Below are 115,343 nucleotides of genomic sequence, written 5' to 3' on the forward strand. Positions count from 1 at the left end.
CTGCGCACGGATTTGGTTCACGCGAGCATCGATATCCGCTTTGTCGCCGCTGCCGTCTACGATCGTCGTGTTCTCTTTCGTGACGATCACTTGACGAGCGTTACCCAATTGTTCGATCGAAGTCGTCTTCAGATCAAGACCGAGCTTCTCGGTGATCACTTGGCCGCCAGTCAAGGCTGCGATATCCTGCAGCATCGCTTCACGACGGTCGCCAAAGCCAGGAGCCTTCACGGCTACCGCATTGAAGGTACCACGCAGCTTGTTCACGATCAGCATCGCTTGTGCTTCGCCTTCGATATCTTCGGCGATCACCAGCAATGGTCTGGATTGTTGTACGATCTTCTCAAGCAGTGGCAAAATTTCTTGCGTGCTGCTGATCTTCTTATCTGTAATCAAGATGTAAGGATTGTCGAGAACCGCTTCCATCTTGTCCGTATCTGTGATCATGTATGGGGATACATAGCCACGATCGAATTGCATCCCTTCTACAACTTCAAGCTCAGTGTGGAAGCCGCGCGATTCTTCAACCGTGATGACACCGTCTTTGCCCACTTTTTCCATCGCTTCCGCGATTTGTTCGCCGATTTCTTCATCTGCTGCAGAGATCGCAGCTACTTGAGAGATCGATTGCTTGCCTTCGATCGACTTGGAGATCTTCTGCAATTCTTCAACGGCTACCTTCACCGCTTTGTCGATCCCTCTGCGCAGTCCAACTGGGCTAGCGCCTGCAGTTACGTTCTTCAGACCTTCGCGAATCAAGGCTTGCGCCAGAACCGTTGCTGTCGTCGTTCCGTCACCAGCTACATCATTGGTCTTCGTCGCCACTTCCTTCACGAGCTGTGCGCCCATGTTCTCGAAGGCATCTTCCAATTCGATTTCCTTAGCGATGGTAACGCCGTCATTCGTAATCAGCGGGCTGCCGAATTTCTTCTCCAATACTACGTTGCGACCTTTTGGTCCCAATGTAACTTTTACCGCATCTGCCAAAGTATCTACACCACGAAGCATAGCGCGACGTGCATCTTCACTAAACTTAATAACCTTTGCCATGAATGATTACCTCCCTATATTTTAAATCATGCCGTTATATTTAAGTATTTGGGTTGTTATTCAATAATCGCGTGAATATCGCTTTCTTTCATAATCAAATATTCTTTACCTTCATACTTCACTTCAGTACCGGCATATTTGGAGAACAGTACGCGGTCCCCAACTTTCACTTCCAACGGAACACGAACCCCATCCTTCAACGCACCGCTTCCGACTGCAACGATTTTCCCTTCCTGTGGCTTCTCTTTGGACGCCTCTGGAAGTACAATACCCAATGCTGTAGTCTCCTCTTGCTCGATTGGTTCTACCAATACGCGCTCGCCTAATGGTTTGATCATGAAAAAGAGCCTCCTTCAAATTAATAGTTTTAGTTTTAGCTACCGCTTCAACAATTAGCACTCGATGAATCACAGTGCTAACAACATCTATAATGATAATAAAATCGCATCCAAATTTCAAGTTTTTGCATCATTTTTTTGACCAAAAAATTTATTAAATTAATGTTTAAGGACATTCTACGCTATTGCAGTCAGAACCAGGAACACCCATTCGATAAACCATGGATAATAACACCGGGCCAGATCGAATGAGTTCGCTCGTAAGCCCATGCGAAGATAACACCCCCAGGAAAAGTAGCCCCCACCTCAAACCCATGCGTGTTCTCAAACCAACGATAGATAAAGCCGCGATAGAATGGTGATTCAGCAAGGAATCCCGCCAGAATCGGACGAAGGCTATAAAATTGCTCTTGAATGGATTGGGATTTCAAAAGATACGTTCAGAGGGGACGAGGAACTTATGAATAAGTTCTGGGAAGTGAGGAAGAAGCCTGCGGAAATAACAGGTCTTTATCCCGTTTCCGAAGAAGTGTTAGAATTTACAGAACGTTGTATGGCCTACGCTTGCCCCTAACCTAATAGCTGTTCCAAAACTGTAACGAAACAAGGTATCGCTATTTGCATCAAAAGGAGCCATTTCAAAATCTAACGAAACGGGGTATCGTTATTGAGGCGAATAAGTGGCTAAAAAGCTGATTTTCACCCGAATAACGATATGGTGTTTCCTTAGATTGGAATCAGTGCTGATTTCACGAAAATAACGATATAGAGTTTCGTTAGAGCTCCGGGCTCCGAAAAACTGCCCAGCACTTTTTCAACAGCCTGCAAATCGCAGGGATCATCCGCTATACTCTTCCGCACGCTTGGCATCCGCAGCCAGTTGCTTCTTGTACACCCGACTGGAGAGCAGCACGCTGATCTCATAAAGAATAATAAGCGGGATAAGCACGAGGAAGGCTGAGAATAAATCCGCCGGAGTAATCATAGCTGAAATAATGACCAGTATAAAGTAAGCGACACGCCGCATCTTGCGCAATAGCTGTGGGGTCAGAATGCGCAGCTGTGTCAGGAATAGAATGACCAGTGGCAATTCAAATAGCAGCGAGATCGGAAAAATGACGTTCATCAAAAACTTGAAATAATCCGCCATTCCATAGGTCTCGATCAAGCCCAGCTCCTGGTTCAGCCCTGCAGTAAATTTCATCGCCAGCGGGAACACCACAAAGTAGCCAAAGGCGATCCCGATGAGGAAACACAGGAACACATAAGGAATATATCGGAGCGTCGCCTTGCGTTCCTTCGGCTTCAGTCCCGGACTAACAAACGCCCATATTTGATATAATGTAAAAGGCAGCGTAATACCTAGAGCGACGACCATAGCGATTTGCATATATACGCCGACGCCATCCCAAAAGGAGAAAGCGTTCAGCTTAATCTCTACACCTGTGATCGTATTGATCGTCAAATATTGATAGATCGGACGGACGACAAAAAAAGCAGCGACGAGAACGACCGTAAACACAACAGCCACATAGATTAATCTACGTCTCAACTCCGATAAATGCTCGACGAGCGTTACAGTCCCTTGTTCATCAGCCATACCTGTCCTCCTCTTAAGCCAGTAAGTCTGGTCAGCACAGCACAATATCATAACTATGGCGATTCAAACAAAGCCCCTCCCTATAGACAGGAAGGGACTTAACCTCCAGTATGTATCTCAATTATGATATCACTCTACTATTCCGGTAACCGGCGATCCTCCTGCTTCGGTGCCTCACTCACAGGCCCAGGCGCCGCTTCTGCTTTCTGAGCTTCGGGACGATCTTCTACAATATCGCGGGTAGCATTCTTGAACTCATTAATCGTACGCCCAACAGCGCGGCCGAGCTCCGGCAGCCTCTTCGGACCAAACAGCACAAGAGCCGCTATAACAATCAACAGAAAAGTACCTGCGCTCATGTTCATTCTCCCCCGTTAGCATAAAATAATGGACTCGTGATGACAGCGCCATCACGATACGCCCACATCATACCATAACAAAGATCACAGTTACAGCCTGTTTCGCAAATTTTTTTACGAATTTTATATTATGCCAACGTATATACGACAACCCCCGGTGCAGCCGCAAAAACAAGGCCTGCCTACTTCCATAACAACAAAGGAGATCAAAGGCGGAATTGGCCCGTGACCATAAGCAACGCTTCCGGAAGCTGATCCATAATCGCTGCCAGGTTCTCATGCACTCCCTTGGGAGTACCGGGCAGATTAACGATCAGAGTTCGTCCGCGAATTCCGACGATCCCACGGAACAGCATGCCGGCCGGATTCTTCTGAGTGACCTTAGAGCGCATCGCTTCAGCCATCCCAGGCACCTCACGTTCAATGACACGTCGGGTCGCCTCCGGGGTCACATCTCGAATCGCCAGCTCGGTGCCGCCTGTCGTCAGGACAAGATCGGCCTGGAAATAGTCGGTCATCTCAATCAGGGCAGCGATAATCTCGTCCGGTTCATCCGGCACGATACGATACTCGATAATTTCGCCCCCCAATTCTTCTTCGACCAGTTCCCTAATCACCTGTGCGCTCGTATCTTCACGCTCGCCCCTGGCTCCTTTGTCGCTTGCCGTAAGAATCGCAGTTTTCCAAACCATGAAGCCATCCTCCTCACCCATTTAGGAACTTCTATTTAAAGATGAACTTTATAAATAATTTCTTGATCTATACTCCCCGCTAGCTCCGCCGCTCTTGGCGAGCAGCATGGTCGGCCCGATAACGATATCCTTCTGCAGGGATTTGCACATGTCGTACACTGTTAACGCAGCCGCTGATACGGCGGTCAGTGCCTCCATCTCCACGCCGGTCTTGCCCTCGGTCCGGACGGTTGCTTCTATATATAGTTCGTCTCGATCATTATCTGCGAAGACGATATTCACTCCAGTAAGCAGCAGCGTGTGGCACATGGGAATCCACTCTGACGTACGCTTCGCGCCTTGAATTCCGGCAACCTGGGCGACGGCAAGCACATCTCCCTTGCCGATTCTCCCCTGCTTAATAGCTGTAAGCGTAGCTGGCAGCATCGTTACCGTTGTTCTGGCGACGGCCACCCGGGCCGTGGAGTCCTTCGCCGAAATATCGACCATCCGCGCCCGGCCCTGTTCATTAAAATGTGTCAGGGCTTGTCCTGATTCCGTTTCCATAAATGCCTTCACTACTTCCCTTCATATATATCATACCAGATGCCGTAAATAGCATATCCAGTCTAAAATCATGCTCTTCCATCGGAACCCGCTCAGGAACAATCTGCTCCATAAGCGCAAGTGAAGCCTTGATCGGGGATATAGTGCCGTTCTTACCAGCCACAGATACCTGCTCGATAAAACGGTCATAATATCCGCCTCCGTAACCGATCCTTCCACCATACCGGTCATAAGCGAGCCCTGGAACAATAATGATGTCTATTTCCTCATAGCGTGCAGCCGGCCACAGCGGCATATCATCTCCCGGTTCGAGAATACCCCAGACTCCCGGTGTAAGCTCATCTATAGCTTTCATTTCATGAAGCGTCAGCTTCCGTCCTTCATTTACTTTGGGAACAAGCACCCGATCGCCATGCTTGAGGCAGGTATGAATCAATGGCATTGTCTCGGGTTCATCTCGAAATGACATGTAGCAGAATACATTCAGTCTTCCGCCACGGCTCAGTCTTAGGGGGGACAGCACCTCATTCTCTGCCAGCCTGCTAGCAGCCAGTGATTGTTCCTTGCGAGAAGCTGTAGAGACACGGGAGCGAATCGCTTTCATCCTGTCGCGAAGCTCTCTCTTTTGTGCCGCAATATCCCTCACGATGCATCTTCCCCTTTCCATCAAGAAGGACATATTTCAATGGCCAGAAATAAATATTCTTCCCTCTAGTGTATCATTGTTAACGTAAAATGAAAACCAAGCTTCTTTTCACAAATGATATGACAACGGGCATAATGTGCGGTGCATTTGCAGGTTTTTTCATGTACACTACAATATATAGTTGGACGGTTACATTCTCAATAATTCGTGGAGGATCAAATTCATATGTTGCTTCAAGCTGCTAATATTACTAAATTATATGGCGTCACTCCGGTATTGGAGGGCATCAATCTGCAGATCCTGGAAAGAGATCGGATCGGCCTGGTCGGTGTTAATGGCGCAGGAAAATCAACCTTACTACAAATCATCGCCGAAGAGATATCGCATGACGGTGGCCAAATCTTCAAAGCCAAGGAGACGCGTATCGGCTATCTGGCTCAGAATAGTGGTCTACAATCTGACCGCACGATCTGGGAGGAAATGCTGAATGTATTTGCCCCATTGTTAGAGACTGAGCGCGAACTGCGGGAGATGGAGATGCAAATTGCTGACCCTGCTACAGCCGCTGATGAGAAAGCCTACCAGGATCTGCTGAATCGCTATGCCCTGAAATCAGACTGGTTCAAGGATAATGGCGGCTATGAAATCGAGACTCGTATACGTAGCGTGCTGTATGGTATGGGCTTCGGAGACTTTCCATCGGATACCATCATCTCAACGCTGAGCGGCGGGCAGAAGACAAGGCTCGCATTGGCCAGAATTCTGCTCCAGGCTCCCGACCTGCTGATGCTGGACGAGCCGACCAACCATCTGGATATTCAGACCTTGACCTGGCTGGAGGATTACCTCCGCAATTATTCCGGGGCCTTGCTGGTCGTCTCCCATGACCGTTATTTCCTTGACCGTCTCGTTACGACCATCGTCGAGATCGAACGGCATCAATCGACCCGCTACACCGGCAATTATAGCCGTTATATCGAGCTTAAGGCGGCTGAATATGAGAGCCGCATGAAGCAATATGAGAAGCAGCAGGACGAAATTGCCCGGATGGAGGATTTCATTCAGCGTAATCTTGTCCGCGCTTCAACGACCAAGCGAGCGCAAAGCCGACGCAAGGCATTGGAGAAGATGGAGCGGATCGACCGTCCGCTCGGCGATCTGAAGCGAGCCAGCTTCTCCTTCGAGGCGGAAATCCAGACGGGCAAGGATGTACTCCGTGTGGAGCAGCTATCCTATGCTTATGATCATAGCAATCCGCCGCTGTTCCAGAACGTCTCCTTCGACCTGAAGCGCGGCGAGACGGTAGCTCTAATCGGGCCGAACGGTATCGGTAAATCTACTCTGCTAAAAATATTAACCGATGACCTGAAGCCACGCTCAGGCTCATTAACCTGGGGAGCCAAAGTGAAGATCGGCTACTACGATCAGGAGCAAACTCATCTGAATCGCAACAATACGGTACTGGAGGAAGTCTGGGGGACTTTTCCGCATATTGAAGAGGCGCGTATCCGCAGTGTGCTTGGAAACTTCCTGTTCAGCGGCGAGGATGTGCTGAAGAAAATCGCTGCATTAAGCGGCGGTGAGAAGGCCCGGGTAGCACTGGCCAAGCTGATGCTGGAGAAGGCTAATGTCCTGATCCTTGACGAACCGACTAACCATTTGGATTTATTCAGCAAAGAGGTGCTGGAATCGGCCCTGCTCGATTATGACGGCACATTACTGTTCATTTCTCATGACCGCTATTTCCTGAACAAGATGGCTGAGCGGATCGTGGAGCTGCATCCGAGTGGCGCCCAGCATTTCCTGGGTAATTATGATGACTATCTGGAGAAGAAGCTGGAACTGGAAGAGATCGCTGCGGAGAAGGCAGCGCTGGAAGGCTCCAAGCAGAAATCATCCGAGCGGAACACCACTAATCAAGAGACTGACAATGCCTCTAAAGCTAAAGCAGGGGCAGCATCCTACGAAGCGGACAAGCAGGCCAAGCGTGAGGAACGCAATCGTCAGCGTCGTCTGGAGCAGCTGGAAGAGCAAATTGCCAAGCTGGAAAGCGATATCGCTACACTGGAGCATGAGCTCACCTTGCCGGAAATATATCAGGATTACACCGCTGTTCAAGAACGGCAAGCAGCGATTGATGAGCATAAGGAGCAGCTAGCGAGCTGCTATGAGGAATGGGAACAGCTGATGGAAGGCTAAGATTTTCATAAAATCGTAATAAAATCTATAATCACAGCTTTATCCACAGCCATTTGATAATATATGTAAAAAAACGACCAGCCAGGTCGTTTTTTTATAGCTTAAAACGGGCTTTTCTTGAGATTTCCCAAATTATCCACTAAGTTATGCACATTATCCACAATTTTTCTGAAAAAATTATTAGACTTGCAACCGATAAATTCAATCCGTTGGCGCACAAGACTTTTTATGATTTTCATTGCATAATCGTCCCGAATCGCCCTTCTCTTGTCCACAACTTGACAAAGTGCCTAGAAAGGTGCCTTGCCCTTAACTAAAATTCATTTCCTGCACTAGACTTCAAATACGCTTCCTGGACATGAGGCAGCACCGTTACAATCTCAATTGCCAAGCCTAGAGCAATGTAGAATAGATGGATGAATGCAACCCCGTTAAGTATATAGGTCTCGACCGAGATCCAAATGATTAAAGTAATTGAAATGTACAGCGAGAATGCCCAGGACCAATGTAATTTCTTGAAAATATTCAATCGCTCCGCCCAACCACAATCCCGCATCGTGATAAGTCCCCAAGCGGTGATTAATGGCCAAATCCCTAGGCACACCAGCAGAATGATGCCGGGAATTAGATAGTTCGGGAATAGGGGAATCTGCATAATGTCAGAAGGCAGGCCTAGTAGATCCCCACTCGGATCAATCACTAATATCCCTCCACCAAATACTGCACCGATCCCCAGAAACAACTGTAGTCCGATCAACAACCAGCATGCAAAGGAACGCCGTGGTTTACTCTGCACATCCATCATCCTTTCGATTTACATTTGTGATAATTTTCACTAAAGATGAATCAGAAAAGCGATATTAGTTGAATGTAGCTCTATGTTGATTCCAATTTATCATATGCCGCCGATATTAGGAATTGAAATTCTGGACTCCAATCGATAAGATAGAAAAATATCACATCGAAATGAGGTCATACAAATGCGAGAGATCATCGCAGGGATTTCCCATATAGATAGCGCTGAATTGCAGCTAATACTTCAAAATCCAGATAATAAAACTTTAATCATCGATGTTCGTGAGCCCGGAGAATACATAGCGGGTCATATTCCGGGCATACCGCTCATTCCGATGAATGATATTCCGGACTATGTCCAGGAGCTCGACGCGGATCGGGAATATATATTCGTGTGCCGCAGTGGAGGCAGAAGCTATGAAGTCGCGAGGTTCTTGAAGCATAATGGGTTCGAGAAGGTTCATAATTTTTACGGCGGGATGCTCAGCTGGAGCTATGAAGTTACGGAAGGCCCGGAGAAGATTATTCAACAATTTGATCCAGCCCTGCTGGAGAGAAATTAAAGGCAACACAACCTTCTGGCAGTTGAAAAGCTAAGACCAGGCTTTCGAAGCGCGCTCTAACGAAACACCATATCGTTAATTCCGCCAAATCAGCACCGCTCATAATCTAACGAAACTCCGTATCGTTACTCGGGTAGAAACCAGCCGTACAGCTCCTTTTTCACCCCAATAGCGATACCCTGTTTCGTTACATTTTTAAATCGCTCTTTTTGGCGCAAATAGCGATACCTGGTTTCGTTACAAATTAGGGCAACCAAAGACCTCGTATTCATGTGAGGTCTTGGCTCGTTATTTTACACTCTACCGTCCATTCGAATCCTTGTTCTTCCTATGGAGAGGCAGCCAGGCTGTTCCGTAATCGACCAGGGCCTTCTGCGGAATGAGCATAGCATCGGCCCCGCCGATCTTCCCGCGCCTAACCAGACCCGTCTCCCGCTCGAAATCCGCACCGATATCCGCAAAATCAGAGGCATCATATTCAATATCCTTGAACTCCACCCAGCACTTTGCCCTATCGACCTGCATCGGCGCCTTGTTCCCTATTTCCCGCCTGGTCTCATACTCCGCCCGAATTTCCGATAAATGCAGTGAAGTGTTACAGTCATTGCCGACGCCGAGCAGCAGCACATAGCCTTCCAAATCATAGATTCGCGCCAGAGGAGACTGCTCACCTAAGCTGTATTCCAAGGAATGCTGTCCGCTAATAAACTCCGCCTTAGCCCCCCAGGCTGCAAAAGAAACCTGCGGGTGATCGCTACGGATCACAGAGCTCTGCTTGCGGAAGATCTCAGGAATAATCCCCATATACCACAGCGGTGTGATGTCCGGGTCATAAGCCGGCATCTGTTCCCGAATTGTCTCCCACCATTCCTGCGGCACAGGTGGATTCTCCCAGCCCGCAGGATCGCTTAAATCCCCGGAATGAGTCGGCATGACCACATTTCCTTCATTACCGACCACGCCTTCTAGCGCCAGAAAAACAGCGGGCGGCCCTCCGACTACGAAGGAACCGAGCGCTTTATAAGAAGAATGCATAATGACCGTCATTCCCTGACGAACTCCTAGACGGATAAAATCCTCCTTCAAGGTATCCACCGTAATCAAATTTCCCTGGATCATTTCCATAACACCAGCCTCTTCTCTCAATAAACGAAATGAACAAAATGCACTATATCCCTTAGAATATATCATAGAGTAAACGACAAAATAAGACATTCTCCTTTTTCCACAATGAATATAATGGAGAATTTGTACAAATGATAAGGGCAAACATCTGACAATTTTCTGTACAAGGCAGGGATTTGGAAAGTTTTGACGAATCATAGCTATTAGCTTATCGTCAGGAAGTCTTAGTCCCATAGAATGATTACAACTTCGTTCAGGAGGATTACATGAAATTCAGATTCAAACCGATCAACAAGCGGTTTACGGTTCTGATCGTGCCGGAGGGCACCAGCCCGGTATTCCGCTTCAAATTAAAATTCACTCTTCTGCTGTCCATGGCTATAGCCGTTGGAAGCATAGCTGTACTGCTCCTCGTTCTGTTCATCGTGAACCGCAATCACTCCGACCGGATCACCTCTTTACAAGCAGAGCTCTCCCAATCCAATAATCAGCTCCAGAGCACGATCGACAATAAAGAGCAGACCGTTGACAAGCTGCTGTCCGAATTGCTCGAATTGTCGGAGAAATCCAAGGACATCGAGATCAAGATCAATGAGCTTGAGCAAATTGAATCGGAATTGAGATCCTTGACCGGCAGATCTGGATCTGGCCTGGCTTCGGATTTGACCGCTCTGCTGCCGCTAACTGAAGGAGGCATCGGCGGCGAGGACATTCCGCTTACCGAGGATGAGATCGTATCGTTAGCCGCAGAGACGAAGGAGAATCTGGCGGCTACTCTCGATAAAATGCCAAACATACAGACAAGACTCGATCAGACGAAGCTAAATCTGCAGAAGTACAAGCAATTGCTGCGCATTCTGCCTACCTATTGGCCTACCACTTCCGTGCGTACCACCTCGGATTTCGGCAAGCGAGTGGACCCGTTCAACAGGAAGATTACCTTGCATAGTGGGCTGGATATTGGCGGAAAGGTAGGGGATCCGATCTACGCCGCGGCGGACGGCGAGGTAACTGATGCTGGCTACAGTCCAGCACGCGGGTATTACGTAACCGTATCCCATCCATCGGGAACAGAATCGATCTACATGCATCTTAAGAAAGCACTGGCCGATACGGGCGATGTGGTGAAGCAAGGCGATGTGATCGGACAGCTCGGGAACACGGGCCGAAGCACGGGCCCGCATCTTCATTTTCAAGTGATGAAGAACGGTGTTGCCGTCGATCCACTACTCTATTTAAAAATCCCTGAGGAGGATGACTAGACCTGATGCTACGAAGTAAAGGCTCCAAAATCAAAATCGACCCGAATGCGACCGATACCTTGATCGGAGAGGGCAGTATATTTGAAGGTAAGCTGAAATCGAGCGCAAGCGTGCGCATCGAAGGCCAGATGAACGGCGATATCGAATGCAGCGGTGATGTAACGATCGGAGAGAAAGGCAATGTGACCTCCGATATTATCAGCGCCAGGAACATAACGATCGCCGGGCAAGTGAACGGCAATGTACAGGCCAGCAATAAATTGACGATAACGGCGAAGGGCAAGCTATATGGAAATATAGCTGCCGCCTCCCTCTCCATCGAAGAGGGGAGTATCTTTGAAGGGACAAGCCGGATGGAGAATCTGTCGTCGGGCATTACGGAGGCTATGAAGGAGGCCGCCGCCTCTTCCGAATAGCTCACCGCCACAGCCAGAACACACGCTAGCAGCAATCATCCCTAATTATCGAATGGGGCTGTCTCAAAAGTCGAGCTTCCGGCTTGGAGACGCCCCTTTTGCGTGCCCAAACATGCCCACAGATGTGAACATCCCCCCTGCTCTGACCGGATCAACGCTAACGGACAATAATGGCCGTTAGCGTTGATCCGGTGGTACCCCGCCCTTGTAACGGACATAAATGTCCGTTACAAGGGAAATAGCCGCGGAAAATGGCATTTTTCGCTTCTAAGGGTCAGAAATGTCCGTTAGAGGCACAAAATTGTTGTTTTCAGGCTCTAACGGACATTTTTGACCGCTAGATCAGGGGGGAGTCCTGACCGTCCGTCCATGTTTGTCTCTTGCGCGAATAAATACGGAGTTTGGGATCGCGGCTTTGGCCCACAAAAAAAGTTGGACGGAAAACATGACGTTTCTCCGCCCAACTTTTTATTTTTGGAGGCGTATTGGACAGCCCCACTTTTTATAGCCATTCCTCTAAGGATAGGGAAGGATCGGCCTTCAGCTCCAGATCGGAGAAGCTACCTTGCTTCCATTTAAGATAAGCCGCAGCGCCGATCATCGCGGCGTTATCTGTGCAGTATTTAAAGGGCGGGATCACCAGCGCGATCTTCTCGCTGGCACAGCGCTCCGCCAGGCTAGCCCGCAGACCGCGGTTAGCCGCGACTCCGCCGCTGAGCAGAAGCTGCTTCGCCCCTGTAGCCCGCACCGCGCGGATCGCCTTCTCAACTAGCACCTCGATCACCGACTCCTGGAAGCCGCGGGCAATCGCTGCTTGATAGCCTTCCTCGCCCCGCATCTTATGCTGATTGACCGTATTCAGCACGGCTGACTTCAAGCCGCTGAAGCTGAAGTCATAAGAATCCGGCTCCAGCCAGGCGCGGGGCAGATGCTCGCTCTCAGCGGCTTCAAGCGCCAGCTTATCGACATGCGGACCGCCCGGATAAGGGAAGCCGAGCGCGCGGGCAACTTTGTCATAGGCCTCGCCGACGGCATCATCCCGGGTCTGGCCGATCAACTGGAAGCTGCCTTCCCGCTCCATCAGGACAAGCTCTGTATGTCCGCCAGATACGACCAGAGCCATACATGGGTACTCAATCGGCTGAACGAGCCGATTGGCATAGATATGCCCGGCGATATGATGGGTGCCGATCAACAGCTTGTCCAGCGCAAAGGCCAGGCTCTTCGCCGCCATAATTCCGACGAGCAGGGCACCGACCAGCCCCGGCCCTTCGGTCACCGCAATCGCACTGAGCTGATCTGGCTCAATCTCGGCTTGCCGGATCGCCTCGTCCAGCATCAATGTAATATTCTCTACATGCTTACGCGAAGCCACTTCAGGCACCACGCCGCCAAATGCTTTATGCGTCTCGATCTGGCTGGCGATCAGATTCGACATCACTTCTGTACCATTCTTGACAACCGCGGCAGACGTCTCATCACAGCTCGTCTCTACCGCCAATATATAGCAATCTTGATTTAACAATATTCCTCTCTTCCTCTCTCTTTCACGGCTCAGCCCTGCTGTACCCGTACCGGCAAGTCACACCACATGATCAGCGCATCCTCATGATTATCTGAATAATAATCCTTGCGCCTCCCCGTAGGAACAAATCCCATTTTGCCATAGAGTGACTGTGCGATGTAATTTGAGACTCTAACCTCCAGGGTCATGCGAACCATGCCCAGATCCACAGCCCAATCCATCATAACTCTCAATAGATGCTCGCCAAGATGTTGTCCGCGCATAGCTGTTCTTATCGCGATATTCGTAATATGGGCTTCATCGACAATCGTCCACATACCGCAATATCCGACCGGCTTGCCCTCCACCTCCAAGATCAGATATCTGGCAAAATGATTCATCGTCATTTCATTGCGGAAGGCTCCCTCGCTCCAGGGCAGCGTGAAGGACTCATGCTCAATCACCATCACATCCGGGATATCCTCCAATGTCATGGGACGAAATTCTATCTTACCAAGCTCAGCATCTTGTATAGACCGTATAGACCGCATACATGGTCTCCTCCTCTATGCCTTGCGGAGCAGCTTAGCTTCCGCTTCGGCAAGCTGGGTATAGTTCGGCTCCAGCGCGTGAACCTCATCGCCTGCACCGCTGCAGCTCCTCGCCGTCCCGACCAGCCCCATCCAGATCCCTTCCAGTTCATAGGAAGTGATATGAAGCCGATCGCCGACGAGAGGACGCAAGGCCTCCGCGGATGCTTCATGCAAGGCGACATCGCCGACGAACCAGATCGCTGCCGGACGCTCCTCTGGAGCATAGGATTGCAGCAGTTCGCTGAGCTGCGCGACCCAGCGATCCATCAACCGGATGCCATCAAGCTCAAGCCGCCGCGGCAAACTGCCGCTCTGGGCGGCAAATAACGCGGTATAGACTTGTCCGCGCCGGGCATCCACTAACGGGATGATCCAATGCTCGCCTGAGTTGGCTTCCGACCGCGAAGCCGCCCCTATAGCTGAGGCTCCCAATACCGCCGCATCCTGGTTCGTGCCTTTGGCCCAGGCCCCAAGCGCCGTCGCTTCCAGGCTGGACACGCCGAACACCGGGACATGCAATGCCCAAGCCAGTGTCTTGGCCGTCGTCACGGCGATACGAATCCCGGTGTAAGAGCCGGGACCGATGCCTACGGCAATGCCATCCAGCTCCTGCTTCGTTATTCCGGCAGCCTCAAGCGCCTTTTCAATCGCTGTTACCAAATAAGCTGAATGATTCCGTTCGGCATGTATATTTTGCTCCGCCAGCAATGTACCATTCTCCATGACCGCTACAGCCAGGGAAGAAGTTGAAGTATCAAACGCTAATAGCCGCTGCTGCGGCCGACTACCGTTCTTATTCATTATTCAAGGACCCCATTCTCTATTAAAGTGTTCATCCATGCCTCATAGGGCTGACCACTGGCATTCAGATATATTCTCCGCTCCGTGCCCGAGATCGTCTCCAAATAAATATGGAGCAGATTCGGCGGCAGAAGTTCGGTAATCAGGCTGGCCCATTCCACCAAGGTAACGCCCTGCCCATAGAAATACTCATCCAGACCGAGCTCCTCGGCTTCATCCAGCGATAATCGATATACATCCATATGGTAAAAAGGCAGCCGCCCTTTATACTCCTTAATCAAAGTGAAGGTCGGACTGTTCACCGTTCCCTGGACTCCCAGATGCCTGGCGAACAATTGCGAGAAAGCCGTCTTGCCCGCTCCGAGATCTCCATCGAGCGCGATTACTGTCCCTGGCAAGGCTTGTCCCGCCAGATATGCGGCCAGCCTCTCGGTTCCGGCCAGGTCTTTCACCTCATATACGAGCTTCGCCGACAATTTATCGAATTCCATACGTTGATCACCCTTATCTGCAGCATTCGCCAGCGAAATTTATCAATTCCTGTTCCCGCGGGCAGCTGCGCTTTTACAACAAAAACCTATAAAATTAGTGTTTCCCGGTCATGCTAAAAGAAAATCGTCGTTTTGCGTCAAACGAAATGCTGTTCTAAATCATTATATCGGTCTGTCAAGACAGCCGCAACACACGGATGAAGGGCCGCAATAATGATGATGTTGAATATCCGAGCAAACTTAAATCGCTTGAACCAAGAAAAAGAGGATGGAAAGGAGTGCCCAGCATGCATACCGTGTGGAAAGGCGCGATCAGCTTCGGGCTGGTCCATGTGCCGGTGAAGATGTTCTCAGCTACGGAGGACAAAGACATATCGATGAAATACATCCATAAAGTGTGCGGAAGCCCGATCTCTTATGTGCGCCGCTGCCCTACCTGTGATGTAGATGTCAATTGGGAGGAGATCTCCCGAGGCTATGAGTATGAGAAAGGGAAATATGTACTATTTACCAAGGAGGAGCTGGAGCAGTTATCCGCCCAGACCCAGAAAACCATCACCATTCTCGATTTCGTAGATCTGACAGAGATCGATCCGATTTATTTTCAGAAAACCTATTATTTATCCCCGGATCAGGCCGGCGGCAATGCCTATCGGTTATTGCTCGAGGCGATGCGGGATTCCGGCAAAATCGGTATAGCCAAGCTCGCCATCCGTTCCAAGGGAAGCTTGGCAGCGATCCGGGTGATGGAGGACTGCCTTGTGATCGAGACGATCTTCTATCCCGATGAGATACGTCCCGTCTCTCAGGTTCCTAATTTGCCGCAGGCGGCTAACGTGAATGACAAGGAGCTGATGATGGCCAAGCTCTTGATCGAGCAGTTGTCCACCCCGTTCGAGCCGGAGAAATACACCGATGACTACCGAGAGAATCTGTTAACCCTGATCCAGCAAAAAATCGCCGGAGAGGAGATCAGCCTGGCCCCGGCTAAACCGGAGGCAAATGTCATCGATCTGATGTCTGCGCTGCAGGCGAGCATCGAGGCCGTCAAGGGGCCGATCGTCACAGACCCGGGCGAGACTAAGCCCAAGCCGAAGCGCGCTCCGTCCAGGAAGCGGAAGGAAGCAGCTGCAGAGACGGAAGAGGCCAAGCCCGCCGCGGTGACTGAGACCGTAACGAAGCCGAAACGCAAGACCACCAGCAAAACGTCGAAGAAGACCATCTCCTGAGCTGAAAAAACAGGCTACATCCCATTTAAGTCTGCTGTGTGAGGACACAAGCCTCGGGCGGAACGTTGGCCCAGCCCTGAAGTACCGGCTGGCGCATCGTTCCGCCCGAGGTCCACTCGGCAAATTGCAGCTTGACCGTGAGCTCAGGCTTCAGCCATACCGCTCCCTTCACCCGTCCCGGGAACTCTGCAAAAGGACGCTGTGGCACCGCCAATCTCCGCGCCTCCTCCGTAATCCGAGTCAGATCATCCCCCTTCCATTTTCCCATCCCGGCATTTCCAATATATATAAGCCTGCCCTGGCTGTCATATAAGCCGAGCAGCACAGCATTGACCATCTCATCCCGATACGTAACCCCGCCAATTACGGCGTAGAGATCATAAGCCAGCTTTATTTTTCGCCAACGATCATCCTTGCCGCCAATGGCATAGCTGCTGTCAAACTGCTTGCAAACGATCCCTTCCCAGCCGCGCTCCTTCATGACAGAGAACAGACGGCTCGCATCATCCACATTAGGGACAAGCTGTACAAGACTGCTCGGCAGCACATAATCCTGCAACAGCTGCTGACGCTGAACGAGAGGCTGATCCGTAACCCATTGTCCATTACAGTACAGAATATCGAAAATCATATATACGACTGGGATTCGCTGCACCGCGAAGGTAATCTCCTGCTGACGGCGCAGGCTATCCCGCTTCATCACTTCCTGGAAGGAAGGCTTGCCTCCGGCAATCGCAATCATTTCACCGTCCAGGATGGCGGAATCCGCCCGGCAATATGCTGATGGGTCCATGAATTCAGGGTACTGGAGAGACCGCTCATTTCCACGTCGATTAATCAGGCGTACCTGTCCATGCTCAATATAAGCAAGCATCCGCACACCATCCCATTTGACCTGCGCGATCCACGGTTCTCCCTGCGGAAATTCAAAGACACGGATCGGTTCAAAAGGCACCACTGGGGTTATTTTCATCGCCATTCTCCTATTCTCCCCTCTTCTAGTGAAGGGACTCTTCATCCGTCTGTCCTAAGGAACTTATAGTTTGCGGACTTATAGTTTGCGGACTCATAGTTTTCGTGGATCAGGTTAGCCTAATCATTAGTAAACTCATCGGAAGTAACGATAGTCAAAGACTTTCATATTCTGCAGCCCCAGAGAGGAGTATTCCTATGGCACGAACGATTAAAGGCTCCATTCAAATAGAAGGTGAAGAGGTCACGATCACTAACCCGGACAAGCTGCTCTGGCCCGAGGCCGGGATCACCAAGCAGCAGTATCTACAGAAGCTGGCAGAGCTATCGCCTTATCTGCTGCGCTACTGCCACAATCGTCTGCTGACGACGATCCGTTATCCCGGGGGAATCCACGGCAAGTTCTTCTATCAGAAAAATGCCCCCACGCCGCTGCCTGAATTCGTCAGAACCGCCCGGCATGATGATATCCACTATATTGTGCTCGATAATCTGCCCACCTTGCTCTGGCTTGGCAACCTGGCTGCCATCGAATTTCACCCCTCCCTTCACTATGTCGGAGAGAGTCTGCCCTGTGAATGGATGATCGATCTGGACCCGAGTCAGGAGGATGAGCCACGAATTATGGAGGCTGCTGCCTATGTCGGCGATGTTCTCGCCTCCCTGGGTATCTCGTCCGTTCCCAAGACTTCAGGCGCTACAGGCATCCAGCTTATCATCCCGATCAAGTACGGCGTCACCTTCGACGAGCTCCGTTCCATCGGGCATTTCGTAGCCCGCTACGTCACGGAGAAATACCCGGACCTCTTCACCATTGAACGCTTGAAGAAGGATCGCGAGGGCAAGATCTATTTCGATTATCTACAGCATTATAGTGGCAAAACATTAGCCGCTCCCTATACGCCACGTGCCCGGACAGCAGCCAGTGTATCGACCCCGTTAACCTGGGAAGAGGTACGAGGCAATCCGCATCCGTCCGAATTCAATCTGCTGAACATAAGTGAACGGCTGGCGCAGAAGGGCGATCTGCTGCAGGAGGTCGAGCCGCAATCGCTTGAGCTTATTTTGCAGCACTTACAGTCAAAGGCCTAGGATTTAAGATTAGTTTTATTCCAGCCTTATCCACTTTGTCCGGGGTTTATTCATACCATCGAAACGCATCGAAGCCGATTGAAGCCTATCGGCTCATCACTCTCTAACGGAACGGGATATATCAGACAAGACAGTTTTTTGACATGATTTAAGAGATAAAGGAATAGATAAGATATATGAGCTCTATTAAACGTGCAACCGTGGTCAGAAGTAACTACTTCTATTGTAAGAGGAAAGGAGATGCCATGAGAAGTGCCACCTTACCGAATCCTAATCGGATGACGCTGCTCGTCCTTCGGGAAGCGGGGCAGCCCGCCAAGCAGGTTCAGATGTCGAAGCCGTTGATCGTCGCTGTCCCGCTCATCGCCATTCTATCGATCTCTGGCCTCATTGTAAGCCTGCAGCTTCAATCCACCCAGACCATCTCCAGACTGGAGGATCAGCTGCAGTCCCAGAATCTCAGGTTCGAGGCCATCGTCTCTGACAAGAACGCCGCAATCGAGAGATTGCAGAATGAAGTCATCTCCCTCTCCAGCCAGTCCCAGAGCATGATGAACCGGATGGAACGGGTAGCCGAGCTGGAGGATCAGCTACAGAAATTCATCGAGAAGTACGGGGAATCCGATGCGATGCGCAATTTATCCGCCCTGTCCCTGGGGGAGGCCGAGCTGTATCATCCCGATGATCCGGTGGGGGTGGGAGGAGAATTCATCGCTGTTCATGAGAATGAGATCGAGCAGCTGGCTGCACAGACGAGAGATCAATTCCAGGAAATGAACGCCATGCTTGACGAGATGGAGAAGAATGTCCCTCTGACTCTCAAAAAAGCCAAGCAAACGCAATTCTCGCTATCCGGGACCCCTTCCGAATGGCCGACTCTATCCAAACGCCTCACCTCTAACTTCGGCTACCGCACCGATCCATTCTCCGGCCGCGCCTCCTTCCATGCGGGAATTGATATCGGCGCCAAGCAAGGCGATCCGGTATACGCCGCTGCCGCTGGCGAAGTGCTGACGGCTGCACAGGATAACTCGCATGGCAAGTACATCGTCATCCAGCATCCCGGAGGTCTGCAGAGCTGGTATCTTCATCTGAGCAAGGTCAGCGTATCCGAAGGCGACTTCATCAAGAAGGGACAGACGATTGGCAAGGTTGGGAGTACCGGCCGCAGCACGGGCCCTCATTTGCATTTTGAGATTGTCAAGAATGGCAAGACGATTGACCCTTTGCCTTATTTACAATAATGGAATGGATGATGAACGGAGGATGTTAAGATGCGCAGAAAGAATGCGAAAACCCACGGGCTCACCGATACCTTGATCGGCCAAGGCAGCCTCGTCGAAGGCAAGGTGCAATGTGAGACGAATCTGAGGGTTGACGGAGCTATTCATGGAGAGATTGATTGCACAGGACAGGTCATCATCGGGGAATCCGGGGAGGCTCGGTCCAATATCAGAGGAGCGAACATCATTGTGGCTGGTCGCGTGATCGGAGACGTTTCTACCCAAGGCAGACTTACGATTACGAGCAGCGGTCAGGTGGACGGGAATGTGAGTGTCGCCAAGCTGGTTATTCTCGAAGGCGGCCTACTTAATGGCGTGAGCACGATGGAGAAGCTCAAAGTGGTAGCCCCGGCCTCCAATAAGGAAAAAACGCATAAAGCGGCGCAGCCTGAAGTGGGGTAATGCAAATTGAACAGATATTAAGGAGTTCCCGCCTGCATAGCAAACGGGAACTTTTATTTTTAGCCTATGCAGCAACATCGCGCTTCTTGAATACAAGCCAAGATACAAGCAGGAAGAGCAGTACATAGCTGAGCAGTACGGTGATCGAGAAGCCGAGCGTCATGCCGGCTACGCCCTCCTGTCCGCCCCGATACTGACTTAGATCCATATTGACGAACAGCGTATATTTGGCCCAAGGATAACGAACCGGATTGAACAGCATCGTGAAGATACCGCCTGTGAACAGAATGAACATCGATAAGCCGATAGCGATTCCGCTGGAGCGAAATACCGCTGAGATCATGAACGAGAATAGAGCAATCACCAGCAGATCGATATATCGGTACAGAATATCCTCCAGCATATAAGCGAGCGGACTAACATCATCCGAGTACATCAAGGAGGTGGTATTCTCCGGATACATGGCAAAAGAAATCAGCGAACTAGCCAGGAAGAACACGACCGTAATCAGCAGGGTGAACAGGATAAGCGCCAATAGCTTCGAGGCCAGCACCTTGGTTCGCGTCCATGGACGGATCAGCAACAGCTTGATCGTGCCCCAGGTAAATTCCCCGGCCACAATATCAGCCGCTACAACCGCAGCGAATATCGTTGCCAGATAATACAGAAAAGAGAGCTGGCTGATCGCATCCCAGGAGCTAATCGTCGAGCTGCCTCCGCCCAGGCGGAACAGGATGCTGAAGAACAGCACCATAAGCAGGATGACCCCGAACATAACCCAGGTGCGTATACGCCGATATATTTTCATATTCTCGTTCTGAACGAGCCTCATGAAATTACCCAATTTGTCCGCCTCCTGTCAGCTCGATAAATTGATCCTCCAGCGTTCTCGTAACGACCGCAATCCGGTACACCGAGATTCCCGACAACACTAGCCTCTCATTGATAGCCGCAGCGGTATCGCGATCGATATCCAACAGCAGATGGCTATCCATGATCTGACCCTGCCCGATTAATTCCCGGGCGCGCTCGGGATCACTGACCTCGAACATCGTCTTCTTCTGTTCATTCGCCACGGCGTCCTGATCATGAAGGGATCTGACATCGATTAACCGTCCTTGCTGGATGACGGCTACCGTATCGCACATCAGCTCCATTTCCGATAATAAGTGACTCGATACGAATATGGTCGTGCCTTCCTCCTCGGCCAGCTGACGCAGGTAGCTACGCAGCTCGCGAATCCCCTGCGGGTCAAGCCCATTCGTCGGCTCGTCCAGAACGAGCAGCTTCGGGCGGTGCAATATCGCCTGAGCCACACCGAGGCGCTGCCGCATGCCCAGCGAATACGTCTTCACCTTGTCATGAATCCGCTGCTGCAAGCCTACTAGCTCGATGACCTCCGCAATTCTCTGCTTCGATACCCCAGGCGACATTCGCGCATAATGCAGTAAATTTTGATATCCACTCAGGAACTTGTACATTTCCGGGTTCTCAACAATCGCTCCCACATGGGAGATTGCGGTCTCGAATTGCTTCGTAATGCTTGCACCCTGTATTTCAATATCCCCGGCAGTGATCGCCATCAGTCCAACCATCATCCGGATCGTCGTCGTCTTGCCGGCGCCGTTCGGCCCCAGGAATCCATAGACCTGCCCCGGCGGGATATCAAGTGTCAAATTGTCGATAATCGTCTTGCTGCCAATCCGTTTGCTTACCCCCTTCATTCGCACCACAGGCTCTAAATCCATCAAAGACATACCTCCTAACCATCCGTGCACCAGATTCACTTCTTATTAACATGTACACACGGAATTTACCTCATTCTACCACAAATCTCAATTTTCAATAAAATATTCCACTTGGGAGCCCTAACGAAACTACAGATTGACCATACATTTTATAAACGCAAAAGGGCCTGAGTTGGTTACACCCCCACTCAGGCCCCTACGATTGCCCTGCTGCTATAGATCCGATCGACTTGCCCCTTATTTGGCAGTTCCAGCTCGGGTCAATTCCTGCGCATTCGCTTCGAAAGCGGCCAGGATTGCGGCATCGCCTTGCAGGCCCGCCTCCTCCGCCTTGCGAATCTGCTCCAGCATCCGCTTGTAATCCTTCGGGATGACACGGATGAATTTCGGCAGCATTTCGTCCCAGTTATCGAGCACACGGCGCCCTATAGCGCTATCCGTTGATTGTACATGACGATCGATCCAGGTGCGGAGCTGCTCGATCTCCTCCAGGGACTCCATCTGCTCCAGCAGTACCATATCCAAGTTGCAGCGCGCCTTGAACTTGCCGTGCAGATCGAGGACATAAGCGATGCCGCCAGACATCCCGGCTGCGAAATTACGCCCCGTCTCTCCGAGGATCACGACCCGGCCTCCAGTCATATACTCACAACCGTGATCGCCAACACCCTCTGCTACGATATACGCACCAGAGTTGCGAACCGCGAACCGTTCACCGGCGATGCCGCGAATATAGGCTTCCCCTCCGGTTGCCCCGTAGAAGGAAGTGTTGCCGATGATGACATTCTCCTCTGCGGCAAAGGTCGCACCTAGAGGCGGCTTGACGATAATTTTCCCGCCCGACAGTCCTTTGCCGGTATAATCATTCGCATCGCCCTCTACCGTAATCGTAATGCCCCGTGGCACGAATGCGCCCAGACTCTGTCCCGCCGAGCCTGTGAAATGCAGTTTAATCGTATCCTCTGGCAGCCCGGCTGCGCCATATCGGCGGGTAACCTCACTGCCGAGCACGGTGCCCGCCGCACGATTCACATTGCAGATCGGCAGGGAGATGCTCACCGCTTCGCCCCGCTCCAGAGCAGGAGCCGCCGGCTCCAGCAGGCGGGTTACATCCAGCGTTTCCTCAATGCCGTGATTCTGCGCCTGTGTATTGTAGCGGCTGGCGACGTCAGCGACCTCCGGCATATGCAAGAGCGAGCTGAGCTCGACACCCTTATGCTTCCAGTGATGATCGACCTGGCTCGCATCCAGGCAATCCGTGCGGCCGATCATCTCATTCAGGCTGTGGAAGCCGAGCTCCGCCATCCATTCGCGCAAGTCTTCGGCGATAAATGTCATGAAGTTCACGACATGCTGCGGATCGCCGCTGAAATTCTTGCGCAGCTCCGGATTCTGCGTCGCTACACCGACCGGGCAGGTATCGAGCTGACATACACGCATCATGATACAGCCAACAGCGACGAGCGGCGCGGTGGAGAAGCCGTATTCCTCCGCCCCGAGCAAGGCGGCTACGGCCAAATCGCGGCCGGTCAGCATTTTGCCGTCCGTCTCCAGCACCACGCGATCACGCAGCTGGTTCAGCATCAGGGTCTGATGCGTCTCGGCCAGACCCAGCTCCCAGGGCAGACCCGCGTGGCGGATCGAGCTCTGCGGCGAGGCCCCGGTGCCGCCGTCATAGCCGCTGATCAGAATGACATCGGCCCGCCCCTTGGCCACGCCAGCCGCGATGGTGCCCACGCCAGCCTCGGACACGAGCTTCACATTGATCCGCGCGCGCCGGTTGGCATTCTTCAGATCGTAGATCAGCTCGGCCAGATCCTCAATCGAGTAAATATCATGGTGCGGCGGAGGCGAGATTAACCCCACGCCTGGAGTAGAACCGCGAACCTCGGCCACCCACGGGTAGACCTTGTTCCCCGGTAGCTGCCCGCCTTCCCCAGGCTTCGCCCCCTGGGCTATCTTGATCTGGATCTCATCGGCATGGATCAGATAATTCGAGGTCACTCCGAAGCGTCCGGAAGCGACCTGCTTGATTGCACTACGCCGCCAATCTCCATTCGCATCCCGCTCGAAGCGAGCCAGGTCCTCTCCGCCTTCACCGGAATTGCTCTTGCCCCCGATGCGGTTCATCGCAATCGCAATCGTCTCATGCGCCTCTTTGCTGATCGAGCCGAAGGACATCGCCCCGGTCTTGAATCTGCGCATGATCGAAGCTGCGGATTCGACTTTTTCAAGCGGCAGCTTCGGCCCTACCGGCCTTAAGGAGAGCAGGGAACGAAGCGTATAATGCTGCTCGTTCTCCCCTTGCACCCGTCGAGCGAATTTCTTATATAATCCGTAATCGCCGGTCCGGACTGCCTGCTGCAGCAGGTGGATCGTCTGCGGATTGAACAGATGCTCCTCCCCTTCGCTGCGCCATTGATACTCACCGCCTGAATCCAGGACTTTGGCGCTGCCACCGATTTCCGCATAAGCCTGACGGTGCGGCGCCAGGGTCTCAGCCGCAGCCTCCAGCAGGCCAATTCCTCCGATGCGCGTAGGCGTCCGGGTGAAGTATCGATCCACGAATTCCTGGTTCAAGCCGACCGCTTCGAAGATTTGGGCTCCCCGATACGATTGGATCGTGGAGATGCCCATTTTGGACAAGGTTTTGACGACACCCTTCGTTGCCGCCTTGAGATAATTCGCCGCAGCTTGATCATAAGAGATGCCCTTCAGCATACCTTGATCGATCATATCCCGCAGGCTGGCCAGCGCCAAATATGGATTCACTGCATTTACGCCATAGCCAAGCAGCAAGGCAAAATGATGCACCTCTCTAGGCTCACCGGACTCCAGCACAATGCTGACCTTCGTGCGCGTCCCTCGGGATATGAGATGATGATGCAGACAGGAAACGGCAAGCAAGGCGGGGATCGCCGCATACTCGGCATTCATGCCGCGATCCGATAATATGAGAATCGGCTGGCCTTTGTCCGTCTCACGCTCGGCTGCCAGGCAGAGGGCATCCAACGCTTGTTCTAGTCCTTCCGCCCCTCGGTCCGCAGGGAACAGGATCGGAAGCGTAGCCGCCTCGAAGCCCGTACGCTTCGAATGACGCAGCTTCGCCAGATCAGCATCCGACAGCAGCGGGGAGTCCAGCTTAATCTGCTGGCAGCTCTCTGGCATCGGATGGAGCAGATCGCGCTCCGGCCCGATCAAGGTCAGCGTCGAAGTGACCAATTCCTCGCGGATCGCATCGATCGGCGGATTCGTAACCTGGGCGAACATTTGCTTGAAGTAATTGTACAAGCGCTGCGGCCGGTCCGATAAGACAGCCAGCGGCGCGTCATAGCCCATCGAGACCAGTCCTTCGTTCCCGGTCAATGCCATCGGCTCCAGCACCTTGCGAAGGTCCTCAAAGGAATACCCGAACGCTTTTTGCCTAATGGTCATCTCCTCATGCGGAATCACCGGGGGTACCGGAGCCTCAGGCAGCTCCTGCAGCGATATCCGATACTCTGCCAGCCACTGCGCATAAGGCTGCTCCTTAGCGATAGAAGCCTTCACTTCCTCGTCTGCTATAATTCTCCCTTGCTTCGTATCTACCAGCAGCATGCGCCCCGGACGCAGTCGATCCTTATACAGAACTCGCTCTGCCGGCATATCCAGTACGCCAACCTCTGAGGACAATATGATCAGATCGTCCTTCGTCACATAATATCGTGAAGGCCTCAGACCGTTGCGATCCAGGATCGCCCCGATCTGAATCCCATCCGTGAAGCCCATCGCGGCCGGCCCATCCCAAGGCTCCATCAAGGAGCTATGGTATTCATAGAAGGCTCTCCGCTCCCAGTCCATCTCCGCATGCTGATCCCAAGGCTCGGGAACCATCATCATAGCCACATGCGGAAGGGAGCGGCCGCTTAAATATAGAAATTCAAAGGTATTATCGAACATGCCTGTATCAGAGCCGTCCTCTTGAATAATCGGCTTGATCTTCTCCAGATCATGTCCAAACACCTCGCTCTCGATTAATGACTGACGAGCATGCATCCAATTCACATTTCCACGCAGCGTATTAATCTCACCATTATGGATCATAAAGCGATAGGGATGCGCCCTCTCCCAGCTAGGGAATGTATTCGTACTGAAACGAGAATGGACGAGAGCGATTGCCGATTCCATCGCTTCATCCTGAAGATCCAGGTAGAACTGGCCTACCTGCTCCGTCGTCAGCATCCCTTTATAGACGATCTTGCGACATGACAAACTACATACATAGAATGAGCTCGCTTCGCCGCGATCCGCCGTATAACGAATCATTGCTTCCGCACGACGGCGGATCACATATAATTTACGTTCAAAGTCAAGCTCCTCCGTCAGCTCCGAGCTGCGGCCAATGAACACCTGCCTTACATAAGGCATCGCGGCACGAGCGGTCTTGCCAAGCATCTCAGCATTCGTCGCAACATCGCGGAAGCCTATAAGCCGCTGCCCTTCTTCTTCAACGATCCGAATGAGCACAGCCTCTTGTGAAGCACGTTCATCTGACTGTTGTGACAGGAACAGCATGCCCACTCCATATTGTCCTGGCTCTGGCAGCTGAACTCCAAGCTGCGCTGCTTCACGTGCCAAGAAGCGATGCGGAATTTGCATTAATATACCTGCGCCGTCTCCAGAATTCGGCTCGCTGCCCTGTCCGCCGCGATGCTCCATATTCGTCAGCATCGTCAGCGCCTGGGTCACGATAGAATGGGACGCCAGTCCTTTGATATGCGCCACAAAGCCCATGCCACAGGCATCTCTCTCAAACATAGGGTCATATAATCCCTGCCGGGGTGGTATAACAGTATGGTTCATAATAGCGCAACCTTTCTATTTCATGTAGTAACTTGCCCGAGCTTGCTCCGTAGGTTTATTCTAACGGAAAACGGCTTCCGTGTTTTTGCACTATAATCTCTTTCTTTTGCACTATTACTTATAAAATTTTAAAAAAAGACCTGTCACCCGGAACAGTACCGGAGGACAGGCCTCATGATTATTTATGAAGTTCGTAAAGCTTAAGCTTGCAGGCTTGCTTCTGCACTTACTTCAGGCGCTGTATCTTCTTTATGCGCGACGAAGTACATAAGCGTAATTGCCAGGAATACGATGGCTACGATAGCCAGGATAAGCGTTTCATGCCAAGCTACGCTCATATCACCGGACGATACAATCGCTTTATAGCCTTTAACACTGTAGGTCATCGGCATAAATGGATTGAACGGCTTCATCCAGTCAGGAAGCAGTTCCAGCGGGAATGTTCCTGCAGAGGTTGTCAATTGGAAGATAAGCAGCAGGATCGCAAGGAAGCGTCCTGGGTTATCCAACCAGGTAACAAGCGCCTGGATAATGAACATGAAGCACAGGCTAGTAACAAAGGTGAACAGATAGAACATCGGAACATTCGCTACTTCCAGTTTCAAACCGTACAGAACCAACAGAACGGCGAACAAGGATTGGAAGAGGCTCATTCCTGTGAAGGAAAGTGCTCTACTTACGAAGCGATTCCAGCCGCTAGCTTCCTCTACGGAAGATCCGCGAAGCGGAACGACAAGCGTAGAGATCAGAGCGCCGACGAACAGGCCAAGGGACAGGAAGTAAGGTGAGAAACCAGTACCATAGTTCGGTACTTCATTCAGCTTCTGTTCCTCGATATCAACAGGTTGAGCATACATGCTAACGAGTTCATCGGTCTTCTTCACAGATGAAGTCTCATCTGCAGCTTCAGTCAGCTTGCTAGCCAACTCTCCAGTTCCTTCCGTCAGCTTGCTGGTGCCGTCTTTAAGTTCCCCAGCACCTTCGTCCAATTGCTTGGAGCCGTCAGCCAATGTGGCTACACCGCTGGACAATTGCCCCATACCGCCTTGAAGCTGCTTAGCGCCTTCGCTCAATGCACCAGCACCAGTTGCGAGTTGTTTGCCACCCGCCGCAGCTTCATTCAGCTTCACGCCGAATTGCTTCAAGCCGCCGACCAGTTGGCCTTGACCAGTGGTCAATTGTTCTGCGCCCTTGACCAACTGCTGTTGACCTTGGACGAGTTGCTCGCTGCCTTGTACCAGTTGCTGTTGAGCGCCATGCAAGTCTTTGCTACCCTTCAGCAATTGCTGTTGACCTTGAGACACTTGCTCACTGCCTGTCGCAACCGCTTGGCTTGCTGCCAGGAGCTGCTTCACTGCAGGATTCTGTGCCAATTCCGGGCTTGCTTGGGTCAATTGCTCAAGACCTTGAGCGACTGCCTTCGCGCCTTCAGTTACCTTTGCGCTGCCTTGAGCCGAAGCTTCCAGACCAGCTACAAGAGAGGCGCTGCCTTGTTCGGATTGCTTCAATCCTTGATTCAACTGACTTGCGCCTTCAAGTGATGCGCCAAGTCCAGCATGAAGCTGTGTACCACCTTCATTTGCAGCTGCTGCACCGTCAACCAGTTGCTTATTGGCAGCTGCCAATTGATCCAAGCCAGAGGCAAGCGTAGAAGCGCCTGTCTTCAGATCATTGGCCCCTTTATTCAAGGCACCGACACCCTCTGTTAACGGGTTGATTCCGTCTTTCAGCTTGCTTGAGCCGTCTACCATTTTGGCCAGGTTCTCTTTCAGCTTCTGAGCGCCTTCATCCAGCTTGGTGGCTCCGTCGTTGATCTCAGTTGCACCTTCACCGGCTGTGTTAAACCCGTCGGAGATTTTCTCCACTTGGTCGAATAACACTTCCGTGTAGGCTTCTGTTACTTTGGCCGATACTTTGCTCTTGATTTCCTTCACTGCGGTACCGCCGATTTGTGCAGCGAGGAAGTTGAAAGCTTCGTTCGGCTCATAAATGATCTGAGCAGGCTGTGGATGATCATCCATCAAGGTTGTCGCCTTCTCTGAGAAATCCTCAGGAATCACAATGGTCATGTAAAAATCATTGTTCTTCATACCTTCATCCGCTTCAGCGCGTGAGATGAATCTCCAGCCGAATCCGTCGTTCTTCTTCAACTCATCGACCAGATCATTACCGGCCTGGAGTGATTTCCCCTCGTACTCAGCACCGCGATCCTCATTGACAACCGCGACAGGAACTTCATCCATTTTCCCGTACGGGTCCCAAAATGCCTTCAGAAACATTCCGCTATATAATACGGGAATGAACATGACGACAAGAATTGGGATAATTACTTTTGGTTTTTTGAAGGATGCTACCATATCCTTAAAAAACACCGACATTGATCTCATATTATTTCTCTCCTTATATCCCTGAATCTTATCTCCCTCTGTCTCTCATTACCGTACGGGTCCTTTCAAACTTAAACTACGTCTTAGACAACCCGCCTGATAAAAAAACTCGTGAAAACTCTCTAATTTGATCTTTGCTTAGTGGCTCGTGAATTTTGTTCCAATCCGAAGTGAGCGCAATGTACAGCTTCACAAGCACAAATGAAATGACTTTAGGATTGAACTCTCTGATCTCTCCGCGCTTGGCTGCCCGATCAATTTGACGTTCCAAGTAATCAAGGATCGCCGCCTCGATCTTATCCAGACCCTCTCGCGCTTGTGGAGTTCCAAAATCCCGTACCTCCTGGAACAGCTTCACCAACAGCTCGTGTTCACTTCTGAATTCCAGGAGTTTATCCATGCTCTGGTACAGATTCTCGAAGAAAGGTCTATCTGATTGAACTTCATGCTCCGTAATATTCTTCATCTCTACAATCACAGAACGAAGGATCTCATCAAACAGCTCTTCCTTGTTCGCAAAAAACGTGTAAATCGTTCCTTTGGCTACATTTGCGATTTTAGCCACATGATCCATCGTTGTCGCTTTGTAACCAAATAAGGCAAATGATTTTTCCGCCGCTTCAACGATTAGTTTTCTGCGATCCACTACAGCCAAAAGAAGCACCTCCTTCACACTGGATTTACTCTTTTCTTACGAAAATGACTAAAAGTCTGTTTCGGTCATTCGGTCAATTATCACTTTAACACGTTCTTAAAAGCATTGCAAGTCATTTTTTTCAGGTTTTTTCACCAATTTTCACGTCTTTTTTATCGTCTGTGTTAAATATCACACTTGTATGCTAGCGATCTGCTCGTACATGGGCTGTCTATTCATTTGCGTACGGTAAATCACCAATGCATCTACTGTCCATGATCCAAATCGCGGGCGTAACTCTGTAATATCTGCTGCAAATCTGCTGCCTTCGCGATATTTACGAGCCAATGTAATATGCGGTCGATAAGGACGATCCTCTGGAATAAAACCGAGCTTTCTATTTTCCTGTGTTATGTTATTTTGCAGCTGCTGCAAACTCCGAATTTCCCCGTCTACTCCTGCCCAGAGCACTCTAGGCTGGTCCGGCCGTCCGAATGTCCCGCAGCTCCGGGCCTCGATAGAAAAAGGTCGTATTCCTGAGATGACCCGTTTTATTGCCGCGCCTATCTCATCCACTCTGTCTGGACTCGTATCGCCGAGAAATTGCATCGTAATATGATAATCTTCACGATGCACCCATCTCTGAAACCTGAATTCCTCTCGTCGCTCGTCACACCAATCCGCAAGTGCAAGTTTAATATCTGTTGGAATCGGTACAGCAATAAAAATCCGCCATTTTTCTACATTTCCCACATTACTTAACATGAAACATCACATCCCTTGTGATTTTATGCGCAAAGTTTCGCTTTTCCGACACAAAGCAACAACATTACTTATTATTCCGCGTACAATTCCTCATTATAATGTTGAATAGATGTGCCTCAAGTTCAAACAAAATTATCATATAGAGATAGGAGATACTTATGGGATTTGCAAAAAAAATAACACTAGCCATCATCGCCCTGCTCGGCCTTGTCTGTGCTATAACCGGGGCATTCGGCTACCGTACGACCTACCGTCAGGTTGAGAAATCGGTTGGGGTCGAGACGGTAGGCTGCGCGAATATTACGACAGGCTTAGTTGACCCTGCGGTTATCAAATTGCTGGCTCTAGGAGATGCGTCGAAGCTAAGCGAAGTAGAGCAGCAGTTAAACTGGACGGTCGATCATAAACCGCTATTCAAGGAAGCATTCATTCTGTCGCTGGATGGAAATATACTGGCTACGGATCAGCATTTGAAGCAGCGCGGCTACGCTGCGGGCGATGCCTTCTATTTCAGCCCGGCTGACCGGGATATGATTCAAGAGATGAAGCATTCTGTATACACGAAGGTCTATACATACGATGGAGAGAAGCTGTTGACGGGCTATGGCCCGATCTTCGAGGATAATGATCCGGGCAAAGCTATCGTCGGTTTGATGACCATCAATTTCGATGCATCTATTATTCATGAGAGAACCTGGGAGATTATCGCTCTGCCCTTTGCAGCAGGTGCTGTAGTATTCTTAATCGCTGCACTTGTCGTCTACTTCTTCATTCACCGCTTGATCCGTCCATTGGAGGAATTGTCGCTGCAAGTGAATCAGATCGCGAATGGAGATCTTACCATCACCCCTATGGTGCTGAATTCCAAGGATGAGGTAGGCAAGCTGTCACGAGACTTCGGCAATATGGTGACCAGTCTTCGCAACCTGATTACAGAGGTCAGCTCCACCTCAATGCAGGTGGCCTCCTCTTCTCAGCAATTGTCCGCTAGCGCAGAGCAGACGGGCAAAGCCAGTGAGCAGACGGTGAATATCACTCAGGAGCTGGCAGAAGGCGCAGAGAGACAGCTTCATAATTTGGAGCAGGGCTCAGACCGGCTGCATTCCATGTCAGCATCCACGAAGCAGATCGCCACTGTCATGGGGCATGTATCAGAGACAGCCGAGAGCTCTTCGGCAGCCGCCGGGCAAGGCGTGGAAGCGATTAAGCAGAGCGTTCAGCAGATGAATAAGATGGAGAATAAAATACATGAGCTGTCCGCCAATATCACCGAGCTTGCTGGCCATTCGAAGGAAATTCAGAGTATTCTGGAGATCATTACGGCGATTGCCGAGGAAAGTAATCTGCTGGCGATCAATGCAGCGATCGAAGCAGCCAGGGCAGGCGAATATGGCAGCGGCTTCGCTGTCGTCGCCAATTCAGTAGGTAAGCTGGCGGACCGTTCGGCCGAGTCTGTCAAGCAAATCGCTACGCTGGTGAACTTCATCATCACACAGATGGAAGTGACCGGGAAGACTATGGTTGAGACGGCTCGAGAGGTTGAGGTGAGCACGGCATTAGTGCGTAGCGCCGGGGCAACCTTCGGCCAGATCGATACAGAAGCCAACTCGACGGCAACGGCGATTAACAGTATTAGTGAAGCAGTGAAGGATCTCTCCTGTCAGACCGAATTATTGGTGAGATCGCTGGAGGATATCGTGGAGGTCGCCAATAGCAATGTGGATGGAGCTCAAATGATGTCCGCCGCATCCCAGGAGCAGCTTGCTGCGATGGAAGAGGTTGACGCTTCGGCCAGCTTCCTGGCCAATTTATCGGATAAACTGCATAATCTGATCGAGAAATTCAAGATCTAAGCAATAAGGGACTTGCCCGTGCTGCTCTAAGAGCGACGCACGAACAAGTCCCTTACTTTATTAAGTAACAATCATTATTTGCCCAAGTATGCATTCAGCATCCAACGATGTTTCTCAAGCGTAGATACTACGCCCAGCAGCAAGTCGCTAGTTGCTTCGTCTCCCGCTTCTTCAGCGATGGACATGCCTTCACGCAGTTCCTTATCCAGCACTTCGAAGTCAGCTACAATGGCAGCGACCATATCATCAGGAGATTCATTGCCGGTAGCTTCCTTAATGCTTGCCAGTTCCAGAGATTCACGCAAGGTTGCCACTGGCTTGCCACCGATCGAGAGTAGACGTTCTGCGATATCATCGATATATCCTGCAGCTTCATCATACAATTCTTCGAACTTAACATGCAAAGTGAAGAAGTTATGTCCTTTGACATACCAGTGGAAGTTGTGCAACTTCGTATACATGGTTGTCCAGTTTGCAATCAGAAGATTCATTTGTTTTTCCAAAGCTTGATTTGCCATTTCGAGTTCCTCCATTCATGATAAGAAATCTGTTTCATAGAAGCGAAATACTCGCAATGTGAAACATTTCTTTAAATTTAGACTAAATCTAAATCCTGTTTATATATTACCACTTCCTTCACCCAGTTGCAATGATTAAAAACATGAATATACAATGAAATTACAGAAAATCACGGCATGCGGCCTTCTGTGTCAATCGCTTGATATTTCAAGTTTGCGTTGGAATGGATACTCTTATACACAAAAAGAGCCAGCACCTTCATGCCAGCTCCCTATTCTTACTTCAGACCACCATTAATAAATTGCTTAAAATGCTCCAGACTGCGTTCCAATTGGCGGATTCCGTCATCGACGAGACGGCGATCTACCGCGTTCTCCATATCTGGCTGCGGCTTCCGGGCAGTCATTGCCATTATCTTCTTCTCTTCTTCCCAATGGGCCTGCCTGCGCTGGATTTCTTTATATTTGTCCAGCAAATCCGTGATAATATCGTAGAACCGCTCATAATCAATGATGATATCGTCCAGGAAACGGTCCACTTCTTCCTTCTCATAACCCCGCATTTTTACATCAAAGTCTTTCTCGTGAATGGTTAGCGCATCCAGTTTAATGCCAAGCTGCTTGTACAGACTCTTCTGATCCTCCAGCTTGCGCGCATAATCATCCTGCATCAGTATCCCTCCATACCCAAAGGCTTGCTAATCTCTTCAGACATTACTTCATCAACCTTATCGGTTATCGGTGCTGAAAACCGATCTATTCGAACATGCATTTTAAAGATACCATATTTACATTCAATTATCGACTTTTCGCTATGGCTCTCAAGTATTATTTTATGAGAATATTCCTAAAAAAAGAACACCCCTGGCAGGTGCTCCAATATAGTCTATGATTTATTCGATTCTTGAACCGGCTTGGCCTCTTGCGGACTCTCATCTATGAAGTCGCCTCGTGCTCCCTTTCTGAACTCTTTCAGCATTGTACCGAAGCTGCGCCCCAATTCCGGAAGCTTACTCGGCCCAAACAACAACAATGCCGCGATGACCACCAAGAGCAGATGTGACGGGCGCAAAAAATTCTCAAGCACATTTATCACTCCTCCGGTATATCTTATTGAAGATTATACTACTATATTCTCCAAAATGGGAACTATTATTGTAAAAAATCCAAAGATTAGTCCCCAGTCTCATCCAAGGACAGTACAAGAACCAATCTGGGCTCCTGGGCATATGCTGTGGCATCAAGCCATATAAAGGAGCGAATCTCATGGATTCATACAGCCTAACTGCTATTGTCATCATCGGCCTGGCCTCAAATCTGGATAATGCCGGTGTAGGCATTGCTTACGGTGTCAGGAAAATTCGCATCCCCTGGTACTCTAACCTGACCATCGCCTTCGTCTCTTTTCTGGCCACTCTGCTCTCGGGTCTGTTCGGAAATTGGCTCTCGGTGTGGGTTCAACCCTGGATTGGGCAAATGATCGGAACGGTCGTCATCGTCGGGGTGGGGATCTGGGTCATGCTGCAGCCTTATCTGGAAAAGAAGCCCGTCCAGCACGACAATGATACCAATGCGCTTACCCGATTACTGCGCAACCCTGAAGAAGCTGACAAGGACAGCTCTCAATCGATCAGTCTGGGCGAATCGCTGCTGCTCGGGATCGCGCTGGCCATGAATGCACTGGCCGGGGGATTCAATGCCGGCATTACCCGCATCAGCATATGGGGTACCTCTCTGTCCGTAGGCTTATTCAGCTTCATTCTGCTCGCCATCTGCGCTGGCTTCGGTGAGAAGTTCGCCGCTGAGAAGTTCGGTAACCGAGCTACGGTCATATCGGGATTACTGCTAATCCTGATCGGCCTGCACCAGCTCTTCTGAATCCATGCTTGCTGCCGCTCCTTCCCCAGGCTATCTGGACAAGATGAAATACGGACGGAGGGCAGCAAACAGTTCAACTATGGTTATAGTACAATCACATACATACAAATATAGGTTACTATAAGTTACACTTTTTACCCTGCACTGCGCCCTTTCGATCCCTTAGTAGCACCATTCGCCCACATTCGGCCATAATTCGCACCGCTTCTTCACACAGTTTCTTCGCACAGCTTCCCCCTGTCTCGCGAAAATTCCTGCAAATATGCAGGCTTTCGTCTCAAAAACCTCTTTTCTTAGTAAATTCCTGCAAATATGCAGGTTTTCCCCTCGTTTTCCTGGAAATCAGACTTGTCTAGAGAAAATAACTGCATTTTCGCAGGAATTTGCCATTTGGGGTCGAAATACTTGCGAAATAACTGCATTTTTGCAGGTTATTAGGTTGTTGATAAACGTATGTCTTGTAGAACGCCAACCGTGTTGCCCAAAACGCGATTGCCCAAAATTATAACGAAACTAGGTAACGCTATTTTCCTCTAAAAGGGCGATTTACAAATCTAACGAAACTGGGTAACGCTATTGTGGCAAATAAGGGGCTTGATAGCGGCTTTTTACCCAAATAGCGATATGGAGTTTCGTTAGATTCCAGTTGGGGATGATTTCGCGAAAATAAAGATATGGAGTTTCGTTAGAATTCAGGGAGGCTCGCTTTTGCTCTTTTCAACAACCTGATCTTTTCGACTTTTCAAAACAATGAACTCAACTATGATGCAAGGAGAGGTTAAATTGAAGTGGCTTACTAATTTTGAAGAAAATTTGGAGCTTGTCTTTTCGCGGGCGGAATCCATATTGGCGACTTTTCCCGACCTTTTCAGGAATCCTGCACTTCTATACCTGGACAAGTTCCATCCGTTGAAGGAGAATCGCTCCAAGAACTATATATGTTACCTGCTCCCCTTCTGGCTCAACGAAGAAATCCCCATCAGCCTGACGGAGGTTCAGCGAATTACTACCGCTAATATCATGGGTATGCTGTACTATCACCTAATTGACGAAGCGATGGACAACCCGGCCCAAGTATCTAAACAACAGCTCCCTCTGGCTCAGCTTATCCACTCGGAACTTATCAGATCCTATAGCGGCCTGTTCCCTGCTTCATCCCCATTCTGGACATATTATGATAAGTATATTAATGAATGGGCCCATGCGGTAACGTATGAGAATGAACAGGATTTCTTCCATGAGAATCCCGTCCGCATAGGACATAAGGCGGCGCCCGTGAAATTATCGATCGTTGCAGTAATGCTTCTGTCGGGACGTGAATCGCTTATCTCTCAATTGGAAGACGCTGTCGATCTAGTGCTCGTGACATTGCAATTGCTGGACGATTGGCAGGACTGGGAGAAAGATCTTAGTGAAGGAAGCTACAATTGTCTCGTGTCCTTGGTACAAGCGGAGCTGAATTTACAGGAGCGTCGGCCTACGGTTGAGGAGATGAAGCAAGGCATCTATGTGAAAGGATATTTGCTCAGATATAGCAAAAAGGCGGATGCCAATCACCACGCCCTATTTAATATCAGTTCCAGCTTCCCGCTCCTCTATGAATTTCACGCTTATCTCTGCAATCAACTAGAAGAGGGGGCTCAGCAAATTGAAAAAGATCGCAACACATTACAGCGTGGCGGCCTCGAATACTTGCTCTCTCAACAAATGACTAAAGGTAGATAGTATCACTAGTTAATAGATTTGCTATATGTTCCATGCTATACTAAGTAGGAAAATTTAACTATCTGTGAAAGGGTGATTATCTATGACATCAGGATCCGTTCTTCAAAGTCAGGTAATTCAACGCGCATGGCAAGACCCCGATTTCAAGGCACGATTACTTAGCAACCCGAAAGCAGCTATTCAAGAAGTGCTTGGTGTGATTCTTCCGGATCATATTAAAGTAACGACCGTTGAAGAGAAGTCTAATGAATTGTATTTCGTTCTGCCACCTGAGCCGGCAGATGTCATGCAATCAGATGAAATCAAACCTAACGCAGTCTGGGGATCGTAAAATAAAAGTTGAGCAATAAAGGAGAATCCGAGGCCGTCGTAATTGCTACCTTCAAACTTTAATTGCTGGGAAGCAAATACGCACCTCGGTTCCAACTCCTTTTGTGCTTGTAAATGAAATTTCCCCCTTCATAATCTCGATAATTCGGAAAGTAACCATCAGCCCAAGCCCCGTGCCCTTTGTCTTATTCGAGAAATAGGGCTCGCCCAGACGTTCTAGCACTTCGGGTTCCATCCCCTCACCGTCATCCTTTACATAAATAAATACCTTTCCATTCTCCCCATGGGCCCAAATCTCAATCTCCCCTTCTCCTTCCAGCGCCTCGATACTGTTCTTGATAATATTGATGAAGGCTTGCTTGAATTTCGAAGAACTCCCCTTAATATATAGGTCACTTGGAATATGAACTGTGATCTTCCCACCTTGCAAATTCACCAATGGCATGAGGATCCCTTCGATATGAATAAACTCCTCCAATACGTTAAGAGTCGTAACCTTTCCGACTTCTGGTTTAGCAAAGGTCAGAAAATCAGTGATAATAGTAGCTGCTCGATCCAATTCATCCAAGGCCAGATTCAAATACAATTGATTTGAGGTCGTTTTCTTCTCGACTAGTAACTGTAGGAACCCACGTGTTACTTGTAGAGGATTACGCACCTCATGCGCAACAGAGGCTGCCAACTCACTTATGATCTCCATTTTCTCGGAGCGTTGTAATTCATTATTGAACATCTCTAATTGTCTCGAATACTCTACAACTTGCTCATGGTTACGAGCAAAACGTTTAGCCATAATAACTATAAGTGATATAAGGAAGCTAACCACTCCCCATTTCCACAAGAACAAATCATAATATTCTCCTCGGAAATAGAACCAAAACAACTCACCGAGCCCCAAAACAGAGAAAATCGCAAATCCAAATGAGAAAATAAGAGCTTCTTTACTCCCTTTAATCGAGTATGAAATTGCAGTAACGATTAAAAGAATAAATTGCACCATCATTATGAGACCAAGTAACGTTGCCGAAGCAAACCTATAAAGATAATAAATATGATTATTGACATTTGAATTAATCACCATTAAAACTATACAGACCAATGAGTAGACTACCTGGAAATTTCGAAATTTATGAATAATCGACCGATAGCCACTCCCTATAACCTTTTCAAAGAAATAAGTAAACGAAGGCAATAATAGGAACAAGGATAAATCAAATAAAGCCACATATATACTGCCGTACTCGCCGTATATCGAATATATGAATGAAGAATATGTAATTATAATAATACCTGAAGATAGAATAACTAAGCATAGTGCTATCCAACTAGATGCGTAATCCGAATTAAGAAAAATAGCGCAAATAAACATAGTAAATGCGATGAACAATAGGCTACTGCCAATTATAAAGTCGGTTAAACTATTCTTGACATACATATTATGTAAATCATGATAATTACCTACATAGATTTCACTTTGGATACCTATTCTGAACGGTGATTTAATACCAAGGTATATTGGTTCTCTATTATTGATCGAATCAAATGGCAATAGTATGACATTAATACCATAGTTATACTCTCTATGAGATTCATAGATATTCTGGTTACCCTGTTTGATGATAATATCATCACCATAAATCTTCTTGAAAAGTAATGCGTTCGCTCCAGAACTTGCTGATGCCTCTATCTTGACCCATTGAGAAACAGCATCAGCAGGTCTCTCTATGGCCCTATCATCCGCCCTTACATGGAACCACCCCTTCTCATTCTCAAGTTGCTCCATAGTCATTTTCGGATCGAAATGATCCATCCATAGAATCTGCCACTCATCAATCGTCTGCTCTGCACTATTTTTATTATTTTTGCTTTCTATGAAGAAGACACCGAAGGTTGCCACCAACACAACAAAAACAGTAGCTAAAACTCTTACAAAACCTTTCATCCCAGCACCTCTACTACTAAATTCACTAGCTACCATGTCACAATATAGAATTCGATACTTTTCACGCCAAACCTTCTATTATCTGGGGAAATATAAGTATTAAATCTGCAGGACATCAAAGTGTAACAAACAAAACCATTTTAACGTGTATGCCATATTTAATCCATGAATACTTCTGCCAATTCCCAATAAACTCATCTGGATAGTAATAGTTATGAAAAGCCAACTTTTAAAGGAGGGTATAAACTAAGCAGCTTTCGAAGAATAGAATATTCGGATATCCAATATATAACAGACAAAACCATTTTAACGTTATTAGCACATTTAATCCATGAATAATTTGGTGAAAAGTAAATGTTGCTGTGTTTAAGGCATAAATCATGACTCAACCTACCTGCTGCCTCTTGGTTTCTCCGGAAACTATAATATAAACGTTCTAATTGACTTTCAGGGTTCATCCCGTCGCATCTCCAAAAACTAAAAGTAGGACAGCCGACTCATCGACTGCCCTACTGTATATTGTAGGGTTAGCTCCCCCTTGTGATTTGCTAGATTATCGATCCGAGATGTGTACAATCAGTCCATCTTCGCCTACCCCTAACAAGTTTCTTCCTGTCCAGATCATATCTTTTAATACATATACTTCATCAGGAAGTTTATAAAACACCCAATCGGTTAAATCCTTCGAGACGGCAAGAACGCTTCTGGTATAATATCGATAGTCTTTACCTGTCCACAAGATTCGTCCATTCACCACGGAAGCTTGATCATACCGATCGCTAACATATTCACTATAATCGCCTTTGATCACCGACCATGTAATCCCATCTGTCGAGGTATAAATATGGTCTGACAATAGGGTGAATCTGTTGTTGACCCACTGCACATGCATGAAGGCTTGTGCATAATTCTCACTTCCGTCATTCGGATCGGGATTCCATTTCGGACTATCTTTCCCTAATGTGAAGGTCTGTGTCTTCCAATCCTTCAAATTCGTACTTCGCACAATAACTGCTTGCTTATTGTTCGTACCTACAGCTAGCACTATGCCACCATGTGCAGCAAGGTCATACAGTTGCCCCCTCCATTCCAGTGCCCTTTTCCACGATTGACCGTCTGTCGAGGTATATAAGATCGTCTTGGATTGCTTTCCCTGATTCGTGAAGGTGTTCGCTGAAGCCAGAAATTGTTTTCCAGTCCAGATCACTTTAGTAAACTGATTGTCTGTTAAAGGCTTGCCGGTCTTCTTCCAGGTTACCCCGTCCTTTGATATCCAAGTGAGTTCTCCACCTACCGCAACATACGTTGTACCACTCCATGCGACAGACTTAAGTTCACGACTCGCACTATAATCTGAGTAATCGATCTGCAATAGACTTTTCCATTGTTGCCCATCGTTGCTTGTCAATATTGCTGGACTTATCTCTGTCCCTACGGCCATATATCTATTATTAAATTTCTGCACCTCATACAAGGAGGCTTCAAAGGAAGCCGATCGTTTGATTTTCCAATTCAGTCCATCCTGTGAGGTGGCTATAATTCCAGACTCTGTAATACCTACGAAAGTCTGCCCTGACTTTACCACATTCATTCGAACCGGAATATTACTGATCTTCTGTTGTTTCCAGTGTACTTGATCGGTGGAGACTTGGACATTCGCTTCCCCACGTACTGAACTTGTATAGACTAGATACTGTCTTCCATTCCAAAAGATTTGGCTATGTATATCTTCTTTATAGAATACACTAGGGCTTTTCTTCAGGTTAAAGGTGATCCCATCTTGTGAAGTCAGCATATTATCATACATATCCAGGAGCACAATAACCCCGTTCTTATCAACTTCCCACACTTGATAATAGTAATTCTTCACAGGGATTACATTAAAACCCGCATGAGGCGCTGCTCTTTTGGCACCGGATTGATGCGTCCATGAAGTGAGGTTATCTGAGGTATATACAATGATTTCTCCATATTTTCCTTTATCATGCGGGCTTGATTGAAATTGATTCTTCCCCGTTTTCTTATGAATTTCATATCCACCACCAAACGCAGTATACCGTTTACCATTCCATACGATTTCTTGCATTGTATCTTTAACGGTTCCTGCAAGTTGCCACGAAGCTCCATTCATCGAGGTATACACCTTCGTCTCGAAGTCTGTACTCAACAAAGCAATAAACTGCTTATTCGTCCAACTAATATTTGTGATTGATAAATGCTTCTCATCCGCTACTGTAATGACTTGTTTGGTCCATACCCGCCCATCCTTGGACGTATATACCTCAGTAGAGTCGACATTTGACCACAAATAGAATCGATCATGCACATAGGAAAGCTGACGAGAATACGAAACGAAAGGGAGTTGTTCGTTCTCCCATGTTTGTCCATAATTATGGGATACAATTAATTTCTTCTCTCCTACTATAACGATATTACCTTGGTTATCACTCGCTTGAGTGGACAAGGCACTCCCCTTTTTTCCACTATACTGGAGTGTAAATCGATCTTCAAAATCGTGAAGAGGTGGGGGGAATCGAATAACCGTCGGAGTACTTATTGATACCTGATCACAAAAAGAAATAAAACAATCTTCGAAACTGCCCCACGCCTTTACCGTACCGTCGCTAAAAATAGCAAATGTCTCGTCTAAACTTGATGAACTAACTAATTGTCCAACATGATCCAGCTGCTGAATAAGAACAGGAATTGAAGAATGTTTTTTGGTTCCATCGCCAAGTTGATAGAGTTGGTTTAAACCCCAAGCCCATACGGAGCCATCTTCTTTAATCACCGCAAAGTGCTGATTGCCAGCCATGATATCCTTAACCTGATGAAGATTCTCCATATGTAATGGGGTGTCTAGATATTCAGGGGAACTGGATAAACCATCCAGTGGCAATTCCCCACTTGTATGAAAACCCCATCCCCATACTTCCCCATCCTGTGTTAATGCGTAGGTAGTTGAACCAGTGTTTCCTACCACTACTTTCTTAATATTCGTGAGACCCTCGATTTGTTCGGGTACATCTCCTTTTCCATAAGGATAGAGATCCCACACGGTTCCATCTGTTTTTACCACATAAGTATCATCGAATTGGACAACATCTTGGGCTCGAATTCCCTCAATTCTTACCATTTCAGATGATTCATACGGTGAGAATCTCCATACGGTTCCCTCTGCGGTCATCGCATAGGATAAGCTGCCATTCGCATGTATGGAAGTGACATCTTGTAGCCCCGGTATTTGTTCAAAAAGTTTCTCTTGTTTCTCCGTATTGCTATGTTTCCATACTGTACCATCCTTTAGAAGGACAAGTAGATGCCCACTATCCGTCTTCAAATCCTGAATGGGCTGGTCTCGGAAAAATTTCAGTACATTTGGCCTGTATCCAGCGCTATAACGAACTATTGACCAGATGCGGTTCTCTGAATCTAGTGCATACACTGCATTAGTTGCTGCGGTCATCTTTTTGATTTTCACCTGTTTATTGGATGACGAAGCTGCCCCCTCAGCAGCAATGGATGGCGAATTAGCAAGGAATGTAGTGAGAAATACTACACAGCTAAGCACCCCAATTAAAACTCTTCTTGTACAATTCAGCATATTTCCTCCTATTAAGTGTATTTCGTAGCCATTCTTAATCCCCCTGGATTGTCAACGGTTTTATTTGAAGACCAGAGGTATCGTTACTCACTACACAATTCGACAATCAGTTATATTTTACCTTTTTATCCATGCCTATTACCTTCCTAGAGGAATATGTGTTCCATCAACGTTCTTTAATGCTTATCAAGTGAGCTTGACTCAGCACTACTTTTTCCAATTATGCTACCATAAATATAAAGAAGCCGAGTGCTGAAACACCCGGGCTGAACAATTGGCTTGGATGGGTCTATCCCTCCAAATGTCTTATTTGAAGAGAAACCACCTGTGGCGCTAACCTTAGGGTGGGTTCTTACTTTTTCCTGTTTTCGTGTGTTCCCATTCTGGCTCTTAGCATTGAACTTTTAACTTAGATTGATACAAATCTGAATATGCCTTAAACCAATCAGGACGTTGTGCTTTAATCAAAGACAGCGCTTCGTTTAATGTAACACCTTTTAAATTTGATGTTTTTTTATAATCGATTCGTTGACTGGTCAGCCATATGCGAGCTATAGACTCACCACAACTCGCCGCAATCATTCACAAATCTAGCATCGAAACGGGGTTGATTACTTCCTGTGCTCAAACCTTCTCTTGTACTCGCTTGAGGTTTAATTTTTAGCCTCAAACTAAACGTTTCATCAACGTTCTTTACACCCCATTGCTCGACACCTCCTGAACTATTTTGCTTTACCCATCCATTTCCTTTTGCCCATGCCCTCAAGTTTGCTTTGGTAATGGTGAGGTAAAGTGTTTCATTCAGCACTGGAGCTAATCAAGGTATGAAGTATCAAAAATCAAGTTCATTCCATAATGCTAAGATTGTTTTACCTTCTATTCGTCCATTTTCAAATAGTTCACCTGATGTTTTGAAAGCCTGTGAGTTGCTGTCCTTAACCCTAGTTAAATAAAACCCCTCTTGATTTCTGCTTATCCAGTAACTTTCACCTTGATAATAAAATTGAAACTCTTCCCCCATAGATACTCGTTGCTTTAACTCCTCGTATTCCATACTTCCACTCCTCCTTTATTACCTATCAAAAGTTCCGTCTTTGTACCATTTGTAGATATGTTCATGTGGCCATTCAGGATGGTTTTTTGCGTTACCATGATTAGTATAGTCTACATCCCTAATTGCCCTACCATCAGGCCCATAATATCTCCTTGTTTTTATCTCTCCAGTGGTTTTATCTATGATATCAACTGTAGAATTAGGGGTTCCCTTATATGGACTTGGTACTGATGTAGTTGTTGTGTGAATTGAAGTAGGTGTTACATCAAGTGTCTTACCTTTATTTGATGTCACTGTTTGTTTAGCAATATTTCCCGTCCTCTTAGCGCCCTGCTTTAATCCCGTTGAAGGATTACCCTTCGGCGACACAAGTCTACCTTCCCCCATGTCCGTCTTTCCTACATTCGGTACCCTTGTCCACTTTCCTTCTGGAGTTTTCCCAAAATAAATTGGGCTTGTGCCTGGTGGTAATCGAACAATTTTTTTGGGTATTCCAGCTTATTTGCTGCCCTCGCTATTGTGCCTAATTTTGCAGCCTTCTCCAGCTTATTAACCTGCATTCCTGGTACGAAGAAGGAGGAAACCACACCTAGCATTCCTGCCTTCTGCTCCGGAGTCCCCTGTTCAAAATCTTTATACAGTTTCTTTGCGACTTCCCAGATCACTTGCGGATTTCGAATCAGATAGATCGCAGAATTCAGGACTTCTTGCGTTGTATTCACGGGATCTGCCACGAATTGTAACACAAGCTGTACCGTGCCAATCGCACCCATGACGGTCTCTCTAGCTACGGTTTGTCCAAACGTACGTATGACTGAATCGACGCTTTCCACTTTCTCGCGCCATTCTGTCTTGCCGTAAGTCTCCTCTAGCCAGATCAGATATTCCAGACTTGGATTCACCATCTGCTCATGCTGGATATGCTCTTGAAAGTATGTAAGTGTCGTTTCGTTCTCTTTGTTATAGGGATCGATAGGTGTTCCATCTGGTAATTTCCAGGGCGGGCTGTTCGCTTCAATTTGCGCCTGCATCTCCATAATAATCGCAACAATCTGATCATCGTTAACTAGCGCCCAATCTCGATCCCCCTTTTCTTGCATCAGTTCGTGAAGACGATTCATGATCCCTTGGCGTGGGAAATCCTGAAGTAATTCAAACATATTGGGGAACTTAATGGATTCGGAAGAAGAAGATTTCGTGAGGTTGAACAGACTGTGTTCTTTCAAATCCTGCGACTGTGCGGCAAAAAACGGGAAGGTATGATCGAAGTGGGCCGTGGTAGATTGGGATTGAAGCAATTTCTCGACTAGCCTATCGGTATCTGCATAATGGCCCGTGGCAGCTCTGAGTCCGTTTACCTTCTCTCGCATCTGGTCATCCAATTGCCGAGCTAACATTTCGATCTCACGCAGCTCCTGTTCCATGGTCTGGCGCAAATGCTCCACGATACTAGCCAAGTGGTCGAGCCGGTCAAGATCTATCTTTTGAATGGAAGGTCACCTCCTGTACACTCTATTTATTTCGAACGTATTGGAATCACATGGTGTAAGGAAAGCAGTTCTAAGAGGATAGTCATCCAGGACGAAGAGGGATTATATTACATATATTCTTTCTATCAGCAAGGGATAATACAATATTTTCCTGAATTTTTGGAGTATATAAGAAGTATATTTAAGTTAAATTATGATATAATTGGTATTTTACCGTCCTACTCCCACTTTCTGCATCCAAATCTGACTGATACTTCTCATTTCCTACTAGCCTCTATGGAAGGACTCCATCCACATGCCCTCCATCTTCCTCATTACGTTCAACAATATTCGATCGAAATATTTTTTCCATGTAAGGAAGTTCCATAATTGGATTCAATGTAATTTTCAGTATATGATATAGTTGGATAAGTTTGGAGGAAAGAGGAGGTAAAGTAATGCGTATTCTGATGGTCATAGTGATCTGTCTATGTCTTGCACTCACTGGTTGTATCCGGGAAAATAAAGGAGCTAAAGAACAGCCTGAATCTGTTCCCCCAACGAAGCAGCAAGATCAAACTATCCCACCAGAGGAGCCACAGAATGATTCTGACGAAGTGGTTATTGATGATGAACCTGTGATCGAAAAAGTGAAAGCAGAGATTTAAGCACAAAAAATCGATGAAAACATGAAGTCATGGTACTATATTGCAAACGAAGATGGAGTGTGGATGATAATGGATATAGACTAAGATTCTTCCCTTCAACTTCTTTTGTTAACCCCCATAATAATCCCCCTGGATACGAATGATCATGGAAAATTCTATTTTTTTTAAAAGAGAGGTATCCTAGATCAGTGTCACTTAAAAAAATCCTCACTTGTTGCCTTTTCGTCACCATTTCTTGCATATTATTTATTTCTCACAAGTTCTATTTTGTTTTGTATTCATTGGCATCAGGGATTTCTCCTGAAGTTATGAAAAACGACGAACGAATAATGTTAATTTCGAGTATTATTTCACTAACAATTGCGGTCATTATCATTTTCATACCAGAGAAGAAAGTGTTAGATGGCTCAGCCCCATCTACAAAGGAGATCCCTAAATGAGAAAATTAGGCTTGATATTACTGATTGTAATATCACTAACTGTTCTAGGGTGCGAAAGCCTGAGAGATCTAAATATATGAACAATCCTCATTACATTGATGAAAGTCTCTAAGAAAAGACTGAAATCCTTTACTTTTATATTTTGATGTAAATCCATGATTGAATTTACGTACTACGGGGCACACTTCCATATAGCGAAGTAACAACTATGAGAATGGAAGGAGGTTCCTCTTCATGGATGAATATCCTAAGACGACAGGAGACCATGTATATGAGCAGTACAAGCTGCTCGCAGAATACCGCTTCGAGAATGATATCCCACGGGATGATGCGCTGCCCTTCGATACTCGTATAACGCAAGGGATTAGTGAACCCGGGCCTAGGAGTCAGGCGGAGGAGGATACCGAGGAAGAGTTGCCTGATATTCCCGATGCGGATGAGTTGCAGATGAATTCTCCCGTCGATCCGGCCGCCCCTGATACTGATGCGATGCATGGCACGGATTTGCTGAACGGGTATGATGGTGATGAGGCAGAGGAAGAATGACGCTAGCACCTTCCTAGATTGTAATGAAACTGGGGATCGCTATTTGCCGCAAAAGGAGCAATTTCAAAATCTAACGAAACGGGGTATCGCTATTGGGGCGAATTTCTGCTTTAAACCCCGGATTTCATAAAATAACGATATGGTGTTTCGTTAGATTCCCATTCCGCTCATTTTTGCGGAAATAGCGATATGGTGTTTCGTTAGAGGTCCGTGGGACTTTCGGACGAGTTGTTTCTACAACGCAAATAGCTCATACGTCTGTGTTGCTCCATCCGCCCCCCTTAGTAGCCTGCTGTAATCCCCGCCCCGCCACCTCACCGACCGCCTTTGCCATTTGCGCTATAGACTCTAACAGTCCACACACAGCCACATGTTTTAATTACTATACCGCTCCCCTACTCGTCGCCGCCCACCTGATTTCGTCCGCTCTTCTTGGCTAGATACAGCTTCCCGTCCGCTACCTCCAGCAAGAGCTCCTTGTTCGTATCCGGGTAGGTCGAGCAACCGATCGATACGGTGATACTTAGCTCCGATCCATCCTTCAAAGTGAAAATAGTGCTCTCCACCGTGCTTCTCATTCGCTCCGCCACCATTCTCGCCTGCTCTGCATCGCAATCCTCAACAAGCACCACGAATTCTTCTCCGCCCAACCGGATGAGATGATCCCTCTGACGGAATGTACAGCGCATCACCTCGGCGAACTGCAGCAATACAGCATCCCCTGCCGCGTGCCCGTAAGTGTCATTCACTTTTTTGAAAAAATCAATATCTATCACTAATAACGAGAAGGGTATACCACAACGGTCGGTAGTAGCGAACTGTTGATCAAGAATAACCTCAAAGGTCCTGGAATTATAAAATCCGGTCAGAAAGTCACGACTAGCCGCTTCTCGCATCACACGCAAGGATTCTGCGGAATGACTCAAATACTTCAACATAATATAAAGAAACAACCCCACTATACTATAACAAACCGTGAACAAGCCTAGTGAGGCAGTCACCTTCTGGCAGTCATACACTATATTATAAATAAGATCCGACATGAGCAGCATGATGCTCAGCGTTAAGAGCCATCGGGTGAAGGAAAGATTTCTGCATTTGAGGATTAAACATGAAATAATGAAGGTCGCGATACTGCTGAATACGCCGATCCACGGGAGGAAATTATCCATATTCTGAATAAAGAATAGTTGAAAAATGATAATCATTAATGTCGTGATAAGCCCAGATACCCAGCCTCCCACATAGACAGAGATCATGATGGCGAATTCCCTGAAGTCCACAAGGATCGCTTCTTTTAGAGGAAAAGTGTAGTACATCAGCAGAATGCCGAGAAACCCGAGGAGGAACCCAATTAGCAGCAAAAATCGCAGCTTATGCGTCAAATTCCTGAGTTCAAGCTTACCCCAAATCATGTTTCCAAAGAATAAAGAGGCCGTCAGGAGCGTAAAGTTGTTAACAATATTTACAATCATATTGGATAGATCACTCCAAGTTGTTAAGAATCCAAAGCTGTTGTGTTCCTATAGTAACATAAAAAAAGGAAAGAATAATTGTAAAAGAAGAGGAAATTCGCTATTTTTCGACAATCCTCTCCTATTGTTCTAGCTTCGACAAACTCTTAATGATGAGAAACGAGGAGGTTCATTCATGCCTGATTATCGCATTATCGTGGATTTATCGGATCGCCATCTCTACTTGCTGGATGGGGATACTGTGGTTAAAGGATACCCGATAGGGATCGGAACCATGCTCACGGGTACTCCAACCGGAGATTACGTCATTGTCAACAAGCAGGATAATCCCGGCGGCCCGTTCGGTGCCTTCTGGATGGGACTATCCAAGCCACATTACGGCATTCACGGAACCAATGATCCCTCCTCGATCGGCCATCAGGTCTCACATGGCTGCATCCGCATGTATAATGAAGATGTACTGGAGCTCTCATCCCAAGTTCCCATCGGAACCAGAGTAACCATACGGGATTGAGTAAGGCGATACTGCCGTCCATCCCATACGGACAAAATTATTACGCATTCAGGATCTCTCATGATATAATGACTGCAGTTATTTAGAAAGGACGGGGAGTAGTTTGGATAGCAAGGCTGCAGCTATACGTGAGCCTATCGAGATATGCCTACTGGCAGGAAAAATCATGCTGCAAAGCGGGGCGGAAACCTATCGTGTGGAAGACACCATGACTAGGATGGCTGATGCTTTAAATCTGACTCCTTCACAGAGCTATGTGACCCCGACGGGCATTGTCTTCCAATGTGGAGAAGACCAGCAAGCGAAGCTGATCCGCATTCTGGACAGAACGACGGATCTGGAGAAGGTCGCCAAGGTGAACGACATCTCCAGAAGACTATGCAGCAACGGGCTGGCTGCAGACGATGCCTATGCCCAGCTACTCGAAATCGATACTGTTAATGAGGCCTATCCAATCTGGATGCAAATTGCGGCTGCAGCTCTCTCAAGCGGCTGTTTTACCTATATGTTCAAGGCGGGGCTATCTGATTTCATACCTGGTGTGCTATGCGGCGGGCTCGGCTTCTCAGCCTTTATCGTGTTGCACCGCTGGGCCAAGGTCAAATTCTTCGCTGAATTCGTGGCCTCGCTACTGATCGGACTGTTCGCATTTCTACTGGTGTCCATCGGAATTGGATCCCAATTGGACAAGATTATTATCGGCTCGGTCATGCCGCTCGTTCCCGGCCTGCTGATCACCAATGCGGTCCGGGACCTGATGGCCGGCCACTTGGTCTCAGGCTTATCCCGTGGAGCGGAAGCTTTTCTGACCGCCTTCGCCATCGGCTCGGGTGTTGCTGTTCTGTTCACGATTTTCTAATTTCCTCGGAAAGGGAAGGCTTAATTCGCAAATGACGCTTCTACTGCAGCTTATTACAAGCTTCTTGGCCAGTGCGGCGTTCGTCGTGATCTTCAATGCGCCGCGTCGTACCTTATTGCAATGCGGCATCTCCGGAATGCTGGGCTGGGCCGCCTACTACCTGCTTAATCCCCGATTAGATACGATATTCGCTGCGGTAACAGCCACCTTTATCGTCGGGGTCATCAGCCAGCACTTCGCTAGGGTATATAAGAAGCCTGTTATTATTTTCAGTGTGGGAGGGATCATTCCTCTCGTTCCGGGCGGACTAGCCTATGACGCTATGCGCAAATTCGTCGAGAATGACTATAATACTGCGATCCAACTTGCTGCCCAGGCATTTCTCATCTCTGGATCGATTGCCATCGGTCTGGTGCTATCCGAGGTCATTAACCAGTTAATCCGCAAAATAACACTCCGCAAGCCCTTCAAAATCCGCGGCAAATAGACCCCTGCTTCCGAAAATGAAAACGGGGGTCTATTCTGAAAGTGATCAGTTATAGTGACATACCTGTACTCTTATTTCTCTTCAGCCTTGACGAATTGCCCCTTGGCTTCGCACTTCGGGCACTTCTGTGGCTTGCAGCGGCCTTCCTTCGTTTCTCCACAGGCCTCGCATTTCCATACAGCCATCTTAGTCCACCCCCTGTTCACTGTACTCAATACCTCTATTCTATCAGTCAATATTTTCCTATAATGATAACTAAATCACATTGTCAGCAATTTTATGACATTAAACAATATGGGAAGATAACATGATATAATCCCTTTGTACTGCTACGTACACAGATATAAGCTGCGAAAAGAGGATTGAACAAAACTAAGATGATTATCGAAATATTGCTGGACGTCGTGTTGCCCATTTTCGTGCTAATTGGAATCGGGGCAGTTATGCACCGTGTCTTCCAGCTTGATTTATACACATTAGCCAAAATTAATTTCTACTATATAACTCCAGCAGTCGTATTCCTGAGCATGTACCAGTCGGAAATGTCACCGGAGCTGCTCGGCAGCGTGACCTTATTTTACGTACTATACATCGCCTTGCTCTATGGAATCAGCAGCCTTGTCAGCCGCAGAATGAAATTCAATCAAGGCATGAAGGCTGCTTTTACGAACAGTCTGCTGCTCGATAATTCGGGGAACTACGGTCTGCCCATTAATCAGCTCGCCTTCAAGGGCGATCCACTGGCGATGTCTCTGCAAGCTCTAATCATGACCTTCCAGAGTCTCGTTACTTTCACCTATGGCGTAATGTCTATACAGAAGGCCAAGAACGGGGGGAATCTTAAGGCAGCCCTGACCGGGTTCCTGAAAATGCCTGTACCTTACGCGCTGGTTCTCGGACTAATCTTCCATGTACTGCACCTGCCGCTGCCTTACTTCGTCTCGAAGCCGCTAGGCTATATGGCCGACTCTATGGTCAGCATCGCACTCTTGACCCTCGGAGCACAGATCATTAAATACCCGCTGCGTCTGGATCGGTTGGACGTATATCTCAGCGTACTGCTGCGCTTACTCATTGGACCGGTGATCGGCTTCGCACTGGTTATGCTGCTGGGCTTGCGTGGTGTTCCCGCTCAGGCGTTACTGATTGCCTCTGGCATGCCCACTGGGGTCAATAGCACCATCTTAGCCGAAGAGTACAATAACGAGCCTGATTTTGCTTCACAGACCGTACTGATCTCAACCCTGCTGAATATCGTGACGATTACCGCGCTGATCTCCATTGCGAAGCATCTTCTGTAACAAAGACAAAAAATCAGGGAGCAACCGACCAACACTTACGTGCACAGCGGCCTTCCCTGATTTATTTCATGTAATGTTATATATATTTAGGCTTGAGTTCTACCGTTCAGCTCAAACGCAGTCTGATGCAATTCTCTGATCGTCATCTGCAGAAAATGGCTTTCTTGCCTTCCTAATCCATATTGGTTCTCCTTGGCAATCAACTCACCAATTCGACGTTTTAGCATTTCACTTCGGCGCTCCAACATATCATTATTACGCAAGCAAAGTCATCTCCTCTAAGTTATGATCACGATTATGTAACACAGCTTCTAGTATAGAGGTTTCAAACTCTCAGGGAAAATCCTATACATCGCCTTCTGCTTAAAAATACAACTATCCAGCGCGGCCTGATTATTCTCATGAATAACATCCGTAGACATTCTCCTTCATACTCACGCATAGTCCCGATCTCTTCTGCAAACCCTCATACATTTCAGAAAACAGATACTTTTTTCATAATTTTTTGAAACTATGCGCTGGCTCAAGCGTAAAAAATGATTAATCGAGAACAAATTCCGCAAAGGTTTAGTTTCCGGGAATACAGCACAAGTTATAATCATACTAGCGACAAACTGAGGAGGAGAACTATGAATTCAAGAAGAAAAGGCTGGTTAGTGCCGGTTGTAATTATCGTAGCCGTAATCGTTATATTCATCGCTATGTTCGCCGGCAAATATAATAAGTATGTCACTGCCGAGGAAAATGTAGATCAACAATGGAGCAAGATCGATGTGCAATTACAACGCAGATATGATTTGATACCGAATCTGGTTAACACGGTTAAAGGCTATGCCGAGCATGAAAAAGAGGTTATTAAATCTGTCTCCGATGCCCGTGCTGCCCTGGGTGGAGCACGTACTCCAGCGGAAAAGGCTGACGCCGATTCCCAGCTCTCCAGCGCACTGAGCCGTCTTCTGGTCGTCGTGGAGAATTACCCTACGCTCAAAGCAGATACGCAGTTTACCCAATTGATGGATGAACTGTCCGGAACGGAGAATCGCATCGCTGTGGCCCGCAATGACTATAATACGGCGGTTGCCGATTATAATAAGCTGATCAAGCGTTTCCCGGGCAATATTCTGGCAGGCATGATGGGCTTCGAGAAGAAGGCTTATTTCGAGACGACGACGGAATCCAGGACGAATCCTGAAGTCGACTTCGGTACTGGAAATACAAATACATCCCTTCACTTCGATAACGAGGCTGTTTCGGCTCCTGTAGTAGTCGGAGCATTGACAGCTATAACCGGGCCCATGGCCGGTGCAAGCGCATGATCAGGCTCTCGAAGCGGCTTCTGCGGAATCTGTTTCGGCCTGTTCTACTGCTCCTGGCACTCGTCTCTCTGCTCGTTCCCTATAGCCTGACCGCTGAGGCAGCGCCGAACATCCCTGCCCCGCGCGGCGATATCTACGTTCAGGATTTCGAGAATCTACTGTCGCGAGATCAGATCAATGAGCTGAACAGGCTGGGCAGAGCCCTGGAGGATAAGACAAAAGCACAAATCGCAGTATTGACGGTAACATCCCTGGACGGCTATACGGTCGAAGATTATGCATTACAGGCCTTCCGGCAATATGGTCTGGGAGATCAAAAATTGAACAACGGGGTATTGCTTCTGCTCTCGATGGAGGATGGAGAGCCCGGGAACCGACCGCTGCGGATCGAAGTCGGCTATGGCCTCGAAGGCGCTCTGCCTGACGGCAAGGTCGGACGAATTCTCGATCAAGTCACAATTCCGTACCTGGTACAGAACCAACCGGGTGAAGCTATCGTAGAGACCTATAAGGTACTCTATAATGAAGTAGCCAAGGAATACGGAGTTGAAGATCAATTAACTCCGCAGAATGTAGTCGTACCCGAATCCTCAAGCGGTGAAAGTAGAGATCTTCCGCTCGGCTGGGTAATTCTGCTTATCGCCTTTCTCGCTATCGATTTCATCTTCTTCGGCGGGAGGATGACCCTGTTCCTGCTGGCCATGCTCAGCCGCGGCGGTGGACGCGGTGGAGGTGGCGGGGGCGGATTCGGTGGAGGCGGATTCAGCGGCGGGGGTGGAGGCTCCTCAGGCGGAGGCGGAGCAAGCCGGAGATTCTAGAATTAGCGGCAAGCTCAAGCTACAGTAAAAATTCAGCGGCGAACCCTTTATCCGGGTTCGCCAACTTTGCATTACAAATCATCAAATTTCTTCTTTACCTTCTTACGCAGTCTGAAGCTGAATCGACCGACATAAGGCTCCATAAAATCCGTAGTCGAGAATTTCTTCTCTATTCCAAAAGACAGCATTCCAGCAATAAATAAGCCGAAGCCGACCAGATTGATCGGGAAATATTTTTTCTTCAAATTCTCATATCTTATGTTCAGCTCTTTCAAGTATCTCTCATCCAGCAGCAGAGCTTCTGTCGTCAATACTTTATATTGGTAATCTTCTATAAAGCCCGATGATATAGACACTCCTAATCCGCATGTAGCCAGAATGATCGTCGGGATCATGAACATGGCGGGATCAGCCTTGACCATTTTCCCATTTGCTGACGGCTTGCCTGGATGTGTTTAACTTCTCGGCTAGAGCCTCTTGGGAGAGCCCATTCTCTTTTCTCAATTTATATAGCTTCTCACCGATCCCCCTTCTCCTATTCTGAATTTCTCTCCTGGAGCTACCCTAATCTTAGGAAAACACCACGCGCCCTTCTATTCCACGGGGGTTGCACTTTGTCAACTTGCGGTTGCACTTATGTTATTTAGCGCTGAACAGGCCTGTTTATACGCAAAAAAAACGAAACGCCCGATTGGCGCTCCGCTAATTCGTTCACTCTATTCAATGTACAAATATTACTCCTGCAATTACAAAACCCGGGTCAAAAAAGTCTTCGTCCGCTCATGCTGTGGATCGTCGAATACTTGCTCCGGTGTCCCGGCTTCAATGAATTCGCCATCCGCCATGAACATGACCCGATCAGCTACCTCACGGGCAAAGCCCATCTCATGCGTGACCACGATCATCGTCATATGCTCCTCAGCCAGCTGCTTCATCACTTCCAGCACCTCGCCAGTCAATTCCGGGTCCAGAGCGGATGTCGGCTCATCAAAGAGCAGGATCTCCGGGCTCATCATCAGAGCTCTTGCAATCGCCACCCGTTGCTTCTGTCCACCGGACAGATTCGCCGGATAGACATCCGCCTTATCGATCAGCCCTACCTTCTCCAGCAATCCTGAAGCTCTCTCGCGCAGCTCTGCTGCAGGAAGCTTCTTCACTAACCGGGGCGCAAGCTCCAGATTACCGCGTACCGTCAGATGAGGGAACAGATTGAAGTGCTGGAACACCATTCCCATGCGGGACGTAATCTCCTTAATCTTCGCGGCCGAAGAATAATGCCCGTCCTTCACCAGATATTCATCGCCAATTCGAATGCTGCCGCCATCGATCTTCTCTAAATGGGCCAGGCTGCGCAGCATCGTGCTCTTGCCTGAGCCCGAAGGGCCGATGACAGCAACGACCTCCTGCGCCTGAACCGATAGAGACACATCCTTCAATACATCTACAGCGCCGAACGATTTTTTCAGATTCGTAACCTCTATGATTGCCATAACTATCTTCGTCCTTCTACTCGAATTTAAGCTTCCGCTCAAGCGCCTTGAACAGCAAGGTCAACGCTAATGTCATTAATAGATAAATTACCCCGGCTACAAAGAAAGGCACGATCGTAAAGTCGCGGTTAACCGCCGTCTGCGCAAAATGCAGCAGCTCAGGCACAGCCACTGCATAGAGCAGAGCGGTGTCCTTCACAAGCGTGATCGATTCATTCGCCACCGCCGGTAGTGCAATCCGGAACATCTGCGGCAGGACAATCCTCGTCGTAGTGTGCCATTTGCCGAGTCCCAGCACTTGCGCAGCCTCATATTGCCCCCGATCAATGGCCAATAGACCACCGCGGAATATTTCAGCGAAATACGCGCCATAGTTCAGAGTGAAGGCCAGACAAGCAGCAACGAAGCGATCCATCACCAGATACTGGCCAATGCCAGGGATGACCGGCAAGCCGAAGCAGATGACGAGCATCTGCAGCAGCAACGGCGTCCCCCGCATCACATAAATATATATATTCGCCAGCCAGGCCAGCGGTTTGATATGGCTCCTCACCATAACGGTAACGAGGAATCCGAGCGGGATCGACGTAATAATAGCCAGGAAGAACAACAGCACGGTCATTCTCACGCCTTCCAGCATCGGTCCGATAATCTCTAAGATGTAGTCCATGCTCATACTCAATTCTCCTCAAAATCTATTTCAGAACTTTATCCTCGCCGAACCATTTTTTGGAGATCTCTGCCGCCGTTCCATCACTGTTCAGCTCATCCAGAGCTTGCTGCAGCTTGTTCAGCAGTTCTTCATTTCCTTGCTTCACGCCGATTCCATATAGCTCAGGGGCCAGCGATTCATCTAAAATCTTGAAGGTGCCCTCCTCCTGAGACAGATAGTATCTCGCCACGACCTCGTCGATAATAACCGCATCCAGACGCTTCGTCTTCAAGTCACTAAGTGCCAGCACATTGTCCGAAAATTCCGTCACAGTTTTGATTTTCTCCTTGATCGGGTTTGCATTAAGTGCATCAGCCGCCGATGATTGGGCTTGCAATCCTACCACCTTACCTTCCAGGTCACTGACTCCGGTCATTTCTGAATTAGTCAGGGTTACGATCACTTGGCTATTCTCCAGGTAAGGCTTCGTGAATAACACCATCTCTTTACGCTCGTCTGTAATCGTATATCCGTTCCAGATCAGATCGATCCGGCCGCTCTTCAGCTCCGACTCCTTCGCCTTCCAGTCGATCGGCTGGAAGACCGCTTCCTTGCCCATCTTCTCCACCGCTGCTCTAGCGTAGTCAATATCGAAGCCTACAATATTATTGTCCTTATCCCGGAAACCTAGCGGAGCAAATTGATCATCAATCCCGATAATTACCTTATTCTCATTCTTGCCCGAGCCCGCTGCTCCACATCCCGCTAATACAACGACCATTGCCAGCATAATCAAGCTGATTAGACCTTTCTTCTTCATACTCTCTCCCCCAATAATTTATATACTTTGGTGCTTTGGTTACTTGGATCGTTTTAGTTAACTTTAGCTTACTTTAGTTCGTTAATGCGTTATCAGATTCTCATAATACCATACTACCATGAAAGAGTCGAGGGGGAGTAAAGATTTCCAGGCTATATTTAGCTAAATTATGTCTTTGATAAGTAACAAAATTACATTTCAGCACTCTATATACTTCTGAAGCTGCCTATAGATCGCCACAATCTCCTCCATCGGCATCCGTACTAATCCGCTTGACGACGGAGCTACGAATTCACGCACATCCGGGATTACCGGATTCTCCTGGAAGCCCCAATCCACCTTCGAACGCTGACTGAATTCCGTGTAGACTCCCTTGCCGACGAAGCAGGCCACCTGTGGACGATACAACGCCAGCTTGTCGCGCAGAATTTGCCGGCCTTGTTTATACTCCTCACGGGTGATCTCATCCGCTGCTCGCGTCGGCCGCGCTACAATATTCGTGAAGCCATAGCCTAGCTCCAGCAATTCATGATCCTCTGCGGCAGTATATAAGCGGGGTGTCAGCCCCGAGCGCTGTAGAATCCGCCAGAAATTATTGCGTGGATTCGCATAATGATGACCGACCTCTCCCGATTTCAGACTCGGATTGAAGCCTATGAACACGATAGATAGACCTGTTTGCAAATGATCCGGTATTTCCTTCATCATCAGGAACGAACTCCTTTCCGACTGCGGCTATGCCGCCTTATTTTATCGGGTATTAAGAAGAAAATTACATACATCATGATAAACATGAACAGAGCGATCCCTTCCTCTACGAGCAAATAATAAGGATAGGGTCCCAGCAGATCGAGTAAAGATGTCGTATCCGGCTTATGGGTCAAGAACATATAATTAGCACCTATTAAGTAATCAACAACCCCAACTGCCCCGGCGAAAATATTAAGCAGCAGCATCGCCCAGACAATGGACTTCCAGTTAGGTCGATACCCCTCGATCCACGTCATATAGAGGGAGGCGAGCACTATCGCACCATGCGCTATAAAAAAGTGGAAAAAGCGAAAATGCGGAAATCCATAAACCAGGTTAGGAGTCAGCAGAGCCTGGAGCGCCCCAGCGATCCCGGCGAAGAACAGGAAGGGATACAGCATCTGGCTGGCGTCAGCAGCATCACTACGGAGAGCAGCAAGGTCAGACTGCAAAGCTCAAGCGGTAGGGTGTAGTGGATGTCCCAGAGACTCTGCTTCACATACCAAATATTCAGACCGACCTCAGATAATAGCAATAGAAGGGCCAATCCGATTCGAACAGCCCTCCTCAGTGCTGGGTTAGCGCGTATGGTAAATCTCATGAGATACAGGCTCAAAGCCAGAAGTGTAATTACTGCAAGCGCAATGTCATGGGAAGGCGAGAAGAGGTCGAACTCGGTCGTATCCCGGGAGTCAAAGAAAGAATCCACAATCATACCACTCCTTAAATCCTGAATAAGTCTTATAATAGTATGCTTCGATAAAAAGAAAAAACCCGAGAGATAGGCATTCCTGAAAAGATGCTTATCATCCGGGTTCACATTATATTATACCAGATACTATGCTAGCAAACGCAACAGCAATATGCCGATCAGGGCAGTCGACAATCCAGCTATCTCTCGGGGGGACATCGCTTCCTTCAGATAGAACCGGGCATACAGCAGCACGAACACTACGTTCATGGCACTGATGGCTGAGACGATCCCCGTAACTCCCCCACGAAAAGCAGGAATAAGGAAGATCATGCCAGCAATATTGGAAATCCCGACGAACATGCCCCAGCCGAGGGTTTTGCTACGGCTCCATTGGGTGGGAGCAGCCTCCATCTGCGCAGCAGCTGATACCAGGCCTTCGGCGGACTCTACTGCTTGTATTGGTGTGCGGGCCATTTTTCTGGAAGTTTTATACTGACTGATCACCCACTGCAAACCAAATAATATTGCCCCTGTTCCATACATGACAGATAGCAACGGAAAGGTATTAGCGCCCGCAAGAGTAGCCTGCTTGGATGATAAATCCGTCATGCTGAAGAACAGCATGGTCAGGACTCCCCATTGAATCCCTTTTAACTGCCCCTGCTTCAAATCCTGAGAATACTTAATGAGCAATAGACCGATAATCACTATGATAAAAGAAAAAATTTGCCATGCATTCAATGTTTCTCCCCAAATCAGATAAGCCGCAATAACCACGACGACAGGCGGTAGCCCAGTGAATAAAGCGATTAACGATGCCTTGCCGACCGCATAGCCTTTATACATGGCAGCATTGGCGACGAATGAGAACGCCCCTATCAATATACCGATCATCGCGCCCTTACTCCACGCTTGACCTGCAAACAGGTTGCCCGCCAGAGCAATCACCGTTCCCGATAAATAAACGCCAAACAGCATCAAATTCCGATCAAGCGGACGTTGAGACGTCCACTGATACAATATCCCCCGCATCCCAAAACAAGTTGCCGCAGCCACGGCAAATACAAACCACATTCTCTCTGCCTCCCACTCTGTGCTCTCTACATATGTATCTTTCATCGAAACCGCATACATTCCGTAGAAAAAAAGCTGACACTTTCGTGCCAACTCCTTATCTTGACATGATTATGTATGAAAACTCATCTTCTGCTGTCCAATATGCGGCTTAAATCTAGATTATACACTAGAATTGGGGGGAGGGGTAGATAATCCTAAGCCTATTCTCTATACCAGACTTCAATATTAAACGCTCTGACCTTATAACCATCTTGCTGCTTCTCAAAAATAAGCCAGTCCCCTACCACAGTGTTGTCCTCCTCATTAGCACTACTTATAACAAAAGCGTATATATTATTCCCTGATCCCTTCATAATCTACACTAATCTCATTACTAGGTTCATAATTAGAATCAGATGGATCTAAGGCTTTGAAGCTTCCTTCGATATCAGAAATGCTTCTGATCATTCTGATATACTCTTCATTATCTACTTCCTCTAGCCCTTTATAGATGTTCTCGGTTGGTCCATCTATTACGAAAACATTTTCTCTAACCATACCAACCTTTTCAAAAGGAACACCTTCGGTTTTTCCTCCTCCCTCCCACCACTCATCCCATTCTGACTTGGTTCCAAATACATAAATTTCAAATAGTGTGGCTTGTTCAAGCAGGTTGTTCTGAGGGATATATTTCACTTTAATTCCATTCTCAATTTCAGCAATTTCATATCTAGAGGAATCCCATGACTTCGGGAATGTTATCTCAAATCCGAGCTGTTCATGCTTGTATGTTGTATCTTGCTTTTCTGGGCTAGTTACGATATCAACGATGCTATTGGAAGTAGAATCTATAGGAGAGCTTGTTGTTTGATGGTTGTTTGAGGTGCAGGAAGTTAGACTCATAGTTAAGAGGAATAGCATAGTTGTTTTTGCAACCAAATTGTTGATATTAATATTCAATCCAATAAATCTCCTTTTTCTCTATTGATATAACTTTATTCGCTCTCAACAAATACTTTAGGCTGATTTATTGCTCTTTCAAAGTATGATTGAGAACACAAAGTGAATGGTTCTCCCACCTTCATTGAAAGATCATTTACAAAAAAACAATTGGAAGAGAGTTAATTCTCCATCCCTCATTCCTAGTGAATTTGTATTCGATACTAATCGTTTCAAATTCCCCGTCGACATCAGGCACTCGAAATTCAACAATCGTACTATTTGAATGGTTTGGATCATCAATCATTTTAATAATTTGCGCATTATCCCATTCTAACATTGAGCCTATATCACTTGGTCTAAATGCCAGTTTCGTATTCATTATTTTTATTCCATCCGTATCGATTAATTCTCTCGCTATGTTTTCTGAATAGCTTTTTTGAAGAAACATCTTGATTTTTTCTCTAGTATCTAAATCATTACAAAAATAGTAGTAATAATCCCATCTTCAACAAGACGTTCATTTATAGAGGAAGAACACTCTGTCCCACCTTCTCCAAAAACAATATGATACCTTTCTACAGCTTCGTTCCTTAATTTTAGAGCCTGCTCTTCATCCAAATGAGAAATCATTACTTCTTCCTTTATGCTTCTCATAGAATTACACCCCGTAAATATAACAACAAATAATGCAGTCAACAAAAAAACTCTTCTCATTTGACTCACCCTTTATTTATTACTTAAACCGTTGCTATATTCTACATAGGCCTCAGCTATGTCTCCACTTGGCTAAGTAAATCTGAGCTAACCTACTCTACTGTCTATTCAATACGACTTGTTCACCATTTAAAGACACTGCGATAACAGGATCATAAATTAAAGTTCCGTCATACGCGAAAGCGTACCATTTGCCACTTTTCAATTTATTATTCAATATCTTTGCTCGTTTATATTTATCTGAAATATCAGTTATTTCTTCTGTAGAAAAGGCAGTTTGGGTGTTAGAATCGTCAGAATTTGATACTATTATTTTGTCTATTTTCATCTCATCCGAATGAACTAATGTGCCCTCAATCTTTAGATCCAATCCTACCAACAAGGAGCGTTCATCAGACTGCTGTGTAATATAAGATAAAAACTCATATTCATCTTCTTGATCTGCAATCAGATTTATAGCCTCTTGATAGCTTTTACTCTCATAAGATAGTGGAGAGATTATCGCTATAACATGCTCACTGTTTGATGAATATCCAGAATAGACAACGGAATGTTCCAATGCACTCCTCAGTTCCTCTCTACTTTCATTTACTTGATTGAATTCATCTTTACTCAGTTCAAGAAGCCCCAGCTTATTTAAAGAAAGCAATGCTCGTGCCCGATCCGAAGCCAAGATTTGATAATATTTTGAATCATCACCTGTAGGAATTAGTTCTAAATAACGCTGATATTCTTCCCATAAATGTTTTTTCATTGGATTTCCCTGCTTACTAATTACGGTTTGGGTGTAATCTTCAGAAACCGGGCTATTCGTACCAAGTTTGTATTTAGACATTACCCAGCTAGTTATTTTAGAATCGTTAGCAAATACCTGTAAATAATGTTCCTCCATCCGATATTCATATACCTCTGCTGTTAGACTCTGAGACTCCTCAACCATTCCCATACCTACAAGTTCTTTAGATGAGTACAATTTATATTGATTTCCATACTTCTCTTTCATAAGTTCTATTCTGTCTCCAGCTTTAACCCCCAATTCAGTTGTTTCATCGTTCTCATACACAATTTCATACAAAACACCATTTTGATCAAAAGAGAAACTGACACCTTCTGTCCATATAGATTTATTTCCCCAGTCCCATGCTTCTGAATCCCTTGTATTCTCAATCTCATTGATTATTTCAATATGATGTGCCTCAAGTACTCCTCTGACTTCATCAATAGTCATTCCCAGATGAAACAATTGCCCCACCCCTAGTTCATTCTCATTATCGCTCTTCTCCGTATTCGTTGATACGCTATTATTCACTGAAACATTTCTGTTTGAACTTACACCGTCGTCACATCCGATAAATAAAAAAGATGTACATACTAGTAGAAATGTAATTAACAAGTATCTCACAAATTCCACTCCTTATTTTATTATTACCTCTACCTAGTCCTTTGATTATCTCCAGAAGAAACGTTCTCTGGAATTGTTCCAAATCCTATTCCACCATTTACTCCATATCCGACAATATAATTCTTCTGTTCTAAATTGTAAGATCTTCTTGCAACTTTATCTGAAGTATTTCCCTCTATAGTGTAAATTGTTTTCGTCTTAGGGTCGTATCCTGTTACAATCCCCGTATGATTTTGATTGTTTTTACGAAAAAAAATAGTATCTCCCGCTTTAGGAATATAATCTGAAGAACTATCTTTATATCTTTCTTCTTTTTTATACCATTTCTTCCCTTCCTCAACACTTGCGAACTTTGGAACAATCGTACCTAAAATTCCTGCTTGGTTTGCACAATAAGAAACAAACATTGCGCACCACGGCTGATAGTTCTTACCATACCATTTACCATAAGGTGTATTATTATCACCTTCTTTTTTACCTTTTGGCACGTTTTCTTTAAAGCCTTTCTCAAGTTCCTTTTCAGCACTGGACAGAAATCTCCTTATCCCCTCATTTTCTACAACTATATTAGAAGTGATCTCTTCACCCGGATTCAGTTCATTTATCCCCGGTTTAGAAAGCTGAGAACATTTTGTATATGTCAGTTTCCTTCTTTTAACATATTTCCCCATTACGTCATCTGATAACGAAACTTCATGAATGTTCACCAATGTAATCTCTTTCCCAGAGACTTTAATTTTATTTATTATTCTTAAAGCTCCCTTAGGAGATTGATTATATAAATCGGTAAAATAAATGAGTGCCTTCTCGTCTGAAATCCCCTGTTTTTTACCTATATTTAGATATTCCCGCATATCAAGCCTAGCTTGTTCATCTTGGTATTTAATTCCGATATCGGTTGATATAAGCTTTGATATTGCCTTTGCTTCTTCATCCGTCAGTACTCTGGCTTTCCAGCGATCATTTTTCTTAGCTAATGCCTGATCAGTTAATTCCTTAAAAACATTAGAGTTCTCACCTAATATTTTTTTTGCCGTTTCTATATCTTGTTTAATTATTCTAAGAAGTAGATCGTATGCCCTGCTTTCGTGCCACTGCAATTTCCCTATGCTAATACCTCCGGGATACCCCTTTTGTAAGTTCTTCCCATCATCTTTAGAAACTGTACTATACCCCCCCTCATTCCCGAATACGATTTGCTGCGCAACCGATATTAAATCAAAGGCTTGTTGTCTTTTTCCAGGACTTAAAGGAGTTGATGATGGATTTTTCCCCTCAACATTCAAATACTTCCCCGCTGCCCCCGCGCCAGTCCACATAAATTTATAGTCGGTGTCGTCTACCATTTCGGAGGATAGGGAATACTTCTCCTTCAGGATGGTACGGAGTTTCTCGGCATAGATGTGGGCTCCGTCCATTTCCTTTTTCATATCTTTAGCCTTGTATTCATACCAGGCGACCTGCGCTCGGCCGATCTCGCTTAGTAGTTTATGTATTTCGTCCAGCTGCTTTCTAGCCCATGCTCCCGAGGATTCCCCCTTTTTAATCAAACTTAGTAAATAAATATACTGGTTATCCAGTGGCATTAGAATCAAGATGGGTTTGTTATCCTTGATGATTTGAAGGGAAGGGTCGTAGGAGCAGGCTGACAAGGGTGAGCCCGGATAGAGGTGGTCCAATTTAACCCGCTCACCATATAGATCTTCGTGAATTCCGTATTCTTTCAGAATTTTTCTTTGCTTTGTGGCTTCTTTATGAGCATGAGTCATTAGGGCTTGATTTCCAAAAGCCTTATACACCGCATATGCTACCTGGGCTCGGGCAATCGTATTTCTTGCCTGGAAGATCGCATCCAGCTTCTCCTTCGCTTCCTTCTGTTCCTCCTCGGTACCGTTCATCGCCTTCAGGTGTAATTCCTGCACTATGGGATTTTCAAACCATTGATCTTTTAAGTAGTTATCGGCCCCTTCACCAGCAAGCCCACCACCCGGCGTATAGTAGGAAGATGGAAGCTGATATTGTTCAATCATCGCCTGGGCTGTTCTTTCTTTATCTTGATACTGCCCGGCTGCTTGCGATAGAGCACTTGATTTTCTGGCTAGCCCTTCGGTTACTATAGCCGCTTGCTTCCTAATCTCTCTCAGATCATCCTCCACCTCGTTTAGAGCCTGCTGGACTTCCCATTCGGAATACTCACTTCGTATCTCTCGAATCAGCTGTGAAATGACGGAATAGATCTGATGCTCCCCACCTTCAACGGTTCTCTCTAGCTGCTTCAAATGGACAGAGAGGTCCTCCAGTTTCGTAGGGTCCACTTTAATACTCATGAACAGAGCTTCCTTTCTCATTCCAATTTCTAAAAAACATGGCGACAAAAGTTTATATTTTGCCGCCATGTCGAGTCTAATTATTCAAATCGTCAAACATCGAACCCACCACTTTCACCTTGATCGATTCCATGTTTTCAATACCTTCTAACTTCTTCAGTTCCTTATACATAGGATCCATTTTCTCTAAATCTGTTTTATCAAACCATACTTTAATGTTGTAGTCACCGTTTGGCATATTAGCATGGGTGTATAATGATATGTTTGTAGGGTTCACTTGGATCGTTATTCTGGATGTTTCCGTAATTTTGTAAATAGGCTGCCCTTTTTCAACATATTCACGATACACATACTTCGAATGGCTGCCTTGCGTACGAGATTCGCTATAGCCTTCCATCATCATTTTCCAGAACTTATGGGAGTCGCCATCCCTTTGATCAGTTGACTCAATAGGTTCTACTGTTTGTTTGTATCTAGATTCTTCCCCTTTTACATTCTGGTCAATGACTTTAAGCAGTTCAGCCCCATTGACACTCTTATTATTCTTTAGCGATAACACACCACTCTTTCGGATAAAACCGCCGCCTTTAGGTATAAGCTCGTCATCACTAATATTCACAGGCTGTTTCTTGTCATTGATATACATCAGGTCAGATTCATAACGGAAAGAATTGATCAGTTCATTTACTAAATCCCGATGATCAGCTGTACCCTTCTTATCGGGTTTCTTATCTTTGAAGACTACCGTCTCTACTGTAAATGTATAGCTCCCAGCCGGGTTAAAATAGTAACCTGATTTTATGGGGTAATCATACTTCTGGAGATCCTTATCCGTGGCGAATACCGCTTTGTCATAGCTAGACTTGACGTTCTTCCTATCGCTAGCTGCTTTTCTTGCCGGACCGTACTCATCCCCCATCTTACTTGTTATGCTGTAATTAATCACAGCGCTTTCTTGCTGGGTGAAGTACCTTTTGTACTGACCTGGAACCTGCTTCCAAGGGTCTTTTTTCCCTGTCTCATTCTGATGATGCATCCAGCGGATGACATTAAAAGGATAGGGTTTATTCACCCAATACATCGTCTTCGATTTGGAGCTTTTTGTGTTATTATCGATTTGCTGTTTGAAATCTTGTTTAGGGAGATCCTTCTTTCCGTTGTACACATACATATTGTAGGCTTCGAACACGGAGTTGGAATCGAATTCAGCTGTGGCTGTTCCTGTTTCGGTTCTGGATTTAGTCGTGCAAACTTGCTCTTTGCCTACACCAGTACAGTCAGTCCAAGTTACTGTATACGAATAAGGCCTGCTTACCGACCCCGAATAAAATATTTCCCCGGTTCTCGTTAAGGGCACATCCGGGTTACTTAGATTCTTCCATTTCTTGTTGACCGGGTCATCTCCGAAATCTTCCCTTTTAATTGTATAGGTCACATAAGGATGAACGGTTACGACTTCGCTATTCACACTAACTTTGTTATTATGCTCTTTAAAATCCTTAAACAAATCCGTAGTTCTATTGGTAATAGTCAAGGTGCCTGTCGCGGGACCCGTCCATCTGACATCCGTCAAATCAGGTAAGCTTAAGGTCGCGGTATTACTCGGTAAATCAAATTTAACCTTTTTCGATAACATGTCGTACGGCAATGGTTTAGGGGTGACCAACTTGACGGCTTCTGGATCCGAATCGAGTACATTATTATAGAGCAATTTCTCTTCTGGATCTTTTCCATCCGCATTGATCTTGAACTTGATTCGAACATCACTTTCCGGCATCGTGAAGGAAATCGCTAATCGTCGTATATTCTTTTTCTCTATTTTTAGTGTCCCTGTCGCCGCAGTAATCGCGCCGCCAAACCGCAGATTATCCTTTTCCTGGGTTAAGGCTCTCCCCTGTTTCTTATTGATCACTTCCAGAGAATATTGAGGATTTACTTCCGATGGAAATGTAGAACGGACAACGATGGATACGGAAACTTCATCTCCAGCTACCGCTCCTGATGGAAGGTTCTCAAACTGTGCAGATATATCACTTCCCGGTGATCGTATGAAAGGCGCAATCGGAATATCCTTATAGGTATGTTTCATATACACTCTGCCAAACCCTTGAGACAAATACGTGGGGGGTTGAATTACATGGACACGGCTTATCCAACCACCTTCTGGGGCTCCATTCTCTGAATAAACCTTTTTATTCGCTAATGAACTGTTCTGGTTATTATACATGTATTCAGAGTAGGTCTTCCCTAAGTACTCATCATTAAGAGCTGTAAGGATTTGTTGTTCAAAATTACCGTCCTGGAGGTATTCCTTTAATTTATCCGTAATTTCTCCTTTGAAAGAATCAGGAAATAAATCGAAATTCCCCCTTTTTACTCTTCCTTCCTCCCAAGGTAACTTAACCATTGAAAAATTATGAAGCAATTGTCCACTCCAACCAGCATCCCAAGGAAACCCTCTAGTAGAGACATCGTCACCTTCCGAGTTATAACCAGAATATCTATACATTTCCTTCCCTTTATGAAATATTTTAGTACCATGGCTACTCCCATATACTATATCGAAACCTTTAAATTCTTGAGGTTTTTGAATTGCTTCATTGATTTGCTCCTGCACTAGAGCAGCATTAAATTTACCCTTTTCTGTTGAAGGGGGGAAGTAGTTATCTAAATCGTACAGTTCCTTCATATCTTGATTAGCTCTTTCTCGTACTTTCTCTGGTGTAAGTTCCTTGAAGTCTATTTTATTCGCTTCTTCATTACTTTCAGAATATGTTCTGATTTCAGGGATAACTGTACAAAATAAAATTACTGTTAGTAAAATTGTAACAGCACGTTTCATAGAATCTCCTACTTATACCATATTTCTATGTTAACATCTCGCCAGTATCTTGATTCCACCACTATCTTATAAGTATCATCTTTAAATGTTTTTTCTAGTAATATATCCTCTCGATTTTTCTTCTCCCTAACATATTTCATAACTTCATCTACCGTTTCTTCGTTTACCTGTTGAAGTAAGATTTCCTCAAGATCTTTAGCCTGTGCCTCAAGATCATCCCCTTCAATATTCCCGACAGTCATGTTTATACTTAAGATTGTTCTTGTATTTCCATACTCTGGTTTATAATGACTCACACCTGGCAACAATCCAGATTTATAAACACTATAATAACTAAAACCCTCCGTCGTTAATTTGTCAGTCTTCCCTTCAATAGATCTGGTTGCCTCCCATGCATCCCAATCAAAATTCTTCGATCCTGGCTTAGTCGGATCGTCCTCCACCTTCTCGCCAGAGGCCGTTGTTACTGTCCCCGTTGTGATGCTGACCATATAATTGCTAGAGTCCCACTTTACCTTGGCTCCCAAGCCTTCGCTGACAAAGCGCAGCGGAACGAAGGTTCTGTTCGCTTTTCTTATAGCGGCGGTATCCATGAGTTTCGTAGAATCGTTGATTTTATAGGCTTTATTGCCGATCGTCAGGATGAGCTTCGTCTCATCATGCTCAATCGTCACTTCCTTCGTTTTGTTCTTCCAGCCAACCTTGGCTCCCAGCGCTTCACTGACAAAGCGGACCGGGACCTGTACCCGATTTTGCTTATCCACATACGGCTGCGCATCCGGGAATATTATTCTTTCCCCATTCAGCTCCACCCGTAGCGACAGCTTGGCCTTTCCCGCAGCAGATGATAATCCCGGAGCCATCACAAAGATGAGGACCATGGACATCAATATCAGACTGATTTTCTTCAATTTCATGTTTTTCCCTCTCCTCAATAAATAATATATATTGTAAATTCACTATTTTGTCTAAATAGCGATACTCTGGTTTCGTCCCTATTGTTGCCCTAAAACATGTCAGACATGGAGGCAGTTTAAGCTGCCTCCATGTCTGAGCTTGCCCGATTACAGTCTAAGCTGATTTGCAAGATCTGCATCGCTTTGTTGCTTGATTTCGGCGATTTTGCCGATAAGCACCTTGTATTCTTCGATCCATTTGTTAAGACTTTGTGATACTTGAGTTTTCGTAGTTTGGAAATTAGCAATGAATGCTTCTTCAGAACCGCCGGACCACCAGGACTTTACGCCTTCTACCATCGTAGCCATCCGCTTGAGGTCTGCATCGATTTTTCCAATCTCTGATTGCAGTTTTGTTTTCAGAGCTTCCGCTTGCTGAAAATCAAATTTTTGTTGGTTCGCTGCCATTTTTTGTTTCACCTCCTTTCAATAGCTATCTGTACTTGATCTTAATACCGCACAGCATTCCTGTTCTGAGCTCCTGCCCTGGCAGCCGCTTCGGCAGCTCTTCTTCTCTAGTCATCAGCCCGCTGAACTTGGGTGCTCAATCTACCTAAACGAGAAGAAAGACTGGTCATCTTGCTGGTCAACGATTTAATTTCGGTATGCAATTCCCTATACCCAGCCCTAAAAGCCTTGCCTGCATCGCCCTGCCACCAGGAGCTCGAATCATTGACCTGCCAATAGCAACGTGAGCTTTCACTATTAATGTCACCTTTGATTTCTGTGACCCTGCTGGCCTTGCTTTTGATTTCTGATACAGTTGACATATCCATTTCTCCTCAGAAATTTAGGATCTCGGCAATGAAGTAATGTCAGTTCGCAGGCACCAAGGATGGCGCGGCACTATTAGCCAGAATAGTCGCACATCTCATCCCCGTAAATTTATTCTTGTTGATAAAATAGCCATCGAAACTCTCCATCTCTTTCTCAGATGCCCCATAAGGCAATCTTGCCGAGAAAAGTCCTTGTTCCTTAATGCTCCCTAGCAGAATTCCTGTCTGCTCTTCCTTGACTGCCTTGCCAAGGCTATCCCAGTTTCCGGAGAGATCGGAGATGGTATCCGCAGCGATCACGGCTACCTTCATTCCGCGCTCCTGCTTCACAATCCGTTCGAGCAGTTCCTTCAGCGTATAGTTATCCCCATCCGTGAATTCGCTCAGCTTGTCGAATACGAATACAATTTGCTTCCATGAGCTCAACAGTTGCTTAATATCTCCGCCTTCTCGCCGACACTCCGCCATCTGCCTGCGGCGTTCATCCAGCAGTTCCTTCATTTCTTCGATAAAGGCTTCCTCAGTCTCGGCCAAATCAGTGACATAAGGAAGATTCATCATCTCGAACAATCCCATACCACTGGAATCCAGGGCATACACCTCCACTTCATCCAACATACTGACCCATGAACGAAGCAAGGTACTCTTTCCAGACATCGCCTCCCCGGCCACCATGATGACGGGCGTAACATAGAGATCGACATAGACTGGCTGAAGGTCATTATTAGCCAAGCCGATCCCAAGCTTGCCGACCTCTCTATTGATCTGCTGTATATCGATACTAGACGGCATAATAGGGATAGGTTTGGCCCTTGTCGTCTCAAGATTGGCAAACCTATTCAGAAGCTGGTCGCAAGTTATTCCTTCATATTCCGGAAGTGAAGCCTGGAATTCCAACGGCGGCTTGCCCCGTACTAGCCCACGGCCAGGAACCTTCATAGGCTCAAGCCCTTCGGTCCGTCCAACCACTCCATCGTAATCCCCTTTATCCGTCATCTGGAAAGTCACTGCGAGCTTGAAGTTAACACTGAATTTATATCTTACAAATGCCGCGTTAGATGCTGTCGCCACCAGGTAAATACCGTATTTCGTCCCTTCCCGGGCCAAGAGCATCATATGGGCATCCAAATCCTCATAGGACTCCGATAGCGCAAAATAATTGTCAATCATCAGTACAATCGACGCCAGCTTCCTCCCACCATGCCGATAAGCGTTGAATCCACTGCTGCCACTCTGCTCGAATAGTACTTTCCTCTCTTCCATCTCTCTGAACAAGAACATGACGAACTGATCGATCTTGGTCTTCTCTTCGATGGTCATCACTCCGCCTACATGTGGAAGCTTCTCGAAAATTCGCAGCGAGTTACCCCCGAAATCCATGATGTAGATGTTCACGTCTTCAGTAGAGTAGTAATGCGCCATAGACATGCACAGTGTTTTTAGAAACTCTGTCTTCCCCGTACCAGAAGCACCGTATATAAATAAATTTCCTTCATTGGCAAAATCAATCTCCAGCACATCCTGGCTCTGACTTCTTGGATCATCCAGCCTGCCGACAGGCACTTTTAACAGGTTCTCCTGCTCAGTCCAATGTCCAATCTCCACCCCTGATCCCAAAACACCATCAAGGTATACTAATTCTGGAAGCGGAGGCAACCAAGGGCCCTTCAGCGCTTCAATATCGGACCGTTCAGCCGTTTTAACGATATGCTCAACCATAGCGCCAAGCTGTGAAGGCAACTCATGCTTGACAATTTTCTCCTCATAGCGAGGGTAGATCTGTTCCATCCTGCCATTCAAAGAAATTTCGTAGATTCTTTTAACCTTATTTTCACTTTTCTGCAGCTCACCTTCAGGGTCATAATCTGCTCCCGAATAAGTCGATTGGAATAGCTCGAATATTTCATCATTACCGACCTGGATGAACGCACGACCCGGCTCCTTAATCATCGCTGCGTCAGGACGCTTGATCACATCCTTACTGTCCCGCTCATCCTGTACCTTGAGACAGATCTTGAATTTGGAGTTACTCCAGATCTGGTCATCCACGACCCCGGCAGGCTTCTGCGTCGCCAATATCAGGTGAACTCCCAGGCTTCGACCTACACGGGCCGCACTGACCAATTCCTTCATGAAGTCGGGCTGATCCTGCTTCAACTCAGCGAACTCATCCGCGATCATAATCAAGTGAGGGATGGCCGGCATATGTCCGCCTTCATTACGGCTATAATAGAGCTTCTGATATTTATCGATATTATTCACACCGAATTCCGAGAACAGACGCTGCCGCCTCATCAGCTCACTCTTAATGGACAGAAGTGCGCGGGTAGTCTGATTGCCCCCCAAATTCGTAATCGTTCCTACAAGATGGGGCATCCCTTGGAATATATCTGCCATACCTCCACCCTTGTAATCGATGAGCACAAACACTACGTCATGCGGGTGATAGTTAATCGCTAACGAAATGATAATACTCTGGAGTAGCTCACTTTTCCCCGAACCGGTCGTTCCTGCGACAAGTCCGTGCGGACCATGCCCGGTCTCGTGCATATCCAGATGGAACAGGCTGCCCCCAGCTTTCGCACCGATCGGTACACTCATCCCTTGGAACGGCTTATTTATACTCCAGCGAGATCTAAGATCGACTTCCCCCGTTTTCTTCGCTTGCAGCATATCAAGCAGGGTTAGCGAAGTAGGTAAGGTGAAGCTGCCGCCGGAATTTTTGATGCGCAGTGGAGCCATTCTCCGTGCAGCCTCACTCAGCTGCTGCAAATTCACGCTGTCCGGATTAAATGTGGTCTTTTCTCCCGTTTCCCGGTCGGCCAGCTCTCCGGTTTTGCCCTGCACCAGAATAACCTGCTTGCAGTTCATCGGAAGATAGGCTTGATGCTTGGCCATATATATGGAGGAAATCCCAAGTGAAGCACACTTGTTATAAAGGAATTTATTAATCGGCTCCTCTTCTAACAAGGACGGTTCCTCAACAATAAAGACATAGTGGGGAAGTGGAATTCCACCAAGCTTCTTCATCTCCCGCTCTTTGAAGACGGTGTTCAATTCACCGAATACTGCATGAGCGATAGCCTTGCCGCATAGCAGAAAACGAATGCCATATCCTTCACTCCACAGATGAGGCAGATGCTTGAGCCAATCCCATTTCTCCAAGCCTTCTTCCGAGGCCAAGATAACAACCCGCACATCATCATAGCCATGATGAGTGATAAGCTGCAGCAGCATTTGAGTCACCATCTCAAAGGTCTTGTCTTCCTCACCGGCAATGCCGACGATTTCGGAAGCGATAAGATCTACAGAGACGGGAACGCCCTGCACACGGTCGAACTCAAGCGCCAGTCGCTGCGGCTCCATTAAGAGCGGATCGGTCTCCATAATGATGGCTTGCTTCGTATAATTAATCCGCAATGCAGCCGGAACACTCCCTACCCCGAGACGGAGCGATAGGAAATCCGGGGATGATGGCGTTCTCTCCCAGAGACGATTGTCCAGCTCCTGTATTCGCTGCAGACAGGCATTAGGATCGGGATTCATCTCATTCATCGCTTTGATCTGCTGCTCTCTGGCAAGCTGCAACTCACTGCGGCTATCGGCAATGAACTGCAAATACTTCTGCTCCCGTTCCTTCTTCTTCTTCTTGTACTTCTTGATCTGGGATGCGGCACTAGTCAAGGAGACGAGCAGGGTCATGATCGTCATTGAAATGGATAGCATCATGAACATCGAATTGGAGCGCATCGTCATCGCTAACAGCACCGAGATGACGAGCATCACCGCGGGTGGAGCCAGTATGGCGAACCATGATATTTCCGGTTTCTCATAGGCATTAGGCGGGTTAGGAATTTCAAGCTCGCCCCTCGGCATTTCCGGCAAAAACCGCGGCTGACGGCTAAATTCATATTTTTCGTTAATCATAATTACCTCTCAGAACCTTCGATTTTGAACGCTTGACCCCCGGATAACGACATTCTGTACCATTCTCTGCGGCTGCAGAAGTAGATCATGTCCTCCATAATATGGAGGTAATCCGCGCTTTCACCGCAAATCCGTATTTTATGCCCCGTCTCCGGGTCCATACGATAAATGGTCATCTCATTGCTGCGGTTGGCACAATACAAATAACGCCCGTCACTATTCAGACTATTAGGTACAATAGCTCCATCCTGCTCCGTAGTTCCTGTATGTAGATTCAAAAAGGTTAATAAGTAATGCTGCTTCTTATTAGCGTAGACTAGCTTATCGCCGATTCTAAGCATATGCACCGCCTGATCCTCTGCGACAAGCTCTCTGTCTCTGCCGATTAGACTACAACTTCGAATCCCTTGCTGAGTCGTATAATAAATGCGTTCCTGATCGATGAGAAAAGCTTCAACTCTATCATCCACAATCCTCGACTTATCTTTGCCACTCAAGGAACAGCGATAGATAGCGTGGTCAGTTTCATTGAGATAGTAAATCCAGTCTCCGTGAACTATGACCCCGTACGCTGGCTGATCGACGAGCACTTGTGAGACATAGGTTCCCAGATCGATACAGCATAATTGATTCCCGCGCGCTTGGTCGCTGTACACAATCCTGTTCTCCTCCGCTCGGTTCATGAACCAGAACACGCCATCTAGCAGCTTCTTCTCTCCAGCGGCTTCATAATGCAGCCATGTGCCAGAGTAATGCTTAATATCTGTCAGAAGCAGATTTCTGCCGGTTCGTAGAGCTAATCCACCGTTACTACTATTTCCCATCATTCAATTCGGCCCCTTCTATATGAGAGTAAGCAGCGCTCCATCGGCTACGCCCTCCTCTTCAAGTGTCCGGGTGTGCTCCAGAATCCGTCCCAAAGGCTCCGCCTGAATCCGATTCTCAGCTCTGATCGGCAGGCCCAACGCCTCAGACAGCATAGCCAGAAGCTCTTCCGGGGTCACGAATACCGGAATCTTCAACTCCTTCGTCATATGTGCCCCCGCCTGAAAAGTAACTATGATATAGTCCATGCCGTCACATCCTTATGCTTAGTTCTTTATGGAGAGGACGAGGGTGCGTTCCTCAACCAAGGTATTTTTTTTGTTGATTCCCATCTTCTCTACCAACTGCATCGCTTTAGTTTTAAACTTATATTCAGTCTCGGCTTTCATTTTTACCACTGTTACATATTGATCTGATATTCCGTCCCCTGGTTCCGCAAAGTCCAAGGTTACAATAATATCATTATATTTGTCATTCTGCGGTTTGAATCTGTATTCATTGACGCCATCTAGGCTCATCAAAGATAGATTCATTGATTTAAGAAATGCATCCGCAAAATATTCAGCAAACAGTTTTTCATTAACTACGGCATTTAAATCTCTCTGGAATTTATACTCCAAACTTCGGTCCTTGGCTGAACGAGCTGATGTAATAATCGCAGAGCTAAGAATTATTTTCTCACGTCCCAGATTAACTATTTCTATTAATGGCTGGACTATAACGGAACCTAAAATTAATATTAATAAACCAATAGCGACATTTCTCATGGCTGTCCATTCCAGTATTTTAAATACTCTTCATATTCCAGATCTTTATAGTGCTTGAGCCCCGTTGTTTTTAACGCAAAAGATACTGGTATTTCCCTTTCATACTTCTCCCCCCATAATTTAACACTTAGTGGATATACAGCACTTATCGTTACTATTACTGATTCTCCCCGCTGCCTATAAGGTTTATCTGCATCCGGCATACCCTCATAATCTGAAGCGTCGTCGTAACCTCTCGCGGAATGATGGTCTTCATGTTCAGCGAAGATCTCAATATCATTGGCTTTTTGAGAAAAAATAGGACGTTTCTCTAATCGGTCCTTGGTATCATCATAGTAGGTGTCTTTTAAGTAATTGTCACTTGCTACGTACTGAGTAACATTAAAAGTTTCAACCACTAAAGTCATGTACCAAGGAAAGAAAAAGACTAAGTTAGTAAATAGCATAATAACGATGACAGCAATAATTGAAATTAGTATTGATTTAGCAAAGGCTCGCATTTATGTTCTATCCTATTGTATGAGACCGTCGATATATCCCATAAGCGTATCGAATATTCTAGTTAACCAAGACCCCATCTGACCTTGCATAGCGCCAATAATAATACCTATGACGACAATCACCCCAACAGTAATCGCTATCTGTTTAATTCCAATATCCCCCTGTTCATCTCTCCAGAAAGAGGTTCTTTCGTTATTTCTTTGACTTTTTTGTCCCATAAATAAATACCTCCATTTATTAAATACATTTTATAGAAACATTTTGATAGAACTCATAACCGAAAAAGCAAAATAAACCACTATATACAACCCCAACACCCCGATCAGCACCAGCTGAATCCTTGAATTCGTCCGCTGTCGGCGCTCCAGATCCTCTTCCAGCGCGAGGATTCGGTAGCTATCGACCTCGTTCTTGAGGTAGACCATCTGCGAGATGTTGTCATAGCCCTTGAGCCGCGTCTCCATAAGGTCACAGAACTTGATAATATAATGAATCGGCACGCGCTTCTTCAACTGCTTGAGGGCATATTCCTCGCCATACTCGATGTTGTCAAGCATCACGCCAAGCTCTTCGGCCATATCCGTCTGGGCATTCGGCAGATAATCTCGGATGACATCCGCCAGATAAATGTTGATCGATTTCGAATACTGGTAGTAAATCATACTGTAGAAGGCCGGGAACTCAAAGGCGATATTCTTGTTCTTCTTCTCGATCTTCTTCTCGATCTCCGATACCGGGTACATCCAGCCCAGCACGATGAAGATCGCCGTTACATAGCCGAGCAGTTGATTCGCCGTCATCATCACCATCGTGGCAACTATTCCGCAGGCCATATAGAATAATTGCTCTAATCGCAGCTCCTCCGGCTTCATCGTTAGATCGAGCCGATCGATCATTTTCTGGAATCTTATTCGTTCCGCATTACTCAGCAGCTTGCTTACATATTTCTCTGCGAAGCCGCGTTTGAAGATCTTGAATTTCTGATTGAATTGCTCGCTCTTGCGCTCCTGCAGATACTTGCGGTTTCGCTTCTTCTGCCTGCGATTGACTGGCTTGAAATAAGGATAGATAAAGACCTTGATCAGATAAATCACACAGCCCAGAGCGATCAACTTCACCAACAGACTCATTTGCTATCACTTCCAGGTCCCAGATTCCCCTGCAGTGCCTGCGTACGAGCGAAGCTAAGACAGATAATGCTAATCATGGAGGTGTTGATGACTTTGCCGAAGGTGGTATAGAGCATGAACTCGCGAAAATCCTTGACCGACAGGGCATATAGGAAGAACAGGACGATGATTACGGTCTTCAGCAGGAAATCACGATTCATCTTGCGGAAGATCCGGTCCTTCCTGGCATTGATCTCCCGTAATACGGCATTCTCATCCACGATATCGAGGAAAATATCAGCCATCCCTTTGCGCTCATTGTATTCGAACACGATTGCCTTCTTGGTGAAATTATCGAATTTCGGACCAAGCTGACGGTTAAGCAGCGTGATTGCCTGCTTGAAGGAATAACCGTTATTCTCACAGTTATCGATGAATTGCTGGAAATACGGTCTGATGCCGGGCTTGATATATTCATCACTCTCCATCACCTTCTTAATCGCTACGAGCACTCCCTCTCTAGCGAGGGGGCAGATGATATCCTCAGCATCCATAATGCTCTCCAGCTTCTCGGCCTTGATCGCCTTGGACTGCATAACGAAGTAGGTCAAAAGTCCAATGAAGATAGCAACTGTTACGACCACCGACAGAGTCACGTTCTGCATGAAAATCACGATAACCAGCACAACAATCGCAAAGCAGATACACAGCAGGGACGTGAAGCTCTCTAGTGTCAGCGGCAGATTGAAGTCAATGATCAGTCCCTCCACAAGCCGATTGTACTTCGCATACACATTCTCCTTCTGCTTAACAATCCGTTCCTTCTTCATCCGCTCAACATAGCGTTTCGTATTGTATTTCCCTAAGTATTCTGCAAAAGTATCCAGCATGCCAAGGAAGAAGCGACCAGTCCCCTCGAAGAAACGAATCTCAAACATGGCATTCAGAATAATAAATGCTGCTATACCGAAGAAAAGACTAATGATTGAAGTTGTATCCATCGAACCCATACTCCTCTATCTCATCTTCCGCAGGTTCCGTCGTCAGAAACTCGAATCGGCTTCGCTTAATTCCCGCCTTGATCATCGTCTGCTGCACCTTCTCCGATAACATGCCCACCCGCTTATGCTTCCCGATGATCTTCAGCACCCGATGGGTATCCTCGTCTTCCACCACATCCTCAGAGATAAATTTATAAATCGGATTGATAATTGGCTCTAGTCCCTCGGAACCGATGATCTCGGAGACGGAAGTTACTTTACGTGTCCCATCGGCAAGCTTCTCCTGGAACACGACGAACTTGACTGCACTGCATATATTGCGAAGAGCCAGTTCTGCGGGTTCATTCGAAGCCATCAGATAGGCCGTCAGGAAGCGGAAAATCGCCTCCCGATCTCCTTCCGCATGCAAGGTTGTGAAGAAGAAGTGTCCTGTCTGGGCGGCGCGGAGTGCGGTCGCGAACTCGCCTGGAGTTCGCAGCTCCCCGGGACCAATCCAGTGCGGAGATTGCCGCATCGCGTTAATCAGCAAGTTCTCCATCGTAGCCGGGCTAGCATCATCATCATCCGGAACGGATTCATATTGCAGCACATCGTTGATAATCCTGCCATGCTCCTGATTCCCTTCCCTACGAAGCAAGCGCATTTCCGACGGATTCTCGATCGTGATGATCCGGGATAGCGGGTTAATCTCCTTGACCATCATTTCGTTGAGCGTTGTTTTGCCGCTGCCGGTCGGTCCTACTGTAATCCAGGACAGGTCAGCCTTGGGGAGCAGAGACAGCAGCTTGAACATGTTCACAGAGAATGATTCATTCTTGATCATCATTTCCGGCGTGATACTCTTCTTGCTGAACTTCCGGATGACAACCGCGGGCATATCGTAAGGGGATATATCCGCATGCGTCGCATTGACCCGGTACCCTTCAATCGTTCTCGCATTGACCATCGGAATCTTGGGTGTCAATCGCACCTTGGAGACGCCGAGCAGCTTGGAGATAATTCTCTCCAGATGCTCCCGATCCAGGAAGTGATGCTCCCATGGCAATGTCTTGCCCCCTGTCTCTACGAAGATCTGCTCGATTCCATTAATGCGGATCTCATCGATCGTCGGGTCCTCCATCGCCTTCGTAATCGGGCCATAGTGGGTGATCTCGTCAATCAGCGCTCTTTTTAAATCAACTAATTCGTAATAGCCTTCAACAACCGGTTTCTGTGAATCTACAAACTCGTTAATATACGCCTTGGTCATCTCCCGCTTCCGTCCAGGATCCTGTTCCCGTCTGAAAGCATGCGTCGCCACCTTGGTGATATATTTCTGACAATGCTCTAATGCCTCTTCAAATTGGATCGTCGTATATTTGTTCTTCAGGTCGTCCATGTCTTCTTTTTTGCTGACCTGATGACTAACCTTCTGCTGCATATCACTGATTTTGGCGCGAGTAAGCAATGTATCTCCCTCCTTACTGGTTACAGAGGATATCCGTTAGGCGCCTCATTTGCTTAAGAAAATATCTATTAATTAGTGGATTATCCCTGACATACAGCTTGCCTTCCAAGGAATAAGCATAAGCTGCTTTCACATACGGCAATGCAGCGACAATTTTAAGACCGAACTCGTTGATCGCCTTGTGATCATAGTTAATATCCTGGATGTTCATCAGAATGACACTGGTAAACTTGGCTGTACTAATCCCGACCGATGAAGCGAAGTCGAGCAGGCGGACCATATTACTGGTTGCTTCAATCCGCTCTGTAGAAATGAAGAACCCGATATGTGAGAATTTCATCGCCCCCAAGCAGAACTCCAACGGAGGATTATTCGGTATATCCACCAGCACGATATCGAACATGCTCTTGAGCGTATTGATCACATGCTCCAGATGATCGAATTCGAAGTCCAGGTATTCTTCAATCAGATCATGCGGACTCGGGGAGAGCAGATATAGCTTCTCGTACTTGGTAGCCTGAATCTCTTCGCGGAAATCCACCTTGTCGCTCTTCAATACACGAATCAGACCCCCGCCCTTCTTATTCGGCTTGGCATCCAGATAGTGATACAGATTGGGATTGAAGACCTTCAAATCCAGCACACAGGTGTTCAAACCCTTCTGGGCGAGTAAATAGCCCAGGTTGCTAATCACAAGCGCATTGTCAACCATATCGCAGGCTGGTATAAATCCGATCACGCTATAGATGAGCTTGCTCTCCTGGAACTCGGAGCCCATATATTCCTTTGGAGATATTTTATGAAGCACCTGGTCGAGACTTAGTCTGTCGTTTTGATCCACGATTCCACCTCCCTCTGCAAGGTAGGCAATTGATCCAGGATCACCTGACTGTTCTTCCGGCTAAGGATCGTGATCAAGTATTTCTTGCCATCATATCCGTTATACTTGGCGAAATTATCGATCTGTTCCTTCGTTCCCTCGAGCAGCAGCGATCTCGGTTGAATACTCTTCAGAAAGTCACCACTCTTCATCACTTCCTGCCGTTTATCCTCGCTGAGCTTAAGCACCTCTTTATAGACTTCATAGATCGAATGGCTGCTAGAGTTGAGCATATCGCGGACTTCGATGCTATTGAACAATATTTCAGTCTTCATCTTAGATCCTCCAGATGAGTACCCCGCATTGGGATTCCCCCCTGACGAACGCTCCTCCTGTTCATAGGAGACACGGATCCTCACCCGATCTCCCGGCATCAGAATATCTCCCCCCGCCTCGAGGAAGTTATAAGGCAGAGTAAGGACTTCATGCTCATCCGCCATTTCATAGAGCCATTCGTTCTGCTGCGGCTTCTCATCCATGAATTGATCCTTATAGAGGATGCTTTCATCCCGTAGATAGTACTTCGTGAACTTGTCGACTACAGAATTCATATCCTCAGCAAGCACCATATCGTTGGAATATTCCTTGCGAATGATGGAGTATTTCCTGATCTGCTTCTCGGTGATGGGGACATAAGCCGGAATGCCTCCAGACTGATCTATCCGCAGCACCTCCACCGTATCTTTGGCCGCCTCATTGGCATTATTCAGGACAATATATGAGACAATAATGATGAAAATACTGAGCAATAATGCTAAAATTTTCTTGAACAGCTTTCTGTTCGGGGATACGTTCTTTACCGTACTTAAGTCCATAGTGTTATGCACCCTCCATTAGTCTTAGAAGCATCTGACCGAATGCTCTTTCGAATTCAGCTCCTGTATTGGTAAGTGGAACATCCGTCTCTATCTGGGAATCGAACCCGGAATTATAAGGAACTGACCCTGCCGTCCTCATTTCATAGCGCAAATAATCACTGAGTCCCGAAGTCAACACCTCACTTACTTTATCCGCAGTAAAAAGTTGATCCTGAAATCTGGAACGATCATTATACTGTGTGACAATCACCTTCGACTTAGCGTTCAGATAAGTTGCCTTCTCTTGATCGAGCACCACTTCTACATTCCGAACCGTACTTAATACCGCATGCAGGTTGTTAGGAACGCATAGCCCGAACACATCGATATGAATCATCGTCTCTTTGAAACTCCTGAATAAATCCAGTGGCATATCCAGCAGGACGAGGTTAAATCTGCTTCTTAGTACCGAGATCAAGCCAATTAATTTCTCACTGTTGTAGAATTGCTCAAGTAGTCTGTGGTCGTGAAAAGAATATCCCAGGGAGGTAAGCCATAAGTTGTCTTTGATATTAAAAGCGGTTGTCATGTAATCTTGAGGTCTGGCGAGTGTGCGGATGAGCGACGCGCTCATTTGTTCTTCCTTGTTGGTTCTTTCGTGGAAACGGTCAAAGTACATATTCATACTTCTATACTCCGTATCCATATCGATGATAATCGTACTTAAGCCCCGTTTCGAGGCTTCATAAGCTAAATTCACAATCGTGCTCGTTACTCCACTGCCACGATGGCCGGTAATCGCGACAATTCGGCTAATCCCCCGGCTTATATTGGCCAGTTCGCGGCTTAAGCGATCTGTAGCTTCTAATGATTCAGCAGCACCATCCGGCTTTGAACGAAAACGATCGAAGAAGGATCTTCTTTTGGTGGTGGGTTCTTTATCAACTTGCTGTTCATCCTGATTCTTATGTAATGCTTTTGAATTAGAATTAGTATGTATCGGGGGGGACTTGTGCTTAACAGCAATATCTAGTTCAAATTGATATACATCCATGGGGGCACGGATTTTATCAATAGTTATGACTCTAAGGCTGCTATATCGAGAGGACAGCGAGGCGTAGTCTTCCACTTTCATACTGTCTCTGGTAATGAGAAGCACCGGAGCTCCTGGACGCTGACTTTCTTCCAACCACTTCAGTAAATAGGCCAAATTGTCACGATCCTGTCCCAGCTTCTGAGAAAAGGCCTCATCGGTAAGCAGAACCGCATCCACTACAGGAACTCCTTCAGCTATGAGCTCCTTCAAGTCTTGTAGCTCTAATCCTTCAGAATTAATAACCGTAGTTCTTCTTGATAGACTATCCAATACTAATCTATGAAATCCACCGGCTACCACTAGTAATTTCATATATTCACCTGCTAACGAATTATTTCCTAAATAATTAGTAAAATCTACCTCTTTATCTGAATGCTATTATACAAGTAACTACATATTCAGACAATACCTTATATGGTTAAATTACCCTTATTAGGGACTATATAACTAGTGTCCGACGAGCCCACCCATGCCTAAAATACCTGTTTTTGTGCTTTAATGACTACACGCTTTTTTTCAGCATCTACACGCATTTTTATGCAGATGAGCTAACCCCTCCTTAAGTCCTAAGTTGGAGTTAGCTTTTTTGAAATCACGACTTAAATTTGAAAAAATTAATATCTTGAATATAATCTTTGTTTTGCTATAATAGCTAAAATATTACTATTCATTCTTGGTTTTCTTCTGCTACTACATAACTAGAAGGGAGGTGAAATAATGAAAAAAGTTGTATTGATCTTATTACTGGCCTTATTCTCTTTCTCTACTAGCGCATTTGCTGCCTATACTGCAACATCACATGATTTGACAGTCAGTCAATCCGCTCAATATAAATTAAGTGTGGGGCTATGGAGCTCTACGAATGAAACTGTTGAATTATCACTTTATTCCAAAGGGCCGTCAGGTCAACTTAACAAAGTCTTCTCGACTACTGTGAATATCGGGCCAACTTCTCCGAGCCCTGTCGAGTATTCGGTAGGTTATCTTAGTGCAGGAACTTATGTCCTCAAAGGGCAATTCGAAGGATCATATGGCAGTCTAGGACCTGTCAGTTTGAATCAAGTTTATTAATATTCGAAAACGGCAGACGAATTATTTCAATTCCCTAATTGCATAAAGTACAGCTAAAACAGCATCAGCCCGCTCCACCTTCATCTTAATTGCAGAATGTACACTTAAAATAACACTTTGCCCGAATTTCCTAAGAATGAGCTACTTTAAGTGTACAAAATACATTTGAAGGAGAGCACTTACCACAATCAAGGGAAATAAATGTTTCTTTTGCAGTTACACTGTCGCGCAAACAAAGAACAACCCGAGATCATCGTCCCGGGTTGTTCTCTATATCCTCTATCCCATTAAGCCATCGCGTCATTGTTCTGTCTGGAGATGGCGAACAATACGAACCAGATCAGCAGGAAGCCCAAGGCTTGGGCGACAGTTACGATCTGCTGGAAAGCGATCCAGTTGATCAGGACGCCGACCATCGGGAAGCTGAGCTCTGCCAGTGTGGCTACAGAAGCCTTCGTCGTGGTCAGCCCTTTATAGTACACCAGAATGCTGAGCAGTCCCGGGAGCAGCGCTTGACCGAGCAGGTTAAGTCCTACTGCGGCCAGCTCGTAGGAGCCTGACGGCAGATTCCAGGCGGCGCCTTCATTCCAGGTTACCGCGAACAAGAGTGGAAGTGCTACGACGAACCGCAGCGAGGTCACTGTCTCATACTTCATTTGACCGACCATCAACCGACCCATCACTGTGGAGCCGCCCCATAGAGCAGCAGCGCCCAAGGATAGCAGGCTTCCGACTTGCACGAATTCACTCCAGTGACCGATCGGAATAGCGAAGCCAAAGGTTAAGAAATAAGTTCCGGCCAGCGCAATCAGGAACAGAATCGAGAAATGACGCGGCAGTCTCTCTCTCAGCAGCAGTCTTGCCAGAATAATTGCGAATAAAGGCTGCAGCTTCTGCAACAGCAGCACTGCATTGGCGTTCCCATTTGCCAGTCCCATGGTGAACAGAATCGTCGCAATCGCCGACCCACCCCAGGAAATGAACAGCAGCGCCCCAGCCTGCTTCAAGCTCATGCCCTTCAATTCGCCACGATTCTTCCATAATACCGGAATAGCAATGAATGCGATGATAACATGCTCTAACAGAACGATTTGTGCAGAAGTGAGCGCACCCAGCAGAATAATTCTGAATAACGGATCGACTCCCCATAGCGCCGCTCCCAATACAACTAACCAAAAACCGTTTTTGGCTTTGGCGGGACGCGCCGAAGCCGCCTCCTGCACTTTATAGCCTGTACCTACGTTTTCCATCTTGCTGTCTCTCCCTCTCCTTGAATACGGAGTCTTGCAGCAGAAAACCCCCGTGAAGCGACAACAGTCGACATCTACGGGGGCTGATCAAATAAGCATGCGCGGGGGACAGGCTAATCACCTACCCGCACAGACTTATAGTTGATCTTCTCCCATCCGGACTTTACCGTCGGCTCTGGAATTGCACCAGATCAGTCGCTATCGTCCAACAGGACGGACAGCGAGTCGCGGGCTGTGATTCAATCGCCATGCTATGCATCGCTTCTTCAATTGAACCATTCACCGCCGGTCAGGAATTGCACCTTACCCCGAAGATCCATATTCAAATTTTAAATGATTTTATAATAACAGATTATATTTAGTATATGACTTGTTTCATGTAATTTCAATGATAATAATTTCAGCTTTTCATGCTATTTAATATACTTTATGGATGATTTCTTCGAAATCCGGCTCCTTCATCTCGAAATCGTCAATTTCGCCCCAAGTTCCAAGCTCCCGCAAAATATCAACCGTACTCCGTTCCTGACGGTTAGCTTCAATCGTCACGATCTCATCCTCACGATTGGTCACTCGAATCGCCGGATCAAGGGTATCGGGCAGTTGAAATGGACCGCGGAATGTAACGCGGATTTCAGTCGGCAGACCGATCGTCTCCCGGAGTGAACGAGCCGTGCCATCGAATGTCAGCTCCCCATGATTGATCACCATCACACGGTTGCAAAGCTGCTCGATATCGTCCATATCATGCGTCGTCAATAGAATGGTTTTACCGAAATCCTCATTCAATTGCTTGAGAAATCTCCGTATATTCCGCTTCGCATTCACATCGAGCCCAATCGTCGGTTCGTCCAGGAACAGCACATCCGGATCATGCAGCAGCGCGGCGGCCAGATCGGCTCGCATCCGCTGACCTAGCGACAGCTTGCGTACGGGCGTAGTCCAGAACTCATATAAATCCAGCAGCTCGGCGAGCTGGTCAATACGTCTGCGCTTATCGCTCTCTTGTACATTGTACATTTTCGCTAATATATCGTAGGAATCCTTGACCGGCAGATCCCACCACAATTGACTGCGCTGTCCAAATACAACACCGAGGTTGCGCACGGCCTTCCGCCGCTCCTGATGAGGGTTATAACCACCTACAACGACCTCCCCCGTGGTGGGATGAAGAATGCCGGTTAGCATTTTGATGGTCGTCGATTTTCCGGCCCCGTTAGGTCCGATATAGCCGACGAACTCCCCCTGCTCGATCTGGAAGCTGATGCCGCGCACCGCTTCTTTCCTCGTATATTCTCGCGCGAATAAAGTCCGAAGGCCGGAGAAACGCCCCTCACGGACTACCGGGGTTTTGAACACTTTGTATAAATTATTGGCTTCGATCATTAGCCTGCCCTCCCTTAGCTTCCTGTACTCTGATATTTCGTAATGCCAAACCGCCAGAACCGCAGACTTGCCCCTAGACAAATCATCGCCACCACGGCCACCGCCGCCAGCACCCAGACTCCAAGCTCACCGCGAATAATGTACAGAGCTGGAACATAGTTCACGAAGCCGACGGGGATAACGATCAGCAGCATGGAAGACATCCATTTCGGATATAACGTAAGTGGATATTGCCCAGCCGTGCGGGCGGCATCCTCGGTGAAGGTCTGCAATTCTCCGATCCGCGTCGTCCAGAAGCCAATCGTCGCTGTAGCCAGCCCAATTGAGAATAGAATGACCGCTCCAGTTACAATAATAAATAGGGTAAATGCGATGGACATCCAATCGATCTGCCCACTACGCCATAATCCGTGCAGCGACCAGCCCAGGATGAAGCCTCCCTGCAGCACCTCTCCAAGCATAATACGGAAATTACGCGGCATGATGGCGAGAAGCACGGGGACAGGCCTGGTCAGAATCTGATCCAGGTCACCTTCGACTAGATATTTTTCCAAATGATGAACCTCGTCGGCGAAGGTACGATACAGCGTCTTGGATAGCGTCATCACCGAGAACAGATAGCCCATCTCATACATCGACCAGCCTTGGATCGCTCCAAATTTATACAGGACAATGGCGACCATCAGAAACTCTGAAATTTGAATCAGCGCCGCCAGCACAGAACCGAGGAGAAAATTGAACCGATACTGCATCCGGCTGCGAACGCTCGTCTTGATCAATAAATTGTACAGCTCCAGCCATGACTTCAGCTTGCTGCTTAGCTTCAGGTTATCCTTCATCCGCCCTGCACCTCCACCTTATGCCGCAGCACTCGGGTGGCCAGCAAGCAAATTAGCGTCAAAAAGGCGCACCAAAGCAGCGTCCCCCATATATGAGAGCCGTGTTCATAACCGAGATAAATACGCGTGGGAACATAGAGGAGATACGGATACGGTGAATACCAGGCTAATTGAGACAACCAGGATGGCAGCCATTCCAACGGGATGAAGAAGCCGGCCAGCAAATTCACGAGGGCGTGATTGGCCCAATAAAACCAGGAGGATTCAGTAGTCCATAATGCGGTAATACCGATTAAATAATTCATGCAGATCGATATGTAAGCCGCGCCGACAACACTGATTGCAACAAGTGCAATCACAGATCCACTCTTGGGAAATTGAAGCGGAAAAATAATGAGATACAAAATGTAGATGGGAATCGACTTGTAGACAAGCTGGTAGGCGATTTGCCCCCATTCACGAGCAGCCATATGGCTGAATAAATGGATGGGCCGCATCAGATCCAGCGAGATTTGACCGGTCCGCACCGCTTGCGGAATGCCGAGTCCGTTTGAGATGAAGCTGGTAATCCACAGCAGGCTCTGCGTGAAGCAGATGTAACTGATCATGCCATGGGTTCCATAAGCGCCGAGGGGATTGTCCCTGCCGAGCCCGATCCAAATACTGGCGTAGATGAATCCGAACATCGCACTGGCGAGGTTGTGCACCATATGTGCACCACGGTACTGCAAATTGCGTGAATAGGCCTTGGCAGCCAACGTAAAATAAAGCATGAAGCACCTCCGATAAGCATTTTTGACGGCTATTCCGTCCACTTCAGACAAGGGCATTTTGCAGCAGTAGGGACAATCATCATACATTAATCATCCAGGTAAGGCAACCCGTTTTTTTGCACGTACGTACGCAAATGGCAGCAAAGCCGCTATATCACTGCTTATCGCAGCATAGCGGCTTTCGATTGCTTCACTATGAATATCCCGCACCCGATCACGAACAGGAAGATGGCTATAAATTGTGAAGTCGATAATACACCGACACTCCCACGCTCGATGTCCCCTCTATAAAATTCAAGTATAAATCGGCCTGCGCTATATAAGATCAAATAGAGAGCTGCGACCTGACCGTCGGCTTGTTTTCTTTTGGCATAGAAAATCAGTGCTAAGAACAGAAGAAAATCCAACCCGCTTGAAATTAATTGTGTGGGGAGCAGCCGTACGCCTCCTGGGGCAAGAGAGGTCGATGGAAATACCACTCCGAACGCGCTATCTGTCTCCCGACCGTAACAGCAGCCTGCCAGAAAACAGCCAATACGCCCAAAGCACTGGGCTAGCGCAACAGAGGGGATCATCAAGTCAAAATACTTCAAAAAGCCTATCCGCTTCTTGCGGCAATAGATATATCCGGCTAAGATACCGCCTATAATGCCACCATATACTACAAAACCATCTGCGAGCGTCAGCAGCAGGATTCTGGGATTATGCATAATATTCTCGATCTGGGTGAGCCAGAACAAGATTTTAGCGCCTAAGGCCCCGCCCACCAGAACCCAAACCACCAGCGAATCAATAGGATTGCGATCGATGTTGAGCCGCTCGGCCCGCTTCATGGCCACAAAGTAAGCCGTCAGGACTCCAATTGCGATCATCACCCCGTAACCATGAACAGTAAAAGGCCCTATTGAAAATAAATCATTATACATCCTATCCCTCCTCCTCTATCAAGTTCAAATATTCTCGTCAGTCAGTATCCCCATCCAAAGAATGAGAACATGCTCGTAGCGCCATGGTAGTGATCAGGAATGAATGTCCAAGTAATAAGGCACACGCTGCCTGAAAATAACCCATCGCTTATATCCTATTTTCGCTAGTGTCCGGCGAACTTCCTCCCATTCATCTCCGACCCGCAGGGGATCGTGAGCATCCGAGCCAAAGGTAATATCTACGCCATAATGATAGGCTTGCTCGAGGATATTAAGCGAAGGATACCAATCATTCGCGCTCTTCCGGAACCCGCCCGTATTCACCTCCAGCACGGCTCCTCTTTCGGCCATCGTCTTGAGCAAAGTTGCAATATGGGGCGCATATAAATCTTCGAACGGCGGATTCCCGCGATGAACCCGGTCCATATGCCCGATAATGTTCACCCAATCGCTCTGTACAGCAAGCTGCATCAGCTCGATGAATCTCCCGAATTCCGCCGCCTGCTCTTCCTCCGAAGCTGTGCTCCAATCCAAGCTTTTGAGAATCAGAGATGGAGAGGTGAAGTGGATCGAGCCTATCACATAATCTAGCGGAAAGCTGCTATATACTTGGTTGTACAACGCCAAATGCTCCTTGAAAATATCCGATTCAACCCCGATTAACAGCTCGATGTGATCCTCATATTTCTTTTTTAGTTGCAGAGCCTCTTCCACATAGCGGACGAACTCACTCTTGGCCATAGCCAAGCCTGGATAGGGATGATCCTCATCTGCAAAAAAGTACGGAGAATGATCGGTTATCCCCAAAATCTGTATTCCCTTTGAGATGGCACTTTCAATATACTCTTCAATAGTCCCTTTAGCATGTCCACATCGTTCGTGATGGGTATGTAAATCAAACATAGCTCCTCCTCCTTCATTTCTATGCCCTACCGCGCAAGCTCAAAACTGCAAATATGCAGGAATTGTCCTCAACGCTCAGCTCTAACGCTCCACAGATCGCAAGAGTCTACTGCTTCCACTATCCGTTCACTGCCGCGAACTGGCTGTTGTACAGCCCGGCGTAGTAGCCGCCGCGTTCAAGCAATTCCTCATGGCTGCCGCTCTCGACAACATCGCCGTCCTTCATATAGAGGATCACATCCGCCTCGCGGATCGTGGACAAGCGGTGGGCGATGACGAAGCTCGTGCGGCCCTCCATCATCTTCAAGAACGCCGCCTGAATACGGATCTCGGTCAGCGTATCGATGCTGCTCGTCGCCTCATCCAGAATCAGCATCGGCGGATCGACCAGCATCACGCGGGCGATCGTCAACAGCTGCTTCTGCCCCTGCGACAAGCTGTCGCCAGTACCGCTGATCACCGTATCATAGCCCTGCGGCAGCCGCTTGATGAAGCTATGCGCGTTAGCGGCCTTCGCGGCGGCGATAACCTCCTCCTGGCTGGCCTCCGGCTTCCCGTAAGCGATATTGTCGCGGATCGTGCCGCCGAACAGCCAGGTATCCTGCAGCACCATCCCGAAGGTGCGGCGCAGGCTGTCACGGGTCATGCGGTTGATATTCGTTCCGTCAATGGCGATCTCGCCATCCTCGACATCATAGAAGCGCATTAACAGATTCACTAGCGTCGTCTTGCCTGCGCCGGTCTGCCCGACGATGGCGACCTTCGTGCCCGGCTCAACGACCAGATTCAGATCGGTGATCAAGGGGCGATCGGCCTGATAAGCAAACTTCACATGATGGAACGTAATCGTCCCCTGTGCTGCCGGAAAATGCACTGCCTTAGGGTCATCCTTCGGCTCCTCTGGCTCATCGAGCACCTGGAACACGCGCTGTGCCGAAGCTGTCGCCGACTGAAGCTGCGTAATGACTCCCGTAATCTCATTGAACGGCTTAGCGAACAGATTCGCATAGATCAGGAAGCTGGACAGCTCCCCGATCGAGATCCGGGACATAATGACCATGATACTACCGATTAAGGCGATGATCGAGAAGGTAATATTGTTAACCAGACGGGTCGAGGGATTGGATAGCGAACTGACAAATTGGGATTTGACCCCGGTCTGGTATAGTTCCTCATTGCGTGCCGTGAATTCTGCAAAAGAATGCTCCTCATAGCGGAAGGCCTGAACGACCTTCTGACCGCCGATCATCTCTTCGACATAACCGTTCAAGCTGCCCAATATACGGGCCTGATCACGAAATAGCTGCTGGGAGCGGATCGTTATGAAACGTGCCACGAAATACGTCGCCGGCGCAGACAACAGCACGACAATAGTCATCATCGGACTCGTATAGAGCATAAGCACGATCGCGCCGATGACGGTGACGATCCCGGTCAGCAAGGTCGAGAATCCCTGCAGCAGACCGTCCGAAATTGCGTCCATATCATTGACGAATCTGCTGATGCTGTCCCCCTGCGGGTGATTGTCATGATATTTCAGTGGCAGAACGTTCAACCTGTCGAACATCTCGTCACGTAGATCATTGACCGTCTGATAGGCCAGCCGATTCGTCAGGTAAGTCAGCACCCAGCCGAACGCGCTGCCGACCAGATACACCAGGCCCAATATCGTAAGTAGACGAAAGATTTCTGCAAACTGGACCTCACCTATTCCGATCATATGATCGATCGTCTTCCCGATCAGATAAGGACCGATCAAGCTCGCGGCCACGCTGATGATCGCACTGAGGCAGGACCATGTGGCGTAGCTTTTATATTTTCCCGTGTAATTCAATAGTCTTGTCCACGTCTGCTTCATGTTCATGGTTGCATCGCCTCCTCATTGGACAGCTGTGAGCGGCAAATCTCCTGATAGACACTGCAATCGCGCTTCAGCTCGGCGTCGGTGCCGATCCCGGCGATCCGGCCGTCCTCGAAGACGATAATCTTATCCGCCTGCTGAACCGTGCTGACCCGTTGCGATACGAGGAGAACCGTCATTCCTTGGCTGCTCTCGCGGATCGACCTTCTTAAGGCCGCATCAGTGGCAAAATCAAGCGCACTCGAAGAATCATCAAGGATCAGAATATCCGGATCAGCGACGACAGCCCGAGCAATCGTTAAGCGCTGCTTCTGACCACCGGACAGATTGAGGCCACCTCTGGAAATTTGGGTGTTGTAGCCTTCAGGCATTTTGGATATAAATTCATCCGCCTGAGCGATCACTGCCGCCCGCCGGACCTCTTCATCCGTAGCCTGCTCGTCTCCCCAGCGAATATTGTCTGCAATCGTCCCTGTGAACAGCAGCGCCTTCTGCGGTACGATCCCGATCCTGCCGCGCAGCTCCTGCAGGCGATAATCTCGTACATCGATCCCGTCTACCCATATCCGCCCGGAGGTGACATCATAGAATCTTGGAATCAGATTCACGAATGTAGATTTTCCCGATCCGGTTCCCCCGATGATGCCTACTGTCTCCCCACGAGCGATCTCTACGGATATATCACTGAGGGCCGGTTCCCCCGTTGTACTGTATCCGAAGGAGACGTGGTCGAAGACAATCGCCGGATATTTCTGCTCCTCCGCAACAGCCGGAGATACCTGTTGCTGCCGCTTGGCAGGCTCTGGATCAGCAATCGAAGGTACCGTATCCAGCACTTCATTGATCCGCGCCGCCGATGAAGCCGCCTTGGTAAATAGAATAATCAGATTCGACACCACGATCAAAGCGAGTAAAATCTGTGTCACGTAGTTAATGAAGGCGATAATCTCACCGGTGGACAATATCCCCTCATTAATATGAAAACCGCCGACCCATAGAATCGCGATGATCGCCCCATTCACGACGAGCGTTGTTACCGGACTGAGCAGCGCCGATACCCGTCCTACCCGAATTGCCGTCGCAGTAATATCGTCTGAGGCCGCGCGGAATCGCTCCTTCTCGGCCTGTCGTTTGGCAAAGGCGCGAATGACGCGAACCCCCGTCAGATTCTCACTTAACACCTGAGCAATCCTGTCCAGCTTATTCTGGTATAAGCGATACAAGGGGGCAGATTTTGCAATAATAAAAAAAAGAATAATACCGAATATCGGAGTCGCCGCGAGCAACACAAGCGACAATCTGAAATCAAGCAGCATCGCCATGATAATCGCGCCAATACAAATGAATGGTGCTCGAATCACAAGCCGGATCAGCATCGCCACCGCTATCTGCATCTGATTGACATCATTCGTAATGCGGTTAATCAGAGAAGGTGTCCCCAGGCGGTCAATTTCCGCATAGGACAGCGTAGAGATATGGCTGAACAGCGTGTTACGCAGGGTCGTTCCGAAGCCCTGGGAAGCCCGGGCCGCATAATATTGACAGATGAGCGAGCTGCCGAAGCCAAGCAAGGACATCACTACCATCAGGCCGCCCATTCTCCATACATAATCGATATCGTTATTGCCGATACCATGATTCACAATTAGAGCCACGATCGTCGGCAGAAGCAGCTCCAGAATCGCTTCCACCAGCTTGAAGAAAGGACCCAGAATACTTTCCTTCTTGTAAGGTTTTAAGAATACTGCCAGTCTGAACAAAATACCATCCCCATCACAGCATAGTTGACGATTTATAGTTACCGGATATGATTATGACATATCCCCTTCCATATTAATAATATTTGATTTATATCTTATATATATGAAATACATATGTCAGGCGCAGACACGGAGGAGGTCTATATGGATATTAGGCAATTAAGGTACTTCCTAACGATTGCAGAGGAAGGGCAGATCACATCCGCCGCCAAAAAACTGCAAATGGCCCAGCCCCCTCTCAGCCAGCAGCTGAAGCAGCTGGAGGACGAGCTTGGTGTTAAGCTGGTGGAGCGCGGTCCGCGCAGCATACGCCTTACGGATGCCGGGGAAATACTGCGGCGCAGAGCCCAGCAGATTCTCGATTTAGCCGACTCAACCTCTCGGGAAGTCAGTGATTTTGCCAAAGGCTTGAAGGGAACGCTGACGATTGGCACCGTCTCCTCCTCAGGGGCAACCTTGTTAAAAGATAGATTATCCGATTTTCATAAAACCTACACGGGGATTAAATTTGAGATTCATGAGGGCAACACGTTCCGAATTATAGAATTGCTTCAGAGCGGCGTTATCGAGCTCGGTATCGTCAGAACCCCGTTCAACACTAGTGGTATGGGCTACAAATACGCCGAGACGGAGCCGATGATTGCCGTCATGAGCCCGGAGCTGGATTGGGATCCGGAACAAGAGCGCATCCCCATCGCCGAGCTTCGCAATCGCCCTCTGATTATCTATCGCCGATTCGAGCAGCTGATCCGCGAGACCTGCCAGAAGACGGGCTTCGAGCCGAATATATTCTGCAAGAACGATGATGCTCGCACGACACTGCTCTGGGCCAATGCCGGGCTTGGCATCGGGATCATCCCGAGATCCGCGTATAAGTTGGCGAACAACAGCAATCTGATCTATAAAGAAATAGGGAGCTCCGCGCTACAGACCCAAGTCGCAGCGATCTGGATCAAGGATCGGTACCTCTCCTCCCTGGCCAGAAAGTTTCTGGAGAGCTTCAGTGCTGCAGAACCGGGAAGTAGTCAAGAAGGCGGAAGATCGCTGTAACGAAACTGTGGAACGCTACTTGCCTCAAAAAAGGCGATTTGAAAATCTGAGGAAACTGGGTATCGCTATTGGGGTAATTTTCTGCATAAAACCCAGGATTTCACCGAAACAACGATATGACGTTTCGTTAGATTTCGGTTTCCCCCTATTTTGCGGAAATAGCGATATGGTGTTTCGTTAGAAGTCAAAATTCACATAGAACGAGGCTATGGAGCGAGTTCCTGCTCCAGCTCACGAATACTGAAGCGCACCATGGCACCGTTCGCAGTGCCGACATAGAGCTCATCTCCAGACCTATTCATCGTCCCCTTACGGCTCACATCCTCGCGCAGCTCCGCATAACCCATTAGCAGATCAGGAATCCGCCCTAGCAAGCTGCCGTTCGACCTGTCGATCACTAGCAGATTAGCGCCGTAAGGAAGCAGCAAATCATCGCGCAATACGATATAACCGCCCCCGGCACAGGAATCCATATTTTCTGGTACATCTGCTGTCTCTTTCATTTTCCATATCAGCCTACCACTCTTCAGTTCTATCGCTGTAGGGGCACCGTCGCGGAGCAAGTACAGCATGTCCCCGGCGATGACTCCTTTCGCAGCTTTGCCCGAGATCGACCATAGTTCCGTGCGGCGCTCCGTATCATACAGTACCGATTCATACTGTGGATTATTTTTTTCGTAATCTGGAATTAGGCGGTTTCCCGCAGTCTCTCCGCTTTGCAGGCGATCTCCACTTACCTTCGGTCGCATTAGCCGCTGCACAAGCAAATAGCGTCCATCGATCACTTCAAAAGGTTCACCCGGTACAGCAGGATATTCCGCCAGGCTGCTTCCCGTCTGCATATTGAGCCGCACCCAGCGGTCACCTAGCAGGAACCAACGATCGGGATCAGGCTCTGCGAAAGGGCCGGATCTTATTCCTCCAGGATAATAGATATCATAGTCTATAGGCCCCGATAGCTTCCCCTGTAGCTTAACCGACCACATCACCTGTCCCGATTCCGGGTCATAAGCCTTCAGTGCCTCATCATCCCGCACAAGCACATAAGGGTCCGCGCCTCCTTCATTGAGCACCCGGGCCTCGGGAGCCACCTTCCGCTTCCATTTCAGCTTGCCCGTATTATGATCAAGAACGGATAATTCCGTGGTTGCAGGTTTTTGCGTGACGGAATCGGGACTGCTCAAGAGAATCACAGAATGACGCGCCAGCCACATCCCCATTCTGACGTCTTCCTCCGGGACTAGACCCCATAGTATTTTGCCATCGGACAGACGAATTTGCTGTAATCTATTCTCATATCGCTTCGCCTGCGGGTTATAGTCGGTCAATACCGTTACCCTATCCCCTGATTCCGCAACCTCTACCTGCAGAGTGCCAAAGCCTGCCTCTACCTGCCACAGCTTCCTGCCATCAGCCCTAGAGATCGCATATAGATGGGAGTTATGATGCATTCCGCTGAATCCACCATCATCCCCCAGAACTAGCAGTTCTCTAGGAGTAGCCGCGAGCAAATAAGCAAAGTCCAAATCCCCCTGCTGTCGCCATACCTGCTTCAACGGTAAAGTCTTCGGCAATGGAGTATTGAGGAATTTATAAGAGAAGCGGGATTCCGCTCCGCTATAGATAGTCTGGGCCTGACCTGTACCAGAAAAAATCCAGCTCGTTCGCTCCAGCTTACCCTCGTCCGAGAAGGAGACCAGGAAATGCCCATCTGACCGCTCATATCGCCAAGTCTCCCCCAATTGCATCGGCTGGCCATCTATCATTTGCAAATTCTCCGATATCTCCGTAAATAACGGCGCTCCGAGCAGCTTCTGAACAGAAGCTCGATCCATGCCGGGAACGAGTAGCCCGCTCGTCATACTCCTGAACCTATCCGTAGATATTCGGGAGTCCTGGGCGAAGAGCCCTGAAGGAGGCAGCGGTTCTTCACTCGCTATATCCTGCTTCTGAACCCACAACAGGATCGGTTGATAGATCTCTCCATCCTGCTGCCAAGGCTCTGGACCTACGAGTACGCCTGCCCAGCTCTTCCACTGAGCGACAGCGACCCAGACGGAAGCATCCTTCCTATTATCCCATGCTATTGAGCTGTTCGGGGCTAAGACCAGCTTAGCTCTGTCGGTCAGAGTAACCAGTCGCGGCTCATTCGGCGGCTCCATCAGAACGGCATCCTTTGACCAATACCATAACGGCGTCCAGACATTGCCCAGATCCTCGGAATGAAGCTGAAGCAGCTCGCCCTTCCTATCACGGACCGTGAATCTGTCTCCCAGCTGTCCGTAGGATGACACATTAAATTTATAGATGTCACTCTGAGCGGTAATTTGTTCTGGAAAAAGAGGAATCCGCTGCTTGGCCTCCAAGGAGTCCCCTTTTCGCGGAAGTATATTGCTGGAGAGGTCAGGTGCGGCGGTTCTAAGATTTATCCCCGTGTGATCAGCATCAGTCCCCAGAACCGTGGCTGGTGAAGGCAGTAATAATATGGAACATAGAACCATTCCGGCGGCCAGTCTACTTAACTGTATCATCGCTTTCATCTCCCCCATGCCCTGTCAACAGATTTATACTTTTTCATTGAACTCGCCAGCATACCGTCATACGCCCTGGGCTGAAACGTATTGCCATAGCTACTGTAATAATATTATTTCCTATTATATGGTTTATTTCAATTGATTTCTCTAACGGAATTGAGCGACGCTATTCCCACTTATTTCGTCTATTTGAAAATGTAACGGAAATAGCTGACCTCATATTCAGATTTTCTCCGGCTGCTCATCCTTTTGGGAGCTAATAAGTGCTCTCACTTCCGTTAGAAATAAGAAAAGCCCCCAGTTCCCTACGATTGATCAGGGAGCCGAGGGCCTTATTTAAAAATCAATAAGCTTTCTTGATGGCGATCGAGAAAATCACCGTCTTGGCCGGGTTATCGACCAGGACATTCACCGTGTAGTCTCCGACATCCGCCTGCTTGGAAGCTAGCGGTCTGCCCGCCTCTACCTCGGCGCAAATATCGTCGAACCAGCGATTGAAGGCAATCGCATCATAGGAGAACAACTGGTTGGCGAAGAGTTGAATCGGCTCCTTGTTCCGGGCCAGCGTCCCTTGCCGCAGACGTACCGTGATACCATAGGTATTGTAAGTCGGGTCTAACCAGATTGCGGCCTCTTCGGTTGCGGCTGTAGCGCTTGTGTTGCCCTGCGCTGTACTCTCCTGTACCGCCTTCTTCTCCTTCTCGTCCTTGAATAGACGAAGCGTCGTATCCAGCAGATCATAATTGGTGCCGCGAAGCTGACCTGCCTGCTTCAAAGTGTCATAGGCATCCCACATTTTTCTGTCCGGGAAGGCGACGATCTTCTGTCCGCCTCCAGTCGTAGGCACTAGACGCTGGAGCTTCTCAGCCTGGGGTAGAACCGGGATGCGTTTCATTTTGTCGGTCAGTCGGTTCAAGATCACGAGCGACTCAGCCCGTGTCACATAGCGGCCAACGCCGAATTTGCCATCTGGATACCCTTCCATAATCCCTTTGATCAAGGCTTCCGCGATGAACTTCTGCTCCCGATCCGTAGCACTTGTCAAATCCCCATAGCCCTGCGCCACCGTGCGGCTGAACTGTTCATCCTCCAGATATTCGGTTTCCTGCAGCGTATAGAACAGCACCTCCGCCACATTCTCACGGGTCATATTTGCCTGAAAATCACTGTACCGACCTTTATTCAGAAAATTCAAATCACTGGCAACGTCTATGTAAGGTTTGGCCCAATACCCGGTCATTGCAGGCTTGAAATTGAAATAGCGATAATCCTGCTTCAGAATCGTCCGATTCTCCTCGGTAAGTGATTCCAAGAAAGAGCTCTTCCAGCTTCGTTCCAGGTTCGGATGCTGCTCGCTGTAAGACAGAATCAGCATTTTGATAAATTGATCGACCTTCACCGGCTCGTTCGGGCGGAAGCTTCCGTCGGGATACCCGTCCAGAATCCCCTGTTCCACCATAGCCTCAATCTCTTGCTTTGCCCAATGTCCTTTAATGTCACTGAATACCGGATCCTTCGCTCGCACAGGTACCGCCCCAACCTCAGTCTGTGATACCCCAGCGAATAGTCCGGCGATCAAGCTCAGAGATAGGAGGATACGCACACCCCTAGGCTTGAAGAAGTTTATTCTCATAGAAATGCCTCCTGAATAATATAATCAAGCTGCAATGCAGCAAAATCTTGCACCATTATTCAGAAAACCACAATTTATGACAATTGTGAATAGGCCGTTCGGGCCGCCGAAAACCGTTACAAATGATCGAAATCCAGCGCCCTTTAAGCGGATCTTGCGACCCGCTGTGCAACTTTATACCGAACCGCAGGGGTATTTAGAAGGATAACTTAGTGCCTATGTAGATCATAGTAGAGATAAACAGATGGGAACTGTCGGATAAGCAGCGCTCTTTTTTTTCGCAAAAGATGGGGTTAATAATTGATTAATTTCTTACCTGCCATGAAGCTAAGCGGAATAGTCGCGACCAGTATCACCGCCATCGCCAACGTGCTGATGATGAATTGGGACATTGTAATTGTACTGCTATCGATTCCGGTCTTGATGATTAAGGTATGTATGGGAAGGATGACTAGAATTCCAGTGAGCAACCCGGGAGAATAGCAGCGTTCGATAATCGTCACGAGCAAATGTGGGAACACGATGTTCAGGAGCATGCAGCCGACGTAGCCGAAATAAGCATATTTCAGGAGCTCCTGGTTTGGATAGAACATGTACAGCGCCGTAATCAGATAAGCCAGTCCAGTCACCCAGAACAGACCGAACATGAACTGATCCTGGGTAATCGTCTTATGCAATTTAGTCTTGCTCACTCTGGATGATTGCCTGATCAGCCAAGCAGCTTCCTCCAGATTATGTATCGTAAAAGCAAATAAAAAGAGCAGTAGAATCGAACGATCCATACGAATCCCTCCCTTACTCGAATTATACCACATGTGATCTGCTTATTTAGTTCGACTTATGTAGATCAGCCGTTATAATGTAATGTAAGGTAATCCTATTGATTTACTAGTATCCGATGAGGAGGAAGAGAGACATGAACCATATATCTATTAAATTATCGCAGAGTACTGGCATTTTGCTGGAGCATGCCCGTAGGGCCGGAATGTCCGATCAGGCGATCCTTGCTGCGGTTGAAGCCAAAGATTCTGCGGCCTTTCAGCAGGCCCAGGATGAACGCTTCAGGTATGAGAATTTCATCAGTTATGCCGATGAGCATGGGGAGAGACTGGCCGAAGCCGTCAAGGAAGGCTACCGTCTGACCTTCAATACCCGGAATGGGCTAAAAAGCTGGCTAGAGCAAGCCTTCGACCTGCAAAGCGGACAAGATTTCGAAGTCGGAGAGGGGATCATCGAGAAATTGCGGCTCACCGAGCAGCAAGCTGAGCTGGTTGAACAACGCCTGGCCGTGAACTGGACTGTAGCTGAAACCAAGGAGGTCCCCGGCGGTAAGGAATTGACACTGAAGCTGCGTGCGCCGGAGGTTAGGATTTAAGGAGGTATTTCCTCTTGTCACCTCGCGCGAAGACAGGGCAAAGAGTCTGCCTGTGCAGACTCTCAGCTTCCCCTCAATCTATTCTTGGATCATACTCTCCGCAATCGCTACAAGATCTTCCTGTGTCAGCGGGCTTTTCTTATAAGTGGATATCTCGTATTCGACTTGGTTCTCCGGATCCTCCCATCTTAACTTGGTAGAATATAAATCATTGGAATTCGTCGAGTAGAGCGCATCGATCCCATGGATACTTAATTTCTCGAACTTTTCACCTTTACCCGGGACACGGGTGACTTCCGTAGTGAAGGGCTGAATTTTTTTAGAGCTAATCCGAATCACATCTGAATCTTTAGGGAAGATTATCGCCGCCCCGCCTGCTTCGGTCCAGTTTAGCTTTTTCGCGTAGTATTTCTTCCCTTTTGCCTCTGCTTTGAGTTCCTTCAACATATTTTCATATGACTTGGTAAAAAACAGGGGGTACGGCGGCACAATCTCTCCAGACTTGAACATATACCCCTCCGGTAGTCCTTCCGGTTGCTGCAACTCTGGCGCTTTGTATTTGGACAACAGCTGTGTACTCGTCGTAATCTAAACTGGTTATAGAGAGATAGTTAAAAGACAGCGAATTATCAGTCCCGTTATACATTACGGTTAAATGACCCGGTTTCTTATCTTCGGGATGGAAGATGTCCATCGCCTCTTTTTTCTGACGTTCGAGGTTGAGGTTGCTCTTGCTTGATGTCGCCCCTGTCTTCGACTGTTTCTGCGAGGCAGCGCCTGCCTCTGCAATAAATCCGCTTGCTGAGCCCAATACTAGCAGAATGCTTGTGGTGGCAATGATCATTTTTTCGTAAGAGTCATTGGATGAGTCTCCTTTCGCCATAGCGGCTTGTGGTTTGGTTTACTTATATAACCCCTGAGCCTCTGGAAAAGGGACATTTCCCAAAAATTAAATGAAGTTCGCACAGAAAAAAAGCCATGATCTTATGGATCATAGCCGCATCTGCTATTTGAGAAATAATAATAGGAGCAATCCTCCGATAATTACTAAGGTCGTTATGATTCTGGTCAGGAATCCTCCGCTTGTCAAAGCACCCAAGTTACCGATCTTCGAACGATTGACTGAATCAGCCATATTGATGGTTGGGTTCTTCTTATATTCTTCGAGTTGCTGCTTTTCTTGTTCTTCCCTATGGTTCATGGGGAGCCTCCATTCGAGATACTTATGTGGTCGGACATGATGAAATCACAGTCTTTATTGAGTCGACATCAATTTGTTTATAGCCCCGTTAGTTTCGCCATAAATAGTTCAATCATTTGTTCTATTTTTTTATTAGATAAATTTCTTCTACCATGTAGATAAACAAAGTTCTTTATCTCTTCCCAATTTCGATGTTCGCTAATTTCTTTAATTTCTTGAACCAGACCTTCCACATGTAATGATGACTCTCGTTTTTTATACTCCTCAATCAACTCGCCTAGATCTGCATAATCCATACTCCAATTAAAGTAACTTTCAATAAAATATTTTAAGTTTTTATATTGTTCTTGTTCGTTAATCAATATACTCTTCTCCTTATTCGAATACTGGGTATCCGGTAATAATTCTATAACCCGCAGGCATTGAGGTGTCTTTAACCAAATACAACTGAGAGGTAATTAAATTATCGACCACTTGCTTTGAAGCAGAATTCCCTCCATTTTTAACATCTACACCTTTCCCAATCGAATATTCATGCTGGACCTTTGTAATCAAATAGCCCTTTGAATTCTCATCATTTAACCAATCGGAAATTTGCTCTGCATTTTTTCTAATATTTTCTTGTGTTGCTTTTAATGCAGTACTCTTATTGTAAAAGGTAGTTGAAGGCACTCCTTCTTGAGCAGCACGCTTTAGCAAATCTTCATTAGTTTTACTTACATGTTTATCAAGTAAATGACCACCTTTAGACTCCATAGCATCTAGTATATCGTTACTAACATTATTCCTAATAGTAGAAGCACTAAATTTATTCGTTCCCGCAATATCTTCTTCAAATCTCTTCCGATCTAACCTATACTGCTTCCTCTGAATATCGGGACTCTCCGCAGTCTCGATGCGATAAGTGTCTGGAACCTTGACCTTCATTCCACCTTCAGTAACCACCACGGCTCCGCCGTTCAGCTTAGGCAGTAGTTCGGAGAGCTGCTTGCTCAGTTTGCCGGATATCTTAACTCCCGATTTTACTGCTCCTTCCACTAGCGTCAGAGCCAGAAAGGCCTTTACCAAGGCACTCCCATATCGTTTGCTCTCTTCGTAGTTAGCCTTCCCGCTCAATACTTTCTCCTGTAAATCATAGATATCCTGGAACGGGACCACGAACTCTTCTGCAGCCCCTTCTTTCAACGCTTCCTTGATATCTTCCAGGGTAATATCTCCATTGGTGATGGCCTTGGCTAGATCATAATATCCGGGCATCGTGTCTGTCCAGAACTTCGGATTCGTAGGATTGACAGACCAGACCTGCTTCACTAACCCGCTGCCTTCATCCCAAACCTGACTCACGATTCCATCCCCGACTCCTACCGAGGTCATCGCTACCCCAACCCCACTGGTTTTCACACCCGGATCATTCCAATAACCTAGTCCTCTCTCCGCATCTGCCAGCCCTATTAGCTCTTTCGTAATTAGTCCATCTACTTCAAATTCTTTACCCTCATGATAACCACTTAATTCACGCCATACGGCAAACAGGGTACTGTGATTATTGGCGATATACTGATAGCCTGCTACAGCAATTAGCAGCTCTTGATTATACTCACCGGTGACTTCTCCATGATACAGATTCATATCCTTAAGAAGCTGCTGCATCTTCCGGATGTCTTCCTCAGCGACTAATTGATTATACTTCTCTAACTGTTGCTCTAGCTGCTGACGATGAAGTACCTTTACCTCCAGCTCGTCATATCTCTGACGAAGCACATCTAATTCAACTTCTCCCAGCATCCCCTGCTCCAGCAGGGCTCTGATCTCTTCATCATCTAACAGCAGCGATCGGTCATTCTTTAACGGATTGTATCTACAGGCTTCCAGTAACCCTCCTTGATAAAAATCACTCAGATCGATGCCTTTGCCTTCGTTATACCATTCCCCCGATACCCCCATTTCTTCGAGCTTCTTCCGCTGGGCTTCGGCATATTGATGAGCCGATTCCATGTATTCACGATGGAATGGGCTTCGGCATATTGATGAGCCGATTCCATGTATTCACGATGGAATGGGCTTCGGCATATTGATGAGCCGATTCCATGTATTCACGATGGAATGGGCTTCGGCATATTGATGAGCCGATTCCATGTATTCACGATGGCTATAGGCCTGATAAACAACATAAGCCTTCTGACTACGAGCGATTTCCGTAAAGGCCTCGGCGATTTTTTCTAATTCCAGCTGGGCTAGTCTCTGTGCCATGGAATCCCCGTTTTGCATCGTTTGCAAAAGGCTGGCAATTCGCGGATCTTCTTTGACAGGAGATAGACGAACCAGGAGTCCCTGCCGCTGGATCGCTTGAAGCTGGTCGAATAGATTGGAGAATCCGATGGAATCTGAATTAGGAGAATTCGTAGGGCCATATAAAATATTTCCTGTAAGATTCTGCAACGGAGCAAATGGAGAGTTCTGATCGAAGTAAGGTGTGGATATCTGTGATTGGGTCAATTTCCCGGCTTGTCTATCGGTATCTGCATAATGATTGGCGGCATACTTCAGGCCTCTTATCTTTTCTCTGAGCTGCTCATCGATATGCCTGGCAAGCATTTCAATCTCACGGAGCAGGCTCGCGGTCTCTTGGGTAGCTGTGCGCAAATCATACTCCGAGTAATTCGCTTCTGTATCATGGAGCAGACGATTCACATCTCTGGACATACCGGTAATTTCCTGTTCCATGGTCTGGCGCAAATGCTCCACGATACTAGCCAAGTGGTCGAGCCGGTCAAGATCTATCTTTTGAATGGAAGGGCACCTCCTGTACACGCGCTATTCACTTCATAATTTTGGGAATTCACATGGTGTAAGGGAAGAAGCCAAAAATTAATATCGTATGAGGATTAAGCGGAGTTGTGTTACACATATTCTACCAATATGTATGAGATGATACAATATTATCCTGTATATTCTTGTTCTGGACTAAAGGGCAGTATCTCTATATTTCTATCTCTTTCTTATACCAATATCTAGGATTACCCGCCTATATAAAAGAAATAGACCGCCCTACCTATGATATGCTCCCATCATAGTAGACAGTAGAAAAAAACAAAAACTTCTACTTCTATAATGATGGGAGTTTTTCTAATGTCCAAAAAGAGTCCAATTTCTTTTGAGATCAAGTTACATGTCGTAGAACGTTGTCTTCAGAATGAAACTAACCCAACTCATGAAGCGAAACGGCTTGGGGTAGATAGGCACACCGTCACAGAATGGGTTAGAAAATATAAAGCAGATGGTTTTGAGGGATTAAAGAAGTCTAGAGGGTGGAAAGCCTATTCAAAGGATCTGAGGCTTACTGCAATCATGGATGTCCTATCCGGTAATCATTCCATACGGGAGGCGACGAAGAAATATCATATTTCGAGTAAAAGTGTTTTGACGAGATGGATTTCCAAGTATACTAGTGGGGAAGAAATGAAACCTACTCGTAAAGGAAAAGGACTATCTCATATGAATAAAGGACGTAAAACCACTCTCCAAGAACGTATTGAAATTGCTCAATATACGATCGCTAATGATTTCGATTATCAGAAGTCGATTGAGAAATACAAAGTTTCTTATCAACAGGTGTATGCATGGGTTCGTAAATATCAATCTGGCGGTGAGGATGCGCTTCATGATCATCGGGGACGTAATAAGCCTGTAGAAGAGCTAAATGATCATGAACGGCTCAAGCTTCGGATCAAAGAACTAGAGGCGCGAAATGAGTACCTGGAAATGGAGAACGCCCTTGCAAAAAAGTTGGCAGAGATCCGGCGACGAAATACACGTTAACCTTAGTTCGACATGTAGACTTGTATCAAGCCATCCAAGAACTGCACTCGGAGAAAGGCTACGCCATCACAAAGCTGTGTAAGCTAGCTGGAGTCGCTAGGTCTGCCTATTATAAATGGCTGAAATGGAAGCCATCCACCAGAGAACTTGAAATGATTTCACTCGCTAAGGAAGTAAAGCTGCGCTATGACAAGAGAAAAGGAGCACTCGGATACCGTCAAATCCGCACCCAATTAAACCGAAAACTCAAGAAAAATTACAACAAAAAGCGTTACTATCGAATCATGTGTGCTCTTGGATTGAAAGCAGTCATTCGCAGGAAACGACCCAACTATGTGAAAGCTTCAGAAATTCATGTAGCGGAAAATGTAATGAACCGTGAATTTCAAGCAGATGCTCCTAATATGAAGTGGTGTACCGACGTTACAGAATTGAAGTACGGGAACGGTCGTAAAGCCTATCTGAGTGCTATTCTCGATGTATACGATAACTCTATCGTCTCATGGGTGTTAAGCCCCTCCAACAACAATAAACTCGTCATGGATACGGTGAAGAAAGCCTACTGTAAGAATTCGGGGGTCACTCCACTTCTTCATAGCGATAGAGGCTTCCAATATACCTCACATGAGTATAATTGGCTCCATATAAAATACGGATTTATGAAAAGCATGTCTCGTGTAAGCCGATGCTTGGACAACCAACCTATTGAACGATTCTGGGGCACTTACAAATCAGAAAGCTATTATCTTACAAAGCACGATACCTATGAAGACGTCCTCAAAGACGTTAAGGAATATATTCATTATTACAACAACTATCGCTATACAGAGTGTTTGGATGGCTTGTCACCTAACGAATACCGACGTGCTGCATAATGAAAAAAACTCAGCTCGGTTTAACCGAGCTGAGGAATGCAAACTAACTATTTTGTTTTTTACACTGTCTACTTGACAGGGAGCACTTCATCCTTCGGAATAGGAGGCAATTTTCATCTTGCTTATACGCTCTGCGCAAGTAATTCACTCATCGTAATAAAGTGGTAATTGCGACTTTTCAAGATCGGAATAACCCGGTCTACCAGTTCTACCGTCTGTTCTCTATTTCCCCCGGCGTCATGCAAGAGAATAATGGAGCCGTTGCAAACATGGCTTAAAACCTCTTCCGCCATTTTATCCACACCCGGCAATTCCCAATCATAAGCTTGCACATCCCTGGACCAAAGCGCAAATTTATATTGCAATGCTTCTACGACTCCCACAGTTTCCGGGCTGAATATCCCATAAGGGGGCCGGAACAATTTACATCTATAATCCACTATAGATTGAATCGCCTGCTCCGCCTCTAGAATCTCTCGTTCAATCGCTGCAAAATCCAGAGAGGTTAGGTCCGGATGCGAATACGTATGATTGCCGAGCTCATGCCCTTCTTTAGCAATCCGGCGTATGATCTCCGGGTGCTCGGTCGCGAATCTTCCAAAGATAAAAAATGTCGCCTTAGCCTGATGTTTATTCAATATATCGAGGATTTGCGGAGTATAGTTACTCGTCGGCCCATCATCAAAAGTGAAGCATACATAGGCTTCCTCGCTGTCGGACAGATGAACGCCCTGAATAACACGTGGATCGTCGATCCCTGTAAAAGCTTTGTCTTTGCATAGCTCAATATAATTATAGACTATAGAATGCATATTCCCCTCACCATCCCGAACGACGACGGCGCAGCCATCATGATCTCATTTGAAAATAGACACGCTCCAAAGCGAGTAACCAAAACGGGTCGCTTTTTCCTCACAATATATTCTGATATATCTTCCATATCCTTGGATATCTGTAATTTGCTCGATCCCGCCCTGACCGTTATTCCTTCTATAAATATCTGTCCATTGCTTCGCGTCATTTGAGCTTTGGATTGTATATTTCCGGGCATAGGCCGCCTCCCAGTTCAGTACGACGGTAGAGAACCTGGTTGCCTGCCCAAGATCAACATAGATCCATGACACTTCCTCCTCGAACACACTGCTCCATCTCGTCTCTGCCACACCGTCTACGATATTATCCTTGCAGAACGTTATACCATCTTCGGAAGAAGCAACAACCGGCTTGTACAACGCCAAATTCTCAGTTGGATTAGGATTGATAGTGATTAGACTTACCAGACTAGGCTCGCTCACATTTCCAAACACATCTCTCGCTCGGACTGCGATAGCATAAGTTCTTTCAGGAGTTACCTGGTTAATCGTACCGTGCAACTGCTTGGAGTCGCCTACCAGCTCCCCGTCCTTAAAAATCTCATAGGAGGTGACCCAAAGATGATCCTCCGGCTCGTCCCATGCGATCTTCATATTCGTATTATTCGAATCGAGCAGAACTGGCTTCCCAGGGCGCCCTGGTCTGAACCTCGAAGTATCGATTACGCCAGCCTTGAGTAAATGCAGCGCCTCTCGCTCCATCCGTTTTATTTTTAGAATCAAGTCCAGGCTCTTTTGATAGTCATAGGTTCTGGTCACCGCAGCCTTCATGAAAGTCAGCTTAAGTATCTCTACATTTCTGGATATGACCATATACAGATCGTGATACCTCTCGTGGAAGCCGTATTTCAACAAAGCCTTGGCAAATAAAAACCGCGAACCGGCAAGGATACTCAGTGCATCATCTAAGTGGGGGTATAGTTCATGGAGTTCTGATCCAACCTGACCATCGCTCTGGAGAAGTGCTATGAAGTAGTCGAAGAAGATTAAGCCATCCGTGTAATTATGAATATAGGCCTCTAATTTGCTGCGCAGCTTGTCCACATCCGGGCCTGCTACAGTCTCAAAGAACAAGAAATCTTTATGGATCGGCAAAAGATTATTACACATCGTCGCCAGATCAGCCTCATCGTAGAAGAGCTCTGGATAAAGAGGGATATCCTGAATTCTATATTGATGGCTCTCATTATAATAGTCGGTGATCATGATGGAATGTATTGAGGCCGCTTCCAGATTCAGATTATGCAGTACATCCTCAGCGTTAACCCATACGAATACGCCCTTATTATTGTTCAATAGCTCTAACAGCTTATCCTTCACATCCGCAAATTGCTGGAATAGAACCCGGATCGGCCTTAGACCAAGGTCTTGCATATCTGATTCTCGCAAAATATTGGACGGAAACCGCCATTTCCGTTTTCTGAGCCTGATCATTTCATGAAACACCTTGTCGCTGCTCTCCATCGCTTTGTATCCATAATAATCGACGGGCATCCCGCTAGCTTTCAGGTAGTTGATGACTTGTATGGTCCTGCAGTCCAAATAATTTAGCGAAAAATTTTTGAAAACAATCTCCAACAGGATCTCCCCTTGTTCTAGGCTAAGTCAACAGGTACCCCCGTCTTCTGCTCTTCCAGCAATAATCGATTCAGCTTCACATCATCGTCGAATTCAGTCCATAATTTCACGACTCTGGTCTGGTACTTCTTAAGCAGATATATCTTCTTCTCATCGATATGACGGTCTGCGACATCACTCTCATTGACGAAGTCGAACTCTTTTTTATGCGGGTAATGAATGCTCTTAGCGTCGCGGGCGAGGATGAACTGGGCTCCATATTTTTGCATCGCCAAGCCGATATCGCAATCCTCTCCTCCCCAACTGGTAAAGCTCTCATCGAACATCCCGACATCGATTAATGCTGCTCTGCTCATCGATACATGACAGGTCCAGAAAAGTACAAACGGTGCCGGTAATTTACTGATATCATCTGAAAATTCCGTGTAAAACTTCTCTCTTATATCAAGGATCTGCTTACGGTCCAATACCTCAATCGCATCCTCAATCGTATGGCTATCCACGATATGAATAATGTCCTGCTTGTTGCTCTCCACAACATCAAAGCCATATACATATCCAACAACGGCACAGGGTCTGGCATGGCTCTGATGAATACGAATATGCTCGTTCAGAGCATCCGGATGCAGGATAATCCCATTATCAATAAAGACGCATATATCGCCCTTGGCTTTTCTAATCCCCATATTTCTTGCGGCGGCCGCCCTGAACCCCTGATCCTCCTGGAACTGATAGATGATATGAAGGCGATCCTGATATTCACAGACCAGCGAAAAAGTATCTTCACTAGAACCATCATCACATACGAGCACTTCATAATCATCTCTAGGCAGGTCTTGTTGAACCAGCGAATCAAGCGAACGTCTCAACCCGGCAAGTCGATTGTAGGTTGGAATAATAACCGATATCACAGGTTTCATATCTATCTGGCCTCCTTTAGTATTCGCTAGAATGAACAGAGCTTAGTGAACCTTCTGATGCTCATGAATATATTTCACAATATTATTAAATGTAGTGAGCTTTCCGGCGAGCAAATCCTCATCCTTGATTTTAAATCCGAACTCATTGGAAATATCATTCAACATTTGCACATAAGAGATCGAATCAAAGCCGAAGAAGTCGTCAATGCTGTCATTCTTCTCATTCTCGGAAATCGACACACCATGTTTCAAAAAGATACTGTTTAGCTTCTGTAATACTCTCTCATCCATCATCCATCCCATTCCCTTTCTAAATGTTTTCTAAATTCTATAGTTATTGTTCATTTGCTACCGTGGACCACATATCTTGCTCGATCATCAGTAATTCCTGGGCCTTAGCCCGGATCAATGGAGCATCTATATCTTTATCCTCCGACACCAGCTTGTTAATAAATATTTGCTTGATCATCTTCCAGCCAAATTTGAGCTTCTTTGTGCTTTTAATAACATACTGATGTAGCGGTTCGTCGATGAGTTGCAGCTCGATTAGCTTATTGAATAACAGCTCGTTCCCGAGGTGCCGATTCTCAATAATATTAATTCCGATTAAGGCAATTCTTATATATTCATCTATTTCCGGTTTGTGTTCCTCTTTAAAGTTCCATAATCCATCGAAAGAAAATGCAGATAGCTCCTCTGCCAATCTCTTCGCATGATCGATCACTTCCGACTTATCTAATTGATAGGGGGCCGGTTCCTCCTCGATTTCAAATATATAAGCATGCGGCAGTTCATAATCTGGCTCAGTCATTGCCCATGAATTCGTAAAAGCCTGGATCACCCGCTCTTCCGGGATGAAATGAACCCCGTATCCATCGATATCATCATCCAATGCGGAATACAGCTTCCTCTGCAGATCGAACCCATTCACTATCGCATAATGGCTCATATGAAACCGATCCCAGGCGATATTCTTGGGCAGCCAATAGAATAAATCGACATTCAGTTTAATCCACTTCTGATTGGAAATCATTCCACGCAGCTCGGTCAAAAATTGAGCGGGGTCCTCGAAAAATACCGGGGTTTCCCCTTTAATCACTCTGCTCAATACAAAGTTATCCCAATCATCGGCATAATCCAGTACCTCGAGGGTAGGGGTGATAAATTCCATATCCATAAAAGCGCCCCAACTCTTGTAAGAGTAGTTGTTCATATAGGCTGCCGACGCATAGCTGGGATCAACACTCGTAGCAATCGAATAGGCCGAATTTAATATACAGTTCATCCAGAACTCATTGTACGGTACTAACTTCCTGAAATATTCCATTTTATCCCGCCTCTTAATTAAACTTTGTCTACAATAAATGAATAAACATAGAAAAGGATTAACTGGTAAGATTAGACGGACAGCTTAATGGGTGACAGATAAGAAGAGAAATGATACCAAGGGTGATGTGAGGATCCTGAGGAGAAATCTGTTGGTACTGCAACGCATTACTGCGGATTAAATCTATCATACAATTTACAACAAAATAGATCAATAGTGTAAAATAGTATCGCTAGCTATCCTCTCTTTTGTAGGATTAAGCAAGAAAATGACGTATTTTGTAAAAAAAGAGGTGCTGTTCGCACCTCTTTGCATCGATCATATCCGGCCTCACTCTACTATAATATCCTCTCTCCGGCCCAGGTACCATTGATAAAATGTAACCGCCAATCCGTTGGGAACATCCTTCATTTCTGTATGATGCACAGACTTCGCCCGATTGACGGTTTCCACAGTAGCCAGGCCCAGCCATTTCTGGTAGAAGGAGCGTTTGACTTTCACTTCAATGATTTTGTCCCGCTTTGAAATAAATAGCGTAGTCGTCAGACTGCCTAATCTGAATTGAACAAACTGCTGATTAATCGAGTAGCGTGTATTAAAGTAAGCCAGAATTCTGCACACAACAATCAATAACAGCAAAATGACAGAAATAAGCCACCAGGCTTGGGAAATGCCCCAGATCACTGGCTTAAAATAAGCTAAGGCAGCTGTCGCAATGATCCAGGTCCAGCTCGGTCTGAACAAGCGCACCCAAAATGAAACCTTCGGGAGAGCCGTCATCTCCTGGGTTACTTCATAAGTAGGCAGAAGCTCCGATATCATTTCATAGGCACGCGGAGCAGGCAGAAAGGGATAGAGTGAATTCATTTCCAATTTATCCCTTTCTGAATCCGTGTTGCCGGCACTGATCAGCTTAACTTCAGCCAAGCCGAAAATTCGCTTCATAATAGACTGTGTAATCTCTATGGCTTGCACCCTATTTTTAGCAATCTTAAAAGCCGTTTCATCAATGACCCCTTTGGTGATATAGATCGAGTCATCATCGGAGGAAATCTCGTATTTCCCATACTTCATGAAAGTTCGAATTACCCCGAAGGCAATGCAGGCAATCAGTAGAAGGATCGCGATCCCCGTAATTACCCACCATGAATTCGCAATGGAGTTCAGGGCTCCTTTGGCCTCATTCTCCACATGGAAGATATCATTAATCTTCGAATAAATCGACAGGGTCAGTGGAATCAGCAGGAAGAAGCTGAAGGATGTGAAGGAAGCTTTTAACGTATCCCTTCTCGTTGGGCGAAAATGAATCCTTCGTGCTGGTGGTGCATTACCACTCATCTCTTCATAGGCCGTTTCTCCAAGTTCAGCTTCAGCGCGGATTTCATCGCGCACCTCATCACGAACTTCACTAACTTCACGTGCATCACGAACCGAAGCCTTCAGATGCTGCTCCAGACGATCTGCTTCCCCCCGAGAGATGACCTCAAACTCAACCGCTGCGTCATCTCCCCTCATGCCCGTCTCAAAACGGATCGAGGTCACCCGGAATATCCGATGAAATACAGATGTACGACGATTTATATTCTGAACCTTAGAAAAAGGAACCGTCCGATTCGATTTATTAAAAATCCCTGAATAAATATGAAATGAAGTATCATCGAGCTTATATTTATGGGTAAACCACTTCAGAATAATATAAACGATACTGATTACCCAAAATAATAGAAAAGCGATTCTACCATACTTAATGAATGCTGAGTTCGTGCCTTGTTTGATGATAAATAATAAAGCGAGAAAAAATGTATTTTTGATTAGCTTCCATAGATCATATAGAATATTTATTGGAGAATAGCGCTTCGCTCCCGTCATTGCTCAACTTCCTTTATCTTCGCATAATGCGCAATTTGATTCCTTAACTTGATGGCAACATCTTTAGGCAGCGCTGGTATCGAATGAGAAGAACCCATGGTTTTCACAGATATAGAATAGAGCCCATACTTTCTTAGAAACGGACCTTGATTGGTTTCCACCGATTGAATTTTCGTCATCGGGACCAGCTGATGCACCTCGTTAATCGCCCCTGATTTCAGCTGCAGGAACTCAGCATTTACATCGTATCGCCAATTTTTATATAGCAAGAAGGGTTCAATAAAAATAGACCAAATCGAAAATAGAACCGAAATGATCGTGAGTACGATTATAATCCAGCCGATCCATTCCCTCCACGCATATGAATAATCGAAATATAACAGCACCCCAAGAATCATCAACATAATTAGACTCGAAATCGTTTCCTTAAATATCCATACCTTAACCGCATCTTTCGACAGACGCCCTTGGGGCATCCCGATCTCACTATCCATCTAATCCCACCTACCTCATCTTCCTCTTATATTTACACGTTTGTAATAGCAAAAGGTTTCATGAAACAGAACAATGTAGCGTCAGCGTTTGCTAGAAAAGCTCTGCAAAAACAAAGAAAAACCCATGTCTATTATTTAGACATGAGTTTCACTTTCGTATGCGGTAGAGAGGACTCGAACCTCCACGGGCGTACGCCCACTACCCCCTCAAGATAGCGTGTCTGCCATTCCACCACTACCGCATATATGGTGACCCGTAGGGGATTCGAACCCCTGTTACCTCCGTGAAAGGGAGGTGTCTTAACCCCTTGACCAACGGGCCATATTCAATTCAGTTTCAAAAGCAGCGACAAGAATGAGTATAGCAAAAACTAATAAACATGGCAAGAAATTTTTTTGATTTTTTATAGTTTTTGAGATATGCCCTTTATCAAGAGATAACAAAAGCTCCCGGCGAATACGCGGGAGCTTCTTGTTACTACTTCAGAACGGAGAGAGGGATACTCTCACTTCGTTGGAGACTGCGACGTATCGCTATCGAAGCCTATGCTCCGACGAACCCTCCTTCTGAGGATTCTCATCCCTTACAAGTGAAGTTAATTCAGAACGGAGAGAGAGGGATTCGAACCCTCGCACCGCTTACGCAGTCTAACCCCTTAGCAGAGGGTCCCCTTATAGCCACTTGGGTATCTCTCCAGAAATGGCTCCCCGAACAGGACTCGAACCTGTGACAACTCGATTAACAGTCGAGTGCTCTACCGACTGAGCTATCAGGGAATGCTAAATAACTACCAGAGTAAGACTAATTTTATTACGCTTTCATCAGAAAGTCAAGCCACCTCCAGAAGAGACATGCCCCTCAAAAAAAGGAATAGCTTAGGCATTTTCCCCCTTGCCAAATTCCAGTTCGTGAATATAATGAAAGAAACGTCAAAATTATTTTAATGTTAAATAATATTTCACGTTTAAAATAATTGAATGAAGGGAAGATGTTTATGCCTGAAGCCGTTTTGATGAAAGAGAAGAAGCTCTCCAGCCTGCTTGCTCACAAATCATTCATTTATTTGCTGCTCGCCAGAGTCATTTCCCATTTCGGCGATTCCATCGATTCGATCGCCTATAGCTGGATGGTCTACATGCTGACAGGATCAGAGATCATGATGGGCACACTCTTCGCCCTGAATTTCGTGCCTGGTATTCTGTTCAACTTCTTTTCCGGGGCTCTGGTCGATCGCTGGCCGAAGCGTAATGTCATCATCATTACCTACTCCTGCCGCGGTTTGCTCGTCATCTTCACTGCTCTGCTGTATTGGCTAGGCTGGCTCCAGCCCTGGCATCTGTATGTCCTAACATTCACGATCTCCACGATAGAATGCTTCTCATCCCCTGCCGAAATGGCTATCATTCCGGCTCTGATTCCCAAACCCAAATTGTTAAGCGCCAACTCGATCAGCACCTCTGCAACAAGAACAGCCGAATTGGCGGGCCTGGCGATTACCGGTGGCATTATCGCTTTTTTCGGTATTTCTGGAGCGATATTGATCGACGGCCTTACCTTTTTCACGGCCGCCGCACTGATCGCTTTCATCCGTACTGATGAAGTAGAGGGCATACCGACTGAGAAAGACGAAGCTAATAAATCAGCCACTTTTATAGGGGACATTAAAATCGGACTCAAATTTCTTCTCTCGAACCAGCTGATCGTCACCATCGTTATCGTATCTGCGTATGTGAATTTATGCCTGGCCCCCTATAATGTACTGATCCCGGTCTATGTGGCGGAAATTCTCAAATCCGGTCCGCAGGGACTCAGCCTGCTCGGTATCGGTCTGATCAGCGGGATGATCGTCAGTGCGCTATGGATAAGCCGGAGAGGAGACCGTTTCAAGAAAAGCCAGCTGATCATGCTCGGCTATTTGATGCTTGGCCTAAGCTATGCGCTGCTGTATCTGCCTACTTTTATCCCTATCCATGCGCTCTATTTCGCGACCGCTTTTACTTTTTGTATGGGCTTATCCGTCTCGCTTGTGAACACCCCTGCTTCCACATATTTCATGGAGACCGTGCCGAAGGAGCTGCTCGGAAGAGTCGGCGCGATTTACAGCATGATATGTACTATAGCCATCCCCATCGGCGGATCACTAGCCGGGATTCTGGGGGAATCGATCAGAGTCAATATTTTGTTCTTTGTTTTCGGTCTACTGATGATCCTCCCTTTCTTCTACCTACTCACCCAGCGCAGCTTCCGCCAAATCTGACAGAATCGGCCTGTCTTGTGCTTTCCCTTGCATGAGTTATACTAAAATGAGCAGTACTACGAATTCATTAGAGCTCAGGGGGTAAGCCGTAGCCGTGAAGAAGGAACTCAAAACCTTAGAAGAAATCCGCATCTACTCCGATCCCTACCGGATTCAAATCTTAAGTGAATTTCATAATTTCAATCGCCCTGCAACGGTAAAAGAAGTGGCCGACGCGCTACACGAGGTGCCCGCCAAGGTGTACTATCATGCCAAGAAGCTGGAGAGCATAGGGATGCTGCAATTGGTAGATACCCGGCTGGTGAATGGGATTACCGCTAAATATTATGAGCCTTACCGGGGGCAGGTCGTTATTAGCAAGAGTGGGGTCGATGACAAGATCAAGCAGGTGTTCCAATCGGAGACTGAGAAGCTGGTCTCGAACATCTATGAAGATAGCAGGAAGCGGTTCATGGAGAGCTTCGGGGCAGGCAAGCAGCGAGGAAATCTGACGAATGCGAGTGTTTATTTAACCGAGGATGATGCCGAGCAATTATTTGCGATGATCAATCAGTTCTGTGAGGAGCATGGTCAGCCCTCTGCTGGAGAGAAGCGGGATCGGTACGAGCTGCTCTTCACTCTTTTACATAATCCAAAAGGCAAATAAAAAGAACCATCTTCTCCAGGATAGAAATGATGGTTCTTATGCTTATTTCTATTCAGTTGCTCCAGCTTGCTCTTCGTCCGCCTTGTTCTCATATCTGCGAATGCGAAGGTGCCTCGTCCATCCTCCGGGTTACGCTTGCCCTCCCTGACCCATTTCTGGCGGAGTTTCTTTGCTTTTGATATGGCCATACATAACTCACTCCCTATGCTTTGATACCTCTAGTATAGCATAGAATCTATCCCTTTATCGTATGCAGCTTCAACACACCGGAGCAGCGTCCGCAGCGATACCGTGCAGGATCTACCTTACGCTTGCGCATATACTCGGTCCCGCATTGTACGCAGATTAGCTTATACCGATAGGGTAGCGTTCGGCGTTGGGCTTTCCCCGGCAGGGTCTGGCAATAACGGCTACCCTCCACCTTCTGTAGCAGCGCTTTGAATTCAGGGTCCCGATGCTTGTACCCTCTGCCAGCCAGATGGAGATGGTAATGGCATAATTCATGCTTGATAATCTTCTCCACCTCATCCGTGCCATAGGTCTGCAGCTGCGCCGGATTAATTTCGATATTATGACTTTTCAGAAAATACCTGCCCCCGGTCGTCCTCAAACGCGGATTAAATGAAGCCTGGTGACGAAAAGGAACCCCGAAGCTCCGCAATGAAATTTCCTCCACCCAGGCCTGTAGCTGTGTATCGTCCATCGTTGCCTTTTCCTCTCTTTGGATTGCTCTCTTTTTGCTACCCGTCTAATGTACCTGCCAGATTCCGTCAATGATGATGTGGATGATATGGATGATGCCGATGATACTACGGATTATACTTGAATTTTAACTTCCTCTTACGCTACACTGTCAAGTAAGTAATGACCGAACAAAGGAGATTATTCGTGATGCCCTCAATGAGATATGTGATTCTACAGCAAAATACTGACCTGAGATTCGTTGAAATGCCCGAGGAATATGCCTATCAGTTAAGCGCCTTAAATCTGCGTCTGAATAAGGAAATCGCTAAGTTAACCGCAGCTAATGTTCCTAGCCTACCGCTGGCTATCGCTGAGTGCGACCGTCTCGATCTGCTGCAGCCATCCCTGCAGATTACTAGCGGAATGGACTATATCAATGAACTGGAGGCCGTCTTCGCGGCGATCCGGGAGGAGAATTATCCGCTGGTCTCTCTGCTCACCGAGATTCGCGCTCTGCAGGCGCAGCTGGAACAGTGG

112 protein-coding genes, 4 tRNA genes, 2 pseudogenes and 1 riboswitch (1 of these 119 cut by a window edge) are annotated in these 115,343 nt (G+C 47.0%); of the genes and pseudogenes, 29 read left to right on the forward strand and 89 right to left on the reverse strand.

What is annotated here, in order from left to right:
- The 3 genes from groEL to BFJ94_RS26200 all read right to left on the reverse strand — a co-directional run.
- The coding region (groEL, locus tag BFJ94_RS12055; RefSeq protein ID WP_120462893.1) for a chaperonin GroEL at positions 1 to 1,050 on the reverse strand (1,050 nt) is incomplete at its 3' end.
- Positions 1,051 to 1,106: 56 nt separating this feature from the next.
- Entirely contained in the window at positions 1,107 to 1,388 is a 282-nt protein-coding gene (groES, locus tag BFJ94_RS12060) for a co-chaperone GroES (protein ID WP_120462894.1), read from the reverse strand.
- 191 nt (positions 1,389 to 1,579) lie between these two features.
- The gene (locus BFJ94_RS26200; protein WP_368856878.1) at positions 1,580 to 1,693 is read right to left on the reverse strand and encodes a CPBP family glutamic-type intramembrane protease; all 114 of its coding nucleotides are present in this window, start codon (positions 1,691 to 1,693) and stop codon (positions 1,580 to 1,582) included.
- Between the two features lie 50 nt (positions 1,694 to 1,743).
- Here BFJ94_RS26200 and BFJ94_RS12070 point away from each other — a divergent pair, with 50 nt between their 5' ends.
- Positions 1,744 to 1,962, forward strand: coding sequence for a hypothetical protein (locus BFJ94_RS12070; RefSeq protein WP_188831445.1), 219 nt, complete (start codon positions 1,744 to 1,746; stop codon positions 1,960 to 1,962).
- Between the two features lie 264 nt (positions 1,963 to 2,226).
- Here BFJ94_RS12070 and tatC read toward each other — a convergent pair whose 3' ends face one another.
- From tatC to BFJ94_RS12095, 5 genes are all read right to left on the reverse strand, one after another.
- Positions 2,227 to 2,988, reverse strand: a complete 762-nt coding sequence (gene tatC / locus BFJ94_RS12075) for a twin-arginine translocase subunit TatC (protein WP_120462895.1) — start codon at positions 2,986 to 2,988, stop codon at positions 2,227 to 2,229.
- A 137-nt stretch (positions 2,989 to 3,125) separates the two neighbouring features.
- Complete coding sequence (locus BFJ94_RS12080) at positions 3,126 to 3,347, reverse strand: twin-arginine translocase TatA/TatE family subunit (RefSeq protein ID WP_120462896.1); 222 nt, start codon at positions 3,345 to 3,347, stop codon at positions 3,126 to 3,128.
- 206 nt (positions 3,348 to 3,553) lie between these two features.
- Positions 3,554 to 4,039: a MogA/MoaB family molybdenum cofactor biosynthesis protein gene (locus BFJ94_RS12085; RefSeq protein WP_120462897.1), complete on the reverse strand. Its 486-nt coding sequence runs from the start codon at positions 4,037 to 4,039 to the stop codon at positions 3,554 to 3,556.
- 48 nt (positions 4,040 to 4,087) lie between these two features.
- Positions 4,088 to 4,585 (reverse strand): cyclic pyranopterin monophosphate synthase MoaC, encoded by a 498-nt coding sequence (moaC, locus tag BFJ94_RS12090; RefSeq protein WP_120462898.1) that lies wholly within the window; start codon positions 4,583 to 4,585, stop codon positions 4,088 to 4,090.
- Positions 4,548 to 5,231: a 5-formyltetrahydrofolate cyclo-ligase gene (locus tag BFJ94_RS12095; RefSeq protein ID WP_229717036.1), complete on the reverse strand. Its 684-nt coding sequence runs from the start codon at positions 5,229 to 5,231 to the stop codon at positions 4,548 to 4,550. The genes moaC and BFJ94_RS12095 overlap by 38 nt, the downstream gene beginning before the upstream one ends.
- A gap of 225 nt (positions 5,232 to 5,456) precedes the next feature.
- Between BFJ94_RS12095 and BFJ94_RS12100 the strand changes: the two genes are divergently transcribed.
- Positions 5,457 to 7,430: an ABC-F family ATP-binding cassette domain-containing protein gene (locus tag BFJ94_RS12100; protein ID WP_120462899.1), complete on the forward strand. Its 1,974-nt coding sequence runs from the start codon at positions 5,457 to 5,459 to the stop codon at positions 7,428 to 7,430.
- A 313-nt stretch (positions 7,431 to 7,743) separates the two neighbouring features.
- Here BFJ94_RS12100 and BFJ94_RS12105 read toward each other — a convergent pair whose 3' ends face one another.
- Complete coding sequence (locus BFJ94_RS12105; RefSeq protein ID WP_229717037.1) at positions 7,744 to 8,226, reverse strand: hypothetical protein; 483 nt, start codon at positions 8,224 to 8,226, stop codon at positions 7,744 to 7,746.
- 184 nt (positions 8,227 to 8,410) lie between these two features.
- On the opposite strand from BFJ94_RS12105, the gene BFJ94_RS12110 reads away from it, so the two are divergent.
- The gene (locus BFJ94_RS12110; protein WP_120462901.1) at positions 8,411 to 8,788 is read left to right on the forward strand and encodes a rhodanese-like domain-containing protein; all 378 of its coding nucleotides are present in this window, start codon (positions 8,411 to 8,413) and stop codon (positions 8,786 to 8,788) included.
- Between the two features lie 300 nt (positions 8,789 to 9,088).
- On the opposite strand, the gene BFJ94_RS12115 is transcribed toward BFJ94_RS12110, so the two are convergent.
- Positions 9,089 to 9,913, reverse strand: coding sequence for an AAC(3) family N-acetyltransferase (locus BFJ94_RS12115; RefSeq protein WP_120462902.1), 825 nt, complete (start codon positions 9,911 to 9,913; stop codon positions 9,089 to 9,091).
- 266 nt (positions 9,914 to 10,179) lie between these two features.
- On the opposite strand from BFJ94_RS12115, the gene BFJ94_RS12120 reads away from it, so the two are divergent.
- The gene (locus tag BFJ94_RS12120) at positions 10,180 to 11,175 is read left to right on the forward strand and encodes a M23 family metallopeptidase (protein WP_120462903.1); all 996 of its coding nucleotides are present in this window, start codon (positions 10,180 to 10,182) and stop codon (positions 11,173 to 11,175) included.
- Positions 11,176 to 11,180: 5 nt separating this feature from the next.
- On the forward strand, positions 11,181 to 11,591 hold the full coding sequence (locus BFJ94_RS12125) for a bactofilin family protein (RefSeq protein ID WP_120462904.1): 411 nt from the start codon (positions 11,181 to 11,183) through the stop codon (positions 11,589 to 11,591).
- A gap of 502 nt (positions 11,592 to 12,093) precedes the next feature.
- On the opposite strand, the gene tsaD is transcribed toward BFJ94_RS12125, so the two are convergent.
- The 4 genes from tsaD to tsaE are packed head-to-tail and all read right to left on the reverse strand — an operon-like array spanning position 12,094 to position 14,980.
- Positions 12,094 to 13,119, reverse strand: a complete 1,026-nt coding sequence (tsaD, locus tag BFJ94_RS12130; RefSeq protein ID WP_120462905.1) for a tRNA (adenosine(37)-N6)-threonylcarbamoyltransferase complex transferase subunit TsaD — start codon at positions 13,117 to 13,119, stop codon at positions 12,094 to 12,096.
- Between the two features lie 26 nt (positions 13,120 to 13,145).
- Entirely contained in the window at positions 13,146 to 13,646 is a 501-nt protein-coding gene (rimI, locus tag BFJ94_RS12135; RefSeq protein WP_162944255.1) for a ribosomal protein S18-alanine N-acetyltransferase, read from the reverse strand.
- Between the two features lie 15 nt (positions 13,647 to 13,661).
- Positions 13,662 to 14,489 carry a tRNA (adenosine(37)-N6)-threonylcarbamoyltransferase complex dimerization subunit type 1 TsaB gene (tsaB, locus tag BFJ94_RS12140; RefSeq protein WP_120462906.1) on the reverse strand — a complete coding sequence of 276 codons (828 nt, stop codon included), beginning with the start codon at positions 14,487 to 14,489 and terminating at the stop codon, positions 13,662 to 13,664.
- Positions 14,489 to 14,980, reverse strand: a complete 492-nt coding sequence (gene tsaE / locus BFJ94_RS12145) for a tRNA (adenosine(37)-N6)-threonylcarbamoyltransferase complex ATPase subunit type 1 TsaE (RefSeq protein WP_120462907.1) — start codon at positions 14,978 to 14,980, stop codon at positions 14,489 to 14,491. Before tsaE ends, tsaB begins: the two co-directional genes overlap by 1 nt.
- Before the next feature lie 287 nt (positions 14,981 to 15,267).
- Here tsaE and ku point away from each other — a divergent pair, with 287 nt between their 5' ends.
- Complete coding sequence (gene ku / locus BFJ94_RS12150) at positions 15,268 to 16,209, forward strand: non-homologous end joining protein Ku (RefSeq protein ID WP_120462908.1); 942 nt, start codon at positions 15,268 to 15,270, stop codon at positions 16,207 to 16,209.
- 25 nt (positions 16,210 to 16,234) lie between these two features.
- On the opposite strand, the gene BFJ94_RS12155 is transcribed toward ku, so the two are convergent.
- Positions 16,235 to 17,188 (reverse strand): ATP-dependent DNA ligase, encoded by a 954-nt coding sequence (locus tag BFJ94_RS12155; RefSeq protein ID WP_308424688.1) that lies wholly within the window; start codon positions 17,186 to 17,188, stop codon positions 16,235 to 16,237.
- Positions 17,189 to 17,379: 191 nt separating this feature from the next.
- Here BFJ94_RS12155 and ligD point away from each other — a divergent pair, with 191 nt between their 5' ends.
- The 3 genes from ligD to BFJ94_RS12170 all read left to right on the forward strand — a co-directional run bounded on the left by ligD (position 17,380) and on the right by BFJ94_RS12170 (position 19,958).
- Positions 17,380 to 18,273 carry a non-homologous end-joining DNA ligase gene (gene ligD / locus BFJ94_RS12160; RefSeq protein WP_120462909.1) on the forward strand — a complete coding sequence of 298 codons (894 nt, stop codon included), beginning with the start codon at positions 17,380 to 17,382 and terminating at the stop codon, positions 18,271 to 18,273.
- Between the two features lie 245 nt (positions 18,274 to 18,518).
- Positions 18,519 to 19,517, forward strand: a complete 999-nt coding sequence (locus BFJ94_RS12165; RefSeq protein WP_120462910.1) for a M23 family metallopeptidase — start codon at positions 18,519 to 18,521, stop codon at positions 19,515 to 19,517.
- A 30-nt stretch (positions 19,518 to 19,547) separates the two neighbouring features.
- The gene (locus BFJ94_RS12170; RefSeq protein ID WP_120462911.1) at positions 19,548 to 19,958 is read left to right on the forward strand and encodes a bactofilin family protein; all 411 of its coding nucleotides are present in this window, start codon (positions 19,548 to 19,550) and stop codon (positions 19,956 to 19,958) included.
- 64 nt (positions 19,959 to 20,022) lie between these two features.
- On the opposite strand, the gene BFJ94_RS12175 is transcribed toward BFJ94_RS12170, so the two are convergent.
- From BFJ94_RS12175 to thpR, 6 genes are all read right to left on the reverse strand, one after another.
- Positions 20,023 to 20,802 carry an ABC transporter permease gene (locus BFJ94_RS12175; protein WP_188831441.1) on the reverse strand — a complete coding sequence of 260 codons (780 nt, stop codon included), beginning with the start codon at positions 20,800 to 20,802 and terminating at the stop codon, positions 20,023 to 20,025.
- A complete protein-coding gene (locus BFJ94_RS12180) occupies positions 20,795 to 21,706 on the reverse strand; it encodes an ABC transporter ATP-binding protein (protein WP_120462912.1) in 912 nt (303 codons plus the stop codon). The genes BFJ94_RS12175 and BFJ94_RS12180 overlap by 8 nt, the downstream gene beginning before the upstream one ends.
- A 237-nt stretch (positions 21,707 to 21,943) precedes the next feature.
- Entirely contained in the window at positions 21,944 to 26,548 is a 4,605-nt protein-coding gene (gene gltB, locus BFJ94_RS12185; RefSeq protein WP_120462913.1) for a glutamate synthase large subunit, read from the reverse strand.
- Between the two features lie 200 nt (positions 26,549 to 26,748).
- Positions 26,749 to 28,935 carry a YhgE/Pip domain-containing protein gene (locus tag BFJ94_RS12190; RefSeq protein ID WP_120462914.1) on the reverse strand — a complete coding sequence of 729 codons (2,187 nt, stop codon included), beginning with the start codon at positions 28,933 to 28,935 and terminating at the stop codon, positions 26,749 to 26,751.
- A 76-nt stretch (positions 28,936 to 29,011) separates the two neighbouring features.
- Positions 29,012 to 29,590 carry a TetR/AcrR family transcriptional regulator gene (locus BFJ94_RS12195; RefSeq protein ID WP_120462915.1) on the reverse strand — a complete coding sequence of 193 codons (579 nt, stop codon included), beginning with the start codon at positions 29,588 to 29,590 and terminating at the stop codon, positions 29,012 to 29,014.
- A gap of 171 nt (positions 29,591 to 29,761) precedes the next feature.
- Positions 29,762 to 30,334 carry an RNA 2',3'-cyclic phosphodiesterase gene (gene thpR / locus BFJ94_RS12200; protein WP_120462916.1) on the reverse strand — a complete coding sequence of 191 codons (573 nt, stop codon included), beginning with the start codon at positions 30,332 to 30,334 and terminating at the stop codon, positions 29,762 to 29,764.
- Between the two features lie 158 nt (positions 30,335 to 30,492).
- Here thpR and BFJ94_RS12205 point away from each other — a divergent pair, with 158 nt between their 5' ends.
- Positions 30,493 to 32,187 carry a methyl-accepting chemotaxis protein gene (locus tag BFJ94_RS12205; RefSeq protein WP_120462917.1) on the forward strand — a complete coding sequence of 565 codons (1,695 nt, stop codon included), beginning with the start codon at positions 30,493 to 30,495 and terminating at the stop codon, positions 32,185 to 32,187.
- Between the two features lie 74 nt (positions 32,188 to 32,261).
- Here BFJ94_RS12205 and BFJ94_RS12210 read toward each other — a convergent pair whose 3' ends face one another.
- The 3 genes from BFJ94_RS12210 to BFJ94_RS12220 form a co-directional block, all read right to left on the reverse strand.
- Complete coding sequence (locus BFJ94_RS12210; RefSeq protein ID WP_120462918.1) at positions 32,262 to 32,705, reverse strand: Dps family protein; 444 nt, start codon at positions 32,703 to 32,705, stop codon at positions 32,262 to 32,264.
- Positions 32,706 to 32,983: 278 nt separating this feature from the next.
- Positions 32,984 to 33,376 (reverse strand): DivIVA domain-containing protein, encoded by a 393-nt coding sequence (locus BFJ94_RS12215; RefSeq protein ID WP_120462919.1) that lies wholly within the window; start codon positions 33,374 to 33,376, stop codon positions 32,984 to 32,986.
- A 215-nt stretch (positions 33,377 to 33,591) separates the two neighbouring features.
- The gene (locus tag BFJ94_RS12220; RefSeq protein ID WP_120462920.1) at positions 33,592 to 33,792 is read right to left on the reverse strand and encodes a twin-arginine translocase TatA/TatE family subunit; all 201 of its coding nucleotides are present in this window, start codon (positions 33,790 to 33,792) and stop codon (positions 33,592 to 33,594) included.
- 179 nt (positions 33,793 to 33,971) lie between these two features.
- Between BFJ94_RS12220 and ytaF the strand changes: the two genes are divergently transcribed.
- The 3 genes from ytaF (at position 33,972) to BFJ94_RS12235 (ending at position 36,639) form a co-directional block, all read left to right on the forward strand.
- Positions 33,972 to 34,583 carry a sporulation membrane protein YtaF gene (ytaF, locus tag BFJ94_RS12225; RefSeq protein ID WP_120462921.1) on the forward strand — a complete coding sequence of 204 codons (612 nt, stop codon included), beginning with the start codon at positions 33,972 to 33,974 and terminating at the stop codon, positions 34,581 to 34,583.
- Positions 34,584 to 35,366: 783 nt separating this feature from the next.
- Entirely contained in the window at positions 35,367 to 36,308 is a 942-nt protein-coding gene (locus tag BFJ94_RS12230) for a hypothetical protein (RefSeq protein WP_120462922.1), read from the forward strand.
- A gap of 82 nt (positions 36,309 to 36,390) precedes the next feature.
- The gene (locus tag BFJ94_RS12235; RefSeq protein WP_120462923.1) at positions 36,391 to 36,639 is read left to right on the forward strand and encodes an NHLP leader peptide family RiPP precursor; all 249 of its coding nucleotides are present in this window, start codon (positions 36,391 to 36,393) and stop codon (positions 36,637 to 36,639) included.
- A gap of 51 nt (positions 36,640 to 36,690) precedes the next feature.
- Here the strand turns inward: BFJ94_RS12235 and BFJ94_RS12240 are convergent, their stop codons facing one another.
- From BFJ94_RS12240 to BFJ94_RS12260, 5 genes are all read right to left on the reverse strand, one after another.
- A complete protein-coding gene (locus tag BFJ94_RS12240; RefSeq protein WP_120462924.1) occupies positions 36,691 to 38,580 on the reverse strand; it encodes an ATP-binding protein in 1,890 nt (629 codons plus the stop codon).
- Positions 38,581 to 39,133: 553 nt separating this feature from the next.
- Positions 39,134 to 42,184, reverse strand: coding sequence for a hypothetical protein (locus tag BFJ94_RS12245; protein ID WP_120462925.1), 3,051 nt, complete (start codon positions 42,182 to 42,184; stop codon positions 39,134 to 39,136).
- 832 nt (positions 42,185 to 43,016) lie between these two features.
- Positions 43,017 to 43,238, reverse strand: a complete 222-nt coding sequence (locus BFJ94_RS12250; protein WP_120462926.1) for a hypothetical protein — start codon at positions 43,236 to 43,238, stop codon at positions 43,017 to 43,019.
- 18 nt (positions 43,239 to 43,256) lie between these two features.
- Complete coding sequence (locus tag BFJ94_RS12255) at positions 43,257 to 43,625, reverse strand: hypothetical protein (RefSeq protein ID WP_188831442.1); 369 nt, start codon at positions 43,623 to 43,625, stop codon at positions 43,257 to 43,259.
- 11 nt (positions 43,626 to 43,636) lie between these two features.
- The gene (locus BFJ94_RS12260) at positions 43,637 to 44,695 is read right to left on the reverse strand and encodes a hypothetical protein (RefSeq protein WP_162944257.1); all 1,059 of its coding nucleotides are present in this window, start codon (positions 44,693 to 44,695) and stop codon (positions 43,637 to 43,639) included.
- 470 nt (positions 44,696 to 45,165) lie between these two features.
- Here BFJ94_RS12260 and BFJ94_RS12265 point away from each other — a divergent pair, with 470 nt between their 5' ends.
- On the forward strand, positions 45,166 to 45,375 hold the full coding sequence (locus BFJ94_RS12265; protein ID WP_120462928.1) for a hypothetical protein: 210 nt from the start codon (positions 45,166 to 45,168) through the stop codon (positions 45,373 to 45,375).
- Positions 45,376 to 46,049: 674 nt separating this feature from the next.
- The gene (locus BFJ94_RS12270) at positions 46,050 to 46,361 is read left to right on the forward strand and encodes a hypothetical protein (protein ID WP_120462929.1); all 312 of its coding nucleotides are present in this window, start codon (positions 46,050 to 46,052) and stop codon (positions 46,359 to 46,361) included.
- 395 nt (positions 46,362 to 46,756) lie between these two features.
- Here BFJ94_RS12270 and BFJ94_RS12275 read toward each other — a convergent pair whose 3' ends face one another.
- The gene (locus BFJ94_RS12275; protein WP_120462930.1) at positions 46,757 to 47,836 is read right to left on the reverse strand and encodes a GGDEF domain-containing protein; all 1,080 of its coding nucleotides are present in this window, start codon (positions 47,834 to 47,836) and stop codon (positions 46,757 to 46,759) included.
- Positions 47,837 to 48,011: 175 nt separating this feature from the next.
- Here BFJ94_RS12275 and BFJ94_RS12280 point away from each other — a divergent pair, with 175 nt between their 5' ends.
- From BFJ94_RS12280 to BFJ94_RS12290, 3 genes are all read left to right on the forward strand, one after another.
- A complete protein-coding gene (locus BFJ94_RS12280; protein WP_120462931.1) occupies positions 48,012 to 48,350 on the forward strand; it encodes a L,D-transpeptidase in 339 nt (112 codons plus the stop codon).
- Positions 48,351 to 48,453: 103 nt separating this feature from the next.
- Positions 48,454 to 49,209: a threonine/serine exporter family protein gene (locus tag BFJ94_RS12285; RefSeq protein ID WP_268238233.1), complete on the forward strand. Its 756-nt coding sequence runs from the start codon at positions 48,454 to 48,456 to the stop codon at positions 49,207 to 49,209.
- Between the two features lie 31 nt (positions 49,210 to 49,240).
- Positions 49,241 to 49,696, forward strand: coding sequence for a threonine/serine exporter family protein (locus BFJ94_RS12290; RefSeq protein WP_120462932.1), 456 nt, complete (start codon positions 49,241 to 49,243; stop codon positions 49,694 to 49,696).
- A gap of 71 nt (positions 49,697 to 49,767) precedes the next feature.
- On the opposite strand, the gene BFJ94_RS26135 is transcribed toward BFJ94_RS12290, so the two are convergent.
- A complete protein-coding gene (locus tag BFJ94_RS26135; protein ID WP_120462933.1) occupies positions 49,768 to 49,881 on the reverse strand; it encodes an RCKP-type rubredoxin-like domain-containing protein in 114 nt (37 codons plus the stop codon).
- 192 nt (positions 49,882 to 50,073) lie between these two features.
- On the opposite strand from BFJ94_RS26135, the gene BFJ94_RS12300 reads away from it, so the two are divergent.
- Positions 50,074 to 50,997, forward strand: coding sequence for an AEC family transporter (locus tag BFJ94_RS12300; RefSeq protein WP_120462934.1), 924 nt, complete (start codon positions 50,074 to 50,076; stop codon positions 50,995 to 50,997).
- 86 nt (positions 50,998 to 51,083) lie between these two features.
- Here the strand turns inward: BFJ94_RS12300 and BFJ94_RS25400 are convergent, their stop codons facing one another.
- The gene (locus BFJ94_RS25400; RefSeq protein WP_188831446.1) at positions 51,084 to 51,224 is read right to left on the reverse strand and encodes a hypothetical protein; all 141 of its coding nucleotides are present in this window, start codon (positions 51,222 to 51,224) and stop codon (positions 51,084 to 51,086) included.
- 402 nt (positions 51,225 to 51,626) lie between these two features.
- Here BFJ94_RS25400 and BFJ94_RS12305 point away from each other — a divergent pair, with 402 nt between their 5' ends.
- Both BFJ94_RS12305 and BFJ94_RS12310 read left to right on the forward strand, forming a co-directional pair.
- The gene (locus tag BFJ94_RS12305; RefSeq protein ID WP_120462935.1) at positions 51,627 to 52,313 is read left to right on the forward strand and encodes a LemA family protein; all 687 of its coding nucleotides are present in this window, start codon (positions 51,627 to 51,629) and stop codon (positions 52,311 to 52,313) included.
- Entirely contained in the window at positions 52,310 to 53,131 is an 822-nt protein-coding gene (locus BFJ94_RS12310) for a TPM domain-containing protein (protein WP_120462936.1), read from the forward strand. The genes BFJ94_RS12305 and BFJ94_RS12310 overlap by 4 nt, the downstream gene beginning before the upstream one ends.
- 71 nt (positions 53,132 to 53,202) lie before the next feature.
- Here the strand turns inward: BFJ94_RS12310 and BFJ94_RS12315 are convergent.
- From BFJ94_RS12315 to BFJ94_RS12450, 28 genes and pseudogenes are all read right to left on the reverse strand, one after another.
- Positions 53,203 to 53,677 (reverse strand): annotated as a pseudogene (locus BFJ94_RS12315) (helix-turn-helix domain-containing protein).
- Between the two features lie 200 nt (positions 53,678 to 53,877).
- Entirely contained in the window at positions 53,878 to 54,621 is a 744-nt protein-coding gene (locus BFJ94_RS12320) for an amino acid ABC transporter ATP-binding protein (RefSeq protein WP_120462937.1), read from the reverse strand.
- 16 nt (positions 54,622 to 54,637) lie between these two features.
- The gene (locus BFJ94_RS12325) at positions 54,638 to 55,297 is read right to left on the reverse strand and encodes an amino acid ABC transporter permease (protein ID WP_120462938.1); all 660 of its coding nucleotides are present in this window, start codon (positions 55,295 to 55,297) and stop codon (positions 54,638 to 54,640) included.
- A gap of 19 nt (positions 55,298 to 55,316) precedes the next feature.
- The gene (locus tag BFJ94_RS12330; protein WP_120462939.1) at positions 55,317 to 56,093 is read right to left on the reverse strand and encodes an amino acid ABC transporter substrate-binding protein; all 777 of its coding nucleotides are present in this window, start codon (positions 56,091 to 56,093) and stop codon (positions 55,317 to 55,319) included.
- Positions 56,094 to 56,291: 198 nt separating this feature from the next.
- Positions 56,292 to 56,798: a mismatch-specific DNA-glycosylase gene (locus BFJ94_RS12335; RefSeq protein ID WP_120465215.1), complete on the reverse strand. Its 507-nt coding sequence runs from the start codon at positions 56,796 to 56,798 to the stop codon at positions 56,292 to 56,294.
- Between the two features lie 2 nt (positions 56,799 to 56,800).
- Positions 56,801 to 57,558, reverse strand: a pseudogene (locus tag BFJ94_RS26310) (YwaF family protein).
- A 123-nt stretch (positions 57,559 to 57,681) separates the two neighbouring features.
- Positions 57,682 to 58,611, reverse strand: a complete 930-nt coding sequence (locus BFJ94_RS12345) for an EamA family transporter (RefSeq protein ID WP_120462940.1) — start codon at positions 58,609 to 58,611, stop codon at positions 57,682 to 57,684.
- A gap of 336 nt (positions 58,612 to 58,947) precedes the next feature.
- Positions 58,948 to 59,553 (reverse strand): hypothetical protein, encoded by a 606-nt coding sequence (locus tag BFJ94_RS12350; RefSeq protein ID WP_120462941.1) that lies wholly within the window; start codon positions 59,551 to 59,553, stop codon positions 58,948 to 58,950.
- Positions 59,554 to 59,689: 136 nt separating this feature from the next.
- The gene (locus BFJ94_RS12355) at positions 59,690 to 59,983 is read right to left on the reverse strand and encodes a DL-endopeptidase inhibitor IseA family protein (RefSeq protein ID WP_229717041.1); all 294 of its coding nucleotides are present in this window, start codon (positions 59,981 to 59,983) and stop codon (positions 59,690 to 59,692) included.
- Positions 59,984 to 60,003: 20 nt separating this feature from the next.
- On the reverse strand, positions 60,004 to 60,249 hold the full coding sequence (locus tag BFJ94_RS12360; protein ID WP_120462943.1) for a hypothetical protein: 246 nt from the start codon (positions 60,247 to 60,249) through the stop codon (positions 60,004 to 60,006).
- Positions 60,250 to 60,346: 97 nt separating this feature from the next.
- Positions 60,347 to 61,651 carry a hypothetical protein gene (locus BFJ94_RS12365; RefSeq protein WP_120462944.1) on the reverse strand — a complete coding sequence of 435 codons (1,305 nt, stop codon included), beginning with the start codon at positions 61,649 to 61,651 and terminating at the stop codon, positions 60,347 to 60,349.
- A gap of 29 nt (positions 61,652 to 61,680) precedes the next feature.
- Complete coding sequence (locus tag BFJ94_RS12370) at positions 61,681 to 63,978, reverse strand: CHAP domain-containing protein (protein ID WP_162944259.1); 2,298 nt, start codon at positions 63,976 to 63,978, stop codon at positions 61,681 to 61,683.
- Positions 63,979 to 64,054: 76 nt separating this feature from the next.
- The gene (locus BFJ94_RS12375; RefSeq protein WP_120462946.1) at positions 64,055 to 66,820 is read right to left on the reverse strand and encodes a hypothetical protein; all 2,766 of its coding nucleotides are present in this window, start codon (positions 66,818 to 66,820) and stop codon (positions 64,055 to 64,057) included.
- A gap of 8 nt (positions 66,821 to 66,828) precedes the next feature.
- Entirely contained in the window at positions 66,829 to 67,737 is a 909-nt protein-coding gene (locus tag BFJ94_RS12380) for a copper amine oxidase N-terminal domain-containing protein (RefSeq protein WP_120462947.1), read from the reverse strand.
- A 147-nt stretch (positions 67,738 to 67,884) separates the two neighbouring features.
- Complete coding sequence (locus BFJ94_RS12385; protein ID WP_120462948.1) at positions 67,885 to 68,184, reverse strand: hypothetical protein; 300 nt, start codon at positions 68,182 to 68,184, stop codon at positions 67,885 to 67,887.
- Between the two features lie 107 nt (positions 68,185 to 68,291).
- Entirely contained in the window at positions 68,292 to 68,546 is a 255-nt protein-coding gene (locus BFJ94_RS12390) for a WXG100 family type VII secretion target (protein WP_162944260.1), read from the reverse strand.
- 45 nt (positions 68,547 to 68,591) lie between these two features.
- Complete coding sequence (essC, locus tag BFJ94_RS12395; RefSeq protein ID WP_120462950.1) at positions 68,592 to 72,479, reverse strand: type VII secretion protein EssC; 3,888 nt, start codon at positions 72,477 to 72,479, stop codon at positions 68,592 to 68,594.
- Positions 72,480 to 72,481: 2 nt separating this feature from the next.
- The gene (locus tag BFJ94_RS12400; RefSeq protein WP_120462951.1) at positions 72,482 to 73,306 is read right to left on the reverse strand and encodes a DUF5050 domain-containing protein; all 825 of its coding nucleotides are present in this window, start codon (positions 73,304 to 73,306) and stop codon (positions 72,482 to 72,484) included.
- A 15-nt stretch (positions 73,307 to 73,321) separates the two neighbouring features.
- Positions 73,322 to 73,552 carry an EsaB/YukD family protein gene (locus BFJ94_RS12405; RefSeq protein ID WP_120462952.1) on the reverse strand — a complete coding sequence of 77 codons (231 nt, stop codon included), beginning with the start codon at positions 73,550 to 73,552 and terminating at the stop codon, positions 73,322 to 73,324.
- 18 nt (positions 73,553 to 73,570) lie between these two features.
- Positions 73,571 to 74,071, reverse strand: a complete 501-nt coding sequence (locus tag BFJ94_RS12410) for a hypothetical protein (protein WP_120462953.1) — start codon at positions 74,069 to 74,071, stop codon at positions 73,571 to 73,573.
- Positions 74,068 to 74,571 (reverse strand): hypothetical protein, encoded by a 504-nt coding sequence (locus tag BFJ94_RS12415; protein WP_120462954.1) that lies wholly within the window; start codon positions 74,569 to 74,571, stop codon positions 74,068 to 74,070. The genes BFJ94_RS12410 and BFJ94_RS12415 overlap by 4 nt, the downstream gene beginning before the upstream one ends.
- A gap of 12 nt (positions 74,572 to 74,583) precedes the next feature.
- Positions 74,584 to 74,790, reverse strand: coding sequence for a hypothetical protein (locus BFJ94_RS12420; protein WP_120462955.1), 207 nt, complete (start codon positions 74,788 to 74,790; stop codon positions 74,584 to 74,586).
- A gap of 30 nt (positions 74,791 to 74,820) precedes the next feature.
- The gene (locus BFJ94_RS12425) at positions 74,821 to 75,702 is read right to left on the reverse strand and encodes a hypothetical protein (protein ID WP_120462956.1); all 882 of its coding nucleotides are present in this window, start codon (positions 75,700 to 75,702) and stop codon (positions 74,821 to 74,823) included.
- Positions 75,699 to 76,682 (reverse strand): 6TM ABC transporter family protein, encoded by a 984-nt coding sequence (locus BFJ94_RS12430; protein ID WP_120462957.1) that lies wholly within the window; start codon positions 76,680 to 76,682, stop codon positions 75,699 to 75,701. The genes BFJ94_RS12425 and BFJ94_RS12430 overlap by 4 nt, the downstream gene beginning before the upstream one ends.
- Complete coding sequence (locus BFJ94_RS12435) at positions 76,660 to 78,129, reverse strand: TadA family conjugal transfer-associated ATPase (RefSeq protein WP_120462958.1); 1,470 nt, start codon at positions 78,127 to 78,129, stop codon at positions 76,660 to 76,662. The genes BFJ94_RS12430 and BFJ94_RS12435 overlap by 23 nt, the downstream gene beginning before the upstream one ends.
- 13 nt (positions 78,130 to 78,142) lie before the next feature.
- Positions 78,143 to 78,970 (reverse strand): CpaE/TadZ family protein, encoded by an 828-nt coding sequence (locus BFJ94_RS12440; protein ID WP_120462959.1) that lies wholly within the window; start codon positions 78,968 to 78,970, stop codon positions 78,143 to 78,145.
- Positions 78,949 to 79,824, reverse strand: coding sequence for a flagellar biosynthesis protein FlgA (locus BFJ94_RS12445; RefSeq protein ID WP_120462960.1), 876 nt, complete (start codon positions 79,822 to 79,824; stop codon positions 78,949 to 78,951). The genes BFJ94_RS12440 and BFJ94_RS12445 overlap by 22 nt, the downstream gene beginning before the upstream one ends.
- Before the next feature lie 4 nt (positions 79,825 to 79,828).
- A complete protein-coding gene (locus tag BFJ94_RS12450; RefSeq protein WP_120462961.1) occupies positions 79,829 to 81,214 on the reverse strand; it encodes a CpaE/TadZ family protein in 1,386 nt (461 codons plus the stop codon).
- A gap of 405 nt (positions 81,215 to 81,619) precedes the next feature.
- Here BFJ94_RS12450 and BFJ94_RS12455 point away from each other — a divergent pair, with 405 nt between their 5' ends.
- Positions 81,620 to 81,973 carry a hypothetical protein gene (locus tag BFJ94_RS12455; protein WP_120462962.1) on the forward strand — a complete coding sequence of 118 codons (354 nt, stop codon included), beginning with the start codon at positions 81,620 to 81,622 and terminating at the stop codon, positions 81,971 to 81,973.
- Between the two features lie 287 nt (positions 81,974 to 82,260).
- Here BFJ94_RS12455 and BFJ94_RS12460 read toward each other — a convergent pair whose 3' ends face one another.
- From BFJ94_RS12460 to BFJ94_RS12495, 8 genes are all read right to left on the reverse strand, one after another.
- Complete coding sequence (locus tag BFJ94_RS12460) at positions 82,261 to 83,223, reverse strand: DMT family transporter (protein WP_120462963.1); 963 nt, start codon at positions 83,221 to 83,223, stop codon at positions 82,261 to 82,263.
- A 140-nt stretch (positions 83,224 to 83,363) separates the two neighbouring features.
- Positions 83,364 to 83,543: riboswitch (FMN riboswitch) on the reverse strand.
- A 97-nt stretch (positions 83,544 to 83,640) separates the two neighbouring features.
- A complete protein-coding gene (locus tag BFJ94_RS12465; protein ID WP_120462964.1) occupies positions 83,641 to 84,609 on the reverse strand; it encodes an ABC transporter ATP-binding protein in 969 nt (322 codons plus the stop codon).
- A gap of 14 nt (positions 84,610 to 84,623) precedes the next feature.
- Positions 84,624 to 85,448, reverse strand: coding sequence for an ABC transporter permease (locus tag BFJ94_RS12470; RefSeq protein ID WP_120462965.1), 825 nt, complete (start codon positions 85,446 to 85,448; stop codon positions 84,624 to 84,626).
- A complete protein-coding gene (locus BFJ94_RS12475; RefSeq protein ID WP_120462966.1) occupies positions 85,445 to 86,221 on the reverse strand; it encodes an ABC transporter permease in 777 nt (258 codons plus the stop codon). The genes BFJ94_RS12470 and BFJ94_RS12475 overlap by 4 nt, the downstream gene beginning before the upstream one ends.
- 161 nt (positions 86,222 to 86,382) lie before the next feature.
- On the reverse strand, positions 86,383 to 87,147 hold the full coding sequence (locus BFJ94_RS12480) for a prolipoprotein diacylglyceryl transferase (RefSeq protein ID WP_120462967.1): 765 nt from the start codon (positions 87,145 to 87,147) through the stop codon (positions 86,383 to 86,385).
- Between the two features lie 93 nt (positions 87,148 to 87,240).
- On the reverse strand, positions 87,241 to 88,050 hold the full coding sequence (locus BFJ94_RS12485; protein ID WP_120462968.1) for a histidinol-phosphatase: 810 nt from the start codon (positions 88,048 to 88,050) through the stop codon (positions 87,241 to 87,243).
- Between the two features lie 118 nt (positions 88,051 to 88,168).
- Complete coding sequence (locus tag BFJ94_RS12490; RefSeq protein ID WP_120462969.1) at positions 88,169 to 89,914, reverse strand: ABC transporter ATP-binding protein; 1,746 nt, start codon at positions 89,912 to 89,914, stop codon at positions 88,169 to 88,171.
- Positions 89,911 to 91,671, reverse strand: a complete 1,761-nt coding sequence (locus BFJ94_RS12495) for an ABC transporter ATP-binding protein (RefSeq protein ID WP_120462970.1) — start codon at positions 91,669 to 91,671, stop codon at positions 89,911 to 89,913. Before BFJ94_RS12495 ends, BFJ94_RS12490 begins: the two co-directional genes overlap by 4 nt.
- 144 nt (positions 91,672 to 91,815) lie before the next feature.
- On the opposite strand from BFJ94_RS12495, the gene BFJ94_RS12500 reads away from it, so the two are divergent.
- Positions 91,816 to 92,721 (forward strand): LysR family transcriptional regulator, encoded by a 906-nt coding sequence (locus BFJ94_RS12500; protein ID WP_120462971.1) that lies wholly within the window; start codon positions 91,816 to 91,818, stop codon positions 92,719 to 92,721.
- A gap of 206 nt (positions 92,722 to 92,927) precedes the next feature.
- Here the strand turns inward: BFJ94_RS12500 and BFJ94_RS12505 are convergent, their stop codons facing one another.
- The 3 genes from BFJ94_RS12505 to BFJ94_RS12515 all read right to left on the reverse strand — a co-directional run bounded on the left by BFJ94_RS12505 (position 92,928) and on the right by BFJ94_RS12515 (position 97,670).
- On the reverse strand, positions 92,928 to 95,252 hold the full coding sequence (locus tag BFJ94_RS12505; RefSeq protein WP_162944261.1) for an outer membrane protein assembly factor BamB family protein: 2,325 nt from the start codon (positions 95,250 to 95,252) through the stop codon (positions 92,928 to 92,930).
- A 346-nt stretch (positions 95,253 to 95,598) separates the two neighbouring features.
- Positions 95,599 to 96,888: an S-layer homology domain-containing protein gene (locus BFJ94_RS12510; protein WP_120462973.1), complete on the reverse strand. Its 1,290-nt coding sequence runs from the start codon at positions 96,886 to 96,888 to the stop codon at positions 95,599 to 95,601.
- 293 nt (positions 96,889 to 97,181) lie between these two features.
- The gene (locus BFJ94_RS12515; protein ID WP_120462974.1) at positions 97,182 to 97,670 is read right to left on the reverse strand and encodes an HXXEE domain-containing protein; all 489 of its coding nucleotides are present in this window, start codon (positions 97,668 to 97,670) and stop codon (positions 97,182 to 97,184) included.
- 134 nt (positions 97,671 to 97,804) lie between these two features.
- Here BFJ94_RS12515 and BFJ94_RS12520 point away from each other — a divergent pair, with 134 nt between their 5' ends.
- Positions 97,805 to 98,263, forward strand: a complete 459-nt coding sequence (locus BFJ94_RS12520) for a hypothetical protein (protein WP_120462975.1) — start codon at positions 97,805 to 97,807, stop codon at positions 98,261 to 98,263.
- Between the two features lie 78 nt (positions 98,264 to 98,341).
- On the opposite strand, the gene BFJ94_RS25840 is transcribed toward BFJ94_RS12520, so the two are convergent.
- From BFJ94_RS25840 to BFJ94_RS12545, 5 genes are all read right to left on the reverse strand, one after another.
- Positions 98,342 to 98,830 carry a DUF4367 domain-containing protein gene (locus BFJ94_RS25840; protein ID WP_240431907.1) on the reverse strand — a complete coding sequence of 163 codons (489 nt, stop codon included), beginning with the start codon at positions 98,828 to 98,830 and terminating at the stop codon, positions 98,342 to 98,344.
- A gap of 439 nt (positions 98,831 to 99,269) precedes the next feature.
- Positions 99,270 to 99,464 (reverse strand): DUF6366 family protein, encoded by a 195-nt coding sequence (locus BFJ94_RS12530; RefSeq protein ID WP_120462976.1) that lies wholly within the window; start codon positions 99,462 to 99,464, stop codon positions 99,270 to 99,272.
- Positions 99,465 to 99,541: 77 nt separating this feature from the next.
- The gene (locus tag BFJ94_RS12535; protein ID WP_229717045.1) at positions 99,542 to 99,826 is read right to left on the reverse strand and encodes a contact-dependent growth inhibition system immunity protein; all 285 of its coding nucleotides are present in this window, start codon (positions 99,824 to 99,826) and stop codon (positions 99,542 to 99,544) included.
- Positions 99,827 to 99,839: 13 nt separating this feature from the next.
- On the reverse strand, positions 99,840 to 101,459 hold the full coding sequence (locus BFJ94_RS25845; protein ID WP_240431908.1) for an RNase A-like domain-containing protein: 1,620 nt from the start codon (positions 101,457 to 101,459) through the stop codon (positions 99,840 to 99,842).
- Positions 101,460 to 101,510: 51 nt separating this feature from the next.
- Complete coding sequence (locus BFJ94_RS12545) at positions 101,511 to 102,275, reverse strand: hypothetical protein (protein ID WP_162944262.1); 765 nt, start codon at positions 102,273 to 102,275, stop codon at positions 101,511 to 101,513.
- Between the two features lie 318 nt (positions 102,276 to 102,593).
- Here BFJ94_RS12545 and BFJ94_RS12550 point away from each other — a divergent pair, with 318 nt between their 5' ends.
- Both BFJ94_RS12550 and BFJ94_RS12555 read left to right on the forward strand, forming a co-directional pair.
- Positions 102,594 to 103,283 (forward strand): helix-turn-helix domain-containing protein, encoded by a 690-nt coding sequence (locus tag BFJ94_RS12550; RefSeq protein ID WP_162944263.1) that lies wholly within the window; start codon positions 102,594 to 102,596, stop codon positions 103,281 to 103,283.
- 20 nt (positions 103,284 to 103,303) lie between these two features.
- Complete coding sequence (locus BFJ94_RS12555) at positions 103,304 to 104,158, forward strand: IS3 family transposase (RefSeq protein WP_120462979.1); 855 nt, start codon at positions 103,304 to 103,306, stop codon at positions 104,156 to 104,158.
- A gap of 122 nt (positions 104,159 to 104,280) precedes the next feature.
- Here the strand turns inward: BFJ94_RS12555 and BFJ94_RS12560 are convergent, their stop codons facing one another.
- From BFJ94_RS12560 to BFJ94_RS12610, 11 genes are all read right to left on the reverse strand, one after another.
- Positions 104,281 to 104,970, reverse strand: a complete 690-nt coding sequence (locus tag BFJ94_RS12560) for a polysaccharide deacetylase family protein (protein ID WP_120462980.1) — start codon at positions 104,968 to 104,970, stop codon at positions 104,281 to 104,283.
- Between the two features lie 45 nt (positions 104,971 to 105,015).
- Complete coding sequence (locus BFJ94_RS12565; RefSeq protein WP_120462981.1) at positions 105,016 to 106,608, reverse strand: discoidin domain-containing protein; 1,593 nt, start codon at positions 106,606 to 106,608, stop codon at positions 105,016 to 105,018.
- Between the two features lie 17 nt (positions 106,609 to 106,625).
- Positions 106,626 to 107,528 carry a glycosyltransferase gene (locus tag BFJ94_RS12570; protein ID WP_120462982.1) on the reverse strand — a complete coding sequence of 301 codons (903 nt, stop codon included), beginning with the start codon at positions 107,526 to 107,528 and terminating at the stop codon, positions 106,626 to 106,628.
- A 42-nt stretch (positions 107,529 to 107,570) separates the two neighbouring features.
- Complete coding sequence (locus BFJ94_RS12575; protein ID WP_162944264.1) at positions 107,571 to 107,822, reverse strand: acyl carrier protein; 252 nt, start codon at positions 107,820 to 107,822, stop codon at positions 107,571 to 107,573.
- A 40-nt stretch (positions 107,823 to 107,862) separates the two neighbouring features.
- Positions 107,863 to 108,855, reverse strand: coding sequence for a hypothetical protein (locus tag BFJ94_RS12580; protein ID WP_120462984.1), 993 nt, complete (start codon positions 108,853 to 108,855; stop codon positions 107,863 to 107,865).
- Between the two features lie 330 nt (positions 108,856 to 109,185).
- Complete coding sequence (locus tag BFJ94_RS12585) at positions 109,186 to 110,724, reverse strand: PH domain-containing protein (protein WP_120462985.1); 1,539 nt, start codon at positions 110,722 to 110,724, stop codon at positions 109,186 to 109,188.
- Positions 110,721 to 111,218 (reverse strand): PH domain-containing protein, encoded by a 498-nt coding sequence (locus BFJ94_RS12590; protein ID WP_120462986.1) that lies wholly within the window; start codon positions 111,216 to 111,218, stop codon positions 110,721 to 110,723. Before BFJ94_RS12590 ends, BFJ94_RS12585 begins: the two co-directional genes overlap by 4 nt.
- 159 nt (positions 111,219 to 111,377) lie before the next feature.
- Positions 111,378 to 111,460 (reverse strand) — tRNA-Leu (locus BFJ94_RS12595).
- A gap of 5 nt (positions 111,461 to 111,465) precedes the next feature.
- Positions 111,466 to 111,540: transfer RNA gene (locus BFJ94_RS12600), tRNA-Glu, on the reverse strand.
- A 285-nt stretch (positions 111,541 to 111,825) separates the two neighbouring features.
- A tRNA-Ser gene (locus BFJ94_RS12605) sits at positions 111,826 to 111,914 on the reverse strand.
- A 5-nt stretch (positions 111,915 to 111,919) separates the two neighbouring features.
- Positions 111,920 to 111,995 (reverse strand) — tRNA-Asn (locus BFJ94_RS12610).
- 218 nt (positions 111,996 to 112,213) lie between these two features.
- Between BFJ94_RS12610 and BFJ94_RS12615 the strand changes: the two genes are divergently transcribed.
- Together BFJ94_RS12615 and BFJ94_RS12620 are read left to right on the forward strand one after the other, a co-directional pair.
- Positions 112,214 to 113,476 carry an MFS transporter gene (locus BFJ94_RS12615; RefSeq protein WP_120462987.1) on the forward strand — a complete coding sequence of 421 codons (1,263 nt, stop codon included), beginning with the start codon at positions 112,214 to 112,216 and terminating at the stop codon, positions 113,474 to 113,476.
- 94 nt (positions 113,477 to 113,570) lie between these two features.
- Positions 113,571 to 114,122, forward strand: a complete 552-nt coding sequence (locus BFJ94_RS12620) for an ArsR/SmtB family transcription factor (RefSeq protein ID WP_120462988.1) — start codon at positions 113,571 to 113,573, stop codon at positions 114,120 to 114,122.
- On the opposite strand, the gene brfA is transcribed toward BFJ94_RS12620, so the two are convergent.
- A complete protein-coding gene (gene brfA, locus BFJ94_RS26360) occupies positions 114,047 to 114,310 on the reverse strand; it encodes a ribosome rescue factor BrfA (RefSeq protein ID WP_120462989.1) in 264 nt (87 codons plus the stop codon). The genes BFJ94_RS12620 and brfA overlap by 76 nt on opposite strands.
- 47 nt (positions 114,311 to 114,357) lie before the next feature.
- Positions 114,358 to 114,825: a SprT family protein gene (locus tag BFJ94_RS12630; RefSeq protein WP_120462990.1), complete on the reverse strand. Its 468-nt coding sequence runs from the start codon at positions 114,823 to 114,825 to the stop codon at positions 114,358 to 114,360.
- A gap of 188 nt (positions 114,826 to 115,013) precedes the next feature.
- Here BFJ94_RS12630 and BFJ94_RS12635 point away from each other — a divergent pair, with 188 nt between their 5' ends.
- Positions 115,014 to 115,343 carry the 5' portion of a hydrolase/acyltransferase gene (locus BFJ94_RS12635; RefSeq protein ID WP_120462991.1) on the forward strand. 24 nt of this gene lie beyond the right edge of the window, so the window shows 330 of its 354 coding nt (coding positions 1–330); it begins with the start codon at positions 115,014 to 115,016; its stop codon lies off the right edge, out of view.

The organism is Paenibacillus aceti (genome assembly GCF_003614185.1).
Lineage (GTDB): Bacteria > Bacillota > Bacilli > Paenibacillales > Paenibacillaceae > Fontibacillus > Fontibacillus aceti.

Excerpts from the sequence above, each read along its gene's own strand:
- groES (WP_120462894.1), bottom strand. The coding sequence starts at position 1,388 with ATGATCAAACCATTAGGCGAGCGCGTATTGGTAGAACCAATCGAGCAA.
- BFJ94_RS12070 (WP_188831445.1), top strand. The coding sequence starts at position 1,744 with ATGGTGATTCAGCAAGGAATCCCGCCAGAATCGGACGAAGGCTATAAA.
- tatC (WP_120462895.1), bottom strand. The coding sequence starts at position 2,988 with ATGGCTGATGAACAAGGGACTGTAACGCTCGTCGAGCATTTATCGGAG.
- BFJ94_RS12080 (WP_120462896.1), bottom strand. The coding sequence starts at position 3,347 with ATGAGCGCAGGTACTTTTCTGTTGATTGTTATAGCGGCTCTTGTGCTG.
- BFJ94_RS12085 (WP_120462897.1), bottom strand. The coding sequence starts at position 4,039 with ATGGTTTGGAAAACTGCGATTCTTACGGCAAGCGACAAAGGAGCCAGG.
- moaC (WP_120462898.1), bottom strand. The coding sequence starts at position 4,585 with ATGGAAACGGAATCAGGACAAGCCCTGACACATTTTAATGAACAGGGC.
- BFJ94_RS12100 (WP_120462899.1), top strand. The coding sequence starts at position 5,457 with ATGTTGCTTCAAGCTGCTAATATTACTAAATTATATGGCGTCACTCCG.
- BFJ94_RS12110 (WP_120462901.1), top strand. The coding sequence starts at position 8,411 with ATGCGAGAGATCATCGCAGGGATTTCCCATATAGATAGCGCTGAATTG.
- BFJ94_RS12115 (WP_120462902.1), bottom strand. The coding sequence starts at position 9,913 with ATGGAAATGATCCAGGGAAATTTGATTACGGTGGATACCTTGAAGGAG.
- BFJ94_RS12120 (WP_120462903.1), top strand. The coding sequence starts at position 10,180 with ATGAAATTCAGATTCAAACCGATCAACAAGCGGTTTACGGTTCTGATC.
- BFJ94_RS12125 (WP_120462904.1), top strand. The coding sequence starts at position 11,181 with ATGCTACGAAGTAAAGGCTCCAAAATCAAAATCGACCCGAATGCGACC.
- rimI (WP_162944255.1), bottom strand. The coding sequence starts at position 13,646 with ATGCGGTCTATACGGTCTATACAAGATGCTGAGCTTGGTAAGATAGAA.
- tsaB (WP_120462906.1), bottom strand. The coding sequence starts at position 14,489 with ATGAATAAGAACGGTAGTCGGCCGCAGCAGCGGCTATTAGCGTTTGAT.
- tsaE (WP_120462907.1), bottom strand. The coding sequence starts at position 14,980 with ATGGAATTCGATAAATTGTCGGCGAAGCTCGTATATGAGGTGAAAGAC.
- ku (WP_120462908.1), top strand. The coding sequence starts at position 15,268 with ATGCATACCGTGTGGAAAGGCGCGATCAGCTTCGGGCTGGTCCATGTG.
- BFJ94_RS12155 (WP_308424688.1), bottom strand. The coding sequence starts at position 17,188 with ATGGCGATGAAAATAACCCCAGTGGTGCCTTTTGAACCGATCCGTGTC.
- ligD (WP_120462909.1), top strand. The coding sequence starts at position 17,380 with ATGGCACGAACGATTAAAGGCTCCATTCAAATAGAAGGTGAAGAGGTC.
- BFJ94_RS12165 (WP_120462910.1), top strand. The coding sequence starts at position 18,519 with ATGAGAAGTGCCACCTTACCGAATCCTAATCGGATGACGCTGCTCGTC.
- BFJ94_RS12170 (WP_120462911.1), top strand. The coding sequence starts at position 19,548 with ATGCGCAGAAAGAATGCGAAAACCCACGGGCTCACCGATACCTTGATC.
- BFJ94_RS12180 (WP_120462912.1), bottom strand. The coding sequence starts at position 21,706 with ATGGATTTAGAGCCTGTGGTGCGAATGAAGGGGGTAAGCAAACGGATT.
- gltB (WP_120462913.1), bottom strand. The coding sequence starts at position 26,548 with ATGAACCATACTGTTATACCACCCCGGCAGGGATTATATGACCCTATG.
- BFJ94_RS12190 (WP_120462914.1), bottom strand. The coding sequence starts at position 28,935 with ATGAGATCAATGTCGGTGTTTTTTAAGGATATGGTAGCATCCTTCAAA.
- thpR (WP_120462916.1), bottom strand. The coding sequence starts at position 30,334 with ATGTTAAGTAATGTGGGAAATGTAGAAAAATGGCGGATTTTTATTGCT.
- BFJ94_RS12205 (WP_120462917.1), top strand. The coding sequence starts at position 30,493 with ATGGGATTTGCAAAAAAAATAACACTAGCCATCATCGCCCTGCTCGGC.
- BFJ94_RS12210 (WP_120462918.1), bottom strand. The coding sequence starts at position 32,705 with ATGGCAAATCAAGCTTTGGAAAAACAAATGAATCTTCTGATTGCAAAC.
- BFJ94_RS12215 (WP_120462919.1), bottom strand. The coding sequence starts at position 33,376 with ATGCAGGATGATTATGCGCGCAAGCTGGAGGATCAGAAGAGTCTGTAC.
- ytaF (WP_120462921.1), top strand. The coding sequence starts at position 33,972 with ATGGATTCATACAGCCTAACTGCTATTGTCATCATCGGCCTGGCCTCA.
- BFJ94_RS12235 (WP_120462923.1), top strand. The coding sequence starts at position 36,391 with ATGACATCAGGATCCGTTCTTCAAAGTCAGGTAATTCAACGCGCATGG.
- BFJ94_RS12240 (WP_120462924.1), bottom strand. The coding sequence starts at position 38,580 with ATGAAAGGTTTTGTAAGAGTTTTAGCTACTGTTTTTGTTGTGTTGGTG.
- BFJ94_RS12245 (WP_120462925.1), bottom strand. The coding sequence starts at position 42,184 with ATGCTGAATTGTACAAGAAGAGTTTTAATTGGGGTGCTTAGCTGTGTA.
- BFJ94_RS12250 (WP_120462926.1), bottom strand. The coding sequence starts at position 43,238 with ATGGAATACGAGGAGTTAAAGCAACGAGTATCTATGGGGGAAGAGTTT.
- BFJ94_RS12255 (WP_188831442.1), bottom strand. The coding sequence starts at position 43,625 with ATGGGGGAAGGTAGACTTGTGTCGCCGAAGGGTAATCCTTCAACGGGA.
- BFJ94_RS12265 (WP_120462928.1), top strand. The coding sequence starts at position 45,166 with ATGCGTATTCTGATGGTCATAGTGATCTGTCTATGTCTTGCACTCACT.
- BFJ94_RS12270 (WP_120462929.1), top strand. The coding sequence starts at position 46,050 with ATGGATGAATATCCTAAGACGACAGGAGACCATGTATATGAGCAGTAC.
- BFJ94_RS12275 (WP_120462930.1), bottom strand. The coding sequence starts at position 47,836 with ATGATTGTAAATATTGTTAACAACTTTACGCTCCTGACGGCCTCTTTA.
- BFJ94_RS12280 (WP_120462931.1), top strand. The coding sequence starts at position 48,012 with ATGCCTGATTATCGCATTATCGTGGATTTATCGGATCGCCATCTCTAC.
- BFJ94_RS12290 (WP_120462932.1), top strand. The coding sequence starts at position 49,241 with ATGACGCTTCTACTGCAGCTTATTACAAGCTTCTTGGCCAGTGCGGCG.
- BFJ94_RS26135 (WP_120462933.1), bottom strand. The coding sequence starts at position 49,881 with ATGGCTGTATGGAAATGCGAGGCCTGTGGAGAAACGAAGGAAGGCCGC.
- BFJ94_RS12300 (WP_120462934.1), top strand. The coding sequence starts at position 50,074 with ATGATTATCGAAATATTGCTGGACGTCGTGTTGCCCATTTTCGTGCTA.
- BFJ94_RS25400 (WP_188831446.1), bottom strand. The coding sequence starts at position 51,224 with ATGCTAAAACGTCGAATTGGTGAGTTGATTGCCAAGGAGAACCAATAT.
- BFJ94_RS12305 (WP_120462935.1), top strand. The coding sequence starts at position 51,627 with ATGAATTCAAGAAGAAAAGGCTGGTTAGTGCCGGTTGTAATTATCGTA.
- BFJ94_RS12310 (WP_120462936.1), top strand. The coding sequence starts at position 52,310 with ATGATCAGGCTCTCGAAGCGGCTTCTGCGGAATCTGTTTCGGCCTGTT.
- BFJ94_RS12320 (WP_120462937.1), bottom strand. The coding sequence starts at position 54,621 with ATGGCAATCATAGAGGTTACGAATCTGAAAAAATCGTTCGGCGCTGTA.
- BFJ94_RS12325 (WP_120462938.1), bottom strand. The coding sequence starts at position 55,297 with ATGAGCATGGACTACATCTTAGAGATTATCGGACCGATGCTGGAAGGC.
- BFJ94_RS12330 (WP_120462939.1), bottom strand. The coding sequence starts at position 56,093 with ATGAAGAAGAAAGGTCTAATCAGCTTGATTATGCTGGCAATGGTCGTT.
- BFJ94_RS12335 (WP_120465215.1), bottom strand. The coding sequence starts at position 56,798 with ATGAAGGAAATACCGGATCATTTGCAAACAGGTCTATCTATCGTGTTC.
- BFJ94_RS12345 (WP_120462940.1), bottom strand. The coding sequence starts at position 58,611 with ATGTGGTTTGTATTTGCCGTGGCTGCGGCAACTTGTTTTGGGATGCGG.
- BFJ94_RS12355 (WP_229717041.1), bottom strand. The coding sequence starts at position 59,983 with ATGTTTCTTCAAAAAAGCTATTCAGAAAACATAGCGAGAGAATTAATC.
- BFJ94_RS12360 (WP_120462943.1), bottom strand. The coding sequence starts at position 60,249 with ATGAGAAGAGTTTTTTTGTTGACTGCATTATTTGTTGTTATATTTACG.
- BFJ94_RS12370 (WP_162944259.1), bottom strand. The coding sequence starts at position 63,978 with ATGAGTATTAAAGTGGACCCTACGAAACTGGAGGACCTCTCTGTCCAT.
- BFJ94_RS12375 (WP_120462946.1), bottom strand. The coding sequence starts at position 66,820 with ATGAAACGTGCTGTTACAATTTTACTAACAGTAATTTTATTTTGTACA.
- BFJ94_RS12380 (WP_120462947.1), bottom strand. The coding sequence starts at position 67,737 with ATGAAATTGAAGAAAATCAGTCTGATATTGATGTCCATGGTCCTCATC.
- BFJ94_RS12385 (WP_120462948.1), bottom strand. The coding sequence starts at position 68,184 with ATGGCAGCGAACCAACAAAAATTTGATTTTCAGCAAGCGGAAGCTCTG.
- BFJ94_RS12390 (WP_162944260.1), bottom strand. The coding sequence starts at position 68,546 with ATGTCAACTGTATCAGAAATCAAAAGCAAGGCCAGCAGGGTCACAGAA.
- essC (WP_120462950.1), bottom strand. The coding sequence starts at position 72,479 with ATGATTAACGAAAAATATGAATTTAGCCGTCAGCCGCGGTTTTTGCCG.
- BFJ94_RS12400 (WP_120462951.1), bottom strand. The coding sequence starts at position 73,306 with ATGATGGGAAATAGTAGTAACGGTGGATTAGCTCTACGAACCGGCAGA.
- BFJ94_RS12405 (WP_120462952.1), bottom strand. The coding sequence starts at position 73,552 with ATGGACTATATCATAGTTACTTTTCAGGCGGGGGCACATATGACGAAG.
- BFJ94_RS12410 (WP_120462953.1), bottom strand. The coding sequence starts at position 74,071 with ATGAGAAATGTCGCTATTGGTTTATTAATATTAATTTTAGGTTCCGTT.
- BFJ94_RS12415 (WP_120462954.1), bottom strand. The coding sequence starts at position 74,571 with ATGCGAGCCTTTGCTAAATCAATACTAATTTCAATTATTGCTGTCATC.
- BFJ94_RS12420 (WP_120462955.1), bottom strand. The coding sequence starts at position 74,790 with ATGGGACAAAAAAGTCAAAGAAATAACGAAAGAACCTCTTTCTGGAGA.
- BFJ94_RS12425 (WP_120462956.1), bottom strand. The coding sequence starts at position 75,702 with ATGAGTCTGTTGGTGAAGTTGATCGCTCTGGGCTGTGTGATTTATCTG.
- BFJ94_RS12430 (WP_120462957.1), bottom strand. The coding sequence starts at position 76,682 with ATGGATACAACTTCAATCATTAGTCTTTTCTTCGGTATAGCAGCATTT.
- BFJ94_RS12445 (WP_120462960.1), bottom strand. The coding sequence starts at position 79,824 with ATGGACTTAAGTACGGTAAAGAACGTATCCCCGAACAGAAAGCTGTTC.
- BFJ94_RS12450 (WP_120462961.1), bottom strand. The coding sequence starts at position 81,214 with ATGAAATTACTAGTGGTAGCCGGTGGATTTCATAGATTAGTATTGGAT.
- BFJ94_RS12455 (WP_120462962.1), top strand. The coding sequence starts at position 81,620 with ATGAAAAAAGTTGTATTGATCTTATTACTGGCCTTATTCTCTTTCTCT.
- BFJ94_RS12460 (WP_120462963.1), bottom strand. The coding sequence starts at position 83,223 with ATGGAAAACGTAGGTACAGGCTATAAAGTGCAGGAGGCGGCTTCGGCG.
- BFJ94_RS12465 (WP_120462964.1), bottom strand. The coding sequence starts at position 84,609 with ATGATCGAAGCCAATAATTTATACAAAGTGTTCAAAACCCCGGTAGTC.
- BFJ94_RS12470 (WP_120462965.1), bottom strand. The coding sequence starts at position 85,448 with ATGAAGGATAACCTGAAGCTAAGCAGCAAGCTGAAGTCATGGCTGGAG.
- BFJ94_RS12475 (WP_120462966.1), bottom strand. The coding sequence starts at position 86,221 with ATGCTTTATTTTACGTTGGCTGCCAAGGCCTATTCACGCAATTTGCAG.
- BFJ94_RS12480 (WP_120462967.1), bottom strand. The coding sequence starts at position 87,147 with ATGTATAATGATTTATTTTCAATAGGGCCTTTTACTGTTCATGGTTAC.
- BFJ94_RS12485 (WP_120462968.1), bottom strand. The coding sequence starts at position 88,050 with ATGTTTGATTTACATACCCATCACGAACGATGTGGACATGCTAAAGGG.
- BFJ94_RS12490 (WP_120462969.1), bottom strand. The coding sequence starts at position 89,914 with ATGAACATGAAGCAGACGTGGACAAGACTATTGAATTACACGGGAAAA.
- BFJ94_RS12500 (WP_120462971.1), top strand. The coding sequence starts at position 91,816 with ATGGATATTAGGCAATTAAGGTACTTCCTAACGATTGCAGAGGAAGGG.
- BFJ94_RS12505 (WP_162944261.1), bottom strand. The coding sequence starts at position 95,252 with ATGATACAGTTAAGTAGACTGGCCGCCGGAATGGTTCTATGTTCCATA.
- BFJ94_RS12510 (WP_120462973.1), bottom strand. The coding sequence starts at position 96,888 with ATGAGAATAAACTTCTTCAAGCCTAGGGGTGTGCGTATCCTCCTATCT.
- BFJ94_RS12515 (WP_120462974.1), bottom strand. The coding sequence starts at position 97,670 with ATGGATCGTTCGATTCTACTGCTCTTTTTATTTGCTTTTACGATACAT.
- BFJ94_RS12520 (WP_120462975.1), top strand. The coding sequence starts at position 97,805 with ATGAACCATATATCTATTAAATTATCGCAGAGTACTGGCATTTTGCTG.
- BFJ94_RS12530 (WP_120462976.1), bottom strand. The coding sequence starts at position 99,464 with ATGAACCATAGGGAAGAACAAGAAAAGCAGCAACTCGAAGAATATAAG.
- BFJ94_RS25845 (WP_240431908.1), bottom strand. The coding sequence starts at position 101,459 with ATGGAATCGGCTCATCAATATGCCGAAGCCCAGCGGAAGAAGCTCGAA.
- BFJ94_RS12550 (WP_162944263.1), top strand. The coding sequence starts at position 102,594 with ATGTCCAAAAAGAGTCCAATTTCTTTTGAGATCAAGTTACATGTCGTA.
- BFJ94_RS12560 (WP_120462980.1), bottom strand. The coding sequence starts at position 104,970 with ATGCATTCTATAGTCTATAATTATATTGAGCTATGCAAAGACAAAGCT.
- BFJ94_RS12570 (WP_120462982.1), bottom strand. The coding sequence starts at position 107,528 with ATGAAACCTGTGATATCGGTTATTATTCCAACCTACAATCGACTTGCC.
- BFJ94_RS12575 (WP_162944264.1), bottom strand. The coding sequence starts at position 107,822 with ATGATGGATGAGAGAGTATTACAGAAGCTAAACAGTATCTTTTTGAAA.
- BFJ94_RS12580 (WP_120462984.1), bottom strand. The coding sequence starts at position 108,855 with ATGGAATATTTCAGGAAGTTAGTACCGTACAATGAGTTCTGGATGAAC.
- BFJ94_RS12585 (WP_120462985.1), bottom strand. The coding sequence starts at position 110,724 with ATGACGGGAGCGAAGCGCTATTCTCCAATAAATATTCTATATGATCTA.
- BFJ94_RS12590 (WP_120462986.1), bottom strand. The coding sequence starts at position 111,218 with ATGGATAGTGAGATCGGGATGCCCCAAGGGCGTCTGTCGAAAGATGCG.
- BFJ94_RS12615 (WP_120462987.1), top strand. The coding sequence starts at position 112,214 with ATGCCTGAAGCCGTTTTGATGAAAGAGAAGAAGCTCTCCAGCCTGCTT.
- brfA (WP_120462989.1), bottom strand. The coding sequence starts at position 114,310 with ATGGCCATATCAAAAGCAAAGAAACTCCGCCAGAAATGGGTCAGGGAG.
- BFJ94_RS12630 (WP_120462990.1), bottom strand. The coding sequence starts at position 114,825 with ATGGACGATACACAGCTACAGGCCTGGGTGGAGGAAATTTCATTGCGG.